General features: G+C 43.4%; 71 protein-coding genes. 17 read left to right on the plus strand and 54 right to left on the minus strand.

Annotated elements, in window-relative coordinates:
• Positions 1-34: 34 nt before the first annotated feature.
• Positions 35-1165, minus strand: coding sequence for a response regulator (locus K8O68_RS04760; RefSeq protein ID WP_230895795.1), 1131 nt, complete (start codon positions 1163-1165; stop codon positions 35-37).
• 725 nt (positions 1166-1890) lie between these two features.
• Here K8O68_RS04760 and K8O68_RS04765 point away from each other — a divergent pair.
• Both K8O68_RS04765 and ymzB read left to right on the plus strand, forming a co-directional pair.
• Positions 1891-3147, plus strand: a complete 1257-nt coding sequence (locus K8O68_RS04765; RefSeq protein ID WP_230895796.1) for an Nramp family divalent metal transporter — start codon at positions 1891-1893, stop codon at positions 3145-3147.
• A 324-nt stretch (positions 3148-3471) separates the two neighbouring features.
• Positions 3472-3828, plus strand: a complete 357-nt coding sequence (ymzB, locus tag K8O68_RS04770) for a protein YmzB (RefSeq protein ID WP_230895797.1) — start codon at positions 3472-3474, stop codon at positions 3826-3828.
• 78 nt (positions 3829-3906) lie between these two features.
• On the opposite strand, the gene K8O68_RS04775 is transcribed toward ymzB, so the two are convergent.
• The 8 genes from K8O68_RS04775 to K8O68_RS04810 form a co-directional block, all read right to left on the minus strand.
• Positions 3907-5433, minus strand: coding sequence for a BCCT family transporter (locus tag K8O68_RS04775; protein ID WP_230895798.1), 1527 nt, complete (start codon positions 5431-5433; stop codon positions 3907-3909).
• A 460-nt stretch (positions 5434-5893) separates the two neighbouring features.
• The gene (locus K8O68_RS04780) at positions 5894-6175 is read right to left on the minus strand and encodes a hypothetical protein (RefSeq protein ID WP_230895799.1); all 282 of its coding nucleotides are present in this window, start codon (positions 6173-6175) and stop codon (positions 5894-5896) included.
• 8 nt (positions 6176-6183) lie between these two features.
• A complete protein-coding gene (locus tag K8O68_RS04785) occupies positions 6184-6324 on the minus strand; it encodes a hypothetical protein (protein WP_230895800.1) in 141 nt (46 codons plus the stop codon).
• Between the two features lie 263 nt (positions 6325-6587).
• Positions 6588-7478 carry an IS3 family transposase gene (locus tag K8O68_RS04790; RefSeq protein ID WP_230895801.1) on the minus strand — a complete coding sequence of 297 codons (891 nt, stop codon included), beginning with the start codon at positions 7476-7478 and terminating at the stop codon, positions 6588-6590.
• Between the two features lie 59 nt (positions 7479-7537).
• Positions 7538-7849, minus strand: coding sequence for a transposase (locus K8O68_RS04795; RefSeq protein ID WP_230895802.1), 312 nt, complete (start codon positions 7847-7849; stop codon positions 7538-7540).
• A gap of 378 nt (positions 7850-8227) precedes the next feature.
• Positions 8228-10069 carry a bifunctional metallophosphatase/5'-nucleotidase gene (locus tag K8O68_RS04800; protein WP_230895803.1) on the minus strand — a complete coding sequence of 614 codons (1842 nt, stop codon included), beginning with the start codon at positions 10067-10069 and terminating at the stop codon, positions 8228-8230.
• A 582-nt stretch (positions 10070-10651) separates the two neighbouring features.
• A complete protein-coding gene (locus K8O68_RS04805; RefSeq protein WP_230895804.1) occupies positions 10652-12511 on the minus strand; it encodes a bifunctional metallophosphatase/5'-nucleotidase in 1860 nt (619 codons plus the stop codon).
• 604 nt (positions 12512-13115) lie between these two features.
• Positions 13116-13652, minus strand: coding sequence for a GNAT family N-acetyltransferase (locus K8O68_RS04810; protein WP_230895805.1), 537 nt, complete (start codon positions 13650-13652; stop codon positions 13116-13118).
• A 236-nt stretch (positions 13653-13888) separates the two neighbouring features.
• Between K8O68_RS04810 and K8O68_RS04815 the strand changes: the two genes are divergently transcribed.
• The 5 genes from K8O68_RS04815 to K8O68_RS04835 all read left to right on the plus strand — a co-directional run bounded on the left by K8O68_RS04815 (position 13889) and on the right by K8O68_RS04835 (position 20981).
• A complete protein-coding gene (locus K8O68_RS04815; protein WP_230895806.1) occupies positions 13889-15919 on the plus strand; it encodes an ATP-binding protein in 2031 nt (676 codons plus the stop codon).
• Positions 15920-15925: 6 nt separating this feature from the next.
• Positions 15926-17281, plus strand: a complete 1356-nt coding sequence (locus K8O68_RS04820; protein WP_230895807.1) for a sigma-54-dependent transcriptional regulator — start codon at positions 15926-15928, stop codon at positions 17279-17281.
• Positions 17282-17448: 167 nt separating this feature from the next.
• Positions 17449-18489 (plus strand): TAXI family TRAP transporter solute-binding subunit, encoded by a 1041-nt coding sequence (locus tag K8O68_RS04825; RefSeq protein WP_230895808.1) that lies wholly within the window; start codon positions 17449-17451, stop codon positions 18487-18489.
• A gap of 73 nt (positions 18490-18562) precedes the next feature.
• Entirely contained in the window at positions 18563-19006 is a 444-nt protein-coding gene (locus K8O68_RS04830) for a DUF1850 domain-containing protein (RefSeq protein ID WP_230895809.1), read from the plus strand.
• 4 nt (positions 19007-19010) lie between these two features.
• Positions 19011-20981, plus strand: a complete 1971-nt coding sequence (locus K8O68_RS04835) for a TRAP transporter permease (protein ID WP_230895810.1) — start codon at positions 19011-19013, stop codon at positions 20979-20981.
• A gap of 806 nt (positions 20982-21787) precedes the next feature.
• Here K8O68_RS04835 and K8O68_RS04840 read toward each other — a convergent pair.
• The 16 genes from K8O68_RS04840 to K8O68_RS04915 form a co-directional block, all read right to left on the minus strand.
• The gene (locus K8O68_RS04840) at positions 21788-24505 is read right to left on the minus strand and encodes a glycoside hydrolase family 2 protein (RefSeq protein WP_230895811.1); all 2718 of its coding nucleotides are present in this window, start codon (positions 24503-24505) and stop codon (positions 21788-21790) included.
• Positions 24506-24523: 18 nt separating this feature from the next.
• Entirely contained in the window at positions 24524-25348 is an 825-nt protein-coding gene (locus K8O68_RS04845; protein WP_230895812.1) for a carbohydrate ABC transporter permease, read from the minus strand.
• A 13-nt stretch (positions 25349-25361) separates the two neighbouring features.
• Positions 25362-26306: a carbohydrate ABC transporter permease gene (locus K8O68_RS04850; RefSeq protein WP_230895813.1), complete on the minus strand. Its 945-nt coding sequence runs from the start codon at positions 26304-26306 to the stop codon at positions 25362-25364.
• A 62-nt stretch (positions 26307-26368) separates the two neighbouring features.
• A complete protein-coding gene (locus K8O68_RS04855; RefSeq protein ID WP_230895814.1) occupies positions 26369-27649 on the minus strand; it encodes an ABC transporter substrate-binding protein in 1281 nt (426 codons plus the stop codon).
• Between the two features lie 132 nt (positions 27650-27781).
• Positions 27782-28711 carry an ArsR/SmtB family transcription factor gene (locus K8O68_RS04860; RefSeq protein WP_230895815.1) on the minus strand — a complete coding sequence of 310 codons (930 nt, stop codon included), beginning with the start codon at positions 28709-28711 and terminating at the stop codon, positions 27782-27784.
• Positions 28712-29000: 289 nt separating this feature from the next.
• Entirely contained in the window at positions 29001-29534 is a 534-nt protein-coding gene (locus K8O68_RS04865; RefSeq protein ID WP_230895816.1) for a macro domain-containing protein, read from the minus strand.
• A gap of 149 nt (positions 29535-29683) precedes the next feature.
• Complete coding sequence (locus K8O68_RS04870; protein ID WP_230895817.1) at positions 29684-29863, minus strand: hypothetical protein; 180 nt, start codon at positions 29861-29863, stop codon at positions 29684-29686.
• Positions 29864-29995: 132 nt separating this feature from the next.
• The gene (locus K8O68_RS04875) at positions 29996-31147 is read right to left on the minus strand and encodes a CapA family protein (RefSeq protein WP_230895818.1); all 1152 of its coding nucleotides are present in this window, start codon (positions 31145-31147) and stop codon (positions 29996-29998) included.
• A gap of 226 nt (positions 31148-31373) precedes the next feature.
• Positions 31374-32888 (minus strand): M14 family zinc carboxypeptidase, encoded by a 1515-nt coding sequence (locus K8O68_RS04880; protein WP_230895819.1) that lies wholly within the window; start codon positions 32886-32888, stop codon positions 31374-31376.
• An 806-nt stretch (positions 32889-33694) separates the two neighbouring features.
• Positions 33695-35203 carry a sugar-transfer associated ATP-grasp domain-containing protein gene (locus K8O68_RS04885; protein WP_230895820.1) on the minus strand — a complete coding sequence of 503 codons (1509 nt, stop codon included), beginning with the start codon at positions 35201-35203 and terminating at the stop codon, positions 33695-33697.
• 232 nt (positions 35204-35435) lie between these two features.
• Entirely contained in the window at positions 35436-36281 is an 846-nt protein-coding gene (locus K8O68_RS04890) for a Cof-type HAD-IIB family hydrolase (protein ID WP_230895821.1), read from the minus strand.
• A 51-nt stretch (positions 36282-36332) separates the two neighbouring features.
• Complete coding sequence (locus tag K8O68_RS04895) at positions 36333-36491, minus strand: hypothetical protein (RefSeq protein WP_230895822.1); 159 nt, start codon at positions 36489-36491, stop codon at positions 36333-36335.
• 17 nt (positions 36492-36508) lie between these two features.
• The gene (locus K8O68_RS04900) at positions 36509-37774 is read right to left on the minus strand and encodes a PTS ascorbate transporter subunit IIC (protein WP_230895823.1); all 1266 of its coding nucleotides are present in this window, start codon (positions 37772-37774) and stop codon (positions 36509-36511) included.
• A gap of 20 nt (positions 37775-37794) precedes the next feature.
• Positions 37795-38067 carry a PTS sugar transporter subunit IIB gene (locus K8O68_RS04905; protein WP_230895824.1) on the minus strand — a complete coding sequence of 91 codons (273 nt, stop codon included), beginning with the start codon at positions 38065-38067 and terminating at the stop codon, positions 37795-37797.
• Positions 38068-38086: 19 nt separating this feature from the next.
• Entirely contained in the window at positions 38087-38551 is a 465-nt protein-coding gene (locus K8O68_RS04910) for a PTS sugar transporter subunit IIA (protein ID WP_230895825.1), read from the minus strand.
• Position 38552: 1 nt separating this feature from the next.
• The gene (locus K8O68_RS04915; protein WP_230895826.1) at positions 38553-40442 is read right to left on the minus strand and encodes a BglG family transcription antiterminator; all 1890 of its coding nucleotides are present in this window, start codon (positions 40440-40442) and stop codon (positions 38553-38555) included.
• A 432-nt stretch (positions 40443-40874) separates the two neighbouring features.
• Here K8O68_RS04915 and K8O68_RS04920 point away from each other — a divergent pair, with 432 nt between their 5' ends.
• On the plus strand, positions 40875-41402 hold the full coding sequence (locus tag K8O68_RS04920) for a CueP family metal-binding protein (protein WP_370640487.1): 528 nt from the start codon (positions 40875-40877) through the stop codon (positions 41400-41402).
• A 186-nt stretch (positions 41403-41588) separates the two neighbouring features.
• Here the strand turns inward: K8O68_RS04920 and K8O68_RS04925 are convergent, their stop codons facing one another.
• The 10 genes from K8O68_RS04925 to K8O68_RS04970 form a co-directional block, all read right to left on the minus strand.
• Positions 41589-41921 carry a hypothetical protein gene (locus K8O68_RS04925; protein ID WP_230895827.1) on the minus strand — a complete coding sequence of 111 codons (333 nt, stop codon included), beginning with the start codon at positions 41919-41921 and terminating at the stop codon, positions 41589-41591.
• Between the two features lie 663 nt (positions 41922-42584).
• Entirely contained in the window at positions 42585-43706 is a 1122-nt protein-coding gene (gene wecB, locus K8O68_RS04930; protein ID WP_230895862.1) for a non-hydrolyzing UDP-N-acetylglucosamine 2-epimerase, read from the minus strand.
• 142 nt (positions 43707-43848) lie between these two features.
• Entirely contained in the window at positions 43849-45468 is a 1620-nt protein-coding gene (locus tag K8O68_RS04935; RefSeq protein ID WP_230895828.1) for an ATP-binding cassette domain-containing protein, read from the minus strand.
• A 14-nt stretch (positions 45469-45482) separates the two neighbouring features.
• Positions 45483-46286, minus strand: a complete 804-nt coding sequence (locus tag K8O68_RS04940) for an ABC transporter permease (RefSeq protein ID WP_230895829.1) — start codon at positions 46284-46286, stop codon at positions 45483-45485.
• Positions 46283-47560: a nucleotide sugar dehydrogenase gene (locus tag K8O68_RS04945; protein ID WP_230895830.1), complete on the minus strand. Its 1278-nt coding sequence runs from the start codon at positions 47558-47560 to the stop codon at positions 46283-46285. The genes K8O68_RS04940 and K8O68_RS04945 overlap by 4 nt, the downstream gene beginning before the upstream one ends.
• A 193-nt stretch (positions 47561-47753) precedes the next feature.
• Positions 47754-49592: a heparinase II/III family protein gene (locus tag K8O68_RS04950; RefSeq protein ID WP_230895831.1), complete on the minus strand. Its 1839-nt coding sequence runs from the start codon at positions 49590-49592 to the stop codon at positions 47754-47756.
• A 19-nt stretch (positions 49593-49611) separates the two neighbouring features.
• Positions 49612-52674 (minus strand): CgeB family protein, encoded by a 3063-nt coding sequence (locus tag K8O68_RS04955; protein ID WP_230895832.1) that lies wholly within the window; start codon positions 52672-52674, stop codon positions 49612-49614.
• 2 nt (positions 52675-52676) lie between these two features.
• Positions 52677-54521 (minus strand): methyltransferase domain-containing protein, encoded by a 1845-nt coding sequence (locus tag K8O68_RS04960; protein WP_230895833.1) that lies wholly within the window; start codon positions 54519-54521, stop codon positions 52677-52679.
• Positions 54522-54533: 12 nt separating this feature from the next.
• Complete coding sequence (locus K8O68_RS04965; RefSeq protein ID WP_230895834.1) at positions 54534-55856, minus strand: glycosyltransferase; 1323 nt, start codon at positions 55854-55856, stop codon at positions 54534-54536.
• Between the two features lie 17 nt (positions 55857-55873).
• Positions 55874-57115, minus strand: coding sequence for a glycosyltransferase family 4 protein (locus K8O68_RS04970; RefSeq protein ID WP_230895835.1), 1242 nt, complete (start codon positions 57113-57115; stop codon positions 55874-55876).
• A gap of 1056 nt (positions 57116-58171) precedes the next feature.
• Here K8O68_RS04970 and K8O68_RS04975 point away from each other — a divergent pair.
• Both K8O68_RS04975 and K8O68_RS04985 read left to right on the plus strand, forming a co-directional pair.
• Positions 58172-58348, plus strand: coding sequence for a hypothetical protein (locus K8O68_RS04975; protein WP_230895836.1), 177 nt, complete (start codon positions 58172-58174; stop codon positions 58346-58348).
• A gap of 479 nt (positions 58349-58827) precedes the next feature.
• Positions 58828-59694, plus strand: coding sequence for a pirin family protein (locus K8O68_RS04985; protein WP_230895837.1), 867 nt, complete (start codon positions 58828-58830; stop codon positions 59692-59694).
• Positions 59695-59817: 123 nt separating this feature from the next.
• On the opposite strand, the gene K8O68_RS04990 is transcribed toward K8O68_RS04985, so the two are convergent.
• Entirely contained in the window at positions 59818-61062 is a 1245-nt protein-coding gene (locus tag K8O68_RS04990) for a C45 family autoproteolytic acyltransferase/hydrolase (protein WP_230895838.1), read from the minus strand.
• 556 nt (positions 61063-61618) lie between these two features.
• On the opposite strand from K8O68_RS04990, the gene K8O68_RS04995 reads away from it, so the two are divergent.
• Positions 61619-63046 carry a hypothetical protein gene (locus K8O68_RS04995; protein ID WP_230895839.1) on the plus strand — a complete coding sequence of 476 codons (1428 nt, stop codon included), beginning with the start codon at positions 61619-61621 and terminating at the stop codon, positions 63044-63046.
• A 410-nt stretch (positions 63047-63456) separates the two neighbouring features.
• On the opposite strand, the gene K8O68_RS05000 is transcribed toward K8O68_RS04995, so the two are convergent.
• The 4 genes from K8O68_RS05000 to K8O68_RS05015 all read right to left on the minus strand — a co-directional run bounded on the left by K8O68_RS05000 (position 63457) and on the right by K8O68_RS05015 (position 67044).
• Positions 63457-64500, minus strand: a complete 1044-nt coding sequence (locus K8O68_RS05000; protein ID WP_230895840.1) for a M14 family zinc carboxypeptidase — start codon at positions 64498-64500, stop codon at positions 63457-63459.
• A 438-nt stretch (positions 64501-64938) separates the two neighbouring features.
• Positions 64939-65250, minus strand: coding sequence for a hypothetical protein (locus K8O68_RS05005; protein ID WP_230895841.1), 312 nt, complete (start codon positions 65248-65250; stop codon positions 64939-64941).
• 28 nt (positions 65251-65278) lie between these two features.
• Positions 65279-66148: a carbohydrate kinase family protein gene (locus K8O68_RS05010; RefSeq protein WP_230895842.1), complete on the minus strand. Its 870-nt coding sequence runs from the start codon at positions 66146-66148 to the stop codon at positions 65279-65281.
• On the minus strand, positions 66145-67044 hold the full coding sequence (locus K8O68_RS05015) for a pseudouridine-5'-phosphate glycosidase (protein ID WP_230895843.1): 900 nt from the start codon (positions 67042-67044) through the stop codon (positions 66145-66147). Before K8O68_RS05015 ends, K8O68_RS05010 begins: the two co-directional genes overlap by 4 nt.
• 588 nt (positions 67045-67632) lie before the next feature.
• Between K8O68_RS05015 and K8O68_RS05020 the strand changes: the two genes are divergently transcribed.
• Positions 67633-72618: an MMPL family transporter gene (locus K8O68_RS05020; protein WP_230895844.1), complete on the plus strand. Its 4986-nt coding sequence runs from the start codon at positions 67633-67635 to the stop codon at positions 72616-72618.
• 173 nt (positions 72619-72791) lie between these two features.
• Here the strand turns inward: K8O68_RS05020 and K8O68_RS05025 are convergent, their stop codons facing one another.
• Positions 72792-73925 carry a DUF5050 domain-containing protein gene (locus K8O68_RS05025; protein WP_230895845.1) on the minus strand — a complete coding sequence of 378 codons (1134 nt, stop codon included), beginning with the start codon at positions 73923-73925 and terminating at the stop codon, positions 72792-72794.
• A gap of 253 nt (positions 73926-74178) precedes the next feature.
• On the opposite strand from K8O68_RS05025, the gene K8O68_RS05030 reads away from it, so the two are divergent.
• Complete coding sequence (locus tag K8O68_RS05030; RefSeq protein ID WP_230895846.1) at positions 74179-76083, plus strand: oxidoreductase; 1905 nt, start codon at positions 74179-74181, stop codon at positions 76081-76083.
• A 93-nt stretch (positions 76084-76176) separates the two neighbouring features.
• Here the strand turns inward: K8O68_RS05030 and K8O68_RS05035 are convergent, their stop codons facing one another.
• The 7 genes from K8O68_RS05035 to K8O68_RS21550 form a co-directional block, all read right to left on the minus strand.
• Positions 76177-77460: a radical SAM protein gene (locus K8O68_RS05035; RefSeq protein WP_230895847.1), complete on the minus strand. Its 1284-nt coding sequence runs from the start codon at positions 77458-77460 to the stop codon at positions 76177-76179.
• 118 nt (positions 77461-77578) lie between these two features.
• On the minus strand, positions 77579-78442 hold the full coding sequence (locus K8O68_RS05040; RefSeq protein WP_230895848.1) for a dimethyl sulfoxide reductase anchor subunit family protein: 864 nt from the start codon (positions 78440-78442) through the stop codon (positions 77579-77581).
• 28 nt (positions 78443-78470) lie between these two features.
• Positions 78471-79022: a DMSO/selenate family reductase complex B subunit gene (locus K8O68_RS05045; RefSeq protein WP_230895849.1), complete on the minus strand. Its 552-nt coding sequence runs from the start codon at positions 79020-79022 to the stop codon at positions 78471-78473.
• 13 nt (positions 79023-79035) lie between these two features.
• The gene (locus tag K8O68_RS05050) at positions 79036-81639 is read right to left on the minus strand and encodes a molybdopterin-dependent oxidoreductase (RefSeq protein WP_230895850.1); all 2604 of its coding nucleotides are present in this window, start codon (positions 81637-81639) and stop codon (positions 79036-79038) included.
• Between the two features lie 27 nt (positions 81640-81666).
• The gene (locus K8O68_RS05055) at positions 81667-82356 is read right to left on the minus strand and encodes a TorD/DmsD family molecular chaperone (protein WP_230895851.1); all 690 of its coding nucleotides are present in this window, start codon (positions 82354-82356) and stop codon (positions 81667-81669) included.
• A gap of 343 nt (positions 82357-82699) precedes the next feature.
• Positions 82700-84289, minus strand: coding sequence for a PucR family transcriptional regulator (locus tag K8O68_RS05060; RefSeq protein WP_230895852.1), 1590 nt, complete (start codon positions 84287-84289; stop codon positions 82700-82702).
• 6 nt (positions 84290-84295) lie between these two features.
• Positions 84296-84850 carry a 4Fe-4S dicluster domain-containing protein gene (locus K8O68_RS21550; RefSeq protein WP_370640486.1) on the minus strand — a complete coding sequence of 185 codons (555 nt, stop codon included), beginning with the start codon at positions 84848-84850 and terminating at the stop codon, positions 84296-84298.
• Positions 84851-84987: 137 nt separating this feature from the next.
• Between K8O68_RS21550 and K8O68_RS05065 the strand changes: the two genes are divergently transcribed.
• Positions 84988-87045 (plus strand): molybdopterin-dependent oxidoreductase, encoded by a 2058-nt coding sequence (locus K8O68_RS05065; protein WP_230895853.1) that lies wholly within the window; start codon positions 84988-84990, stop codon positions 87043-87045.
• Between the two features lie 506 nt (positions 87046-87551).
• Here K8O68_RS05065 and K8O68_RS05070 read toward each other — a convergent pair.
• The 6 genes from K8O68_RS05070 to K8O68_RS05095 all read right to left on the minus strand — a co-directional run bounded on the left by K8O68_RS05070 (position 87552) and on the right by K8O68_RS05095 (position 93696).
• Positions 87552-87863, minus strand: coding sequence for a DUF3870 domain-containing protein (locus K8O68_RS05070; RefSeq protein WP_093051486.1), 312 nt, complete (start codon positions 87861-87863; stop codon positions 87552-87554).
• Between the two features lie 454 nt (positions 87864-88317).
• Positions 88318-89526, minus strand: a complete 1209-nt coding sequence (locus K8O68_RS05075; protein WP_230895863.1) for an acyl-CoA dehydrogenase family protein — start codon at positions 89524-89526, stop codon at positions 88318-88320.
• Between the two features lie 183 nt (positions 89527-89709).
• Positions 89710-90897 carry a CaiB/BaiF CoA transferase family protein gene (locus K8O68_RS05080; RefSeq protein ID WP_230895864.1) on the minus strand — a complete coding sequence of 396 codons (1188 nt, stop codon included), beginning with the start codon at positions 90895-90897 and terminating at the stop codon, positions 89710-89712.
• Between the two features lie 351 nt (positions 90898-91248).
• Positions 91249-91998, minus strand: a complete 750-nt coding sequence (locus K8O68_RS05085; protein ID WP_230895854.1) for a gamma-glutamyl-gamma-aminobutyrate hydrolase family protein — start codon at positions 91996-91998, stop codon at positions 91249-91251.
• On the minus strand, positions 91995-92306 hold the full coding sequence (locus K8O68_RS05090; protein ID WP_230895855.1) for a hypothetical protein: 312 nt from the start codon (positions 92304-92306) through the stop codon (positions 91995-91997). Before K8O68_RS05090 ends, K8O68_RS05085 begins: the two co-directional genes overlap by 4 nt.
• A gap of 19 nt (positions 92307-92325) precedes the next feature.
• The gene (locus K8O68_RS05095; RefSeq protein ID WP_230895856.1) at positions 92326-93696 is read right to left on the minus strand and encodes a TRAP transporter large permease subunit; all 1371 of its coding nucleotides are present in this window, start codon (positions 93694-93696) and stop codon (positions 92326-92328) included.
• A gap of 217 nt (positions 93697-93913) precedes the next feature.
• Here K8O68_RS05095 and K8O68_RS05100 point away from each other — a divergent pair, with 217 nt between their 5' ends.
• The 3 genes from K8O68_RS05100 to K8O68_RS05110 all read left to right on the plus strand — a co-directional run bounded on the left by K8O68_RS05100 (position 93914) and on the right by K8O68_RS05110 (position 96584).
• Positions 93914-94654: a GntR family transcriptional regulator gene (locus K8O68_RS05100; protein WP_230895857.1), complete on the plus strand. Its 741-nt coding sequence runs from the start codon at positions 93914-93916 to the stop codon at positions 94652-94654.
• 197 nt (positions 94655-94851) lie between these two features.
• A complete protein-coding gene (locus tag K8O68_RS05105) occupies positions 94852-96243 on the plus strand; it encodes an acyclic terpene utilization AtuA family protein (protein WP_230895858.1) in 1392 nt (463 codons plus the stop codon).
• A 23-nt stretch (positions 96244-96266) separates the two neighbouring features.
• On the plus strand, positions 96267-96584 hold the full coding sequence (locus K8O68_RS05110; RefSeq protein ID WP_230895859.1) for a DUF4387 domain-containing protein: 318 nt from the start codon (positions 96267-96269) through the stop codon (positions 96582-96584).
• Positions 96585-96729: the final 145 nt, after the last annotated feature.

Here is a 96729-nt window from a genome sequence, read left to right on the forward strand (position 1 = left end):
TTAAAGATAAAAAGTAGCTATCCATTACTGATAGCTACTTTTTCTTTGAAGCCAGCCACTGTATGTACCATTCTTCTATTGAACGATCTGGCCTGACATCAAGCTCCTTTTGTAAAATGTTAACTAAAGTGCGATATTGCTGTTTGACCAGCTCAGCCCTGTTTTGAAGAGCATTAATTTTCATTATACGAAAATGGATTTCTTCATCAGTTTCATCTTCCTGTAAGATCTTCTGACACCAGTACAGCGCTTTAGTATATGTTTTAAGATTTTCATAATAAACCGCAAGAGCCAATGCTTTTTCACGCCACAGTGTCTTCTGGTTTAACCGTTCATCTCCAGGCCAGAGATAAACGCTGTGCTGGAGATAATTGCCGGAATATTCCTCGAGTAGTCTCTCCACTGTTTTCCTGTTCTCAAAATCATCCAAGTCATCTATGACTTTTAATGTTTTTTTCCAGTCAAACACATCAATCCGTAAATTGCTGACATCTAAGCGGTAGCCATCATCTTTACTTATGAGCTGTATATAAGGAGCGTAAGGTTTAATTTCCTTCCTGATATGATAGACTGTGGTATACAGCTGCGAAAAAGATTTTTCGATATTTTGTGTACTCCAGATGACCTCAACGATCTCTGATTTCTGTACGTTTTTATTATGATGATGTAAAAGATACAGAAACAATTCGCGCGCTTTCGCTGTTCTCCATGTTAACTCTTTTCCCTCGTTAACACTTTCACCTAAAGTTATGCCGTTTTTAATGCTGAGACATAATTCACTTAAGCTGGCAGGAGTTTCAGTAGTATTTTTTCGTTTATTGAGGCGCTCAATTGTATGACATAACCGTTCATAGCGAATGGGTTTGACCAAATAATCCACTGCGTCAATCTCAAAGGCTTTAACGGCAAAATCACGATGAGCTGTTACAAAAACAACATCAATATTCCTGTTTGCCTCTAAAAAATGTTCTGCTAATTCAAATCCGTTTAGCCCCGGCATCTCAATGTCTAAAAACAGGACATCGACAAGGTGTAATTCAATGGCCTTTAATGCTTGCTCAGAGTCTGAGAATCTGTAAATATTAGTCATTTTCCCGGTTCTCACAAGTAAGTTTTCAAGGTAATCCAAGGCCAGAATTTCGTCATCTACAATTAGTACATTCATAGATCCTACTCCCTCCTTAACAGAAACACTGCCGTGAAAACTATTTCACATAAAATGGGCTGACATCTTATTAAACTGGTAATCAATCCATATTCTATTTTTATTAAATGGCAAGATTCACTCATGAATAACGATGTTTTCAGCGTTACCATGTCGAAAACTGCATACAATAAAAGTCAAAACTAAAGCACCGTAATGAAAGCCATTTAACTCTTATAAAATGTCTTATGCGACCATATTATCATACACAATAATTCCTTAAAATATTAAAACTGGTTAGGATAGACTATTATATTTTAAGCTCCTGTTTCTCTTGAACCTGATTTAAGAGCCGGGGGTATGACTTTCGCAGCTACTTTTTCCTAAATAGCGAGACCGGCTGATCGCTGCTTCTCCTGCCGCAGCTGAACGTTTCATTTTCTGAATTCAATCAGCAGAGCTTCATGAATGATGAAGTACAGATTGAATATAGTAAGTCCATCAAATATCCCCGCCACTGCAGCAAATAACGCCTAGAGTGCATCAAATAATTCTGGAGGTTGTCCACTCCCATAATTACTGGCAGCGGCAACAGTTCCATCAGCCTCCCCTCTCCATACTTCAAGGGACACCCACTCCCTTGCCTGCTTATTTCCCTGGTTTAATCGGTTTGTCTCAGGGAATCGTTCACTATAAAAGAAAGAAAGCAGGCAAACTAATTTTTTTAGAAGATATGAGGTGATGATGTGGGCCAGGCACAGCGGCAGCCACAAGAGGAATCAAAGAGGAACATAATTATAGAGAAACTTAAGGTGGTCGGGCCGGGGGCCATTATTTCCGCCTCGTTCGTCGGGCCGGGAACAATTACAACTGCCACTGAGGCGGGGGCCTCTTTCGGGTACGCGCTGTTATGGGCGCTCGTGTTCTCAGTGATTACGACGATGGTGCTCCAGATGATGGTCGCAAGGCTTGGGATTGTGGCCAGAAAGGGGCTTGGCGCCGCTATAAGGGACCAATTTGCCCAGCCCGCAATTAAATACACCATTATGGGATTTGTGATCATTTCAATATTTACCGGATCGGCAGCTTATATGAGCGGGGATTTAAATGGAACGTCGCTCGGTCTGTCGACGTTAACAGGTTGGAATATTAATGCGATTGGCCCGTTTGTCGGGCTGGTTGTCCTGCTCATTGGACTGAGCGGCAGCTACAAGCTTATTGAAAAACTGATGATTGTGCTGGTCATTATAATGAGTACTGTTTTTATTACCACTATGGTTATTGCACAGCCTGATCTTGGTGGAATATTCACTGGTATTTTTGCGCCTTCAGTGCCGGCAGGCTCAATTATTACAATTGCCGCCCTTGTCGGGACAACGGTCGTGCCTTATAACTTGTTTATTCATTCCAATTCGGTACAGGAGCGGTGGAACGACCCTTCGCACTTAAATGATTCCAAATGGGATATTGCCATATCGATTGGAATGGGCGGGTTGATTTCAGGGTCCATATTGATCACTTCCGGGACGTTAATGCGCGGAGTGGAAGTCGAGACAGTCGCTGATCTGGCCATCCAGCTGGAACCGCTGCTTGGCGGCTGGGCTGAAACGTTTCTGGCGATCGGGATTTTCTCAGCGGGATTCTCTTCGATGACCGCAGCGGCGCTCGGCGCTTCCATTACGGTCAGCAGTGTACTTAAGTGGAAAAACGGCATGAAAAACTGGCGTTTCAGGGCGATTTTCGCGACAGTTATTCTGATTGGAGTTTTCAGTTTTGTCCTTAATTTTGAGCCGTTGGCCATTATTCTGTTTGCGCAGGCGCTGAATGGCATCCTGCTGCCGGGAATAGCCCTGCTCATTCTGATCATCATGAATAATAAGAACCTGCTTGGAAAATATACGAACTCAATGAAAGTGAATGTGATTGGAGTTATCGTTGTTATTGTCTGCTTTGGCATCGGCGGCTACAGTGTCTTCTCTGCGCTCACTGCCTTCTTTAATTAATATGGCTGCTGTTTCGGTAGCGCAAGAGCCCCGTGCCTTTTATGTACCAAACAGCCATGCTTTCCCGGCTGTGACGCCGTGGTGGTTCGCCCGGACACTTTTCCCGGGGCACCTTCCCCATAATTCCTGCGGAAAAAGGACTAATTGATAAATCACACTTTAAAAACAAGTTTGTCTGTTTAGAAAATCTAAAGCTTCGGGTAAGGTAATATAACTTGTAAATAAAGGAACCACACGATTTTTCCATAAATGGCTGTTGGAAGGTTTGAATGATTTCCCTTTACGGGGGTCACATTAAATGCATATTAAAAGGAGGCAAGACTGATGAGCGAGCAGAATGAACAGGTTGTTGAGTGGCTGGAAGAGTTAAAAGGCCAGACGCTTTTTATTCAGAAAGATGAATTTGAAACCGGGAAAAATGACGTTCTTGCGACCGATAAAGTCCGTTTCCAGCTTGATTCTGTCGGCCTTAAAAACAACAGGAATGCGTCGATCGACGATTATGTAGCGAATGAAGAGATCGTGCTTTACGGTTCAGGAACAATTGAAACTGCTCAGGGAGAAACGGATTTACCTGAGAATGTCTATGAGATCCCTTTAACAGGAGAGGTTAAGGCGAATAAGCAGGATCCAAGCATCAGGCTGAGAACAGACGATGCGATGTATACCATTTTCACTTAAAAACAGAGTCAGAACGCAGTCTGAATAATTATAAAAGGAGGGAAATGCCTGACGTGCGTTTCCCTCCTTTTCATATTACTACCAGTCTTCTTTTTTCTCGACTTTATGGGTGGTGTAGCCTTCAATTCTTAGTGAGCGGTAAATCGCAAAGAGCATAGCCAGCATGATAAAGGTAAATGGAAATGCGGTTACAGTAGCGACCGCCTGCATGCCTTCAAGTCCTCCACTGAGAAGGAGAACGGTTGCGATGGACGATATTAAGAGCCCCCAAATGAGCAGCACCCGACCCTTCGGATTTAAATTACCGGAAGAGGAAAAGACACCGAGAACGTACGTCGCCGAGTTAGCGGATGTAATAAAGAAGATGGAAATCAGAATAAGCGCGCCAATACTGAATATCATTGAACCAGGAAGCTGTTCGAGCACGAGGAAGAAGCCTGCTTCCGGTTCTGCGGCAGTCTGTTCCGCAATAGTTGTTCCTTCGTTCATATCAGAATAAATGCCTGAACCTCCAAATGTCACGACCCAGACAAGTGTCAGCAGTGCCGGCACAAACAACACTCCGAAAATAAAATCCCTTAAGGAACGGCCTTTCGACACTCTAGCTATAAACGTCCCGACGAACGGGCTCCAGGAAATCACCCACGCCCAATAAAACAGTGTCCACTCTCCCATCCAGTCATTTTCTGAGTAAGGGGTGGTCATAAAGCTCATTTGAGGCAATTGTGTAAAGTACTGACCAAAAGTCAAGGTAATGTGTTCCATTATATAGACAGTCGGCCCGAGCGCAAGCCCAATAACAAGCAGCGCACCAGCAAGCCATAAGTTTGAAATACTTAAGTAACGCATCCCTTTATTTAAACCTGAAAGAACAGATATAAGAAATATAACTGTAACCACAGAGAGTATAATTAAATACACTAAATTATCAGGTTCTATAGCAAATACCTGGGAAAGTCCGCTGCCTACCTGCAAAGTGCTCATACCTAGTGAAGTAGCGATCCCTATTGTCGTTGCCACTATGACTACGACATCAATCGCCTTTCCTGGCCAGCGGTAGATTCCGTCCCCAATCAACGGGAAAAATGCTGAACTGACTAAGCCAGGCAGATTTTTACGGAACTTTGCAAAGGCTAGTCCTAAAGCAACGATCGCATAAATGCTCCAAGGATGAAGCCCCCAGTGAAACATACTGTAAATAAGACTCTGTTCTGCGGCAGCCTGAGTTTCTGCTTCTATGCCTCCGGTTGGCGAGTGAAAATGGGAAAGAGGTTCCCCAACTCCCCAGAAGACAAGGCCTACCCCCATACCGGCTGCAAACAGCATACCGAGCCATGTGAAAAACGAATATTCAGGCTTATCATTCTTATGGCCCAATTTCATATGCCTGTAGGGACCAAAGCCGAGAAAAAGACAGAACCCCAGAAAAATACCCGTGGAGATCACATAAAACCAGCCGAACTGTTCAATCATCTGGTCCATAATTGTCTGTGTGACCGCGGTCATGTTCTCCGGTGTAACTGCCCCCCATACCACAATGGATAAAATAATTATTGCTGAGATAATAAATACTATTTTTTCTTTAAATTGCTGCTTAACTTCCACGGGGCATACCTCCTTCACTAGTAGTCTCTACCACGAAGGAAATTAGCGGAAACGGAATATACGAAAAAAGAGCAATTACCTATAAAGGTATTGCCCCTCAGACCGTTTTAACAGATTAACAGACATTAACGGAATAGTTTATCGTATTTCAGCCCATACTGTCTCTATGTACACGTAACGTGATGAATATTGGCAGTGTTACCGGCTCCCTGAATATATTGGCAAGATTGGATTACTGGGCGGGTCAATTGACAGATAGTTTAGGAGGTTGTCTGGAATGAATAGAGAAGGTGATTTTTTTGTCGGGTTAATTTATGGAATTGGTTTTAGTATTCCTTTGTGGTTGTCATTTTTCGGCTGGGTTAAGCTAATCAGCAGGCTGGCTTCTTAAGAGCCTTTTCAGGCGAACCAGTATATCGTTTTGTATCGCTTCGTGTCGCCATGTATTGGTTGAATCGCCTTATATCGTCTGGTCTGTATCGCGGTGTCGTATCGTCAAGTATCGCCTTATATCGCTGCGTATCGTCATATATCGCTCTGCGGCGGTCATCCTCTCCGGTGTGTATGTAAGTACTTCCCTGCGGATGAAGAACATTGGCAGCATGCTTGCATCATGAGCCATAGACCTTTGCGTAAGGCGTGTTAAATATAACCTTGTATTGGGGTTCATGGAAGCCCCGTTAAACATAAAGTTCCTGGCGTTGTATCGCACAATATAAGTTTCCGTACCTGTGGTTCTCATTTCACTTCCTATTCTGTTCCCTCTTTCTTTAAAACTTCTTTTAACCGGTTTTCAATAAAAACCATCAGTTCCCGCGTTTCTCCCGACGAACTGCTTGAACCCCGTCCTTTAATTTCTTCCATAATCTGTTTGAGCTCCTCTACTCGCATTTTATACCCTCCTAAAACTTTAATAGCCCTAATTATGACTAGTACTTTAACACGGGCACGATACAAATGCCGTCGCAATCTGTCGAATTCTTAAATTATAACCAAGTTTTTCTACTAAATGTCAGATTGTACATATTCAGCTATGGGGTGGCGGGGTATTTCGTGAAGGTATTGTTGCACTTCGGGAGGGGATTGTTGCACTTCCGGTCCGACCCCCTAATTTCGGACACCTAATACCTTTTCCTAGCTAATTCTCAGAATTGCTACAATCTCACCTCCCTGGAAGGAAGCTTCCCTTTTAAGCTTAATAAATAATATTTCATAGGTGGGTAATCGTTGATACTGCCGTGGTAACGGCTATTGTTATAATGATCGATAAATCCCTCAATATAGAAATAAGCTTCTTCATAAAATTCAAAGACATGGCGATTAAAACATTCTCTTTGGATAACGCTGTGATAGGATTCAATGTAGGCATTCATATTAGGTGACTTTTTAGGAATCCGTTCGTGGAACACCTTATGATGGTCGCAAAAATCACCAAAGCTTTCACTAATAAACTGGGGACCATTATCTGTACGTATAATGAGCTTCTTTTCAAGTTCGCCTTCTTTAAAATGGATTTTACGTCGAATAAAAGCTTTTATTAACATATTTCGAATGTGTTTTGTCTGACATGTTGGCCCCAAGGTGTACCCCACAATGCATCGGTCGTAGACATCAATGGCGCTACATAGAAAGAAAAAACGCTTTGAATCCTGAATGGATCCGTATTTAATATCCACCTGCCACAACTGGTTAGGGCCAGTCACAGTCCGGTTTTTCGCCAGGTGTCTTGGATGTTTGGTTTTCTTTAAGCGGCGTTCTTTTAAAATTGATAGTTTTTTACAAAGTCGAAAGACTTTCTTCTTGTTTATGACCAAGTAATAGTGTTCCTTTAAATATAAAGTCCATTTTCTATAACCCATTGCGCCATAATAATCATCAACGTGCAGCTCCATTAAGTACTCTTCAATCTGGGCATCTGGGATGGCCTGGCCATTGGTAGTCAGGGAATACCCTGGCACTGGCCGGCCCCTTCTATTAAGTGTTGTCATCTTCTCACCCGGCTGATGATAGTAGTAATTTGAGCGGGCCAAATTCAGGGCTTTCATTGCTCTCGTAATCGGAAACCCCGCCTTAACCCATTGATCCACTTCCTTGAGTAAAAGTTTTATAGGGGGCCGTTTTTTTTAAGGGCTTCCCTTAACATAGCGACTTCTAATTCTTTTTCCCCAAGAAGCTTCATGGCTTGTTCGTATTTCTTTTCAAGCTCTTGTCTTGATGGCTGAGGTTTTAAAACTTCGACACCCTCGGCATCCATCTCATCCCGGACTTCCTCCTCATACATACTGATCCATCTGGATAACGTATTTCTTGAAATGCCGGCACTTTTAGCTGTGGTACTAATCTTATTTGACTCTAATGCCAAACGGACATACTTCTTTTTCACATCTTCGATAACATCTATTCTCTTATTCGGCACACCCTTCACACCTCCACTCAACTATTAAATTATATTTAGTTACAGTTTACATCGAAGAGGAATTTGGTGTCCAAATGATTAAGGGGGCTTAAGAGCTTTATTGGAGGATTGTGGCATTCGGGGCTTGAGTGCATAGTTCTGGACATCAACCGTGTGATGCCATACTTGTATAGTATCCAAGGGAGCACCGCTCCGGTTATTGCCCGGATTAACCCCCTTCCATTTCCGCGTTTGTCATTTTAGTTTACGACAAATTTCCCGGGAAATTGCCTTTTTTCTAAAACGGGAGGCAGTCCCTAAATATCTCTCCTTCCCAATCAACGCCAACAAAAAAAGCAAGAGGACCCATCCCCTTGCTCTAATAAACTATTAAAATAATTAGTCTGCTTGTTCAATCGAAATTCTGCCTTCGCCGTCTTCATAGTCAACAGCGCCTTCTGATTCCATCAGATCTTCTATTAGCTGGAACATGCCTGTTGTCACATAGCCGGCAGCTTCCTGAACGACTGTGGCAGCTGAGAAGTCATAACCGTCTCCGCCTTCAGACATGAAGTTGTTAGTAACGAGAGTATACGTTTCATTGTCGTCAATCGGTTGACCGTCAACATATAAATCAGCGTCCACAAACTCCTCATTTTCGTCTACATAAATCGTGAACGTTAAGCCGGAAGTTTGCAGGTCATTTTGAGTACGGTATGAATAAGAATATTCAACCACGTCTCTTAAGTCTGCGCCCGTAATTTCCAGTTCACTCAGCTCATTGCCAAAAGGTTCAACCGTATAAATATCTGCCGCCCGGATATCACCTGCATCAATATTGGCACGGATGCCGCCATTGTTTGTAATCGCTATATCAGCATTTAGAGCTTCTTTCATCGAATCTGTCCAGAAGTTCCCGAGGGAAGTATCTCTCGCCCAGCGAGCATCACGGCTTAAGCCGGTATTGGTATGCCCTACGACTTCTTCCAGAAGCTCTTCAGCTTCAGCGTTATAGGCATCAACCATATCCTGCACGTCTTGATTTACTTCTGTGAGTTCTCCCACATCCTGCAAATAGTAATCATTAAAAGTGACATCTGTGCCATCGAGTTCAAGGTTGAAATGGCCAACGAAAAGAGCATCGCTGCCTGCCTGTACGACAGGAGTGCCATTTACAATGTCTGCTTCAAATACTCTGCTGTGAGAGTGGCCGCCGACAATAACATCAAAGAAATCTACATTCTCTGCAAGATTTTTATCAGCGCTGTTTCCTATATGTGTCAAAGCGATTAAGATATCTGTTTCGTCTTGTAAGTATGAATACTGTTCAGCTGTTTCAACATAATCATGGAACTCAAGTCCCGCAATACCGGATAAACGAGTAGCAGGCGGATTTTGAGTCAATGAGAAAACCCCTACGTCTACTCCGTCAATCTCATAAATTTCGTATGGTTTTGGCTGCTGAATCGGAATATCAGGAACGACAACCTCCATATTAGCGCTCAACCAGTCGAAGTCTGATTCGGCTTCTCTTGCGGCGAAAGCCTCCTGGCCATAATCAAACTCATGGTTACCGATCGCCATAGCGTCCAGTCCCATTTCGTTTAAAAGTGCTACGATCGGCTCGCCGTCCTGCAAATCAACAACGGCGTTCCCGCTGAAAATATCGCCCGCGTCAAGGAACATATAGTTGTCTGCCTCCGAACCTTTTTCATCAATAAACGCGGAAATTTTTCCGAAGTTATCAATCTTTGAATGGATATCGTTTGTGTGGAAAATATCCAGTACAAACGGGTATTCGTCTGCGTCACTATAATCGAAATCGATTTCAAAATCGTTAATAATAAGAGTTCCTGCCAAACCGTCAAGATCATCATTCCCGTGTTCAACCGTCACAAGTGAACGATCTTCTGAAGAAACCTCGTAAGCTGTCAATTCCGGCTCGACGACCGTCTCGTCTTCCAACTCGACTGTAACATCTACCATTCTGTTAATATCCAGACCTTTAGGATAGGTTTTGTCAAAATCAATGACAAAACTGGTAGTGTCAAGAACCTGTATGTCTTCCACACTTCGTTTCGGGCCATGCGGTGCCCCTTCGCTATTGCCTCTTTGTTCACCAGCCTGACCGTTCCCATTTCCCTGGTTCGCCCCAGCCGGAGCAGCAAAAGTTCCCGCCGTAAGAATGGCTGCCATAGCTGCAACAGACACTTTACGGTACATTTTTGCATGTTTCTTCATAAAATAATTCCTCCCTTAACACGAGTTTTGGGTAATCTGTCACTCTATCACCTGAGTAGCTAGGGTAATAGCAGTTTAAGTATAATCTTCTGCTGTAAATAAAGTAAACTTTTAAAAGACAGACGACCGACCATTGCATGTGCTTATGCTCAGTATATAAGTAATAGTTTCTTTCCAATAAGCATGAAAACAAATAATTTACCAGTAAAAACAAGTATAACTAACATAGTATTTTTCTAATATATGGAAATATCGCGCGCTGCTTAGTCCGTAGAGCATCAGCTTTTCAATAGTTCAATTAAATTTATTGTCACTTCCCCAGCCAAACTATTTGCATTTATTTATGAGTAGTTAATAGTCAAAAAATAATTAAATTTGGCTCTTTTTATGGGAATATACGGCATTTACAGAGAGTAATAGATACTTTTTTAAAGAATCGCTTAATTGGTTACATAATAGGCATGAAATTAGACTCACTTTTCCATTTTTCAAAAAATAAGTTTAAAAACACACTTCATTTGGCCTAGTGTCTAAAAAAAAGCAAGGGGACTGATCCCCTTACTTCAGATGCATCCAAAATAATTACTCTGCATCCTCTATTGTAATTCTGCCTTCGCCGTCTTCATAGTCGACAGCGCCTTCTGAATCCATCAGATAATCCATCCACTGGAACATTGCGTTTGTGATGTAGCCGCCTTCCATTTGAATGATTTCAGCTGCGGAGAAGTCATAGCCTCCTCCACCTTCTGCCATATAGTTAGGAGCCACAAGCGTATACAAAGCGTCTTCATCCAGAGGTTCCCCATCAATATACAAGTCGGCGTCTGCATACTCACCATTTTCATCAACATAAATCGTATACTCAAAACCTGAAGCCTGAAGATCAATTTGATGGCGGTCATCACGCGTGAAACTGTACTCAATTACATCATACAAAGCTGCTCCGCTAATTTCCATTTCTGTCAGCTCATTGGCAAACGGCTCAACCGTATAAATGTCGCCGGCAGTAATCTCCCCAGGCTCAATACTTGCGCGTATACCGCCATTATTTGTAATAGCAAGGTCAGCGTCAAGAGCCTCCCTCATTGCATCAACGATGAAGTTGCCAAGAGACGTATCCCTCTCATACCGTGCTTCGCGATATAAACCAGTATTTGTATAACCGACCACTTCTTCAAGAAGCTCTTCAGCTTCAGCGTTGTAGGCGTCAATCATGTCCTGGACGTCCTGATTGACTTCTGTCAGTTCTTCCACATCCTGAAGATAATAGTCATTAAAAGTGACATCTGTTCCGTCAAATTCAAGGTTGAAGTGTCCTACGAATAAGGAGTCAGCGCCTGCCTGAACAACAGGTGTCCCATTCACAATATCCGCTTCAAAAATTCTGCTGTGGGAGTGTCCTCCGACAATAACATCGAAGAAATCAACATTTTCAGCAAGGTGTTTATCAGCTCTGTTTCCAATATGTGTTAAAGCAATTAAAATATCTGTTTCGTCCTGTAAATATGAATATTGTTCAGCCGTTTCTACATAATCATGAAAGTCAATTCCGACAATGCCGGAAGGATTAGTAGCCGGCGGGCTTTGTGTTAAACCGAAAATCCCAACGTCCACACCATCGATTTCATAAATTTCATAAGGTTTCGGCTGCTGGATCGCAATGTCAGGGTCAATGACTTCCATATTGGCACTTAACCAGTCAAATTCAGCCTGCTCTTCTCTCGCAGCAAAAGCTTCCTGGCCATAATCGAATTCATGGTTTCCGATCGCCATAGCGTCGAGTCCCATTTCATTTAACAAAGCGACGATAGGCTCCCCGTCCTGCAGGTCAACGACAGCATTACCACTGAAAATATCCCCTGCATCAAGGTACAGATAGTTGTCGGCTTCCGCCCCTTTTTCATTAATAAAGGCAGAAATTTTTCCTAAAGGATCAATCTTTGAATGAATATCATTTGTATGGAAAATATCCAGAACAAACGGCTCTTCGTCTGCTTCACTGTAATCAAAATCGATTTCAAAATCATTAACGGTCAGCGTGCCTGCCAAGCCGTCAAGATCGTCGTTCCCGTGCTCAACCGTTACAAGTGACCGGTCCTCTGAAGAAACCTCGTAATCTGTTAAAGCAGGTTCAATAACCGTGTCGTCATCCAGTTCGACTGTGACGTCTACCATTCTGTTAATATCCAGACCTTTAGGATACGTTTTGTCAAAATCAATGACAAAGCTGGTAGAATCAAGTGCTGAGACATCTTCAACCGTTCGTTTCGGGCCATGAGGAGCGTTTTCACTGTTTCCCCGCTGTTCACTTACCTTGCCGTTCCCATTCCCGTTACCCTGGTGCCCTTCAGCAAACGCCGCCGGAGCCACCGTACCGGCTGTCAGTAACCCTGCAAGCACTGCCACGGAAATTTTGCGAGTCATTTCTGAACCGTTCTTCATTCGATTTCCTCCCTTAAATAATGTAGTCGATAACCTATCAATCTACCTATGATGGTCATACTCTGTAAGTATAAAGTCGGCCAGGAAATTTTGTAAACGTTTTATTATCAGACGTCAGACCAATTTGAGTATTTTTTCACGGGACAGGAGGTAGAGATTACAGTCATGAAATTCAAACTCTCTTTTCCATCTTTTCTTCCCCGCAAAAATTAATTCACTAGTCTTTTAGTATAAAAAGGGGGAAATACAGCTGTATCAATAATTCGCTTCTATTATTTAAGGTATGGTATGGAAACCTCCATAAAAATATATTAAGAAATCATTGTCAAAAAATATATAATTTTGGCTCTTTTTATGGTAATAAATGGTTTAAAATCATGGTAAATACGCTTTATTTTTCAACCGCTGCGCCCAGTGTAGGCTTAAAGTCATTAAATTTATGACTATTTATTAATAAAGTAATTGAGATCTGTCACTTATACGCATTAGACCTACTCCTTTTTACAGGCATAAATTTAAACCGCGGAAGAACCTCCACGGCTTTACATTCGTCAAACTAGTGATCAGCTGAATTCACCTTTAAAAGCGAATGACTGACTGTCACTTAATCTTGATCTCTCTTAAGTTTGGAATACATTTTCAGGTCCACATACTGCCCTTTCGACAGCTCGGCTTCTCTAAGAGTTCCTTCATATTGAAAACTGAGTTTTTCAAGCATCTTAACAGACTTGTGATTTTCTGCCTCAACTTTAGCTTCGATCCGGTTCATATTCATCGACTTGAAAGCATAGCGGACCAGTCCGGATACAGTTTCTGACCCATAGCCTTTTCCCCAGTGCCTGGAAGAAAGTTCGTAGCCTATTTCTGTTTTGGCATTTACTTTGTCAATAAGATTGTAGCCGCAGGATCCAAGAAGTCCGCCGGATGCTTTGTCAATAATTGCAAATCGAACAGCTTCCTTTTTCTCTGAAAGGCTATTAAATAAACTGATCATTTCTTCTGCCTGGCTTTCATCTGAAAAAGGAGTAATATTCATATATTTTGTCACTTCAAGATCAGACCAGATACTGAATAATGCGGGTGTATCATCAAGCGTTACTTCTCTTAATATGAGCCTTTCAGTGTGGATTGGTAAAAACAAAGCGATCCCTCCTTCTCTGCTTAATCTTATATAAGCAAACTGATTATGTCTATATGGACCTCCGGACAGCCCCATGTCTGGTTAAGAGCCCTCAATCAAACCTCAACCCTAAAGAATATACTTTTTTTTCAAGTAGGATGCCATGCCCATTACTGCTAAAATTATTGATGAACCGGCTCGCACAAATTAGTTCGAATATTCGAAAATCCCCGCTCACTAAAGGAGGTGCTCTAAAGGTGAAACATATCTTGATTATTGCCTTACTTACCGGAATGCTCATTAGTCAGCCGGTCTCCCCTGCAATGGCTGCCGACCACCGTGCTCAAGCTGAAACTGACACGCATTCCGAACCTCTCATTGTGGCTTATGATCCTGAGCTTGTTCCTCTCCATACGGAGGACGGTGAAAACCGCGGCTTTTCCATTGAATTAATGGATCGTATATCAGAGGCTGCCGGCTTAGATATTGTTTATGAACCGATGACAAAATCGGAAGCGATTGCAAAGATTAATGACCAGGAAATCGATATTATTTTAAGTATTCCTTTCTCGGAAAAGCATTCCACTATGATGGAATTTACAGATTCCGTTTTTTCCACTTCGGTCGGAATTCTGACACGAGTTGATGATGATGACATAGACGTTGTGACAGACCTGTCCGAGTCACTGGTCGCCTTGCAAAATGAAACGGTCGAATATGAATTTTTAAGAAACATCAGGCGCATTCATTTTCAGGTTGCGAGCAGCCAGCGGCGTGCGCTTGATATCTTCATAGAAGGCCGGGCCGATGCTTTTGCTGGGAATGTCGTAACCGCAAACACCCTGCTGGAACAGTATGGCCTGGAAGGTGAGTATACGTTTGCCGATTCCCATCTGCTGCATGTGGATTATTCGTTCGCTGTTCAAAGGGAGAATTATTCCCTCTTGAATCAGTTAAACTCTGAAATCCGCCGGATGAAAGCCTCGGGAGCATACAGCGAATTGTATGATCAACACTTTCAGGATGACGATCCATTTGCCAGGTGGCTGTTAATTTCCGTCCAGGTTGCAGCGGGCCTTTTAATTATCCTGCTTTTATTATTTCTTATCAGTATTCGCTGGAACCGCCAGCTGCAAACAAAAGTAGAAAAGAAAACAGCTGATTTAAATGAACTAAACAGCTCCCTTTTACAGCAAGTAGAGTTGAAACGGAATAACAACGAATTTTTAAATCAGATACTGGACAGCAGTCCCCGCGGAATTGTCACCCTGGACAAAAGCGGCAAAATTACAAAGTTTAATCCGCAGGCCACACAAGTCTCAGGTATAACGGATCCTCCCCTTCACATCCCTTACAAAGAAGTGGACCTGGTTTGTGAGCTGCTGAAAGAAAAAGCTGAACGTGTCCTAAAAGGAGAAAAAGTGCGTTTTTTAGGGGAACATATGAACTGGACAAGAAGCGACGGACACTTTTTTCAATTGCGGTATTTCGTTTACCCGCTTTATAACTACGACCAGCAGATCAACGGACTGATTCTGACTTTTGAAGACGTGACGGAAGAATTCACGTTAAGAAAAAAGCTGTTTGAACAGGAAAAAAACCAGGCGTTAAGCCGTGTAGTCGCAGGAATTGCCCATGAAATCAGGAACCCGCTCAGTTCAATCAAAACATTTGTTGAACTGATTCCGACTAAAATGCACAATGAAAAATTTCAGCAGCAAATCTCCACTTATGTGCCGAAAGAAATCGTCCGGGTCAGTGAGCTGATCGAGGGGCTGATAAACTACGCCCGTCCCCGGCATCAGACGATCGAAGTGATTCATGTCAAAAAACTGCTTCACGAATGCTTTATTTTGTTTGAACGTACAGCTGCGAATAAAGGCTTTGAATTTCATTTTGATGTTCCGGATGATTTATTTATTGAAGCCGACCCTCACCAGCTGAAACAGATTATTATCAATTTAATTATTAACTCACTGGATGCCCTTGAAGAAAAGCAGGCAGCAGACCCGGCCGAAGAACGGAACCCGCTAATACTGACCCTTGCCGCTCACAAAAACCAGCACACCATTTCTATTGAAGTCACTGATAATGGCATCGGTATGACCAGTGAAGAACGCAAAAAAATACTGGAACCTTTTTATACGACAAAATCAAAAGGGACAGGGCTCGGGCTTGCAATAGCCGGACAGCTGATTGAAGAAAATGACGGAGAGTTAAAGATAACGAGCCGTAAAAATGAAGGGACAAAAATGACGCTTATTTTTAAGGCTTCAGGAAGGGAATGATACAGCATGATTAACATTTTAATCTTGGATGATGAACAGGCCATCTGCTCGTCGTTAACCTTCGCTCTCGAAGATGACTACAACGTCACAGCGACGACAGAGCCGCAGGAAGCTTTAAATCTTGTGGAGCATCATGTTTACCAGATCTGCCTGCTCGATCTGAAAATAGGAAATACCGATGGGGTTGACGTACTAAAGCAGTTTAAACAGCTTCAGCCGGCGATGGAAGTCATCATGATTACCGCTTACGGAACAATTGAAACGTCTGTCGCCGCTTTGCAAAACGGCGCTTTTTCCTACGTCACCAAACCAGTTAATATGGATGAACTTAAGGCCAACATTGAAAAGGCGCTCAAATATAAAGAACTGAACCAGCAAGTTGAATACTTATCCAAAGAGCTGCAAAAGAAATACCGCTATGAGGAAATGGTAGGCCAGAGCAAGGAGATGCAGAAAGTGTTCAGCCTTGTCGACAAAGTCAAGGAAGTAGACACAAATGTACTCATCACCGGTGAGAGCGGCACAGGCAAAGAACTGATTGCCAGGGCGATTCACTATTCAGGCAAGCGGACAAAAGGCCCTTTGGAAATTGTTAATTGCGCAGCCATTCCTGAACAGCTTCTTGAAAGCGAATTGTTCGGCTATGAAAAAGGGGCTTTTACCGGAGCTGTCAGTCCCAAGCCCGGAAAGTTTGAGATGGCAAACAAAGGGACACTATTTCTTGATGAAATCGGGGACATGCCTCATTCCCTTCAGGCAAAACTGTTGAGAATCCTGCAGACAAAAGAGGTCACGCGTTTAGGCTCGAATGAAACGAAAACATTGGATGTGAGAGTTATCGCGGCGACAAACCTGGATCTGGAAAAAGAAATGGAGGAAGGAAACTTCAGAGAAGACCTTTATTTCCGCCTTAACGTCATTGAGATTCATACCCCTCCACTCCGGGACAGGAAAAGTGACCTGCCTTACCTGATTAATTATTTTATTGATAAAAACCACCGGGAGCTTGGTCTTCCCCGCAAAACATTAACTAAAGAAGCAGAAGCAAGAATGACCGCCTATGATTATCCCGGCAACATCAGAGAACTGGCAAACATCATTGAAGCCTCCATGGTGTTTGCCGAAGGAGATGAAATAGGTGTCTCAGACTTACCCGGTTCAATGAAACGCTCCGGTAAACAGAGAGCAAACCCTTCCGCCTCCTTGCAGCCTTTTATCGGTCTTACCGCCAAGGAACTGGAGAAACAGTTTATATTAACCAACTTAGAACACCAGGACGGCCATAAAAAGAATACAGCCCTCGCATTAGGGATCAGTGAACGCAGTCTCAGAGATAAGCTGAAGCAATACGAACAGGAATAATTCATTTCTGGGCAACCGGCATTTCTTTCACAACCGGCAGATAATGCCGGTATTTCCTGCCCTGTAAATGTATGCGTTTTCAACAAAAACGCACAAGGTCAACAATTCTGAAAATTGGCATGATTATTGCAACTTATATTAGCAACACATCTTAAGGGGGATTTCACATGAAAAAATCATTAACAGTGTTGTTAGGCGGACTATTGTCAGTTGGGTTAGTTGCATGCGGAGATGAAGATAATGGGGGTAACAACGCAGACGGGGATGATACCGCTGCGGCAAACGAAAACACTAATAACAATGGAGACGAGTCAGCAGGTCTGGATGAAGATTTATTTGTAACCGTTGCCACGGGTGGTACCTCAGGGGTCTACTATCCGATCGGCGGCGCCATCGCTAATATTCTCGAAGGAGATCTTGGCATAGATACATCAGTCCAGTCTACTGGAGCGTCTGTGGAAAATATTAACCTGCTCGATACAAACCGTGCAGAACTTGCGATCACAATGGCTGATGCTGTGGCGCAGGCTTATGAAGGAACGGGTCCTTTTGAAGACGAAGCACCGAAGGAAAACTTAACGGGATTAGCCGCCTTGTACCCTAACTTTGTTCAAGTCGTGACAACAGAGGACACAGGCATTGAATCCATAGAAGATTTAGAAGGCCGAAGCGTAGGGGTTGGAGCACCGGGGTCTGGTGTCGAGCTTAACGCTCGAATGATTTTGGAGGCTCACGGCATGACCTACGATGATATTGATGAAGATTTCCTTTCATACAGTGAAGCCATCGATCAGATCAAAAATGGAATGGTTGAGGCTGCCTTTGTTACAAGCGGCGTTCCAAATGCGACCGTTATAGATTTATCTACCACACATGATGCGAAAGTCCTTCCTATCGAAGGAGAAGCGATGGACAGCCTGATGGAAGAGTATCCGTTCTTCTCTACCGGAACGATTGAAGGAGGCACATACGACCAGGAAGAGGATGTCAACACAGCGACTATTACAAACCTTTTGCTTGTGAACAGCGAATTATCAGAAGATGCAGTATATGAAATAACAAAATCACTGTTCGAAAACCTGGATACGATCCACAGTTCCCATAATGCGGCTCAGGATATTACGCTTGAAACGATCCAGGAAGGAATGCCTGTCCCATTGCACCCGGGCGCCGAGCGTTTTTTTGAAGAAGAAGGCGTACTTGACTAAATGAGGAGGGAAGCAGGGGAAACATCCGTTTCCTCTGCACTTTGCCATGACGGGAAAACTGTTAGCAGCTGCAATGATGATTTTGGCCTTCACTTTTACGGCATCTTTATTTCAGTCTGACGAAGAACAAGTCCGGCTCATTTTTGAAGAGGCGCGAACAGGAGAAGTGCTTCTCGAAGCTGAGGCAAACAGAGGAGACCGCCTCACATTCTCATGGATTCACTCCGTGGAGAAAACGCCATGGAATGAAACGTACGAAATTCAGGAAGACAACAGGCTTCTTTTAAAAAGTACGAGCTTTGCCTCTTATGGAGCCGGTGTTCCCCATCAAAAAGGGGAAATGAAAATTGAAAACGGATTGATTACCTATGACAATATTGACGAACATTTCAATAGCCTTTCATGGATTCATTCGCACGAGGCCAAACATGAAATGAACCTGAATAACGAAATCATCTTGTCAGTTAACGACCTTCCACACCATGAAGCAATAAGACTGACTGTTGAAAAGAGGTGACCCGATGAGCGAAGAAAACCAGCTCGGGGAAAAAGAGAAAAAAGTTTTAGAGAAGTATGATAACGAATCGCGGTTCAGGGACTTCCGTTTCAGGCCGGCCGCTCTCATTGTTTCAGGGATGGCGATCGCTTTATCGCTTTACCACTTGTATACGTCTTATTTCGGCACCCCTGTTACTTTACAGCACCGTTCCCTGCATGTGGCAGTGGTTCTGGCTTTAATCTTCCTTATTTACCCGGCTTTTAAAAAGCTCGACAGGAGCAAACTGCACTGGTACGACGTGATATTTGCTTTACTCGCGTTGTCTACGACCGTTTATATTTTTGCCGACTACGATGGGATTATCAGACGCGGCGGCATGCCGAATGACATGGACCTCGTATTCGGAGCCATCCTGGTCGTTCTCACGCTGGAAGCCGCCCGAAGAGTAGCAGGGTGGGCCCTTCCCACACTGGCTGTCCTCTTTTTACTTTACGGCCTGTACGGCAATTCGTTAGCAGGCATTTTCCGTCACCGGGGATATGAATGGGACGAAATCGTCAGTTTTATGTATACGACAACTGAGGGTGTGTACGGCACAGCGATCAGTGTATCCGCCACCTACATCTTCCTGTTTATTCTGTTTGGAGCTTTTCTGTCCAAATCAGGAATGGGCCAGTTTTTCAATGATTTAGCCATGGCCATCGCAGGGCAGACAAAAGGCGGACCGGCTAAAGTATCCGTTATTGCCAGCGGTTTTCTCGGAAGTATTAACGGGGCTGCTGTCGCCAACGTCGTCACCACCGGATCGTTTACGATCCCTTTGATGAAAAAAATCGGTTATAAGAAAAATTTTGCCGGAGCCGTTGAAGCTTCAGCCAGTGTCGGCGGGCAGATTCTGCCGCCTATTATGGGGGCCGCTGCCTTCATTATGGCTGAAATACTGGGAATTCCTTACCGGGACATTGCTTTAGCAGCCCTTCTTCCAGCTTTGCTGTTTTATCTTGGGGTCATCGTGCAAATTCACCTGAGGGCAACCAAAGAAGGACTTAAAGGAATCTCCAGGGACAATCTCCCTCGCATTATGGATGTCATGAAAGAACGGGGCCATTTATTGATTCCGCTGTTATTTTTAATGTATATGCTGTTCTTCAGCGGACGGACGATTATTTACTCGGCATTCCTGACGATTCTTGTGACCGTGGCAATCGCTATGCTTCGCAAAACGACACGGATGACGCTTAGAGATATCGTCCAGGCATTGGAAAACGGGGCGCGGACGGCGCTCACTGTTGCGATTGCCTGTGCTTCTGTCGGCCTGATTGTCGGAATAGCTACACTCACAGGCTTCGGTCTGAAGTTAGCAAACAGTATTGTGACATTAGGCGGAGAATCACTTCTGCTTACGCTGATGTTTACGATGGTAGCCTGTATTGTACTTGGAATGGGGCTTCCGAGTATTCCGACCTACATCATCACAGCGACGATGGCCGCTCCTGCACTTGTGGAACTCGGCATTGAGCCGCTCGTGGCCCACTTGTTTGTTTTCTACTTCGGTATTTTCGCTAACATTACGCCTCCGGTGGCTCTCGCCTCCTTTGCGGCTGCGGGAATATCGGGGGGCGAACAGATGCGGACCGGATTTATATCGATGAAACTCGCCATCGCAGGTTTCATCGTCCCTTACATCTTTGTTTATAATAATAACTTGCTTCTGATCAATACGACTTTCCTGGAAGGAGTCCTGGTCGTCGTCACCTCAATCACAGGCGTGGTGATGCTCGGCATTGCGGCAGAAGGCTACTTCTTAACAAGAATAAATCCGATCATACGGGTTCTCCTGTTTGGCGGAGCGTTATTATTTATGAACCCGAACTGGATCCAGGACATCATCGCCGTTTCCATTATCGCCATTGTAATCGTCGTGCAATGGATGCGAGCTAAAAAGGAAGGCGGATTTAACCTGCCGATTACAGATTCACCTAAAGTAAGTTAAAGAGTTTTCGGGAACCTGGAAGTTTCAAGAGATGATTCTCTTGCTTCCAGGTTTTTTCGAGGGTAGGGTTTCGGGAAATGGAGGAATGCTGGAATAGGGAGGCGCTGGAGGTGCAGGTTTATTTTGGGGAGGAGATGTCCGCTCATTGTGGCTCACGGCACCTGAGCGGGTGATATATTACTTTTATCATCCTCTTACTCCTGCTTCCGACGCGTGAGCGGCTCATATTTCTCGATTATCACCCGCTCACTACGGCTCTCGCCCCTTGAGCGGCTCATATTTCTCGATTATCACCTACTTACCGAGCCTCACTCCTCTTGACCGGCTCTTACAAAAATCTTTTTCAAAAAGCCCCGCCCCGTCCCCTTACCGTGACAAAAACTCAAATAATTTAACAAACCTTTACATGATCTATAAATTCTCTAAACAATTACCTGATAACATACTAACTGTAAGAGGAGATCTCAAATGTTTCCCCCCTTTGCATGAAGTTATCCCCCCCCTGATAGCTTCATAAATTTACCGGTCTTAAGCGCTGCATCCGCCTAAGGCCGGTTATTTTTACCTTTTTCACACTTGCTTGTCTAATAAATCTCCAGCACTCCCCGCCCCATTTTTAAAGACTGCTGAACTGAAAAGAAGCAAAGAGCGATGCTCCCTGCTTCTCCCGTTGCTGTCCCCAGATTACGGTGCCACTCCATGCTGCCCTGTGCCACACGAGGCTGCGCCAGGTCACATCCAAGTTTGCAGCCTACTTTCTATTCTCTCGTTTTTCGACCCGGCTCAATTATTTCTTGCCGATTCTTTCAACCCTCATGACGCTCCGAGTCTTGATCAATGACTTGTTTAATAATATGGCCGGCTAACGGCTGACTTGTTAAATTTTCGAGCAGCTTCCATGTTGTGACGTAAACCGTACCTGTGCCTACTCTCTGCTTAATAAATGAGCCGCCCACCTGGCCGATCCACCCTTCAAAATACACGCCAAGAATATCACTTGTCTCGGCATAATGCGGATTGCCGAAGAGGTAAACGGTTCTGCCGCCTTCTTTGCTGTAATCAGTAAATGGAATAATGCTGTCAGGGTAAAGACCTTCCATTTCCCATCCCAGCTCTTTTCTTATAGGCAATTCACCAAAAAACGTCTTATTTACAGCCTGCATAGAGGAAGAGCGCTGCCAGCTTTCCCCCGGAGGGAGCTGTTTGAACGAATAATAGCCTTTATTCGATATCTCATCGCCTTGTTCAGCAAAAAATACAACTGTCTTTCCTTCTCTCGTCGCTTGGGCTGCTTCCGGAGTCCATTCTGCCGCCAGTATAACCTCAGCCTCGCCAACAGAATCAACAGCAGTTCCTCCCATTTGTTCAAAAGCATCTACCGTTTCCGATGACAAAGCTGCCGGATAAAAACGGCACCTCATATTTTTAACCTTTGGAGCAAACATCAACTCTTCTGTTACTTCACAGCTGTTCACCCCGTTTTCAACAAAATGAAGATGAAGGTTTTTTAATTCAGGTCCTGCCACTTCCGGAACAGAAAAACGAATGGCTTCCTCCAGTTTAGTGACTGGATCCGCGTTAAGGTGAGCAGGGAAAGATCCCTTCAAATCTGTCCCCGGAATCTCCCAATGCACGTCTCCTTTCAGAGAATAATGACTGTGGTTTGAAAAATAGAGGTCGATGACGACCGTATCTCCGCACCAGGCATTTCTATTAGAAATTTCCGGCACCATAATCATTTCCCCATTAAAAGTACGCATCTCTTCCGGCTTAAACTTCGGTTGGCGCAAGTAGTCCAGCCAGCCGTTTGTTTCCCACTCCACATCGGTAAATTCGGTGACGACGTACCCGCTCAGGTCTTTACGTTTTCTCATTTCCTGGATCAAAGATTTAATCCCGCGGAACATCCGCTTTCGGGATACGTCAGTTAGTTCGTTGAAATCCTTGAACATGTGATCAAACTGAAACCTTTGAAAATTCATTTCTGCTGTTTTCGGAGATTTATAGTCTTCATTATGCGTCTCATCACCCTGGTTTTGAAACCACCATGGCTCTCCTCCATAATGTTTAAATAATTTTTCTACATCCGGAAGGCCCCACATGCCAAATTCTGAAACGATGACCGGTTCCTGCCTCGATTCAAACCCATCGACGAAATTTAATGTTTTGTCTCCGACTATAAATGTATCGAGGTCTTTCTCCCATTCTTCTTTTTGTTCAGGCATAGTAAAGTAGCGGTGATAGTCATTTATATCTGTCTTCACGTGGATCCACCCTGAATTATCACAAATTAAACGGGAGGGATCCATTTGTTTAATCCGGTTAAACAGTTCCTCTACGTGAGTTTGTTTTTCTTCATCCTGGGACAGAGTCCATTCCAGCCCCCATTCTTCGTTATACAGAGACCAGATAATGATGGAAGGGTGATTGTAATCCCTTTGGATCATCGCTTCCAAATCCTGTTCAAACCGTTTCGTGCCCTGCTTCGTCCATTTAATATAATTTGGAGGCTCGGCCCAGATAAGCATTCCAAGGCGGTCTGCCCAGTAAAGGTAACGGGGCAGTTCAATTTTAATGTGTTTCCTGAGCATGTTAAGGCCCATTTTTTTGGCTTGTTCAATTTCGTTAATAATGTACTCATCCGACGGGGCCGAATATATCGTATCTGGGTAGTAAGCCTGGTCAAGCGCTCCCCGCAGATACAAAGGCTTGCCGTTTAAATAGAGCGTCCTTTCTCTGAATGAAATATGGCGCATGCCAAAGACCGCTGAGTCTTCCTCACCATTCGTAATCCCGGCTTTAATCCGGTAGAGGGCGGGATGGTCCGGCGACCACTGTTCTGCCCCTGTCATGGAAAAAGCAAATGTATTCTTTTTTTCCGACAAAGCCGCTTCCACCGGCGGATTGAGGGGCTTATCGCTGTCATCCGGATATGGCATACAGCTGATATGTGCCAAAACAGGTTCCAGCGGTTTTTCGGACAAAGTGACTGTCACTTTCGCTTCTTGTTTATCGCAATCAGGTGTCACATGAATGCTTTCAATAAACAGATCTTCATTTATTTCGAGCCAGACGTCCTGCCAGATTCCGCTCACTCTTGTATACCAGCTGCCTTGTTTCCCGATTGGAATCTCTGCATTATCCTGAGGGTCATATACTCTGACGACGACCCGCTGCTGGCCGGTTTCATTTAACTTATTCGTGATATCGATTGAAAAAGGGGTAAATCCTCCCTCATGGCTTCCTGCATATTTTCCGTTGATCCATACCATCGCCTCATAATCGACAGCTGCAAAATGGAGGTGAATTTTTTTTCCTGCTCCGGGCTGATCGATACTCACTTCCTTTTCGTACCACGCCATACCTGTATAATGAAGCAGGACGCCGCCCTCAGTCTGCCAAATATGCGGGACAGTTACGTCCATTCCCTGCGGAAGGCCCTCCTGCCAGGACTCCCTTTCCCCGGTTTGAGCCGGGTCTTTATTGAATTTCCACACGCCGTTAAGGTCTATTTTTTTTCCCATAATGGTCCCCTCCGTCATTTACTTGATCCCGGTCATGGCAATTCCTTTAATAATCTGTTTCTGGAAAATCAGAAAGAAGATTAAAGCAGGAATACTCGCCAGCACATTGGCAGCCATAGGCACAGTTAAATCAGTTGTGAAACTGCTTTGAAAGGTAGGGATGGCTACCGGCAGCGTCATCATACTCTGGTCATTGGCTACGAGAAGCGGCCAGAGAAAGTTGTTCCATGATTGCACGAATATAAAAATGGCCAATGCTGCCATTGATGTGCGGGACAGCGGTAAAAAGATACTCCACCAGATCCTCAGCAAGTTGGCCCCATCAATTTTAGCGGCTTCCATCAGATCATTCGGGATGCCGTCATAAAACTGTTTGAGTATTAGTACGCCAAGAGGCAGAGCGATTCCCGGAAGGATCAGAGCGGGATAGCTGTTTACCCAGCCTAACTGGACAATCATCTCATATAAAGGGACAATTGTAGCTTCCACCGGAACCATTAAGCCGGCCAAAATTAACAGAAATATAAAGGTTTTTCCTTTGAAAGGGATCCGTGAAATGGCGAATGCCGCAAGTGAGCTTAATAAAAGCGTCCCTGCCGTTTGGATGACACCAACAATGACACTGTTGATCGTCCACCTCCAAATCATGGATGATTCCTGAACTCTCACATAACTTTCCATTGTGTAAGGCGGGGTAAGCAGTTCTCCAATGACAGTAACAATTGAGTTGATCGGCTTGAAAGACACCCAAAACATCCAAACAATCGGTATCAGCATAATGGCTACAAGCCCGTAAGCCGCAATATATGCCGGTAAACGGGTTGATCTGACTTTGTTTTTCATCCAGCTTCCCCCCTTAATCTTCTTTTTTGATTAATAATTTGTATTGGATAAAAGCAAAAATCATCATCACAAGGAAAAGAACGTAGGACACCGCGGAGGCATATCCGGGGTTCCAGTTCCTGAAACCGAGTTCATAAATATACTGAACAAGCGGACGGGTCGAGGTGCCGGGGCCCCCGCCAGTCATAAGCCACGGCTGACCAAAAAGTTTAAAAGAGGCAACCGACTGCAGGATGACGACTAATGTGAGAACGCCGCGCAGCGAAGGAAGTGTAATGTGCCAAAATTTCTGCCAGGCATTCGCGCCGTCCATATCCGCTGCTTCATACCACTCTTCTGATATATCCTGGAGGCCTGCTAAAAACAGGACCATATTAAAACCAACTGTCCACCAAAGTGTAGCTATTAAAATAGACAGCCAGGCCAGTGCGGTTTCACCGAGCCAGAAAATTTCGCCGTCAATCAGCCCAATGGATCTGAGTATTTCATTTAACAGCCCGGTATACGGCTGAAAAATAAACACGAAAATACTCGCCATAACTGAAATTGACAGCATGTATGGAACGAAAAAGGCCGCCCGTATAAATGTCGTTCCTTTTAAACCAATGTTAACGAGCAAGGCCATCAAAAGGCCAAGTACTACAATAGAAGGGGTGGAAATAAGCACAAAGAGAACCGTATTCCATAAAGCCTCCCAAAAATAAGCATCTGTTAACATTGTCATATAATTGCTTAACCCTACAAATTCCCTGTCTCCGCCAAATCCGCCCGTTGTCAGGCTTATAATAAACCCTTCAACGATCGGGTAGACCATAAAAATGAGATATAAAAGGACAAACGGCAGAAGAAACAACCATGCGGTTAAGTTTGTTTTCCAGATCTCACGTTTCTTTATTTTGCTGAGTTTCATTTCTTTCTTCTGAGTATCGTTCGCTTCCACATCTGTTAATTTTTGCAATTTTCTGTCACCCCCTATTAATAAAGAGGAGGGGAGCAAATGAATTGCGTCCCCTCATTAAATTAATTTTGCTCAATAGCGTTCTGAGCATTCCTCTCTGCTGTCTCAAGACCTTCTTCCGGCGTCATATCGCTGTTCAATACTTGAGAGAACTGCTGGATCATGACATCATTAACAGCTCCTAAAGCGGGGTGGTTAGGCATATACTCCACGTCTGCCAAAACATCCGCATATCCGGGACGGTAGTCAAGCTCCAGATAGTCTTCTGATTCAAGTATGGCCGGCTTGGATGGCACATGGCCTGCCTGGGCCCAGTACGCGCCATTATCAGCTAACCAGTCCGCAAATATAAGTGCGGCTTTTTTCTGTTCTTCACTATCCTGGGAAGGTAAAATCAGCGTATGAGAATCTCCCCATGCTTTGCTGTCGTCAAACAGCTGAGGAATAGGGCTTGCACCAAACTCCAGTCCTTCTTCCTGCTCGTAGTTACCCGTTGCCCAGACGCCCGCAAAGTTAAAAGCGGCTCTTCCGGAACGGAATAAATCATAACCGTTAGTAACATTTCTCGGCCATAAATCTTCCTCGACCATATTTTTCATTGCCGTTAAAGCTTCTATCCCTTCAGGGCTGTTCATGACGGCTTCATCACCTTCAATATACGAACCGCCAAGCTGGGCGTTCATCGTATACCATATCCAGAAAGGATAAACTTCATTTGTATTAGAAACAAACGGAAACACGTCATCAGCTACATTTTCTTCAATCGTTTTCAAGTCTTCAACAAACTGGTCTATTCCTCCGTCAAGTTCATATTCGCCGTCTTCGTTAAGTAGCCCGGCCTCTTCCAGGTACGCTTTGTTGTAGTACATAATAAGCGCATGAGCATCCAGAGGAACCGCATAATGCGCATCATCAAAGATGGTCGCCTCTAACTGGTTTTCACTATACTCTGACCAATCGACATCTGCTTCGCCAGCTAACTCATCCAATTCTTCCACATTACCGCCAGGGACTAATTCAATAAGACGTGACGCGTGGGCGATCGCTACATCCGGGCCAGTTTGTGAATTCATAGCCGTTCTGAGTTTTGTGTAATATTCTTCCCATTCAATATTTAGCATGCTAACCTCGATATCTTCGTGCTCGTCATTAAACTGCCCTACGAGACTTTCCATATACTCTCCGTCACCGCCGCTGAAAGGAACCCAGTAATTAAGGTCCACTTGTGAAGCGCTTTCATTTTCTTCCGCACTTGAACCTTCTCCTTCACCTTCTGCGCCACATCCAACAAGACTGATTACAACCAATAATGAGACCGACAATGCTAACACATAATTTCTCACGTTTTAATACCCCCTTAGTAATGTGGTCTTGCTTATGGCATTATTGTAACACCTTTTCTTGTTTTATTCAAACTTTTTTGAAAATAAAAATCAAAGAAAATGCTGCCATAAATGGCAGCAGCTATTCAGACCTCACCCTTCAGAATGTTGACTGTGACGCATTCTGACAAGCAAATCCTGGTCGTAATTCCCAAATTTAGCTCCGAATAAGTTTAATCCTCCCCGGTTAACAGCATCTTTTTTTATACCAAGTTTTATGGAAATGAAAGGCATCTCATGTATATTTAAATCTTTTATAGTCGTGTCACTTTTTAAATGCATGCCGTCGAGAAAACAACCTTGCTCTGTTATTTTAAAATTTTTCAGCATGCCGTACTGGGTGTAATTTATCAGCCACCAGTCCGGCGTCAGGAACCCTCTTTCGCCGCCAAAGTCACTTGGGGACGTCCATGTCCCTGCTTCAACGCCATTAACCCATAACGTGATATCCGATGGCCAGTCCAATTTATGATAAGGCGCTTCTGAACATATTTCTGCTGTGAATTCGAACTCCGTCGCCCGGGTGCCCCGGGGCAGCCGGTTAGGAAAACGGTATTCAACATAGCCATCCCTGAAAAAAATTAATTGTGCTTTTTTCCTGTCAGGCTCATAAAACGAGCGCGGATCGTCCTGGATGCCAATATAATCATCTTCTCCTACAATCCCGCAGCTTGGTTTTACTTGGCAGTCAACGAATTCTCCAATAGGCATTTCCATTATAATTTCATTTTTCTCTTCTTTATTTTCCTTCTTGAAAAGCTCCACCATAATCCTGTCATAATTAATGGAATTTACCTTCTGTGTTCCCCGCCCAGGCACCATTTCAGTAGAGATTAAATTAACATCTTCAAGCTTTTTGACGTTTGCCGCTGTCGTTGAAAAAGGCAAATTTAACTTTTCCGCGAGTTCATTTACGTTGTGAGGTTTTTCACTTAAAATTTTTAAAATTTCCATTCTATGTTTATTAGCTATCGCTTTACTAATATCGAGTGCGTTATCGAAGTTCAGGTGAAGTGTTTTCATAGTCCCCATCCTTTTATTACTTGTTTTCTTATAATAAGTATATCTTGATTAAAAGGCTCTGTCACATGCTTTGAAGGGACCAGTTTATGGAACAGGGATTGTTCCGCGCAGTTATTATAAAAGCGTCCCATCTTCAGTGAGTTTAGACATTGGATTTTTATTACCACCCAAAGCGTAAAAAAACCCGCCTTTTTTTAAAGACGGGTTTAACACAGCTAATCAAATTGATTCAGGGTGAAAATATAAATTTCACCTGCTGATTGCGGGACAATGTGATTAGAGGTAATGTTCAGCCAACCCTGTGATTCATATACTCCCGATACTTCTCTGCTTCCTGTTCACTGAATAATACGAACCTGACTGTGTTGACGTGTTTTAATCCGCTCAGCTTTTTCAGGACAGCGGAAACCGCCACGTCAAGCGCGTCATCAAACGGATAACCGAACACACCTGCAGATATGGCCGGAAAGGCGACACTCTCCAATTTTTCCTGGTCGGCCAGGTGAAGGGCTCTTTCATAGCAGCTTGCGAGCAGCCGCTCTTCCGGCTTGTCTTTGCCGTAAACCGGTCCTAGACAATGAATGACCGCGTCGTTAGGCAAGTTAAATGCAGGAGTGATCACCGCTTCACCCGGCTTAATCGGCGCAAAATTATGTCCAGCTTCCGCAAGTTCTGGCCCTGCAGCCGTGTGGAGCGCTCCGGCGACACCCCCGCCTGTCACAAGCTGGGCGTTAGCCGCATTGACCACCGCTGCCATATCTTCCTGAGCCGCAATGTTTCCTTGAGTGACTTCAATCGTTTTTCCGTTTACTGTCCATTGCATCTGGCAATCCTCCTTTTTTTCTCATGTGGTTTAATAAGGGCGTATTCTGTTATGTAGCTAAAGGAAATAAATGTCCCTTTTAGTAAAGCCAGCGAGCCATCTGTTAATTTATGGGTCGCTGTTTACCCGCTGAATTATAATTAGTCTAATTAGCTGATTGAATGGGTGAAATCGCTGATTGAATTGAATTTTCGCTGATAGGAGCCCGTGTTTCGCTGATTGAATTGAATTTTCGCTGATTGCACCCCATTTTTCGCTGATTGAGCACAAATATCCCCGATAGAGATAAACCATCCCGGATAAAAAGGCTGTTTGTCTTTCATAATCACTTATTTATCATCCTCACAGCATGCAAAAGTCTAAAGCAGGATAAAAAAAAGCCGTAAAACACTAACTTTTTCTAAAAAACTTAGTAATTACTCTTTACGTACCAACATATTTCAGAGGCACCAAGCCTTACGCTAATCGTTTTCAATTTTTTGATTAACGTGAGCCGTTATTTTCTGATGAGATTTATCAATATGCTCTTTTTCATAGGCGTCCTCTAATAAAAGAACACGGTAGTTATCGTGATCCTCATGCTGAACAAATGTTGGCAGAATATCCGGTTTCGCAAGTTCAATAGATGTTGAATCACCTTCGCGGACTTTACGTACGGTGATCCTGCCGATCCCGCCTATATCGGTGTATTCAAATACCTGACCCGACAGGAAATTCCCCAATGAATAAAAAACCACCGCCTGGCGCCCGTCTTCATCTTCAAGCCAGTCAATCGGCTGAAGGACATGGGGGTGATGGCCAATAATAATGTCCGCGCCTGCGTCTGTGAATTCCTGCGCCATCCGCCGCTGATCGTCGTTAGGCATTCTCTCATACTCGTCACCCCAGTGAGCGTGGACCACCACCACATCCGACCGCTCCCGAAGCTGGTTGATCTCTTCATCAATATGAGGGTTATCCAGCAGGGACACAGCATATTCATGTCCTTCAGGGACAGGGATGCCATTTAAACCATACGTATAAGCCAGCACGCCAATATCGATCCCCTGTACGTTTATAATCCGATCCTCTTCACGATCCTCAGGGCTTTCAAAAATGCCGGTGTACGGCATACCTGTTTTATTCAAGTGATCGATAGCGCTGTATAAACCCTCTAACCCGGCATCAAGTGAATGGTTGTTGGCCAGGCTCAGTAAATCCACGCCTGCATTTTGCAAATCATCGACTATTTGTCTTGGACTGTTAAATAAAGGATAACTGGATAAACCTATCTCAGTGCCGCCTGGCATGGACTCCTGGTTAGCCATAACGAAATCCAGGTCATGTAAATGCTCTTTAATATGCGTAAGCATTGGCGAAAAATCATAACCATCGTCAGTCTCTGCGTCATCGTACACATTTTCATGCAGGAGAACGTCACCCAATGCACCGATCTTTACTTCCTTTACAAAAGGCCTTTTCATATCTCCCTGTTTTTCCATTAACTCGTAACTTCGCTCCCCAGCAGCAGCACTTATTCTCTCTTCTCCCTCAAACTCATTGCCCGCCAAAAAAATAATTCCGCCTGCCAGAACAATAGTGAAGCTGAATAAAAGAACTAGTTTGTAGCTCATAATTACGCCCCCCGGACAGTTAATTGAGCCCATTATACCATGATAATGCTGTCGATCGGCAAACTAGTGTGAATTTTCTGTCATATTTTAACTAACCTCGGCGATCTTTAATAAGGAAGCTGGTTTACGTGCAGAATTGCACTTTAGGCGGCGTATGCTTCTCAGCCTGACCTTTTTTCATAAATAAAGGCCGCCTTTATAAGGCAGCCGTTTATGCGTCTTAGATTTATTCCACTTCTTCTTCCTCTTCATACTCTCTTGGGGCTGCTTCTTCAGCCTCTTCTTCACTTGGAAGATCTTTACGGTACCTGTCTCTCACTGTTGGTAAATCCGTGTCAGCACGCGTCGCATCCGCTTCGTAAAGACTGCCGTCTGCCGCAGCCCGGATCACACTCATCACCTGCTCCTGAGCGTGCCGGGTAAGCATGCCGTTAGAAGTCTGACCGACTTCACTCTGTGTCTGGCCGCGAATTTCTATGAGCAGATTACCTGATCCGGCAAGTCCATAGGCGTTTCGCGCAATTTCAGGGGCGTCTCCGCCAGGGAACTTATTCACATTCGCGTACCCGTACTGTTCCATATGATCCATTATTACAACTGCCATTTGTTTTGACATTTCCAGTGCATCGTCCGGAACATCCGGGTTTGTCGGCCACAGGATTGAGCTGGTTACAGCCCGCTCATCTTCATCCACATAACTGAACTGATTATGAAGATCCAGCATCAGTTTAGGCTCATATTTTTTGTAGGCATCCACAACCGCCTGAGCTTCAGGAACCGGATTCTCCGGGTAGCTGTTCTGGAATTCCACATAAATATCTTCGCCATCTTCGAGCGAGTCAACGAGTTGCTGACCGAACTTCTGGAATGTGTACATGACAGGAATATCGCTTGAGATAGCGAAGCTTGAAAGCTCCGGCTCATCATTATAAGCCACGACACCGAGGGCTCCGGCTTCATACGCATTAGCCGCTTTATCTGTAAAGCTGTTCTCGCCGCGGGAGACCAGCGCAATATTTCCTTCAACTTTTTCTTTAATCGCATCGGTATACTCCTCACTCGTACCGAAACCGACATCGACAAGATAGCCTTCGACACCGTCATATTCACGCGGTGTACCAGTCAGACTGCGTCCATTAATCAACCCAAATTCTTCAGAATAAATACCTGCATGGTTATACTGGAACAACGTCGAGTCTTCCCAGTCAAACCAGTGGTAACGGTTAATATCCCATCCTGGCACAGAGCTGGTAAAGAAGCCGTGCGATGCAAAGTGGTTCGGAGCTCTCCAATCGCCATTCGTTCTAATGCCTAACTCAGATCCGTCCGGATTCACCCGCGGAAGCATGTAAACGGTAATCTGTTCGCGAAGCTCTTTTGCTTCCTGACGCTCAGAGGTCAGGAAACGTAAAATATTAATCGCAGCTTCAGCCCCGTGCGGTTCATTCCCGTGCTGCTGGTTCTGGATCATAATGGACTCAGGTCCATCCCCCACTTTAGCCATAAAAATTTCAGTTCCTGTGCCGCTATGACCAATGACATCCAGTTCCATCGTCCCTTTTGAATTTGCTTCAATCTGGTTTAAAGCTTTTTCAAGCTGCTCATTACTCATGAACCCTTCTGTGTTATGGTTTGCTTTTCCAGGCAGAAACGGTCCGCCCGGTGTACTTGAACCGGCAACCGGCAAAGCGAAAACAAGTAGTAATAATAATGTCAAAGCTGCAGTAAGTATTTTTTTCATCTAACTCCTCCTTGGTTTAAAAATTCGGTGTCCAGCCGTCATCTCGCAAACTCGAAACAGGCCTGTCCACAAAAAAACGCCTTTCGTTATGATATAAACTGCTAATCTAAACCTTTACCCCTCCTCCACTTGAAAAAAGTCTTAATATTAAAAATATTATATGAATAATAACTCTTTAGCAATACGGACAAAATGACGCATCGCCTTCCATACCAGTAATAAAGTCCTTCAAAAGCAGGCTGCAACTACCCGCTTCTATTCGCAGCGCTCTTTCAGGTTACTAAATGGGGGAAAATTGAAAATAAATCAATCATTTATATATTTTATGGAATGGATGGAAGGAGGTTATTAAGTTATTGTCTATAAGAAGTTATACGGTCAGTTAAAACCAGTTTTTGGTGATTTGCAGAAGTTGGAAGGGTGAATTCCAATAGTGGGTTGTTGAAAAAATTTATTCATTATCCACTGTGAGGTAAGAAAACAGGTGGGAACATCCACCTCTAAAAAAGAGGCTCGAGCAAAACTAAAGACAAGTTTGTAAAAGACGAACAATAATGTTGATTGAAGGACAGAAGGTGGCGACGTCGCAGGGATTAAGCGCAGGCTGAAGATCCAATTCAACGAAGCTCCAGGCTGAGTTGAATTTAGCTGAAGACAAGCCCCCGGGCAAGCGTCCACCTGGCGGACTGAAATCACTACTTTTCCTAAAAAGAACACCCGAACAAAATTTTCGGATGTTCTTTTTGGTTATTAATCTTTTGTCCCTGTCTCCAGCGTTTATCTAAGCAAATGATAAAAATAGGACCCTACTTATTAACCAACTTAAGAACAGAGCGGAAAAGCTGAGTGTAGCGCCAGCTTTTACTTTGGATGGTTCTTTTGTATTTGAGCTTTACAGAGCTGAGCTCAGCCTTTTTATTTCTTAGCGTGTCTTTTTTAGCTTTTAGTTCAGTCTTTTTATCTTTCAGCTCATTCTTTTTCGCTTTTAGTTCCTTTTCTCTCGCTTCGAGTTCATCATTTCTCGACTTAAGAATGTCTTCTTTCGTTTTTAAAGCCGACTTAATCTTTTTGTTTTCTTCTATTAAACCAGCATTTTGTTTTTGGGCTTGGGTTAATTCTTCATTTAGCTGTTTTTCTCTATTGACCCTTTCCTCTTCCAACTTTCTGTCAGCCCTTCTTCGATCTTTTAACATCAAAACAGGCTCACTTTTTTCATGTTGAGTTCTTACATAATGGAGTACTTCGTCCGTCAAATCTCCGAAGAACGGCTTTTGAGCTGCCAATTGATAAAAAGGTGCGGTTCCGGCGAAGTTGGGTTCTAAAAAGACAGGTTTACCATCAGCCCCCATAGCAATATCCCATGAGATAATATTGTGAGGCAGAATATTTTTATGGCAATCTTTAACAAACTGTTTATATTCATCAAAATTAGGAATAGGCTCAAGATCAGCAAAGCAAAAACCAGTGGTCGGATGATGAGTATACAGCTGACCATGCTTACTGATGGCAGTCTTAAAAAACTTTCCTGATTCATCTATCCCTACGCGAATTCCATCAGCACCATCACTTGCTCCCGCGTTATCTCTGATATCATTATCACTGCCAAATCGGGCAAAAGCCAATAAATACCTTATTTCATTTTTCCACCTGAATGTGACCATACGTAAAGTATTGACAGAAGCCGGGTGAGGAGCAGCCAGAATGGAATGCTGCTGTATAGCTTCCTGGATTAAAAAGTTTTCCATGTATAAATCAACTAATTCGTTAAAAGTAATAAGCTCTCCATCGAGATAAATTGTCTTATCCTTTACGGTGAGTTTTGCGACTCCATTTCCATTGTTTGACCTGCTTGGTTTTATAATTAAATCCGTTTCACTGGTTACTATTTTTTTCCTGGCGGTCTCTATATTAATGCTGTTATGATCCGCATCAAAGTAATTCCCGTTTATATTTTTAACGAGAGTTTCAGGCGACCGCGGCGGATCAACAATAATATCGTAAAGGTTTTTGTCCTTATAAAAGACAGACATATCGTAATCATTAAATACGGGAAGGATTTCCGTTCTCATGACTTTTCCCGGTATTAACCTCTTGTCTTTTCTTCCAGTCAAATTCATAAAAGCTGTAGGTAAAGCAGGATCAATCGTTTTATCATAATGGCTTGTCCAATAGTCATCTACTTCCTGAATAAAACTTTTATCGACATTATCTAACAAACCGCCATCCAGCCATTGGCGAAAATGGGTGGCAGTCGTTTTCATCCCTGCCTCCTTATATACGGTTAGATCTTTAGGCTTAGTTTCTATATTCTGCAAGTCGCTACCCCCTAAATTTTATCTTCAACCATTTTCAATGAAAATACATTGAATTTCAAGAAACCAAGGGATAAAATTAGAGACTTTCCCATTAAAACCATCCCTTCATCCTCTCACTCTTAATCTCGCCTGTTCTCCCATTAAAATCTATTAGTTTTAAGCATTGGCCCTTCACCTGCCCCTAAAAAAACTGCCCGCGTTATGAGCAGGCTCATCCAGCGGGCAGGTGTTATTAATCCTGTTTATATTGAGTTAAAAAATGATATAGGCCATTTTCTTCGTTTGAATAATCCGTAATATTATTAATTTCTTCTTTGACCTCATCACTGCCGTTTTTCATTACAGCGGGAATGCCGGCCAACCGCAGCAAAGGCAGATCATTATTTGCATCACCCACAGCAATAAGATGCTCGCTGTCAATTTCATAATAATCAAGTAACTGCTGCACTCCGGTTCCTTTATTGACTCCCCCTGCCATCACTTCCACGTTATGCTGGGAGGATGAAGAGGTGGAAAACTGGTAGTCTTGCTTTAATTCTTCCAGATGCTTTTTCCACTGTTTTATTTTATCCTGGGATTTACTGAAAAAATAGATCTTTAGAATTTTCGCTTCCTGGTAAGTGTGTATCCATTGAATCTTTGACTTAACAGCTTCCTTGCGGGATTTAGCTTCATGTTCCTCAACGGTTGTGTCTTCCGGAAAATCCACTTCTTCCCTTAATATTTCTTTATCTTTTTCATAAGCAAATCTGGTTCCCTCACTGGGATGAATTTCGTAATAAAGACCTAAGTTTCTGCACTTATCTGCTAACAAATTTACCAGGTCTGCTTCAACTTCATGCTCAGTGAGAAGCTGGTTGTTTGCTTCAATAACCATTCCGTTTCCGCCCACAATGCCATCCGGAACAAGAGCATCCGGCAGAACATCATTCACCTCTTTTAACGTTCTGCCGGTAGCAAGAAACAAACGGACTCCTTTCTCCCTAAATGAAGTCAGTAAATGAATCAGTTCTTCACCGATTTCGTGGTGTGGATCCAGTAACGTTCCGTCCATATCTAACGCGATTGCCTTAATCATAACGATCACCTTCTAATAATTTTGCTAATCTAAAGTTTAATTTCCCAGCACTTAACCCGTGATAATCTTACTGATCAGCATATCATAATACAGAACAACTAAAACATCGGCGGCCGATAATGGTCCGCCGATGTTTCCTTGTTTCTGAGTGTAAACTGTCCGGAGTATGCCCTTCCTGATTTCTCTTGCTGTCTCCTGCAAGTCTGTCATCACGGGCCTCCTAACTATTAACTGAATAAATTAGCTAAGAATCCAATCAGTATACCTATGACTCCAAAGTCTGAATCTCCAAACGTGGTATTTTCAAACCCGAGTGTACCTAATACAGGAAGCAGCAATGCCGGGATGAAACTGATTATCACACCGTTGGTGAAACCACCCGCCGCGGCTCCAATCTTACCTCCTGTCGCATTTCCGAATACCCCTGCACCTGCTCCTGTAAAGAAGTGGGGAACAAGACCAGGGATAATGAGAGCTAAATTAAAGATGCCAAGGAAGAACATGCTGATGACACCGCCGATAAAACTGCTCAAGAACCCGATAATAACTGCCGTAGGGGCATAAGGGTAAATAATCGGAACGTCCAAAGCTGGTTTTGCACCAGGTACAAGTTTTTCAGCAATCCCTTTAAACGCTGGTACAATCTCAGTAAGGATCATTCTAACCCCGGCCATAATGATACTGAAACCGGCTGCAAATGTAATCCCTTGCATAATACCGAACATGATATAGTTCTGGTCGCCGGCATAAGTGCTTACCACTTCAGGCCCTGCCACTAAAACGAGAATCAGGAACATAATAACCATAGTGAGCGCCGTGGCAATTAAGGAATCCCTTAAAAAGGACCATTGATCAGGAATTTTAATGTCTTCTGACGAGTCCTTCTCATTTCCTACCGCCTTACCGACGAGCCCGGCAGATACATACCCGATCGTTCCAAAGTGCCCCATCGCGATCTCATTGCCGCCAGTGACCTTTTTCATAAACGGCTGTGCCAGTGCAGGCATGATAACCATCACAGCCCCAAGGATCACAGAACCTGTGACCACTAACGTAATGCCGCGCATGCCGGACGTTGCTAGAACTGCAGACAGCAGGGCAGCCATGAAGAAAGTATGATGACCCGTTAAGAAAATATATTTAAGCGGTGTGAATCTGGCGAATAGAATATTTGCCAGAAAACCAAAACCCATAATAAGAGCTGTTTCGGTACCAAGTGTCTGCTGTGCAAGTGCCACAATCGCTTCATTATTCGGGATGACCCCCTGGATGTTAAAAGCATCCTGAATGATCCCGCCGAGTGAATCGAGCGATCCTACAATAACGCCTGCCCCAGCGCCGAGAATGACGAAACCAATGATACTTTTAGACGTACCGGAAAAGATTTTTGCAAACTTTGCTCTTTGCAGAATTAACCCGATCATGACGATTAAACCGACGAGCACTTCCGGAAGACTTAGTATCTCATTCATCAAAAATTCGAAAAAACCCATTTATCTTCACTCCTGCCTAATTATTTTGAATCCAGAAATTCACCGATCGCTTTTTCAACTTCAACCTCACTGGCCATATTCATTACTGCTTTTACTGGTGCCGGACCGCCTTCAAGTTGTGAAGCAAACTCATTATTTGTTAAAATTAAGTCCGCTTGAGTACCGGAAGCGGTCCCAATATCGGTTGCTTCTGCTTCCGCATTCAGCCCTTTCTTCTGAATCACTTTCTCAACAGTCATCTTTAACATTAAACTTGAACCAAATCCCATTCCGCATACACATAAAATTTTCATTTTGTTTCCTCCTAATTAATTAATTTTTTGAATAAAATTCATTAATAATATCGTTTGTTTCTTCCTGTGATTCTGTCTCTAACAACCGGTTAATAAACTTTTCGTCTTCTATCCAGCTGGATATGCCTTTTAAAAAGTTAAGGTGGGTTTCTGAATCTGTCGCTGCCAGGCAAATAAATAATCTCGCTGTGTCAGATTTATTATCAGTTCCTGCCGGAAATTCCACATCTTTTTTAAACACGGTTAAGGCAATTCCGCGTTCATTTACTCCCGCTTCAGGCCTGGCATGAGGCAGGGCCACATTAGGCGCGATCAGGATATAAGGTCCTAAATTATCAATATTATCTATCATGGCTTGAATATAATTCTCCGTGATCTTGCCCTGCTTCAGTAACGGCTCGGCACTCACCTTAATAGCTTCTCTCCAGTCAGTCACCTCCTCTTGCCATTGAATACATGATTTGTCTAATTTAACGTCACTCACTCTAATCACCTCGTCCAATCAATTTTGACCAGTGTAAAATTTCATCTACCCTGTCTTTATTCATAAGAAGCTGATGCAAATACTGTAATTGGGGAATGTGGGCCTGTTTATCAGGCGTCGCCATAAACAGCACAGCATAAGAATGCAGCTTGTCCCCTTTTACAAACGGTTTTTTCAATTGAACCAGACTGAACCCTGGCTTCATCACATTGGTGGAATCTGTATGAATAAACAATAATCCCGGGATGAGTTCATACAAATATTCCTTCTCGAAAACTGTGCGCTTAATATCATCTATGAAGTATGCGTTTACAAGATTGGCCTGCTGCAGCAAGGAAACACCTAAATCAAGAACAGGTTGTAAATTGTCCGTGGCGGCTTCTTCATATACTGCAATTCTTTCAGGAGGAATTAAAGCATGAATAGATTTATGACTTTCCTCTATCAGCCTGGTCCCGTTTTTTCTGGCTGTATTTCCTATGAAATGCTCCAGTTTTTTTATGTCATCAGCCGTCATTATTGGTTTTACTGTGACATAAGGGTACGGAGTGTCATGCAGCGAGACTGAAGAGACTATAAAATCAGGTTTTTCCCAATCTTTCACATGCTTCAGTTCCGATATGGCCATTGTTTTTTTGACCTCAATTTGAGGAAAGTGTTTCATTATTGTCACTGTTAATAGCCGGCTTGCCGCAAGACCGCCCGGGCACACGACCCAAATGGGATACCGTTCATTTTCAAATGACGCTTTTTCGTAAATAAAAGCCAGGCAGATCGCCATAGGCGTCATACTGTCCATTCGCAGTGTCTCTACCGGCATGATCTCGTCTGATAAGACTTCCCACAGGTGGAAAATAATAAAAGGATACTGCTCTTCCACCTTTTTCTTTAAGGGATGGATAAAAATGATGTCATGCTCTTTTGCAATTATGAAAGATTCCCATTCCCTGTAAATCTCCTCCAGCTGGTCTTCACTAAATTCAGCAAGTCCGATCCGCGTACTCATTTTGTCCGTAAAAGTTAAAAACAATTCATCTTTTTGCCAAACTATTTGACCCGTGTTATAAACCCCTCCTGTTGCCCGCAAATATAAATAGGCAAATATCATCTCGTCTTCAAGAAAATGAGTCTCGAATGCAGCACATAACTCTCTCCATAACTCTGAGAACCAGTTTTCAACGGTTACACCTTTGCTTTTCTCTTCTTTCAAAAAATGGCCTGACCGAACCCTTTGCAATTGCAGCGTCCAAACTCTGAAACAAGAGGAAAGATTGCCTCTTCTATACAGTCTTTCTTCCAACACAGAGAAACTTTTATCAATATCATTTAATGAGAAATGTGACCAGTTTAAATTAGGAATTGGATTGACAGTGTCCCATGCTTCTTCAAGTTTTTCGATAACGCTCAGGAGAGCAAGACGCTTATGCCTCTCTTCACCTTTTAATCTGAAACCTTTGCTGCCTCTTTCTAATAAAAGATGAAACTGTCCAGCCCATTGTTCTACTTTCTCCATTTGCTGCAATATGGTTGCTTTACTAACGTCAAGTTCTTCTGCAATTTGCCTGAGACTTTGCCAGTCTTCCTGAATAATAAGTTCATGAATGATTAATAAAAATCGTTCGTCGACAGATATTGAACGGCCATAAAAGTTGAGTGCCTCATATATTTTTTTGAGTTGTGCATTGTCAGGAGATGACTTCAGTTCCCATACACCGCGGCCTGAAACGTGATCCAGATCAACACTCTGCTCCTTTAACCAACCCGAAATAATCTCAAGATCGTATCTTAATGTCCTTTCACTTACTCCAAACATGTCTTCCACATCTTTGATTTTGAACTGAGTGTTTCCATTAAGAATCATTTGGACGAGCTGACGTCTTCGGGCGTTCATTATCTGCACCTCCTTCCTGAATTTAATTATATAAAGTTGTTCTGTATTTTTGAATACGCTTACATTATGGTTTTATTCAGAATTGTTTGAACCAAAATAAACGATGGGAAGTCCTCCTATTTTTCTAAAAATATGGGAGCCGAGCGGTTAGAGGTAAGTATTTGTCGAGTCAAAGATTGTTATTCACTGCTGAAAAAAAGAAAAAGCAGCTAATAAATATAAGATCGATTTACATTCTTATAACAACGGAAGTCGCTAATGACTTTTTAAACGAGCCACTCATCACATCTTTCCTGGCCGATAGAAAAAAATAATGAAAACTTCACAAAAACCTCAAATTTTTCATATATTGTCAACTTGGAAACGTTAATAACTGCGTTATAATGTTCTTATAAGAGTCAAGGTGGTGAAAAGCATATGAAGAACACGTTGATGCGGAGGGCAGGAGCAGCAGCCATGGGACTGGCAGCTCTCGTATTTCTTTCCGGATGCGGTGGGAATGCCGATACAGCAGTTGAAGGGGAAACAGAAGACATTAAGGAACTGGTTCACGAGTACAGTTCAGGAAATAGTGAGGGCGAGGTCGCCTCAATTACCTCCCATGAACTCATTGTGACAGACAGTGAGGACAACGAGTCGGTTTACGACTTGCCTGAAGAGGAGTTCTTTGTGTCAATTGCTCCATACGTCAATGAAACTCATCCATGAAGCATCCATAACCTGACAGGTTGTCAGGGCGAGCTTGCAGAGGAAGAGTTTGAGGTCCTTATTGAAGATACAGATGGAAACGTGGCTGTTGATGAGACGATCCAGTCTCCACCGAACGGCTTTATTGATTTATGGCTGCCTCGGGACAAAACCTACCACGTGACAATAGAGCATGACGGCAAAACAGTCGAATCAGAGATTTCCACCTTTGAAGGAGACGATACATGCATCACAACGATGCAGCTGTCATAAACGAAAGCACCTGAAAGGGTGCTTTTTGTTTTGCGCGGCGGCAGGGGAGTTTTTTTACTAGTGTCGGATGGTTCCGGAAGAGTGGGCGGTCCCGAATAAGCAGGTTTATGTTAGCGGGAACAAAAGGCTTCGCCAAAACAAAAAAAGCCTGCGCCAGGTTAATTAAACCTGGCGCAGGCTGTATAACTATTTTTCAATAACATCGACAGGCCCGTGGTCATCAATATGATCACCGTGAACGTGATGCAGCCTTCCGTTAACTAAATAATCGTAATGGTCGCCGTGCGGAACGAGTTCATGCCCGCAATCTTCGTTGTGCTTGCAGTCGGACTCAACCGGCGCGCAGCTGTCAGGATTCTGGTCAGATACTTCAATTTTACACTCATCCCAGTGCTCCTCATGCTTATGATGAAGGTGTCCATCATGCACATAATCGACGTGGCCACCATGTTTAATTTTCGTGTGTCCGCAAGAAAGAGAATGTTCATGAGTATGGTTTTTATGCGTGTGACAAGCCATGTTAAAACCTCCTAAATTCATGATAGTTAAAGTATAACATGTCCTAATTTCTCTTGCTTATTATCAAAAAAGTTACGATTTGGGAGTCTGAAGGGTTAAATTAAACGAAATCTGGGGCATTGTTGGATTGAATCTTACATGAAGTAAAAATATGGCACAACACACTAGTATAATATATCCTGCCGGTGAAGGAAGACAAGCCCCTGAAGAAGCGTAGATCAGGTAATAAAGGTATATTAATAAACTAATTCAGTACTTATGTGAAGGATTTTTATAAGAATGAGGGAATGTGTTTTTGAAAGATTGTCAGATAATAATAATTCAAAGTTACTGATAGAAGGGTGGATTTCGCCGATTGATTTCGTTTTTCGCTGATTGAATTACATTTTCGCTGATTGAACTCATTTTTCGCCGATTGGCCCCCATGTCGCCAAGATAGAGACACTATTCCGTCGAATTTCACCCGATTGTTCAGCTCTCCGACTGAAATTACCGCCTTTATTCGTTGTAAAGTTTATCTTCTATAAGATAAAAGCGAAGAACTGAACAAATATCGCCACATTTGTTCAGTTCTCTTTAAGTTACTGTTCTATTGTGCCCTCCCCCTTCCTCTCCTCTAAAAAAACAGACACCCTATACGGGTGCCTGCCTTAATAACATTTTTTACACTGTAAAATCCTTTGGTCTGTCCTGAAGAACTTCAAAGTGGTACTGGATGGCTTCGGCGATCCGCCGGGAAGCATTTCCGTCACCGTATGGGTTAGAAGCCTTTGACATTTTTTCATAGGTGGTCTGGTCATTTAAAAGCTCGTCCGCAGCTTGATAGACCGCTTGTTCCTCTGTCCCCACAAGTTTTAGCGTGCCCGCTTCCACACCTTCAGGACGTTCCGTTGTATCGCGCAATACAAGTACCGGTTTACCTAAGGAAGGGGCTTCTTCCTGGATGCCGCCTGAATCAGTCAAAATAATATGAGCTTGTGAAGAGAAGTTATGGAAATCTCTTACTCCAAGCGGTTCAATAAGATGAACCCGGTCGTCATCTCCCAGTACCCGGTCTGCGATCTCTTTCACGACTGGATTTAAATGGACCGGATAGACAACTTGGACACCAGGGTTCTCTTCCACAATCCGTTTAACGGCTTTAAAGATGTTTTCCATTGGCTGGCCAAGATTTTCCCTGCGGTGGGATGTCAGAAGGATCATCTGGTCATCGCCCACTTTTTCCAGGACAGGATGTGAATAGTCAGAGACGACCGTGGAGTTTAAGGCGTCAATCGCCGTATTCCCTGTTACAAATATGTCGTCTGCAGATTTATTTTCCTCTTCTAAGTTTTGCCGCGCTTTACCAGTCGGGGCAAAATGAAGGTCGGCAACAGTTCCGGTCAATTGCCGGTTCACCTCTTCAGGGAAAGGCGAATACTTATCCCACGTTCTTAGCCCTGCTTCCACATGGCCGACGCTGATCTGGTTATAAAAAGCTGCGAGACTTCCGACAAATGTGGTCGTGGTATCGCCATGCACGAGAACCACATCAGGCTTTACCTTCTTCATGATGTCATCCAGCCCCTGCAGCGCCCGGGCAGTCACATCTGTTAATGTCTGTTTGGCTTTCATAATATTTAAATCATAATCAGGCTCAATATTAAACAGTTGGAGCACCTGATCAAGCATTTCCCGATGCTGTCCGGTAACCGTCACAATTGACTCAATATGACCGTTTTCTTCAAGCTCCTTAACCAGCGGACACATCTTAATCGCTTCTGGCCGTGTTCCAAAAATCGTCATGACTTTTATTTTTGCCACATTATCTACAACCTCTCTAATATTCCTTTTCGGTCAATTTTGTGAGGTAAGCTGCTGCGCTGCAGACAATCTGCAACGCTGTAAACTTATCCTTTTCAAATTACAGCCGACTCACCTAAAAAACTTACAATAACTCAGACAAGCGGGAATGACTGATTTCAACCGTTTCGTCATCCATATTGACGGTGATGCCGTAATCGTCAGTTTCGAAGTAGTAAATGACTCCCTCATCAGCCAATACGGCCTGGTCTTCCCGAATCGACTCAAAGTCCTCTTCATCTGCATTGACATTCGAAATGACTAACCGCGTTAACTCTTCGTCATCAAAATAGAAGACAGCTTCATCGTACCCGTATTCCAGGTAAGTCTCCTGGTCATCGGTCTCTCCTTCATCAGTTAAGCCTTCGTAAGTGTCCCGGACGTCCTCTTCCTCCAAGTTCATATGAGCCAGATGGTATTGCCATGAAGCAGAAAAGACGTCTGGAAAAATAACGCTCAGATCCTCAATTGATACCGCTGATTCATTTATGCCGCTTTCGAGAGTGACATGCGCGCTCTCCACATAGCCTTCATTTTCTTCAGCTTCAATATAGTAAATGCCGTCCGTTTCTTCACTTACGAAAACCAGCTCACCGAATTCCAGCTCTTCCGTCTCACTCGCTAAATCCTCACTCTCATAAATGGCTGCATCTTCCGCGGTAATAAATCCTGCTTCCTCTATTTCCACCGCCGGGGACTCTTCCTCATCTGCTTCCCCTTCATTTTCCAGCCCATTTTCCTCTGCCGTTTCTTCCCGGGTCTCTTCGTCATCTGTCTCCCACAAAGCCGAAACGGGCTGATCCATTAACAGCAAGGCAGCGGCAAAGACTGTAAAGAGTAAAATAACAACCGCCTGAAGACCCGCCAGGATATCTCCCTTGCCCGGTTTTCTCTTTTTCTCATTTTGGTTCATGCGTTCGTGTGACTGGGCCTTCAATTCTTTCGCTTTATAGTTTTTCTGGGCTTTCGTGTCCAGGTTATTAAACCAGTCAATGAATCCCTGATATTTCTTAATGACTGTTTCTGCCGGTCCAAATTCTTTTAACTGACCGAAATGCAGCCACATGACCCGGTCTGAAATAGACTGGATCTGGCCAATTGAGTGGCTGATAAAGAAAATGGTTTTGCCTTCCTGTTTAAATTCATTGATTTTTTTAATACACCGCTCGTAAAACGTCTGGTCACCGACAGAGAGCGCTTCGTCGACGATCAGTATGTCCGGGTTAGTATGGACGGAGATGGCAAAGCCGAGCCTGGCCTTCATTCCGCTCGAATAATTTTTAACCGGCTGATCCATAAAATCACCGATATCGGCGAACTCAATGATCTGCGGAATAAGCCTTTCCACTTCGCTGTTTTCCATCCCGAGCATCAGGCATTTCAGCCTGATATTTTCAATCCCTGACAGATGGCCGTTAAGTCCTGCAGAAATCGCAATTAGGGAGGGCTCACCATTAATGTTTATGTCTCCCGATGTCGGTGGAACAACCTGGGCAAGCAGGTTGGACAAGGTGGATTTTCCGGAACCGTTAATGCCTACAACACCGATTGTCTCTCCTTCCCGGACGTCGAAACTCAGCTCGTAAATGGCATTGAACTGCTTTTCCTTATAGCCGGGGAAGATGATGCCCAAAAGTTTGTCCGACTTTCTCTTATACAAATTATAAACTTTGGTGACATTTGAAAATGATACTTTAGTCTTCATACTCCTCCCCCTTACTATAGGAAATCTATAAATTTCTTCCTGAATTTAAAATGGAGCACTGCTCCGATGAACAGAATTAACAGAGTGAGCGCCCAGAAATACAGCGTGTACGTGAGATCTTCATAAAACCACCCTTGTCCTAAAAAGGTATCTCTGAACCCGAAAATAAGATAATAGAACGGATTCAGTTTTAAAATCTGGTGGTAAACTTCAGGCATGCGACTCGGTTCCCAGAGAATAGGCGTCAAAAAGAACAGCAGCCTCATCATCGACTGCAAAAATAACTGAAAATCCCTTATGATAATTGAAATCGTTGAAGCAAGTATCGTAAATGCAAACAGAAACACATACAGACACAACAGATAATACGGAAGCTGCAAGAGAAAAATGCCCGGGTTGATTCCGTTAAAATAAACAATCCCTGTCAGGATCGCCAGCATAATATAAAAGTTGGCCGATTTGCTTATAATCGTAATCGCAGGCAGGATGCTGACAGGAAACTTCATTTTGGACACTAAATTGATTTTGGTATAAATACTGTTGGACCCCTGCACTAACGACGGTCCAATAAAAAACCACGGAATTAACCCGCAAAGAAGCCAGACAAAGAAAGGAATATCCCCGACTGGCGCCCCGCCCCTGATACCGATCCCAAATACAAACCAGTAGACAAAAATCTGGACCGCAGGGGTGAGAAATTGCCACAGGGCCCCTAAGTAATGCATCTGATAGAGGCTTTTAATATCGTAAGCAGACATTCTAAACATGAGCCCTGTATTGGCAAACTGTTCTTTTAACAGGTGATACACGTGCGTCATACTTGAGGCGCCTCTTCTCCTAATCCTTCGTACAGGCTTCCAAGGTTAATATAATTAAATTCTTCAGAACGGTTTTTCACAACATTTTTCGTGTCAAAAATGATTTTATTTTTCATCCCGCTCAGTGCATTAAAGTCGAGATTCTTAAACTCACTGTGATCTGTTAATACTAAAATCAGGTCTGAATTGACGGTTGCTTCTTCCATGTCGTTAATTACAAAGTCTGCCTCTACATGCGGATCATAGGCTTTAACAAAAAATTTCTCACTTTTTTTCAAAGATTCATAAATTTCCATGGCCGGACTTTCACGAACATCGTCCACATTGCCTTTATAGGTTAAGCCGAACACAGTTACCGTCTTTTCTTTAACATCTCTTAAAAGATTATCTACCTTGTCGACAACATATTCCGGCATAGACGTGTTAATAGACCTTGCTAAACCAATCATTTTGGCTGTTTCCGGAGCTTTTGACACGATAAAATAAGGATCTACAGCGAGACAGTGTCCGCCTACTCCAGGCCCGGGCGTATGAAGGTTCACACGCGGGTGTTTATTTGCCATTTCTACGACGTTCAATGAGTTAATATCAAGTTCTGTACATACCTTCGTCAATTCATTGGCTAAGGCAATGTTAACGTCCCGGTACGTATTCTCCATTAACTTGGACATCTCAGCTGTTTTCGCGTCCGTTTTGACAATTTCTCCTTGGACAAACGTTTCGTAAATTTTCGCTCCTGCCTCTGTACATTCGTTTGTGATGCCTCCGACAATACGGTTGTTATAAATAAGTTCTTCCATAATTTTTCCCGGAAGCACACGTTCTGGACAATGCACTAAAAAGATGTCTTGTCCTACCGTAAAACCTGCTTCATCAAGAAGCGGCTTCACATAGTCATCCATGCTTCTAGGAGCAATAGTAGATTCTACGATAATAGTATTCCCTTTTTCCAGATAAGGAATAACGGTGTTTGTCGCACTTAAAACAGCCGTCAGGTCGCACGATTTGTTGGCATCCTCTTTGTTTGGAGTAGGCACAGAAACAATAAAGACATCCGCTGCTTCAGGCTGCATGCCGGCCTTAAATTTGCCTTCCTGGACCACTTCGGTTAACGCCTCCTGGAGCCCCGGTTCTTCAATATGAATTTGGCCGTTATTCAGAGAGTCGATCACATCGGTATTGACATCGACACCCAGTACATCCACCCCGTGTTTTGCGAACATAATAGATGTCGGCAGTCCGATATAGCCCAATCCAATAGTACATAGTTTCATAAATAATCTCTCCTTTTATTATTAGGTTACTTACACAGCTCTTAAGGATTTTTTCAGTAATCCGTTATTCCTTTAATCTTATCTCCTGCTAATTCTTATTGAGCAGCAGGAGAATAAACCCGTCTCTTTGTTTCACTACGCTTCCTGTTTCCCAGCACCCGGTTCTATAGAAATTCCGGCATCAAGAATACCTTTATCTCTTGCTCATTTCTTTGTAAATAAGAGAATCATTATTTACGAGAGCTTCAAATAATTTATTATTGGAAAATTTCTTTTGCGTGTTGAAATATTTCTCATTAATATGGATATGTTCAAACCAATCTGTAAGCAACAGGTCAATATCGTAGTTTTTCCATTTGAAAGTTATATGATTGCCATTCCATTGAAAGTCACTTAGATTAGTAGTCTTGTTTGTTCTTATATGAGTCGCAAATGTGACCACTTCTCCGGTTTTTTGCTGAGTTAATAAATCACTCGGCTCCCACTCCTGATAATAGAAAGAAGACCAGCCCCTGACAGGATTTTGTTGTCCCCGAAAATGGTCAAATTCAGCCTCATCGAGGACATTAGAGATATATAACATATCGTTATCCTCATAAGCAGAAACCATTTCTTTATTAATCTTTCTCGTTTTCAATTTAGGATGAAGGTTGTAAATGAGTTCCCCCGTATTTTCCATGCCGCCTTTTATAATATCGAGAATTAAAATATCTGTTGGTTTTAAATAGAAAATAACTCTTCTATGGACGGCGTTTTTTGACAGAGCGTGAAAACCGGACGCATAACCAATATTTTTTAAAGATAAGAAACTGGTAATATCACTTAAACCGATATATTTTCTTCTAAGTTCCGTTTCTTCGTTGTTGATTCTGACCGTATTGTGCCCGAACGCAGAAGTCACATACTGTCTCTCTTCTTTGTCATACTGATAGCTGAATTTTCCTGCATCAGTCAGTAAAGGCATACCTTGAGAGTAAAACGTAAAGGCCAGGTCATCATGATGTTTATGAACCCTGGAATTAAAGGCACTGTAAAATGTCAGCTGGGAGGTTTCCTCGTCGTTATTCCAGTCACTTCGATAAATAGCATATCCCCCATCACTGAAAAACGCGTCATTCGGCAGATCAATTTCTTCATTGTTTTTACCTTTAATAGAGTTGAGAATTCTTAACAGGTTATCTGAGATAGACCCCCAGTAATGCTTATTTATGTTAAAGGTTTGCGCTTCACTGTCCCCGATAGTTTGAAATTTCCCATCAGGCTGAAGCATGTAAATAAAGAAACGGATTATTTTTTCCAGTTTTCTTCCGAGTTCTTCTACTTCCTCATCCCCCGCCTGAATCAGGATATGATTAAAAGCCAGAAGCCTTTGGGCAATAATATAAATATAGTGAGGAGAATGTTCCAGATATGATCCGTCCTCCGCAAACAGGTTATTCAACTGCTTCCAAAATCTTTCTCTTGCCAGTTTGATCCATTCTTCAGCCCGGGGAGCGTTCCGGAAAACATTTGCTCCAATATAGAGGGCAATATCCTGATCCAATCCATGATTGTGATTTGGCATATAAAAGCTTTCATCTGACAGCTTCTCCATATGTTCAGCAGCTATTTCCGTCATGTAGGATTCCTCTTGCTTGTCCCCTGCCTCATTGAAATTTAAATAAAGCTTGCTGATCTGTATCAGCCTGATAGCAGTAGTATGGTCATGCCATCCCATAACTGAGGGAGATTCAGGCGAATTACCGTGATGCCATTTAAACACTATTTCTTTGGCTAACTGTAATTTATCTGGGTTACCGTCCACTTTATAAGAGTCGATCAAGTAAGCGACACTAACTAAACAATGATGCCAGAAAAGCCAGCTGCGATCATGAACATCCGCATTCCACAAATTACTGTCAGAGAGGGCGACACTGCTGTACCGGGCGCTCACCCTGTAAATTCCTGCTTTATAATCTTCATAGATCTTTTCCAGCTGTTCCTCATCATTAATTGTACTGTGCATATTTAAAATATCTTTTGAAGCTAACATAGCGCCTCCTTAAGTAAGGTCATTCCAAAACCAGTACTTTTGCTCCGGAGTCCAGGAATCTCTTACTCTCATGTTCGTTAAATATAATATTAAAAGTTTCATCTACAGACAGTAAATTGAATACATCCTTCTTATAAGCTGACTTGTCATGATTTATATTTTTACTGGAGGCCCAGCTGCCTTTGCAGCTTTCATTCACTTCAATAACTTCCGGATCAGAGTAAAGGGCAGCTAAAGAAATATCCAGTAAATGGTGAGTCTCATAATCAGAATAAGCATCCATAACCGCAATATAAGGAGAGTCTACAGCTTCGTTAATGTTTGCATACAGATCTTTATATTCTCTCTCATTAAACACCATGACTTCTTTGTCAAAGTCCTCTTCAATCAGGTAATCTAATACTTCCTCACTGCTGGTAATTAAGTGAAGTTCCTTAGATGACAATGTCTGCTTGGCAAAGTTTTTCAGGATAAGATCCGCTTCTTCGATATTTTGGACACGGCTTATGACAGAGACAGGCTGCTTCTCTTTAACATAGGGCAAATTTAAAGTGGCAGTAAGAGATTCCAGCCGGTGTGCATAAGTGTGTTCACTTAACACCCTTCTAATTCCTTCAGATGTAACTTTTCGGTAATAGTCCCCGTCATGAAAAATTTTCTCTATAAATTCCGCGATGTCTTCCTCAGACTCCGAAACTGATACTAAGTCTCCAAACGTTTCTTCAACTCCAACTGAATACGTGCTGATAATCGGCGTGCCGGATGCCAGGCCTTCGTACACCCTTCTCGCAAACATCGTAGGAGAATCTTTAACCGTACTGACATTAATCATTGCTTTATAGCCTTTATAAGCTTTATCAATTTCGTAATATTTCAGGCTTCCTTTAATATAAGGTTCTAAATATTCCGGGAAGCGGTTATTCGGCAGAAGACCCTGTTTTATCTTTTCATAGTTCCGGTCGTAAATAGACAAACCGTACGGCATGGCCTGGTCGAAAATTCTTAACATATCTTCAGACCGCTTTTCGTGTTTTTTATAATAGGAGCCTGCAAAGCTTATGCCGTCTTTTCTTTCCCCGATTGACAGCGGGTTGTGAATTTTAGGCTGGGCGGCGAACTGCAGAACATCGACCCGATCATGTCCGCATGCTCTTTTGTAATCTTCCACAACATTAATATCTGTCGTAAAAACATAATCAAATAGTTTTGCTGTATTGATAAAATGCTCGAAATGCACAGGATCTTCCTTATTCCAGAAAACGGTTGGAATATTGTTTTCCCTGCACCAGGCGATTAAACGGCTTAGGTCCTTTACTGACTCCTCATCTGCATACTGGACCTTTTTTGCCCATTGGCCATTATTTCCCCGCCAGGCTGATTCCACCATTAATAGATCAGGCTGTTCTTCAGTTAAAATTTCTCTCCAGTTATCCGGGCCAAAGGAAATAAGGTTGCATTCAGCGCCGTAACAAGCTGACGTAAATTCGTCAAAAATAGCGGCCATTTTTAAGGATCGCAAAGGTTTTACTCCATTTAAACGGAACATACCTGGTTCTTTTGAACTGAGCCATTCCATGTCTCCTCCGGTCTGCCGGACCGGATAAGAATTTATGAAAAAATCCTTAACTTCCGCATGAACTGTGCCGATAATAAGAAGGGATATCCTGCACCTTGTTACATGATCTTTAAATTTTAAAACATTCATTTCATTTGTTTTCAGCTGATGAACCTGAACCTTTTCATGTTCTGAGTAGCTAATGATAATGGGGGTGACCATCCCGCTGCCGCTTTCTTCCGCTTCAATAAATACTTCATAGTAGCTGTCGGATGAGACAGGGAAAATCGATTCATCAGGCACCTTGCTGAAGCTGTTATTGGTCACGTTATAAGAAATATAATTCTTTTCCGTCTCTTTCTGGTCAGCTCCGATCAGAAGCTTGCCGTCTTCACTTATTGTATTGAGGTTATTTGGTTTAGGATTAAACCATTTATTTTCATCCATCTCGACAATTGTTAAATGCTCTGATTTTTTCTTAATTTCTGTTATACCGACCTGCAAACCGGAAGCTTCTCCTTCACCTCTCACTCTCAGGAACGGCCTGATAGCTGTAACCTCATCTTTGAACGTGACTAAATGAGTATCATTCATCGGAATAGACTTCATGTCAATAGTCTCTCCCTGCTCGGAGAAGCCGGCTATAACAAGGTCAATTACCAGTTCTCCTGCCGCTTTGGCAGAAAAACCAAAATGGTAGTAGCTTGATGGGCAGTGGGTCAAAGGCAAATGTTCCGTTTCCAACGGAACGTTTACTTCCTTGTCTTCAAACAAAGAAAGATAAGAAAAACGGTTACCTTCTAAACCGGATGTTAAATTATCTTCGTTTAACTCGAGGGCATCCTGATCCAAATCAGCAATAAACAGACTGTTTTCCGTCAGGCTCATCGTATGGTCAAAATCTCTTAGTTGAATACCCGACACCTGGCTGCTCTGATGACCCGGAGATGAATTGCCGGGTAGAAAAAATGAATTTGCAGGTCTCTTTTTGACTGAAGCAGCCTTTGAAAATCCCTCAAATGACGTGTCGTTAATCTGTATATCATTTAATTTCACTAAGCCTGAGCCTTTAACTCTTAATGCCAGCCGGAAATGTTCGATACCCTCCGTCTGAAAATTTGCTGCTGCCCGTTCATTGATGGTTTTAATTTGGAGCATTTCAGTTTTTTTATGGTTTTTATAGCCAATTAAAAAAAGCGTCAATTCTATGCTTTCATCGACTTTCCCATTTATAAGCACTTCCATGTTATTGGAAGCAATATTTATATCAGCAGCTGGCATTTGGCCGAAATCAACATTAGGTTCCATATATGAAAAATAGACATGGCCGCCGTCAGGGATGGAAAAGGTGACTCCGTTTGTGCCGGCAGAAAAAAACAAATCTGTTTTCTGGTTGTAAAACCACGGAGCTTCTCCCATTTTATAAATAATCTCACGGGAATCAGGGCTTTTTTTTATGTCGGAAAGGAGTTCCTGCTTTCTTTTCATAACTTTATTTAATTGACTCTCCAGTACTTCAAAATCCAATTTTAATCCCCTTTCTTTAAAAGTTTTTTTCTCCATCCCCAGTAGGCGATTGTTAAACGGTTCATCCTCGACTTCTTTAAGTTCTCATATCTTGTTTGAATGATTTGGGACTTGTTAATTGTTTCCTTGAGTTCTTTCAAAAGTGTTTCTTTTTCTCCAAGCTCGGTATACAGCTCCTCCTTCAGCTTCTGAATTTCTTTCGCCTGTCTGTTAGACACACTATGGTAATCATTCTTCAGGTCTAAGTTTTTCTGAATCAGAGCATCCCGTTCCTTAGCGAGCCTTACTGCTTCCTCTGACTCTTCAGCAGTTTGAGCCGGATATCTGGTTTCTCCCTGTGCAGAAGCCATTTCTTCTTTAAATTCTGTCAGGAGATTCTCATAATCTTCCAGCTGGCCGGCAAATTCTTCTTTTACCCGGATGTTCTCTTCCCTTGCTTCTTCAATCATTTGAGACTGGGCGTAATTAATGTCCTGAAGAGAGGAATGTTCCTCTTCCAGTTCATCGACTGTTTGACGAAGCGTGCTGTTTTCTTCCATCACTCTTTCTTCTTTATCACGGAGCTCTGAATTCGCAGCCAGTACTTGATTCAGTTCAGAAGAGAGGATATCTTTTGCCGATGTCACTTGTTCCAATTCTTTTTCCGTTTCTTTGTTAGACTCTCTTAAGTCATCAAGACGTGAGAAAAGCTCGTTTTTTTCCTCAGTCACATTGCGAAGCATCGCCTGAGTGTCTTTATTCGTCCGGCTCAGTTCTTCCAGCTGGGTTAACAGTTTCTTCTCGTTTTCTGAACTCTCAGCCATAAACTTTGTGAAAGCTTCCCGCTGGTCAATCAGTTCAATGACAAGATCCCCGTGATGGCTGTCCTGTTGAACAAATTGCTCATTATGTTTTTCAGCCAGATCCTCCTGTTTCCGAATCAGTTCTTTAATCACCGTTACCAGCTGGTCAGGCGCCGAATCGTTCTGCTGAAGGTTATATAAGTCTTTCAACAAACCGAGTATATCGTCGTTATCATTCTTATGGCACTCAGCTTCCAAGGCCTTCTCAAGTTCTTTAATCCTGGAATGCAATTCAGCCGTTTTCTCTTTTTCTTCGGCTAATTGTTCACTCACTCTGATGAACTCTTCTTCAGCCTTCTGGTTCTTTTCTTTTATAGATTCAGCCTGTGACTTTAAACGGTCAATCCTGTCCAGAAGTTCTCTTTCAATCGTATAGAACGCTTCCTCCGATTTTTTAATTAAGTCGCTGGAGAGCGTGTCAGGCACTGAACTGACAGTTGATTTTCTGGTCCCAGTAAATCCGATCCACTTGCCAAAAAATTCGACCTGATCGATCGCCACATAAGGCGAGATTTCGTCTGCTATTTCCCTTAAATAAAGCGTCCGCTTATGATCGGGAAAGTCGTTAATTCCGAAAGGCACGGTAATGATCAGGCGCCCGTTATCCTTTAATAACGAATAGGCTTTTTGAAGGATCGCTTCGGAACTGACAAAGTGCTCAAGCACTTCAGTAATGGCAACCGTGTCGTACAGGTTACTTTTGAAATCCATAGTCAGAAAGTCCGCTTCGATAAATTCAACATTTTCCCGGGTGGACGCCGTTTCAGCCTCCAACGCTTTCGCAGCATAAGCAATACTTTCTGCGGAAATATCCACCCCGGTGGCCCGTTTGCCTTCGCGCCCCAGCAGGATCGTAAGCAGCCCCTGGCTGCATCCTGCGTCTAAAATCGTTTGGCCGGCTGCATTCCGGGCAATCCAGTGGATTCTGTTTTTCGTTTTTTCAGCCATCCGCTGGCCTAACTTTCCGTAGTAAGCCTCGGATACCCGATCCTGAAATTGTTCCACGCTGATTTCCTCCTAGTCCGTCTTCATTGATGCGGGCGAATTATCCGACATCACTTCTAAATCATTGTAAATTTCCAGCAGCTTGTTCTTTTCCAGGTTCCAGTTATAGCGGTGTTTGGCAGTGCTGCACCGGGCACTCATCTGCTCGACCTGGTCAGGGCTGCCCAGCAAATCATTCACTTTTTCAGCAATGTCATTCGGGTCATGCGAATCCACACAGACCCCTGTCCCTTCCTCCTCCACTACTTTCCTAATTTCAGGAAAACCGCAAGCGACGACTGGGACGCCTGCCATCATATATTCAAACAGTTTATTTGATGACGCTGAATAGTGGTTAAAACAGACATTATTCAGAACTTGAAACCCTATATAGCCGTTCTTCGTATATGAAGGAAGGTTTTCGAGCGGGACTTTAGGAAGGAATTTAATCCGGCCTTCAAGCCCCATGTCTTTGACCATCTTTTGAAGGTCAGTCTTTATCCGGCCATCGCCAATAAAGACAAGCGTTCCTTCTTTAATCATCGGCATGGCCTTCACAAGCTTATCGAGCCCGCGTCCTGTCTGTATGCCGCCCTGATACAGCAATATTCTTTCTGATTCAGGAAGGCCAAGTTCTTTATGAAGAGGATAAAGCGTGACCTCGTTTTCCTGCATAAACGGGTAATTATGGAGAACTTCGGGATAAAAACCGTACACATCCTCGTTATATTTGGCTCTCGTATGGTTTTCTACGATCATCACATCAGTAAATGTAAGCCACAGTTTTTCCAGGCGGGCATACATTTTACTTTCATAACCCGTGCGGCTTGTCTGGACTTCATGAGAGTCATAGATAAGCGGCTTTCTTTTAATTCTGAGCTTTGAACACAAAATGCCCTGCGGCAGCGTGTTTAAATCATTTGAATGATAGAGGTCATATGATCCGCGCAGTCCTTTTGAGACCATTCTCATGAATATATTGAATCTGATCCAGACGGTTCGCACTTTCGTTTGCGCAGCTAAAAATAACGTAAGTACAATTAACCCGGTTAGAAGGGGAAACGTATAAAAAGATAGAAATAACAGCGTCAATGGAATAACGGCGGCTGGTTTATACTTTTTAAAAAGACGGAGCGTTCTTTGAAGTAACTGCAGCAAGGCCGGATACCTTCTAACCCTGTGCACGTGAAAATTCTCATTCACTTTTTCAAACTTTGCGAGACCAGGCTCGCCCGGATCATGGATAGCCATTAAATCCACACGGTAGCCGGACTCTGAAAGAGCCGTGCATTCTCTCATGACTCTCGCATCATTTGTAAAATGGTTCCAGACAAACATACATACTTTTTTACTCATTTCTTATCAACCTTATTTCATTCCTGGATTTCTAAATCGGCCTGACGGTTCGTCGTCTGTTTATTACCAACGAGCCATGTGAGCCTGTCAATGTTTTTCTCCCACAGAAAATTGTCCTTTACAAAGGCTTTTCCATTGTCTGAGGCTTGCCTGCTGTAGGAAGGGTTGTTTTTCAAATATAAAATATAATTAATCATTTCAGAGACATTACGCTCTTCAGAGACAAACCCTACCTTCGCCTTTTCAATCGTTTGTTTCGAGAAGCCTGATACAGAAGCGATCACCGGCACCCCGCAAGTCATGTAATCAATAACCTTGCCCGGCAGCACTGTCTTAAAGACATCACTGTTATTTAGAGTCACAATTCCTGCATGGTGTTCTGCCATGATTTTTAAACATTCTTTTCTGGAGAGGGGGTTATATATGGAAATATTTGTAAAATTCTTCACATAACACTCTTCGGCGAATTTTTTCCTGTTCACCCCGTAACCAATCACACTTAGCTGAATGTCTTGTTTTTCCAATTCTCCTGCAAGGTTAATAAGCATATCGACGTCTTGAGCCATTCCTATATTCCCTGCATAGATAACTTTAAACTTTTTACCTTTCTCTCTTGATTCAGCGGCCAATTCATCATTGTTAGCAGCATTCGGCACGAAAGTAATTTTGCCGTCCTTAATTTGAGCGGCTTTTTTTATATAACTGATAAATCCTTCGCTGTTCACTATAATCTGGTCCGCCCCTTTATATAGCCTTTTTTCCAGCCATCTGAAAATAGAGATTATAAATGAATAATTAAAGACTTTAACTCCTTTTAATGATTCGGGCCATAAGTCTCTTACGTCTAATATCAGCCTGCTTCGGAACCGGTACTTAGCGACCAGGCCGACAAGCGCCGTAAAGATCGGCGGGGAAGTGACCAACACCGCCTCATACTTATGCTTATCCTTTAAAATAAACATCAGCATTTTAAAGGCAATTTTTAAATAGTAAACGAGTCGGTTAACGATGTTTCGAGAGTAGGTTTTGTTTGCCACCTTTACACGGTTAATTTTCGTGTCAGCATTCAAACCTTCGTCATCCCAGAATTGCTCGTCCCCATAAATCTCCTTATCAGGGTAGGTAGGTTCGGTCGTAAGGACGTAAACGTCATGCCCTTTTCTCTGGAGCTGGGTATATATATTTTTAATTCTGTTCCCGGCACTTCCAACTTCAGGATAGAAGTTTTGGGAAATAATCAGGATTTTATTAGTTGACATCTAATCTCTCCAAACCGAATAATACGTACTATAACTCTAAGGAAACAGCTTCTGCCGGACAATCTGTCTACCACACCATAAAGCGTCCATTAATTTGAACGCTCCTCCATCGTATTAAAATCATGCGTTTTAACAGTGTTCATTCACCTTAACCGTTCGTTTTTTTGAATGTGGTTCATGTTAACACATTTAACAGACAACTGACAGAGATGGCAGAACAGCATAATTAGTAAAATATCCTAATTAGATAAACCTACTACAAGACGACTTAGTCTCTTAGTCCTTTAACTCTACAAACCAGCTTATAGTCTTCATCCTTACAGATGAAACATTTGTATATATCTGGGTAAATTGCGCCAATGGTGACTTATTCATTTCTCTTGTAGGCTTTCTGTCGGATTTCTGTGTATGAAAGTCCTTAAAAATAATTCCTGTCTACTGTTATGGGATACTCTAACATGAGAGGTAGGGATTAAACAAAGTGGGAAAATTTACAGGGGGGATCCGGTCTAATGCCAGGCGAGGAAAGGGATGGGACAACTTTCCTAATATATATTAAAACATTCAGAATATTATTTACATATTTTTTTAGCATGTGTCACATTTTCTTAATGTTATAAATAATAGGAAGTTTTAAGTATAAACAAAAGATATGATTATCCAATCAGTTAGATTGCTATGGAGGAGCAGAGGGCCTCATAAAACATAACCCTCAGATGGAAAGTTTTAACAACGCGCTTATAAACGGGAATAAATAACCATCCCAGTGAAAGCCTAAAAAAAGAGACAAATATGTTTCTAAACAGGCTTAAATAAGGAGTTTATTCTTCTTAACTCCAGCAGCTTATATCCTTTCTGCGTTTAATTACGTGCAGTTGTTTCAACTTTTATCCATAATATAAGGCCCTTTACTCTATTGTACAGAACCGAAATTATTACTACGGTTAAAATAGTCAGCTATGCAATTTTGTGACACGTTTCTTTTGCAGATCACCCTTTTTCCATTGGTCAGTGTGAGGGTGTCTAAATGAACAAGTTAAACCGGAGGGCCGCCCCATGCTTAAAATACTCTTTCATGATCTGTTAGCTGATTACTACCTGTATCTCTACAACCGCTCCGATGAAACTGATTATATTAAAAGAAGCCGCCTTATAAAGAAAGCGGCTTACCATCAGGAAAAACTACTGAATTTAAAAGTAAAAAAGCACGCAAATAAATCAAAGAAAAAATAAGCGCGGTCCGGGCACAGGCCGGATTCTAAGAAAAACCGGGTAAAAGCCGCCCGGTCTTTTTTTGGGTCAAAACTTATTAATGCGGTATTCTATTCCCTCACTCTGAATACATCTCGCCCACACTTTCTTCACCTCTTTCAAAACCGCTGCCGAATTCCAGAGAACTATAATGCTACTCATCCTGAAGGTGAATTTCAGAACTGGACTTGTTTCAGGAAAACCTCAGATACTATCTGATAAGAATTTACGCCATGTTTAAAATGGCTAACGGAATGGAATTAAATAAAGAGCAGAAAGCCGCGGATCTGGTTACATGGTATATAAATCAGTTTCTTGAGGCTGATAAAGTTGTATTGGTCTTCCCCTTATGTTGAAGAAGCTGAAAAAACGGCGAAGTTTCTAAGCGACAAGCTTTGTTCAGCCCTGTATCCCTGTTTCCGAAAGGCCACATTCAAATGGAGATTAAGGAGGCGTGTTTTATGAGTAATCAGTCAGATAACAAATTTATAAGGAACTTAAAAGATTCCTGGTATGTCAACTTTAATGAGAACGGCTATCCCCATGTGCAGCAGGGGTGGATACTGCCTCCTGACAGGCACCGTGAATTCGATCCGTTCATATTAATGGCCGATGACTGGTTTAAGCGGGGCACATTCTCCGATCATCCCCACAGAGGGTTCCAGACTATAACTTATGTGGTTGACGGTAGACTTGAGCATACTGATAACCACGGCGGTCACTCTGTGCTGGATTCCGGTGATGTCCAGTATATGAATGCCGGATCGGGCGCCCGCCATGCTGAAGAAGCAGTAGATAATGATCTTATTCACACGCATCAGTTATGGCTCAATCTGCCGAAAAAGCTGAAGCAATCAAAAGCCTCTTACCAGAATGTTTACTCAGAAGAAGCTCCTGTCAGTCAATTTGCCGGAGGACAGGTGAAAGTTTACGCTGGCACTTTCTCAGGTGTCACTGGTCCTATGAATTCCCTCGTGCCAATTATTATGGCTGAGGTAACTTTTACAAAAGAGGGAGAGCATGAATTTACATTGCCAGACAATCATAACGGCTTCCTCTTTGTACGTCACGGCAGTGTAGTAATCGGGGACAATGATACACCATTAACTAAAACAGCAGTTGCTACATTAACGTATAACGAAAACGGAAATGGAGACGAAAGCACTATAAGAATAAAAGCGAATGAGCGTTCGAGACTACTGCTGTACTCGGGTGTCCCTATAAAAGAAGAAATAGTGACCCGGGGGCCTTTCGTGATGAACTCAATGGATGAGATCCGCCAGGCATATAAGGACTTCCATGAAGGGAAATTCGGTCCCCCTGTATAAATTAAATTATTGCACTCTCTTCATAGAGCAAAATGATATGAAGTGATGGAAAGTAACGTCACCGCTATCTATCTTTTTAAAAAAGAGCAACTCCACCTTCGTGGAATTGCTCTTTTAAAAATGTCAGTTTCGGTTACCGGCTGTTTCTTTGCTTCTGTCGCTTTGTTTTCCTGAGTTAAAAGGCGCTGGAATATGCGGCTGGTCCACTCTGAAAGGAATAGCCGGCGATACGCTTGGCTGCCCTAACTGGGACCACATACGCAGCTTGCTTCCATCAAACGTGCCAGTGGAAACCGACCCCATTTTTACCCCATTGATCTCAGCATCAGAGTCGATCCAGTACGTGCTGTCATCATAGGCTGGATCCTGGTCCTCGGATAAAGCGACTAATCGCTGGCTGTTTATTTTCCCAGAATCTTCATCCAAGAGATGCTGCGCCCGATCTAATCGGTTATGAGTAGACACGTACCAGCTCCATCTCTCGTTTGACTCATTTGTTTCAAGTGTATCAAACTGCTCCATCCCCGGAAGAATATAGTGGTTCGTGTGAGCCATCGCCTCGTCCACGACCCAGTGAACGGCTGAATGATTAGCGGTTGTTTCAACCCACGCCGCCTCGCTCTTGTCGGCCACCCCGTAGACAGAACCGGAAGCCCGCTGAAGGTTTTCAATAAACACCACGCCATCCTGGGCATCAGAAGCCGCTTCTAAAGCCAGGCGGATAACCGTTAAGTTTCCGTAACCTCTGCCAGTATCCCAAGTTGATAACACATTGTTCCCTACAGAGACGCCGTTTTCATTTATACCCATGGCGATTCCTGTGGAGCCGGCACTCGTTATTCCGATAAACGTATACCCATCTTCAGGCTCGACCTGGACCACTACCTGACTGGATCCTCTGCTCGCATCCCGTGTTTTATGATAATAAGCGTTTCCGCTTTGCGTCGCGTCACCGGTTGCCAACACAGTTGTACAGCCATCCCCTATAACTTCTTCCTCTAATGCGTTAAAAGCAAGCAGTTCGTCATAACTTACATCTGCATGCTCAGCCATAGCCTTTAACTGCTCAATAAGTTCCGGGTTTTCCTTTGCTAAAAATGCTTCCAATTCGCTTCCAGCCTCAGCAAGATCCGACTCATTTAAACCGGCAAGAGGCGCCATCTGCTGAAAAAATTCAAGATTGTCTTTAATAGCTTTTTTCGACTGTTTCCCATATTGCTCACCGATTTCTGCCGGGCTGCCTTTTAATTTAATTGTCTCTTCCCCGCCCTCGGCTGCTGATCCAAATGGACTGAAGGACCCAATAATAAAATCCCGATAAGTAAAGTTAATAGAACTCTCACTTTCATTCCTCTCATCTCCTGTCATTTTTAATAGAGCAGCCCAAAAGCTGGCTCGTTGTTTAGCTGTAATATAATGTTAGCGGTAATGCCAGGCGAGATTAACCCTCTATGTAACTGATTTTTCTGAAAAATATTATAGGAGTTTATTAACAAATGATGTTAATTGAGCTGTTATTTGGTAGGGGTAATGTCATGATGAGAGGAAGATTTTCTTACAAAAGGAGGGGTGAAAAAAGGGCTATATTTTTAAATGTAAAAAGTCTGGAAGATTAATAACTCTCATGAGTCCCCCCTGCTATTCATGTTATTTATACGCACAGTCTATACAGTCTTGGAAAATAAGATAGACCTACTTAGTGATCAAGTAAGTGAGTTTAAGATATATTTCAATAGATTCCAATTCTCTGTTGCACATTGGGTAAAAGTCCCGCCACTAAATGCCTGGAAGAGACCTATGGCAGCCAAGTCCTTTTTCAAAAAACACCTCTCCGTTTCATCCAATCAATTATTGCACCTTCACCCAGAAGGCACATACATTATCTTATCATCGAAGAGATTGTATGGATTGAAAGGAGAAAGCAATGGACCAGGTCACACTGACATTTTCTCATTGGTTGTTTCTGTTTACTATTCTCACCATTTTTACCTTTATGATCTTTCGCAGGGATGTGGTGCTCCCCTCTATCATAGGCATTTTTGCATTAGGCTTTGTTTACAACCTTAACAATGGGGTGCTTGATGCACTCATCGGCTCCACCCAGGTCGTGTTTGAAGCGTTTCTAAACGCCGGTATGGTGCTGTTTGATATTATGCTCATTATCGCCCTCATGGTAGCTATGCTCAAATCACTGCAAAGTTCCGGGGCGGATACGCTCATGATTTCTCCCCTGAAAAAATTAATGGTTAATCCGACAGCAGCCTTTTTTGTGCTCGGTGCAGCGATGTATCTCGCAGCGACATTTTTTTGGCCGACACCGGCAGTGGCCCTCGTCGGTACCGTGTTAATTCCAGTTGCAATCCGGGCAGGACTGCCAGCAATGGGAGCCGCTGTCGCTATTAATTTATTCGGTCACGGAATGGCGCTTTCAGGAGATCTGGTTATCCAGGGGGCAACAGGAATTACTTCAGCAGCTGCCGGCTTAGAATCAGGTGACATTCTCCCTTATACAGCCTTGTTCTCGTTTATCACAGGCTTTGTTGCCATCGGCATCGCCTTCTGGGCGATTCGCCGAGGTATGGCTAAAGGCAAGTGGGCGGTTTCCCCGCCAAAAGAGGCATTGGATCTCGGCAGCGATCAACCTGTTAAGCCAACATGGCAGGCAAAACTTCTCGCCTTCATCGTCCCGTTATTCCTGTTCGGCGTTGTCTTCCTAATGCTGTTCCGAGCGTTTTCCCCGGCAGACAATGCCATTCAGGGAGGGTCCGCTACTGCCCTATTAGGAGGAACAGCGGTAACACTGCTGCTTATTTCGTCCTTCACAACGAGAGGAACGAAAGCACTGGATGAGATCGTTCCCCACTTAAAAGAAGGCTTTTTCTTTGCGATAAAAATATTTGCGCCGGTCATTCCAATCGCAGCCTTTTTCTTATTAGGGCACCCCTCTCACGCGGAAACAGTACTAGGAGAAGGTGCCCCCGGCTATCTGTTTGAACTTGGCACAGCGATGGCCCACCATATTGGCGACAATGCCATCACCCTTGTTGCCGGAATGGTTATTATTTCTCTTCTGGCCGGGATGGATGGGTCAGGCTTTTCCGGACTGCCGCTAGTCGGATCGCTTGCAGCCGGATTAGGCGGAGGAGCAGGTCTGGATGTGGCCGTGTTAGCCTCTATCGGCCAAGTCGCCACGATCTTCGCAGGCGGAGGCACATTAGCAGCCTGGGCATTCGGTGTAGCCGCAGATGCCGGCATCGCAGGAGTGAAACCAGCCGACCTCGTCCGCCAGAACTTCCTGCCAGTCATGATCGGATTACTTGTCGCGACGATTGTAGCTATTTTGATTATATAAGGTGGCGGGGAGAGCACTATATTGGTGGGAGTGCATCAAATAATGGGGGAAGTGCATCAAATAGTGGAGCGGGTGCATCAAATAGTGGAACGTGTGCATCAAATATCGGAGCGTGTGCATCAAATATCCTCCGAACTGCTTCAAATATTGGAGCGTGTGCATCAAATATCCGCGGAACTGTATCAAAAAAGCTAGTTTCGCTTTTCTGGCCGTGCCACTCCCCCTCCAGGTGAGTTGAAACAGCGTCGGTGGCGGGCAATCGTCACAATTAAGCAGCGATATGCAACAATTCACCTCAAAAGTGCGACAATCCCCACAAAGGGCGGCCTTCCTCCTGGAAGGCCGCTCCTTAAAAATGTAGAATCTGTCCTGAAAAAGGTGGGAAATGCCCTATCCCCTGACTAATTACCTTATTCTACTTCTCCTTCTTCTTGAGGTTTAAAGCTTTGAACCTCGAGGGTATCCCAGAAACTGATATCTGCTTCATTGATAGATCGGTCAGCAATGGCATCAATAGCAGCTTCCATGGAGATGACACCTTGTTGAATTAAATATCCGTTACTTTTTTGTCCGAGAATCGTATTAGGGTTTGGATGGTCTGACATCCCTCTCATTTCAAACAATAAAGTAGCAATGTCATATTCAAAAGCTAAGCCGTTTCGGGCGATCGTATTAGCAGTACCGCCATTATATTTTCCGAGAAGTCCGAATCCGCGGTCTTCAACGGCGTCGTACATAATTTTTCCTAATTGCTTTGACATTTCAACAACCTCAGGCTTTACTCCAGCGTTTGTCGGATACAAAATAGACCCGGATACTAATTGATCGTTGATTGCTGAGCGGGCTCCCTGGTGATGGAAATCTACTAAGTAATCAATATCGTACTCTCTTAAAACATTGTTATGCAACGCGTAAGTTTCCGGTTGTTCAAGGGTATTGTGATCGCGATTTAAATCGACTCCCACAGCATTTGCACGTGTCGATTGACCTCCAGCTAAATGGTCAGAAATATCAAAGTCAACATCTCCTACCGCCCCATCTGGGTTTAAGCGAGGGACGAAAAAGACATTTACTTGTTCAGCCAATTCACGGTTATGTCTGTTATTATTAGATAACCCTTTAATGACATGAAGGGCTGCCTCGGTAACTAATGTTTCATTCCCATGCTGCTGGGTCAGAAAAAGGATCGTTGGATTGTCTGGATTATTTCCAAACTTAACAAGCGGTAAATCTCTTCCCTTAACTGATTGGCCAATGATTTCTAATTCAATATAGTCAGAACGGTTGGCAGCGCGTTCTACCTCTTTTATTAAATCTTCATTGCTTGTCAGTCTTTCATTCTTAATCGTTTCATTTCCATTGTAATTCGGCCCTTGTCCAACAGCGCCTACCGGCAAAACGAAAATCGAAAAGGTAAGTATAAAGATTAAAGTTGATAAACATATTTTCTTCAAATATCATCAATCCTCTCTCATTTTTTTAATGAAACACCTAACGCAAAAATAATTCCCCTCCTTTTACGCACATTTTCAACACACGCCATCTTGCAGTCTTGATGTACCTTAATGGTAACCAGTAGATAGTTCGATAGAAATCCCCTTATTGTTTGATTTTTCGTAATATTAAGTATAGGTAATTTTTAGTTATTTATGTTTACTATGTATATTTTGGTAGGTTCTAAGTCGCGTTAATCGGTATTGTTGACCATTCTATCTTCCTGCTTATTCTCAAAGTGAACTGGGTAATTGTTCAAAAAAGCGGCAAATCCCTTATTTATTAGTAAAGAGAGTATGGTTTGTCGGAGGATGAAGATGGCTGACGCACCCTCTATTCTTTATAGGTACATTACATTGAATAAAAATTACTATTTCCGAGTGAAAATGCATGATTTTTTAATGAAAGAGGGGTTGGATCAAAAAAACGGGTCTGGCATATGGAAGGTGAAAGCTGCAATGAGGAGGTGGAGATTTTATTGCAGCATCAACTTCCAGGGAGAGAGCACTAAATATTGGAGGTAGTGCCTCAAATATCAGCGGTTCTGCATCAAATATTGGAGTGTGTGCATCAAATTTCCGCCGATCTGCATCAAATATTGGAGTGAGTGCATCAAATATCCTGCGAACTGCATCAAATAATGGAGCGTGTGCATCAAATATCCGCCGAACTGCATCAAATAGTGAAGCATCCGCATCAAATATCCCCACCCCAGCGACTGCCCTCAAAAAGCTAATTTCATTTTTCCGGCAACGCCCCCACATACGTGCACGTGTGAGAAGATACCTCTACTGCCCGTTCAGCTGACTCGAGAATATTCTTCGTTCTCACGTAGTTAGCGAGAAAACTTCCTGCGAAGGAATCCCCGGCGGCTGTGGTATCCACCACTTCTACTTCAGGCGGAGATAATTCAACAAAGTCACCGTCGTAAAAAAATAAGCAGCCTTTTTCCCCAAGCTTTAAAATCGGCACAGCCACCAATTGCTTAAGTTTCATAAGAATCTTCCGCGGGTTTTCTTCGCCCGTAAGAAGCACACCTTCCTCATAATTTGGAAAGAAGAACGTGACTCCATCGAGAAATTCTAAAAGAGCATCTTTATGGTCTTTTAGAAAATAGGTCGAGCTCGGGTCCAGGGCAACGGGAATATCAGCTGCGAGTGCCATATCTTTGGCTTTTCTCACTGCCTTTTGAGTCGACTCTGAAAAGAAACTGTAGCCGGATAAGTAAACAAGCTCACTTGAATCCAGTCCTTGAATGTCTTTTTCCGACAAAAATAAGTTTGCTCCTCTGTCAGTAATCATCGACCTCTCGCCAGTGTCGTTATCAATCATCAGAACAATGGAACCTGTTTTATCATTGTCTTCTTTTGTGACCACAGGGGTAACTCCCTGACGTTTGCTTTCTTCTATTAAATAATTTCCAAACAGATCATTGCCGACCTTCCCGATCAGCCGGCAGCTGACTCCTTCCCTGCTGATAAAAGACGCGACATTATTTGCCTGCCCGCCCGGACGGCAGTTAATTTTTCCGCCCGTATCAGTTCCGATATTTGTCTCAGCTTTCTGAACTAAAATATCCACTGTTAAATCACCGATCACCGTGATCATTGGTAATACTCCTTCGCAAGTTGCGCGGCCGTCTTAGCATTATTGATCATCAAAGAGAAGTTTGCTTTTACACTCGATCCTTCTGTTATATCCTTAATTTTTGATAAAAGAAAAGGGGTCACTTCTTTCCCTGAGGTGTGTTTATCCTTTGCTTCCTGGAGCGCTTCTTTAATGACTTTGTCAATTAATTCAGCATCCAGCTCGTCTTCTTCAGGGATAGGAACAACGACAGACACGGCGTGGTTTAAATTCAGCTTGTCCTGCACTTTCAAAAGCTCGGCTATTGAGTATTTATCCAGCTTTTCTATCGTTATGCCTGTATCACGTATGTAAAAACCAGGGTATTTATCAGTCTCGTAACCGTAAATCGGCACCCCTGCCGTCTCTAGATACTCGACAGTTTTAGGAATATCAAGAATCGATTTCACTCCTGCACTGACGATGCAAACTTTCGTTTTGGCTAACGCGAGCAGATCAGCGGAAATATCAAACGTCTCATCCACTCCGTAATGGACGCCGCCAAGTCCGCCGGTGGCAAAGAACCGGATACCCGCCTGTTCAGCCGCAAACATCGTCGCCGCAACGGTGGTCGCGCCGTCTTTCCTACCCGCCAGCACTCTAGGGATATCATGGATACTCGTTTTAAAAGCGTCACGGGATTTCCCAAGACGTTCAATTTCGTCCGTCGTCAGCCCGATTTTTATGTACCCGTCCATGATCGCGATGGTCGCCGGCACCGCCCCCTGCTCTCTAATCGTGTCCTCCACCTTCACTGCCAGCTCGACATTTTGCGGATAAGGAAAGCCATGGGAAATGATCGTGGACTCCAGAGCGACCACCGGTTTCCCAGCGTTTAAAGCCCTTTGAACTTCCTCTTTAATCTTCAAAAATTCCATTTACAGACCTCCATTCTTTTCTTTTTTAAAAAAATTAGCTTTGACCTTGTATCAGGGTGAGCATTCCTGTCCTTAATTTAACTTAGGAAGAATATGTTGTAAACCCTTACATTGTTGATTTGTCAGTGGGTTTGAAATATGGAGGGAGGCAGAGGATAAGAAGAAATTGGTGACTTTGAGTGGCTGTCTCAATCAGACGCGGTTATGCAGCAAGCTTGTAAAAATGGAGGTAATATGAGGGGGAGTGCAACAATCAGGCAGCGGTTTGCAACAATCCCCCGCTAATGTGCAACTATCCCGACAAAAACTGCCACAATCGCTGGTCAATCTGCAACAATCCCAACTCTAAGTACTACAATCTTCCTCAGTTCCTCTGTCACAATCCCCTTCCGTTCTCTCCACCGTCCCCCTCACGTTGCCCCTAAGTACTGCCGTTTTCCCACCTCCTCTCCCTGTCCCCTGAAATTATTCTGGAAAAGTAGTCTTTTTTAATAAGTCACTATATTGGAGTATTTTTGTTATTTGTAGAATAGTATTTTTGGTAGACTAGAGTAATAGATATTATATAATTTTCAGGAGATGCTGATATTGAAAAAACTTAATAAGAGATCACTTATTTACATAATCCCATTCGTCTGGCTGGCCGTAGTGGTCATTGCTTATTTTTTCCCGCCTGATATTGATAAATTTGTCCGTGAGCAAGGTCAGGAGAGCCCGCCGGACGGTTACCCTTCAACACTGGTGGATCCGCTCATTGAGAGCGACGGCGGTTTCACGGGTGAAGAAGTCATTGTTGTCTATCAGGAAGATGACGGCATTACCGATGATCTGCAAACTGATATAAAAGAAACTCTTGAGGAGTTGGAGAACAATCCTGGTGATTTGCCAATTCACGATATCATTACTCCCTTTGATGGAGAAGAACAAGAAGAGCAGCTGTTAAGTGATGAGGAAGATGTGCTGTTAGCAATACTGGAATTAGAGATAGAATCATCGGATTTCCAGTTTATTCGGGATGACATTAATGACAAAACAGAGGTGGAGGGTATTGACCATTATTTGACGGGCGCTGTTGTCATTGATGAAGATGTGAATGTTAGTACAGAAGAAGGGCTCGAAACCTCGACTTATATTACTGTCATTCTCGTTTTCACTGTGCTGGCCATCGTCTTTCGTTCCCCCGTCGCCCCAATCATTCCCCTGTTGCTTTTAGGTAGTGTCTACCTGGCTTCTATTGGAGCAGTTTCTTTCTTGATCGACAACTTCGGGTTCCCTGTCTCTAATTTCACACAAATATTTGTTTTAACAGTCGTTTTTGGTGTGGGAACGGATTATTGCATTCTCGTCATGAAACGGTTCCAAACCGAGCTCTCTGAAGACGATGATAAAAATAACGCTATGAAGAGGACTATGGCTGGGTCCCGGAAAACGGTTCTATACAGCGCCTTCACTGGTTGGATTGGCTTTACCGCTATTGGCCTGGCAGATTTTGAATTATACAGGTCAGCAGTCGGTGTAGCCGTAGGGATGATCTTCCTTATGGCCGGATTGTGGGCCGTCATGCCTGCTATGCTGGGATTAATGGGGCCATTACTTTTTTGGCCTTCGAAAGTCTCAGCCGCCTCCGCCAACAACCGTTTTTGGGGTGCTTTAGGAAGTTTTTCTATTTTCCGTCCCAAAACAGCTTTAATCGTAGTCGTTATCATTATGATTCCTCTTCTTTTCTTTTATGATAATGCCCGCTCATTTGATTCAATCGAGGAGATTCAAGGTGATTTCGACTCGGTTAAAGCCTACGACTATATAGACGAGGCGTTTGGGGAAGGGGAAATGTTTTTCGCCACCATCGTACTGCGGACTGATGAGTCATGGAAAAAGTCAGAACATGTCCCTTACTTAGAGCAAACAGCTATGAACATCTCAAAACTTGAAGGGGTAGACTCTGTAAGAACAGTCAGCCGCCCTTTGGGAGATACCCAGGAAGAGTTCACGATTCCTTATCAGGCAGGAGAGCTCTCTGACGGATTGGACGAAGCAATTGATGGTTTAGAAGAACTTGAGAACGGGCTGCAGGAAATGCAAGAGGAAGTCGAAAACAGCGAAGAAGATATTGATGAGGCAGAAGAAGGGATATTGGAACTGATTGACGGGACATCTGAAGCGATTGAAGGTGTCCGGGAAATAAGAGCAGGACTGGTCGAGCTCGCTGATGAACTTGCGGAAGCTGAACAGGAAGTTCGTGACACCCAAAATCAAATTGATGAGTACCGTCAGGAAGTTGCTGCCGTAGAGCAAGACGTCCAGGACATCCAAGAGACAATCGAAGATGCGCGTAACCTCGCTGAAGAAGTGATAGACGATGCAGAAGAACGGATCAGCGAAATCCAGAACCAGGCCGAAGAATTCCAGGCGCGAGGCGAGGCGATTATAACGGATGCCGAGGAAAGTATTGAAAACGTGCGGGAACTTTTTGACGAAGCAGATATTCCTTTTGAAGAATTACAGTCACTTGATTTAGATAGTGATTTCGACTTAACAGATGCGGAAAGTTTTATAAATAGCGTTTTAAACCAGTTTGAAGAAATCGACCAGCAAATGAGCAGCACGATTGACCAGGTGGAAGAAGCTTTTTCAGACCTGAACTTTGATAACATTTTAACCGAACTTCGTAATGAATTGACTAACACCTTAACCGGGCTTGATTTACTTGAAACGGAAGATTTCCTTAACAATATAAATGAATTTTTTAATGACTTGGAAGATGAGTACTCTGATTTATTAGGAAGCTTGCCAATTCCCGGGTTTGTTGAGGATCCTGAATTACTAGAGTCGATTGAACAGTGGCTCTCAGAGGTGGATGACCTGCTTGCCGGTTTGCCTCTGGATATGGAGATAGAGGATTTTGACTTTATCGATTTGGATTCAGCTGTACTTGAAGAGTTCAGCAGGGAGGCAGAAGACCTGGTTGACCGGATTCGGCTGCGCATTTCCGATCTTCAGGAAGGGTTAGAAGAAGCAGATTTAGAAGAAGAACTTAACAGACTCTCAGAAGATCTTGACGAACTTGCCAATTTAATTAATGACTACTTAACTGTTGATTTAGGCGCCTTATTTTCGGAGGATATACGTCTTTTTGACGGGATCTTTGAAGGCATTTCTGAGTTGGAAGACGATATTGCAAGTTTAGCTGACTTGGTTCCTGATATAAGTTCGGCTGAAGCAGAAGAATTTTTCTCAGGAATAACCAGTGAATTAGAACAGCTGGAAACGGACATTTCAAAGGTGCTTAATAACTTGACTGAGATGTCAGTTTCTGAACTGGCCGATCTGTTTCAGGAAACAGACAGTGTTTTTAATCAAATCGAAACAGATCTTCGGGATTACTTAGAGGACATATCCCACGTTCTTGAAAACGCCGAAGCGGATGAGGCTTTCGGCAGGGAGACAGAAGGAGAACTGCAAGCTGTTCAGGCTTCTGCCGGGCATATAGCAAACGATGGGGGCATTGAGCTGCTGGACGAGGCGGGGGAACTTTCGGACAATCTTTCAGACAGAGTCTCCGACATAGTAAAAGCGATGAATGAAACTTCTGAACGGTTTAGTGATCTGATAGGTGAACTGGAGAACCTCCAGGAAAAACTATCCTTTCTGCCGGCCGTAAACGACTTCCTTAACGAAAATTTGGCTGAGTTTGCTGATTTAATTTCAGGTCTGCCAGAGAGAAAGGTCATTAACCCGGATGAACTGGTGGATTCTCTTATTGAGTACCTTGATCAGGTAGATGCTTATCTGGCCGCTTTGCCGGAAGCATTACCGGAGATTTTTCCTGAAATGGACTTACCAGACCTGGATTACACTGGGCTGACAGATCTTATTACCGAGGCGGAAGCAGCGGTTCAAGACCTCCGGGGCCGAATTGCCCGTCTTGAAGACACGCTGAGCGAAGCAGACCTTGAAGAAGAACTGACAGCGATCTTCGATGATCTGGAGCTGCTTGACAGACTGGTCAATCAATTGGAAGAAGCTGCAGCAGAAAGTCTTGCTGCCGGTGTGACTGCTCTTTTTGACAACCTTGCTGATGAGTTTTCGCTTCTCGAGGAGCAACTCGCCGATATAAGCGAAACCGTCCCTGATTTGGACCTTGAAGAGATTGATGAGTTTTTTGACGAAGTCTATGGACAGTTTGAACAGATAGAAGCAGCGATTTCCGGCATTATTGATAATCTTCCTGATTTTTCCATTGATGAGTTGACCGATACGATCGAACAAGCGATGAATGATTTTAATCGCATTGAAAATGACGTTCGTGAGTTTATAAGCGATATTGAGAACGCTTATGAGGAATTAGCTGGAGATCTGGATGGACTGGACCTGGAAGACGAGCTGGAAAGCCTGGTTCCTGAGACTGACATTCCTGACCCGGATGACTTTTTCGATGATATTTACGAAGAATTTGACAATGCAGAAGAACAAATCACTGAATTGGCTGATGGTCTTGAGGAGGCGGTTACGGCTCTAAACGAGGCGGTTGAAGGGCTTGACGAACTTGAAGAGGGACTGCTGGAAATTCAGCAGGGCCAACAGGAACTTCTAGAAGGACTGGACATGGTTCGTGATGCTGTGGACGAATTGACTGAGGGCTTGGAAGAAGCACGTGAGGGTGCAGATGAAATAAATGAAGGCTTGCAGGAAGCTCAGGAATTGCTCGATGAGATAGCTGACCAGCCATCCAATCCGCTCGAAGGATTTTTTGTGCCTGAGGAGGCGATGGAGGAAGATGATTTTCAGGAGGCCTGGGACACTTACGTCACGCCCGAGGATCACAATGTCGCTTTCATAGAAGCAACGTTGGATTACGACCCATACAGCCATGAGGCGATGGATTTGCTTTATGAAATTGAATATATAGTAGATTTTTCACTGAATGATACCCCGTTTGATGAAGCGGATATGGCGATCGGCGGGATTATGAGTGACAATAGGGATTTGCGCGATGTCTCTACGAATGACTTCATTCGTACGGCCGTTATCATGCTGTTTGGTATCTTTTTTGCATTAATTGTGCAATTCAAATCACTCGTCATGCCTCTTATCGTTCTGATTTCACTGGTAGGCTCATACTTTGGTGCCGTTTCTATTACGGAATATTTATTTACCACTTTCTTTGGCAGTGACGGACTAATGTGGGCTGTGCCGTTTTTCGGTTTTGCCCTGCTCACAGCACTGGGTGTCGATTATTCGATCTTTCTTCTCGGCCGCATGACCGAAATTTATGAGAATGGCGACACAGACGAAAATGAAGAAGGCAGCAGAGGAACAGCTGTGCAAAATGCTTTATTTCTCTCAATGAAACGAGTAGGAGGAACGGTGCTCTCGGCCGCCTTAATCCTTGGCGGAACGTTCGCTTCCATGATCCCCTCCGGCGTACTGACTTTGCTGCAAATCAGTATTCTGACGATCACCGGCCTTCTGTTTTATACATTAATCATTCTGCCGCTCTTTGTGCCGGCAAGTATTGCGCTGTTTGGCCGGTTCAGCTGGTGGCCTTTAATGAAAAACAAAGAAAAGGAATAACGTGATATCCTACGAAAATAGACTGAGGAAGGATTATTTATAAATACTTAAAAAGGAGGCCCTTGAGTGAGGGGCTCCTTTTCTTTTTTCGCAAATTGTGCGGCAGTTAAAAAGTACCATGCCGTTTCTCTCTCTGGTGATTCATATGGTAATTTTCACTATATATACCCTAATCATTCCGGAGTTGTATGATAAATGGTTTCCCATTCTCCTGTTTTAAATTCAACTTTAGAAATATTGAAGACCCCTTGTCTTCCCAAAGTGGTAATTAAATAATCATCAAACAGATATAACTCATTAACAGCTCCTAAAGATGTAAGTGTTTCAGGTGAATCTTCGTGAAGATAGAAAACCTCCCGCCCAGCTTCAGCTTCTGAATATGGTTCAAATACAATATGTCCATTTCTGGCGTTCCATCTCTCAATATCATCTCTATTAAGTATTCTTATATCCTCACCTGATATCAGGTCATATTTAAACAATCCTGCCGGCTCAAGTGTATAAAGTATCTCTCCATCAATAATGGCATGTCCCCTGACAAAGTCTTTGATTGGTTCATCGCTATTGTCTCCTGCAGTCAAATCGTAAAGAAAGACTTCTGATTGAGAAAATATATAGTCATCTGTGATGCTTTGAATGGATTCGAAATAATCGAGTGACTCTTCTACTCCAGTTTCGATATAGTACCTGTAAGTTTTTGAAACTGTTCCATTTTCCACAATCTTTCGGTACCACAATTCATCATTTCGAAGCTGCATATCTAAATGTTCTCCTTCTGCAAGCTGCTCTAACTCATTTGTCCCCAGATCTATCCTATGCAGCCCTCTGTCAGGCAGCTCATTAAAAAAGAGTGTGTCTCCATAGATAACCATTTGTGCTGCATCTGCTGAATGAAGGAGTTCAGGTTCCCTGCTTCCATCAAGTGGAATGCGATAAATTCCCCCACCTTCATCAAAACCATAGGTATGCAAATAAAGCATCTCTCCATCTAATGCCATTGTTCCACCTTGAATATTGTTGCCGTTATAGCTTGATCCCTTATGTATACCTGGTTCAGTTAATGCTTCTTCAGCTTCTTCAGCCTCTTCGCCTTCTTCCGCTTTGTTGCCAATGAAGTCATTATTTTCGTCATTATTTTCCCCGCCATCATTTTCCTCTTGCTCACCGGAATCTTGAGGCTCAAGCACTTCGATGTTGCTGTTATTTTCTTTAGCGTGCAGCTCTTCATCTAAAGATTCCTCTCCACAGCCCATAAGTAATAACCCTGTTAAACTCAAAACTCCTGCTCCGCGTAATAAATATACCAACTGACTTCCTCTCCAATCACTACTTTTGTAATAGTATTATTATATCAATAATTGTTAGAAATTGTAACTTTACAAGTTAGTTTTACCTCTCTATTAAGCCTCTACTTTTCAAAATAACATGGAAGATTCTTAAGGTCACTTCCAATTGTGAACATTTATTTCATAAATATGTAAAGCATTGTTCAATTAAACAACCGTTACATGTGAAGTTTTTGTAATATAATTTGGACAGTTATAATTTAGGAGTGATATTATGTCAAATTTATTTACACCCATTTCTATCGGTAATTTACAAATAAAAAATAGATTTATGCTTGCTCCAATGGAGAACGGACTTGCAGAAATAGGCGGGGATGTTAACGAGCGTATTATTACATTTTTTGCCGAACGAGCGAAAAATGAAGTTGGAATTATTATGACTGGTTCTGTGGCTGTTTCGCCGGAAGGAAGGGGGCTTCCAACCCAACTATGTTCCTACAAAGATGATTCTGTAGCCCAGCTGAAGAAATTGACGGAAGCAGTTCATAAAGAAGGCGCTAAAATAGGAGCTCAAATTTATCACGCGGGAAGGCAGGCTACCGAAGCTGTTACTGGTATACAGCCTATTGCTCCTACAGCCTTACCATGTCCTATCCTTAATAATAATCCCAGAGAAATGACTGTGGAAGAAATTAGTGAGATGGTGACCAAGTTCAGAGAAGGTGCGCGCCGGTGTGTCGAAGCCGGGTTTGATTTAATTGAAGTGCATTTTGCACACGGTTATCTGTTGCACAGTTTTCTTTCTCCTCATAGTAATCACCGTTCTGACGAGTATGGTGGAAGTCTGGAAAACCGTATGACATTTCCTTTCCAGGTATTAAAAGAAATAATTGAAGAATGCGCTGGTAAAGCAGAAGTAACTATAAGAATCAGTGCTGATGAGTATTTAGAAAACGGATTAAAATACGAAGAGGTTAAAGAGATTTGTAAAGAAGCAGAAAAAGCAGGAGCTTCAGCAATCAGCCTGACAGCTGGAAGTTATGATTCTGTAGAATACACGATTCAGCCAATGTTTGTACACCAGGGATTCATCGTTCCTTTTAGTGAAGAAATCAAAAAAATTGTCTCGATCCCTGTCATTGTGGCGGGCCGATTGAACAACTCGGCTTTAATGGAAGACATTATCGGCCAAGGCCAGGCGGATATCCTTGCTATAGGCCGCGGATTGATTTCGGATGAAGAACTTGTAGTCAAAATGAAAGAAAAAAATTATAATGATATCCGTCTCTGTGTAGCCTGCAACCAGGGGTGTATTGACAGGGTCTTCATGGGCCAGGGTGTCGGCTGTCTGGTTAATGCACGAGCAGGCTACGAAGGTGAACGAAATATTTCCCCATCTGAAACAAAGAAAAAAGTAGTTATTATTGGCGCGGGGCCGGCAGGATTAGAAGCTGCCCGTGTAGCAAGTTTAAAAGGACACGATGTGGTTGTTATCGATAAAGAAGAAACTGCAGGCGGTAAATTTGAGATTCTCGCCTCCCCGCCCGAGAAAGAATCTTTCTTATTGTACAAAAATTATCTCAATCATCAGTTTGAAAAACATGGAGTAACTCTTATAAATAAACACATTGAATCAGCTGAAGACCTCCAGGAATTTACACCTGACGCAGTGATTATAGCTACTGGAGCCAGGCAGGTAATGCCTCCTATTAAAGGAGTAGATTCACCAAATGTGATCTTAGCCGAAGACGTGCTGCGTGAAAACGCTCATCTGGGCGAATCCATCGCTGTGATTGGCGGAGGCCTGGTAGGGACAGAAACCGCTAAATTTCTTGCTTCCAAAGGGAAAAATGTCACTATCATAGAAGCACTTGATACTATTGGAAAAGATGTTGGACCTACCTTTCAAGGCCATATGTTCAGTTATTTGAAACAAAAAGGCGTTGAACTTAAAACCAATTCAACGGTGGTGGAAATTACTTCCCAGCACGTTCAACTGGAAGATGGGCGCATAATGGCAGATAATGTGGTTATTGCCGCTGGCTATCAGCCTAACAACGAACTGGCAGATAAAATGCACAACAAATTTGCAGAAGTTTATACCATCGGAGATGCCAAGCAGCCTCGGAGAATAACCGATGCTACAGAAGAAGGTTTCTTAACAGCAAATGAAATATAAAAAACACAGGTAGATATATTTAATACCCCGCCCGGGAGTCTTCAGCCTCCTGAGCGGGGTGTTAGTTTAAATTAGATTTCCTAAGACGGCATATTATAATGCGAGTTCCACTTTCACTTCCCGCAGAATACCCTCGCCTTCCCTTTCCTCAGCAACTGAAGAGCAAATAGCTACTTCTAAGCCTAACCGGCGCATGTCATCGGCAAAAGCTACAGGGAACATTAAGTAATCATGCTCGTCATTGTGTTCGAACGCCTCCAAGCCCCGGTTAACAAACCACGATTCTGCAAGATGCCGTTCTTCACCGAATACTTTGGCGGATTTTATGAAGTAGTCGGTTTCCGAGAAAGTATAAACACCTTCCAATTCCGCTGCCTTATTCTGCTGGTAAAGCTGGCCCGTGTGTTTATTTTCCAGAGAGCAATAGTGAACTCCTATAGCTAACTCTTTCTCCGCTGCAAAGGCGAGCAATTCGAAACATTCTTCTTCGCTCTGATCAATCGCCAATCCGCCTGCGTACCAATAATTATAATAAGTTTGAAACGGAGGGTACTTTAATTCAAATCCCCTCTCTTTGAATGGATTTGGATTTTGAATTGGAAAACAAAATTCCAACAAATTGATTCCTGCGATCCCAATTCTCTCTAACTCTAGTAAAATCCATTTCATTTTGCTTAACGTCCCTGGAATAACAGGCATCTCGACCACCACCTGAGGGATGTAGGCCTTCGATAAGGACATCTTTTCAAACAGCTTTTCGATCACTTCTGTCGATTCGTCCTGTTTAATACTGAACCTTATCTCATTCAGCCCCGCTGACTGAAAATCTGCCAGTAATTGATCCGTCAACAGATCCCCGGCAGTATAGAGCCTGGTATGTGTATTCGGAGTTCTCTTTTTTATAAAATCGAAAAATGCCACAGCTTTATCAGGATGCAATAAGGGCTCTCCACCAGTCAGAGCAATATAATCGACAACCTCACCTCGGGCCAGCAGCTTTCTCAGTTCATGAACAGGATCGTTGTCCTTAACCCGAAACTCTGCGTAATTTTCCTGATTATTATTAAAACAAAAATAACAGCTTTTATGACATTTGAAAGAAATGAATGACGTGTGGCTTTTCTCCCCTGTTTGACAGGCTAAGCACGCAGGAGAAAGCCAGTTAAGGTAAAAGCTTTTGTTTCCATTTCGCGGCGCAGCTCCACGTCTAACCACACTTTCTATCGCTGTTTTCTGATTACTTCGATTAAAAGGAATTCCTAAACTTTCTATCGCACCGTCCGTCTGCTCTTCAATATCCAAATATCTTTTTACGTAGTTACGAAAACCTGGATTCTTAATATTATTTAAATTTTCAGGGGTGATCATGTGAGGCATGTTCATTCCCTCCTTCCCCTATCATCTTACCACTTTCTTCCTGCAAGTTTCTGTTTCACATTTGACTAACTTTTGAAAAAGAGACAGCCTTAAATAAACAGCTGTCTCTTACTCTCTATTAACCAATCATAATCGGAACACCCGTCGCATAGAAAATAAAGCGTCCTAATATCTCTCCTGCAATGATGAATACTACCGCTGCGTAAAGCAAACTGTAATTTCCAACGATTTGATTACGGCCTTTAAACAGGGCCCATACCACAAGAACAGCTCCTGCAATGGTTAAGGTCCACCTTAAAATACCCGGCCACACGTAAGTGCTCGATAAAAGAGCAACTGACTCAGCTCCTGCCACTCCGCTCATTGACAGCCCGGCAATATAAACCGGCAGATAAACAAGTTGGAGGGCAATAGCAGCAATCCCAACAATTACAAGCTTCTTTAACATCTTATTCAGCTCTTCTGTCTTCTCTTCCCTGCTCCACAAAATCAGTAAAACAGCTGCTATCGAGCCAAAGAAAAGGGTAGTGCCGAAAAACTGCAAATACGTATTAAAATCTGACCAGGCCGGGATAATTGAGGTAGCGTAAATACTGGCCATACTAAAAATTGCCACCAGACCAACCAGAGAGGCTGCCCACCCTAATAATTGATTCCATGACCCCTTTCGCTCAAGATAATAAGACACCCCCCACAAAATGAAGAACGCTCCAGTAAATAATATCTCCCGGCTTAGCCACGAAGAAGCAAAATTCGCAATTGACCAATAAGCACCAAATGGATTGCCCAAATGCAGGACAGACAGCAAAATAGCAATTACTACCACAGGGCCTACTGAAGCCATTCCTAATTTGGTCACTTTCATTTTTATGGTCTCAGGGATCTTTCCAGATGCACGGACGATGGTAAGAAACAAATAGGTTCCAACCGCAAGCTGCATCAGAAGGGTAAATAAAAGCAATTGCCATTCTTCACCAAACATATGAAGACCTCCTTTTCTATTAAAATTATTATTTACTAGCTTCAGGAATAGCTTTAATTGTTACCGAAGGCTTTGTGAGATTATAATCAGAAAGGACTTTCAAGTCAGTGTGATCACCATATTTTTCCCGGAGTTCTTCAATATCGCCAAACTCAATTGCTCTCATTCCGCAGGCATCCACACATGCCGGATTTTCACCTTCATCGATTAAATCAGCACATCCATCACACTTCCCGGCCTTGCCTTCTTCTTTATTGTATTGAGGACCTTCGTATGGACAAGACCATAGACACATCTTACAGCCCACACAACGGTCTTCATCGTGAACCACCAGTCCATCTTTATCCCGTTTATAAATTGCTCCTGTCGGACAATTTTCCGCACACTTTGGTTTTTCACAATGGTTACAACTCATAGATAAATAGTAACCCCATACCTCAGGGAATCTTCCCCCCTCAACTGTGTATACTCTGCGGTAATTAGACCCGACTTTCAGATCATTCACATCTTTACAAGCAATCTGGCATGTCTTACAGCCTGTACAAATTGTTGAATCATAATAGAATCCTTTTTGCCCCATTACTGTTCACCTCCTAAAAGATTACTCTTGGCTCCCAGGCCGAGTCTTGCAAGAGCTGTTCTCCCTCGTACTTTTCTACTGTGACATTACATGTGTTCCAAGGTTCTTCTCCTTGTCCGCTCAAATGAGTCCCATGAAGCATATTCGTAGCCCCTGCTTTACAGATGCCTGTGTCTTCATCTAATTCAACCCAAGCACCCTCACCAAGGGTAACAACGCCTGGCATCATGCTTTCAGTTGTGTGGAGGTGACGCACCACTTTTCCGTGACGGCTTCTAATTAATACCGTATCGCCATCGTGCAAACCTCTCTCATTTGCATCCCGTGTATTCATTATAAATTCTTGCGGAAAGGCTTCGCGAAGCTGAGGAACATTATCAAACACAGAGTGGGAACGTCTTGGATAGTGAATGGTATAAAGCTGGAAAGGAAATTCCCCTTTAACTTTGTTATTCCAATTTTCGTACGTATCCTCTATCCCCTCAACCGGAGGCTCATATTTTGCAATCGGTGCAATGGAGGTGAATCCATACGCTTGAATATCATCTGCCAGCGGCTGGCAATGAATTTCAAGTTTTCCGCTCTTTGTTTCCAAAGGATTCTTCTCCGGATCATTTACGAAAGCTTCCCCCTGTATAACGGTAAGATTGTCGCCCGGCGCCCGCGGCACTTGATAAGCGCCTCTTTCTAACAGCTCATCCAGCTTAATTTTCCCTTTCTGAGGTTCTCCTGCTACTCCCCATTTATTAATGTCCTCTTTTGTAATAGTGACCAGCGGCTCGTATTCCTCGCCGTTATCCTTAATGACCTGGGCTCCGGCCAGACTATTAAAAAATTGCTGTTTTTCATCAACTGGGTAAAGTTCTTCAGGATCAAGGCCGATTCGTTTGGCGATCTCCATCTCCATCCACTCTTCTGTCTTTGCTTCAAAAAGAGGCTCTGTCACTTTTTGTGCGACGAAAATGGCTTCTGGGTTTCCAGTATTAATACGCCCTTCTTTTTCCCATTCTGTCGTAGCCGGAAGTACAATATCCGCATATTTAGAAATAGTAGAAAGAACTATATCATTCGTGATGACTGAATCAACCTTTCGGAAAGCTTTAATCCCCTTTTGGATATCAGATGACTGATTGAGGAAGTTATCCCCGCTACCTGGACGTACTTTCCAAATCAATCTGATATCACACGGAACTTTCCCTCTGACAGTGGCGTGATATTCATTATTTAATATGGCATCGTATGTTTCGGTATAAGCCATGCCGTGAAAGTCTTTACTCGTCGGGTTGCCAAACCGGTACCCGTCATAAGCCCCATACGTGACACCTGGAAAGAGCGGATTTTCGACTCTCGGCAGTCCTCTGTCTCCTGGGCTAACGAGCGTTTTGCCTCCGTAACTTTGGTTTCTTCCATAACTCATTGTCCATACACCCGCACCTGATTTTCCGACATTTCCAGTCATCCAGCCAACTGTAAGAAACGCCTGGCAGAATTGCTGTCCCCGGAAGGTACGGGCAGGAGCAAAAGAAGAAGTGAAAATCATAGGTTTCACAGTACCTACTTGCTGTGCAAATTCACGAATCTTTTCCGGGTCAGTGCCGCAAATTTCTGAAGCCCAATCCGGTGTTTTTGGCGTCCCATCGTAAGTACCTAAAACGTAATCTTTAAAGTTTTCTTCAGGATCGGCCCCTTCCGGCATATGATCTTTGTCGAAGCCGACGGTACATTTATCAAGAAATTCCTGATCATGCAGATCATTCTCAATCATATGATGAGCCATCCCAAGGAGAAGAGCAGTATCTGTGCCAGGACGGCAAGGGACAAGGTCCGCCCCCAAAGCTTTTATTGTTGGATTCATATATGGATCAACAAAGATAAATTTCGCCCCTGCCTTTTTGGCCTGCAGGAGGTTATATGTCGGGTTTCCGGCACTGCTCCATGCCGGGTTGGATCCCCACATAACGATAAGCTTAGCATTCCTCCAGTCCATCCGGTCGTTTGCACTCCACGACATAAAATTAGCCATATGTTCCTGAGGTTTTCCCCATGCTCCTGACGAGGAAGACCCCCATCTTACTAAAGCACCGCCATAGTGGTTCATTAAACGGCTCGATCCTAGAATGGCCTCATTCCCATAATTTTCTTTCACTCGTTTTAATTCTTCAGAAACGAGATCCAGCGCTTCATCCCAGGAAATTCTAACCCATTCGTCTTTACCTCGAAGCTCTTTCTTTCCGCCACCTGGCTCCCAATGCTTTCGTTTCATTGGATATTTTAATCGATCCACCCCAAACACTTGATGTCTCTGCGACCTTCCCCGCGCACATCCTCTTTGCTGCGGATAATCCGGGCTGTCTTCGTGTGTATTATCCGTTTTCTGTTTTGTAACGATTCCGTCCACTACGAACCCTTTATTTAAACATCTTCCCCCACAATTGTGCCAGCACGAGGCAGAAACCCACCGTCCCTCTTCTGACAATTTCTCTGCCGCAGCTTGCGAATCAATTTTCTTCAACCCATATGTTGGAACGACTGCTGCCGCCATCAATGCCGCCGCTCCCCCTAAAAAAGATTTGCGGCTGAACCGCGCTCCCATTGCTTTCTTAATCAACTGTGACATATGCTCACCTCCACTGTTTTTGAATACTTAGTGAGTTATTTCCATAAGTTCCTCAAGAGCTGCACTATCTAAGTGCAAGAAACCTTGAAGAATTTTGACCATTCCTTTGTAAAAATCCGTTTCTGCTTCCTGAAGAACTTTTTCTGAAAAATGAGGAATCCATTTCCCTAAATGCTCATGTAAAAATAGTTCCTGATCTGCTAAAAGAGCGTAGAATGTGGCGGTGTCTCCACCCTGGTAAGATTCCATACTCCTTAAACTGAGCTGATACATAAAATCAAGTTCCAGCCCTAAATGATCGTCCGCTTCTTTACCGAACTGCCGTGGAAGAAACGCATGTTTCAAATAAGCGAGCCTTACCGTCAGGGTTTCATTCTGAAAAAGCAATCCATCTTTATTCCTGTAGGCAGATTCCCATATCGGGGCTGGCAACGGTGTATAAGGGCCAATAAACATTCTTGTGTAGTCCCAATGTAATGTGTCGATCGCTTCCCCTATGCCCATACTGTTCAGATAATTTATCACCTCCCGCACTCCGCGTAATAAATGCGGATTTTCCTCAATAAGAGGAAAATGCGATACCTCTTTCTTTTTTAATTGCCGGAGAAAGGTATCCCCTGGTTCTTCTCGAAATACCCGTCTTAAAAAATCATAATAAAAAGCTCTAATCTCTAATAACGGCTGAATGTCTATTTTTTGTGGACTCTCTGTTGCCATAGGACCCCTCCTGTTTTATGAGATAATTTTAGAAAAACCGGTTTACCTCTAAGTCCTGGCTGCCTTACAGTAAACCTTACTTTAAGTATAAGAGGTTAAATAAGACATAGCGGTGTATTTTGTTACACACTTCACAAGTGTTGAGTGTAGGTAACTACACACTAGGCAAATGTATTTCATACATATTTGAATGATTTTTGAACTTTTTATAAAAGGCAAACGAAGGCTGAAGTAATGGGTATCAAAAAAAGAGGGAGCAGCGGGGATACATTTGGTCTTTAAGGTTTAAACACTTAAAAAAAAGGCGTCCTCAAAAGCTGAACTTTTGGGACATCCTTCTGTTTCAATGCAAATATCCAATTGAGTGTATTTTTACAGCAATACTTACATTAATAAAATCCTGATGGTCATAGACATCCAATCCTATCAATTCATTAATTTTTCTCATCCGTTTTCTCAAGGTGTTCTGATGAATAAAGAGACCTTGGGATGCTTCTTGAATACTCATATCATGAAGGATAAAATACTTAAGAGTATTAATGTAATCTGTCCCGTTCTCCCGGTCACTTACCAACAGAGGTTCTAAATAGTCATTACTGAAATCAAGAAGCTGGTCTTTGTTTAAATAAAACAGCAGCCGTAAGACTCCTAAGTCTTCTATATGAAATACATTTTCTTCTTTAGACCACTCATGTCCAAGCTGAAGAGCCATTTTCGCCTCCTGAAAGCTTTTATTTAAATGCCTCGTTTGGCGGTAACACTTGCCAATCCCAATGGAAAACACATATTCCGGCCACTTCTTTTCACAGGCTCGAATAATAGTTTGAAAGAAATTTTTCACTACTTTTTTATGGACAGCTTTTTCGTTTACATTTTTTTCTTCCACGAAAATAAGCAGCTGCTCTTGAAAATTTATAATAAATGAATTCCCACGCTCGTTAAAATTCTTCTGAATGAAATCGTGCAGCTCCATATTCCAATCAGGGTCACTCACTGCCGTATCATTCAGACCGACATCCAGAACAGCTAAATGATGAGGCCTTTCAAAGTTCCATCCCCACGTTTTTCCCTGTTCTATAATCGTTTTTTGAGAATCAAAATTATTGTAGATGAGATCGTATATAAAATGAGACTGAAACTTGTGATTAAACTCTTCCATTTCGCTATCCTTTTGCTTACTTATCGAAATTAACGAGGCAAGCTTATATAACCACTCTTTTTTCCAATTGGAAGGATTACTTGGGGTTAAAATGATCTCTCTCACTCCATTTTGAAGCCGAATTGGATATTTACCAATGTAAATATCCTTTCCATTCTCCTGCTGCCAGCTTAAAGGTTCTTGAAGAAAGGCTTCCAAGTCATAAAAGAACGACTGCAGCCAGCTGGGACGCTGTTCAGTCACCCACTGAGCAAAGTTTCGCTCTGTTTCTGATGTTTCCTGCTTCCAGGTGATTTTATATATGGGATCAACAAAGATAAGAGGGAGATTTGTCGCTTTCGCCACCTTTTGGGCCAGAGGACCGGTATCTTCAGTCTTAAATTCCTTAAGCTCCCGGGCTATTTCTTCATATGGCGACAGGCCAAATTCTCTCAAATGATTTTTTTTCAATGCTTCAATTATTTGGATAACAGGAACCTGGAAAGCAGTAAATAAGTCTTTTATCTCCTGTTCGAATAACACTTTTTGAGGGTGATACAAGACAATCCCGATGACATTTGTTAATTGAACAGCCGAGAATATCTCATTTACGAGAGAGACATCTTTATTCCTTTTTACTGAATGAATATAAAAGACCACTTGTTCATTCTTTTCAATCGTTGAGAGATCCTCGCAAACGCGCTGGAAAAACACCTCTTCGTCATTTAAGGGGGTCAAAAACTTGATTGATTGCAGAGGATGCGTAAGCAACCACTTCTGTAAGCTGATCGTCATATGAGTTCATGCCTTTCTGAAAAATTGCATTTTAGGTTTATCCGACCTGAATTGGATAGAAGGTTTCGTGAAATAAGACATTGGAATTTTGGCAGCGTAATCATTATTAAGTTTTACCGACCGATCCGTCCAAAAAAATGTCAAAGCTTGGGTGGGACAACTGGCTACACAAGTCGGGAGATTTCCACCTTCTACTTTCTCTGCACAAAAATTACATTTATCCACACGATTTGTCTCATGGTTATATTTCGGTGCTTGAAAAGGGCAAGCTTCCACACACAGTTTACATCCCTCGCATGACTCAGCATCATGTACCACGATTCCGTTCCTTTTTTTTGAGTAATTATTTCTTGGGCAGATGACCACACAAACCGGATTTGCACAATGGTTACATGACATAGACAGGTAAACACTTTCAGTTTTTTCCACTTCGTAATTTATAAAACTTCTGCGGTGGCGGGCACCTTTCGAAGAATTTTCCTGATTGCAGGCAGTCTCACAAGCTTTGCACCGAATACATTTCCCTGTATCCATACTGAAATAATATTGAGTAGCCGACATCTCGCCCAACTCCTTTGCCTTATGACAATTAGGTGAAATTTACCATCTGTATCTCCTTTCAGCTTATAATAAGAATAAGCTTGTTTCAACGAGTCATCCGGTCAATTTCATGACATTTTCCCTTGGAGGAATGGACCATGTTAAACCCTCACAAAAAAACAACTCAAAAGCGGCATGTCTGTCCCCGTAATTGCTACAGCACATGTACCATGATTTCACACGTCAAAAATGGAAAGCTTTATCAGGTGACAGGGGACAAAGAAAATCCTTATACTAACGGCACACTTTGTGCCAAAGCCTATTCTTATATAAAACGTAATTATCATCCGAAAAGATTGAAATACCCTTATTACCAGGAGGTTAAGGGATCCGGAAATTTTAAAAGAATTAGCTGGAAAACAGCGATTGAATTAATTGAGAACCGGTTAATTAAAATTGACCAAACCTACCAGTCATTTCTCCCTGTGGCCCTCTATAAATATACAGGTAACTTAGGCGTAAAACATTATGCTTCTGAAGAATTCTTCTCAAGCATCGGGCCAACCACCCGGATAGTCGGCTCCCCCTGTTCATCAGCAGGCTTTGATGCAACGGTTTACGATTTTGGGAGATCTGTTTCTTCCGACCCTGACCAATTAGCTAAAGCAAAAGTGATTGTGATTTGGGGCGGCAATCCAGCCGCTACCAGTATTCACAGCATTCCACTCATCCAACAAGCTCAGGTCCGCGGCGCTTGTCTAATTGTAATTGATCCTATTTTCACTCAAACAGCAGAAATCGCGGACATCTATATTCAAATTAAACCCGGTTCTGACGGCGCTCTCGCTAATTTTTTAACTAAGACAGTGATTGAGAAAGGTTTTGCGGATCAGTCATTTATTGACCAATACACTATTGGCTTTAAACGTTTCAGCGAGAAATTAGACAAATTGTCCCGAGTGGACGTCTTGCAAGAAACGGGTATGGAGGACAAAGCTTTGGAAGTCCTAACGGAAAAACTCATGACCTCCGAGCCCGTCTTTCACTGGATTGGTCTTGGTCTGCAACGTCATACAAACGGCGGGCAGATGGTCCGTACGATTAACGCGTTAGCTGCTTCAACAGGAATGATAGGGAAAGAAGGAGCAGGTGTCCACTATGCTCACTCGGATACATGGGTATTTAAGAATCAGCAGGCTTTTTTTAATGAGCACGAAGATAAAAGTAATCGTGTATTGGAGATGACAAAGTGGATTAAAGATGGTCCCACAAGCCTTGAACCGCCGCTTGAGTTCATGTGGGTCACTTGCCGAAATCCTCTCGTTCAAGATCCCCAGCCGCAGCAGATCCGCAAACACTTTAATGCTATTCCTTTTGTCGTGACCGTGGACCAATTCATGACTCCAACGGCAAGGTGGTCAAACCTTATCTTGCCTGCCACCACTCATTTTGAAGAAGAAGATATTGCTGCGAGCTACTGGCATCGAGGACTGGCATTAAATGAGAAAGCCATTGAGCCCTATTTCGAAAGCCAATCCGATTTGAGGATTATGCAGCTGATTGCAACTAAAGTGGACGACCGTTTCAGTCACCCCTCCGACTTTCCTGTCCATGATTCAAACGAGGACTATTTACGAAAACAATGGACTGAAGCTGCAACTAATGCTTTTGGTATTCCTCGTTTTGACGATGCAAAAGGACGCCTGATTTTCCCTGCAGTTTCTAAAATTGCCTGGAGAAACAAGAAGTTCGACACGCCATCCGGGAAATATGAATTTTACTCTGAACGGGCAAAAAATGACGGGTATAACCCATTGCCTATTAATCAGGCAACCAACGCAGAAGAGAACTATCCTTTACAGCTATTGACTCCTCACGATCCTTACGCACTAAATTCACAGTTTCATTTTTTAGGATTAGGAAAAGATGGCGAAGCGTTTATTGCTATTCACGAAAAAACAGCTCTGGATCGCGGGATAGAAGATGGAGACATGGTGAAAGTTTTTAATGATTATGGCGCTTTCACATTAAAAGCACAAGTCACCTATCGAGTGGCACATGATGTCGTTATGATCTATACAGGCTGGTATCCTAACCAAGGTGTTAATGTAAATGAGTTAGTTCCTGTTCTCGAAACAGATATGGGGGACAATTGCGCTGGAGCTAAAGGGATTGCCTTCCACGATACATTTGTGGAGGTGGAGCGGAAATTTTAAAAAGTATACAGAGCAGGGGGAGGGGGCCGCAGGTTGGAACAGGAGCGAAAATTAAAGCTCCTGTTCTTTTACTCTTTAATGTCACAATCGCGGGCGAATCTGCAACAATCCCAACTCAAACTGCAACAATCGAGGGCCGATCTGTAACAATCCCCGCCCAAAGTGCCCCAATCGATTGTTGGTTTCTTAAGTGGAGGAGCCGGAATCGGGGGAGTGCATCAAATAATGATGGAAGTGCATCAAATATTGGAGTGTCTGCATCAAATATCGCCGGAACTGCATCAAATATTGGAGTGAGTGCATCAAATTTCCCCGCAACTGCATCAAATAATTCACCGAGTGCATCAAATACCCGACAACTCCTCCGTCAATTATCTCCAATAGCAAAGGCATTCAGGCCACAGCCTGAATGCCTTTACACACTTTCATTTTCCGTTCTTCCGATACTTATAAATGTCGCCTCTTACTTAAGACAGCTAGCAACTCAATTGCCGCCCTCCATACTTCTAAATCCCCTTATACTGAACCTCTAAATCTTTAATAGCCGCCGTAAGGGCGTTTGTGGCTTTTCCGCGGTAATGTTCCTGAATAACCTGCGTCATTTTTTCCACATCATCTTTCACACTGAACCCTTTTAGTAAATGGCCGATGAATTCGCGGCCATGTTCAGTGGCCAGTGTACAAGACGCATCGATAATCACTCCGTATTTGCGATCCACTTCTGCTGTCACTGTCAGCGTTTCGAACATGCTTTTAGCTGCCATCCCCTGCGGCAGCCTTGCATGACCGGCAATAAAAATCGTATTTATCCCTTCCACATTCGCCACTCTCCTCTATTTACTCTCCTTTATTTTCATCCAATAATTCACCCTTAACTACTTCATCATTTAATTAAAATATCCTCTTTTTAGTGAAGTAATTAGTGCAACCTTAAATGGAAATATATAACATACGATTTCCGAAAAATCTTCAAATAGTCTCCTCCTCCCCTAAAGATCTTCAAACTCTCATATAAACAAGAAAAAACCTGATATGAGATTGATCTCATACCAGGCCATGTTGCAGCTAGTTCTGTACTTTTTTAGCCGCCCCCTGCTTATAAATCTTTTTTCAGTGACCCAGCCTATTAATTTTCCCAGCCAGCTACCTTACTCTGCTTGTCAAATTGGTTTCCACGGCCAATCGTCCGTCTGACCCAGCTTACTAATTTCCCCCGGCCAGCCGACAGCCTTGTCAATCCAATTTCCTCACCAGGCCGTCCACCTCAACCCATTAAACCTCCAACGAGGCTTCTTCGAATGGCCATTTCGGAAGGCTTTTCGATAAAGGCTTGTCGCTTCGGTAGCCGAGGACATATTCAGCCTGCATGACGGTGTGGATTTCCCTCGTTCCTTCATAAAGGACAGGGGCTTTGGAATTTCTCAAGTAGCGTTCCACCGGGTACTCATTGGAATAGCCGTAAGCGCCGTGAACCTGAACCGCGTCATTTGCTGCCTCGTTGGCGAAGTTGCAGGCCTGCCATTTTGCCATCGACGTTTCTCTCGTATTTCTCTTTCCTTCATTTTTCAGGCATCCAGCTTTATATACTAGCAGCCTTGACATTTGCAGTCCCGCTTCCATGTTGGCGATCATCTGCTGAACGAGCTGGTGTTTGCCGATTTCCTTCCCGAACGTTTTCCGCTCGTGGCAGTAGTTCACGCTCGCTTCCAGGCAGGCCATGATCTGGCCGCATGCGCCGGCAGCGACTGTAAAGCGCCCGTTATCAAGAGCAGCCATAGCGATTTTAAACCCTTCGCCTTCTTCGCCAAGCATATTTTCCGCCGGCACTTTCATATCATCGAAGAACAGCTCGCCGGTATTGCCAGCCCGGATGCCCAACTTGCCTTTAATGGCTTTGGAAGAGAAGCCCGGCATCTCCCGCTCGACTATAAACGCTGAAATCCCTTTATGCTTTTGGGTCTTGTCGGTATAGGCAAAAACAAGGAAATAGTCTGCCACATCACAAAGGGAAATCCATGTTTTTGAGCCGTTCAGAATATAATGGTCTCCGTCTTTGACAGCAGTTGTCTGCATGGCAGCCACATCAGACCCCGCGCCCGGCTCAGTTAAACCGAAGCCGCCGACTTTTTCACCTTTCGCCTGGGGTACGAGGTACTTTTGCTTTTGCTCCTCATTCCCCCACTGAAGCACCGTTAAGCTGTTCAGGCCGGTATGGACAGATACGGCTGTTCGGAATGCCGTGTCTCCACGCTCGAGTTCTTCACACACGATCGCGAGCGTATTGTAATCCATGCCGCTCCCCCCGTATTCTTCAGGGATACACACCCCCATTAAATCAAGTTCCGCCAGTCTTTTCAGCACCTTTGGCTCGAAATGGCTCGCGGCGTCCCATTCGCCTATATGAGGCATAATCTCTTTATCCACGTAACTCCTCACCATTTTTCTTACCATTTCCTGCTCTTCTGAAAAATTAAAGTTCATCATAATCATTCTCCTCCTGAATTATAAGTCTTGTTTTTTTATATGTTATCCGCCGGCTGCTTCCGTGCATGAACATCCGTCCATCCCCACCTTCCGTTTTGGAAAGGTGGCGAGATCCATTCCCCGGTTAGCTTGCCGGCTCATTTAAACCGTCTGAACGATCCACCCTTTTGCCGCTAAAAATTAAATAATCTTCTCTGCTCTCATACTTGAAATATCATCTTCAGAATACCCTGCTTCAGTAAGCACCTCTTCCGTATGTTCACCAGCCAGAGGCGGGTGCCGGGTGACTTCTGCCGGGGTCCGGGATAAACGGACCGGGCTGCCGACAAGATTGACTTTACCTGCCGTCGGATGGGCGACTTCTTTTACAAGATTCCTTGCTTTTACTTGGGGATCCTCAAACATTTCCTTCACGGTATTAATAGGTCCGGCAGGAATGCCCTGTTCCTGTAACTGGGCGAGCCAGTCATCCGAAGTCCTCGTTTTCATTTTTTCAGAGATGAACGTCTCCAGGTCTCTCCTGTTCTCAAGACGATTGGAATTGGTGGTAAATCGTTCATCGTTTTTCAGCTCCGACAGCCCGAGCACATCCAAAAATTTCTGAAACTGCCCGTCATTTCCGACTGCCACGGCCATCTGGCCGTCTGCGGTCGGGAAGGGCTGGTACGGCACGATATTCGGGTGCTCGTTTCCGAGTCGGTCAGGCACTTTGCCTGAGACAAGATAGTTGCTTGCCACATTTGCCAGCGCGCTAATCTGCGAATCGAACAGCGAAATATCCACGCTCTGCCCTTTGCCGGACCTGTCTCTCTCCATCAGCGCGGCCTGAATCCCGATCGCTGCGTACAAGCCGGAGAAAATGTCAGAGATAGCGACCCCCACCTTCATCGGGCCCGATTCTTCGCTCCCTGTAATACTCATCAGACCGCTCATAGCCTGGATAACGAAGTCGTAACCGGGGAGGCCATTATAAGGTCCGGTTCTCCCGAAGCCGGTAATGGAGCAGTGGACAATCTGAGGGTTAATTTCTTTCAGCTGGTCGTAGCCGAGGCCCCATTTATCCATCGTCCCGTTTTTGAAGTTTTCAATAATCACGTCCGATTTCTTTATCAGTCTCTTTAATACGTCTTTTCCTTCATCAGTTTTCAGATTCAAGGTTATCGCCCGCTTATTCCTGTTGGCGCATAAATAATACGCGCTCTCACCTCCTGTGTACGGCGGCCCCCATTGGCGTGTATCATCACTGCCTCCGGGCCCTTCCACTTTGATCACTTCTGCGCCCAGGTCTCCTAAAATCATCGTGCAGTAAGGTCCTGCCAGCACTCTCGACAAATCGAGGACTCTTATCCCTTCCAATGCTCCGCACATGCCAACTACCTGCCTTTCATTTTCTTCTTTTTTAAAAAAGTTAGTGTAAATTTCTTCTGCACTTTCCACATAAATGTCTACAAAAAAAGCCAGTTATCCCATTGCTAAATGGATAACTGGCTTGGATCTACTAAACTGCTCCGGTCCCCCGGAGTTAAATAGATTCCGCAGTTGTAAATGATTGAACTGTCGAAAAGGTACTGGTGATAACCGCTGATCACGAAAGAGGCTGTCTTTCTTGGAGCGGTTTATTACTGATAATCTTAATGTACCTTTTCAACCTTTGTCAATATAATTTTTGTAATATTTCGATTTTTAAGCGCCTGGCTGCCTTTCCAAAAAGTGTCTCAATCAGCCGGCAGCCTGTGCTTTCCTAGCAAGCGCCGCTTTTTTCATACTTTTAAACAGGTTATCCCAAGCCATGTGATTCTCATATAAATGCTCCGGGTGGAACTGTGTGCCAATCAGCCATGGGTGGTCTTCACCTTCTATCACTTCAGCCACCCGGTCTTTTTCAGAAACGGCTGAAACTGCCAGTCCCTTTCCAATCCTGCTCATATATTGCCGGTGAAATGAATTCACAGCAGCTTCTTTAGCACCGGTATATTCAGACAGACGGCTGTTTTCATCGATCAAGATCTGGTGGACCGCCTCAGACTGTGAAATGCCTTCTATTTCCTGGTGGTGGACGGGCCACGTGGTTTCAGCCATTACCTCCACCTCTCCGCCAAAAAACTCATTCATCATCTGAGCACCGCGGCAAACACCCAATATTGGAAAAGACTTGTTGATTGAACGTTCAAGCAGACTCATCTCAAATTCATAGCGTTCTTTACCTGTATCTCTAAGAGAAGGACTGGAAGAGACCGCTTTATCCAGCCGGAGGCGGCCGCCTCCAGTGAGCAGCAGACCATCAAGCCTTTCAACGTATTCCTCTATAACAGCCCTGTCATGGATGACCGGTAAAATAATTGGATTCATCCCATGATGCAACAGGACGCTGGCATATTTTTTCTCCGTATAATACAGCGGATGGCCGGGATAGAGATCATCATGCATGCCCGCATCCGCATGAACGGTCACACCAATCCACAAACTCATACGACTTTTTCTTTCCCACTCTGACTGGTTACAACCTCTGTTTTTGTAACCGCTTTCTTTTCATCGCCAATTTTAAGAGTGTGAGTTTTAGAGGCATAAATATAGCCTATTCCAAGAACCACTGCCAAAGAGGCCAGCTTGATTCCCATCATCATCGCTTCTCCCGCAAACACCGCAAGTGACTGTCCCGCACTGCCTCCGATAATTAAAGAAATAAAGAACAGAACGCCGGTGACCACTCCGAGCAGCATTGTAATAAACGCGATAAAACCGTAACCTTTTTCCAACCAGGAAATTGCAGTACTCATAGGTTTATCCCTCCGTTTGTTATAGTCCGAAAATCGGCAGCAAGCCTGTCAGCAAAATCATACTTAAAACAATGTGAAGCAATATCCATAAGATAGCCAGTTTGGCTGTCTCTTTAAATCCTGATCCTGCGATCCCCATGGCCACAAACATCCCCAGTGCCAGAGGAGGTGTCATTCCTTCCAGTGCCCCTGTCATAGCTGGCAGCAGGAGAGCAAATAATACAGGGTCGCCTCCGAGAGCGGCAAATACAGCAATCATCGCTCCACCGAGAATGGCCACCTGTGCGGAACCAGGCAATACCATACCGAGCACCATGAAAAACAGCGGCAGGATGAAAATCAGCAGACCGAGACTTAAATCAAGCGATACAAACCAGTCCCTTACGGTCGCTTCCATCTGCATCCCTGCGAAAATCTGCGAGGTCGCATACGCCATATAAATCGTTAACCCGATAGGCACCACTTTCGTAACCGATCCTTTAAATATCTCCAAAAGCCTGGCAATACGGACTTTCTGTTCAGGCAGTGCTTTCCTGCCAATCAATAAAGCGTAAGCGCCGGCAAGACCCGGCGTGATCATTAAAATAGATGACGAATAAGCTGCAGCCCCTTCTTCTCCGATTCTTCCAATGATGAAATCACTAAACTGGGCATCTGAAAACAATGGGATAAAAATAATTAACGGCAGCAATAAAGCTGGCCAGCCAATTTTTAAACTTGGATTGAACTTAGGAAGTTCTGCTTTAGGAATCGGCTTAACTTTGTAAACACGGCATAACAGCCACAATGTGAGCCACCGCTGTATGAAGAACCACAGGCCCACGCCATACGCGGCAATCATCCACGTACTGAGAGAAATACTTCCCGGCTGGACTTCATTTAAGATCCCGAATGTTAAAATTACAATACCTGAAGGCGGAATAATGTTTCCAAGCATACTCGCAGACATCTCTGTACTTGCTGCAAGCGGCGCCGGGTACTTCCCTTTTTTCATAGTCGGGATCGTAAACACGCCTGTTGCCGCTACATTTCCGGGACCGGTGCCTGACAGCGATGCCATAAACGTACTTCCTAATAACGACACGAACCCTGCCCCGCCTCTGAACCTTCCGACTAAAGACAGCATGAGATTAATGATTTTTTCAACCACTTTCGTCGCATCAAACAACACTGCCACTACCATAAATGCAAAAATAGCGTAGAATAAACTGCTGGTCGACGGAAATATCAAAGATTCCCACATCAAATGGTAAGATCCTGAAATGACCACTGTGAAGAAAAATGATACAGTCATCACTTCATACATCGGCCTTTTAAACACAACAAACATAATCGCGACAAAGACAACAAGTCCAATCAACATCCATATGGGCCCAGGTACCCCAAACATCACAACACCTCCATTGTTTTCCTGAGGAAATCATAACCAGACCATAACTGGTTATATCAATCTGTCTTTTCGTATTATATCAGATTATTTGCAATTATCAAACATTTATTTTGAAAACGCTTACCTAGTTAAATTTATAAATCCTATTCTTTCTATATACAGGCCTTTTTGTGGTATATTTAAACTATATCTTTTGACAGAAATGCAGGTGAAGGTCGTGCTGGAAAGAAATAATACAATTCCCTTATATGAACAATTGAAAAATTTAATTTCCAAAGATATTCAGTCTGGTAAATACCAGTCAGAAGAGCAAATTCCGTCAGAACGTGAACTGGGGGAACGGTATAATGTGAGCCGCATTACCGTCAGGCAGGCGATAGCTTTGGCTGAGCGGGAAGGGATTTTATACCGTGTTCACGGTGTTGGAACCTTCGTCGCTAAACCGAAGATTAAGCAGGAACTCCCTAAAATGAGCACCTTTCGCTCCACGTTACTTAAACAGGGCCTGGTTGCTTCAACTGAACTGATCTCATCTGAAGTTATGACCAGTGATTTTCAATTATCACGCCTGTTAAATATTGATGTGATGGATAAAGTGTACAATCTTCAGCTTCTTGGCCTTGGCGATGAAAATCCTATTGTCTTTTACAACAGTTACTTTCCATATGAAACCGGGCAGTTATTGAGAGAGGCATCCGTAGAATCGATTAATAAAGGGATTCCATTCTCCACTCTTGATCTCTATCAGAAAGAAGACTCACTTAACCCCACGCATGTTGAACAGACATTTGAAGCAAAAGCCGCGGCTGAACAGGTATCCAGCGCCCTGAATATCGCCCAGGGGTTTCCTGTTCTCTGTGTCACATCTATTGTGTATGAAGATAAGACTCCCCTCGAATATAAAGAAACGTATTACCGTGGAGATAAATATAAGTTTTTTATTACAAGAGACATGTAAAGCTACCTTGAACAAATCAGAAACCGGGCCCTGCTGCCGGGTTTCTTTCTTTAGGTTAAAAAACTTTCTCCGTAAAGTACACTGGAAGTGTCCCCCTTTTATTTTTAAATTTCTGAATTGACAAAAATTAATCTCGTGATACAATGTGATTTATAACTGGTTATAACGTGTATTTCATTTTTCGAAAGGGGATTGTTATGTCAAAAGAAAGTTTACGTATCGTATGTCCAAATGGCCACCTGGGGTTTGCTCCTACAAAAGAAAAAAGCTTCTATTTAGCGAAAGAAACTAAACCGGATTATTACTGCTGCGACTCGGGGAGTGATGACATCGGGCCTTCCGCTTTAGGGGACGACCGTTCTGTCAGCATGTACAAGTGGCAGAAGCATGATCTGGAGCTTATGCTTCTTGCCGCACGCGAACAGGGAGTTCCGATGATTATCGGTTCTTCAGGCGATACAGGAGCGAACAGCCGTGTTGATATGTATGTCCAGATTATTAAAGATCTCGCCGAAGAACATAACCTTCCGCCATTTAAACTCGCTTATTTCTATTCAGAAGTGGATAAGGAAAAAGTTAAAAACAAGATTGAAAGCGGTATCACAATTGAAGGGCTGGACGGAAGAGCCCCCGCAACAGCTGAACATATTGATGGCTCTGATAGAGTCATCGCTGTGGCAGGCATCCACCCGTTTGTTAAGGCGCTGGAAAGCGGCGCTGATGTGATCATAGGAGGCCGTTCCAGCGACTGTGCCATATTTGCCGCTCCGGCCATTTATGAAGGGTTCCCTGAACATAACGCCTATTATCTGGGGAAAGTTCTGGAATGCGCGTCTTTCTGCGCTGAGCCATACGGAGCAAAAGAAAGTGTGATCGGCACCATTACCAAGGACGATGTCAAAGTGACAGCCATGCACCCAGACCAGCGATGTACGATAGCTTCCGTAGCAGGCCACGCCATGTATGAACGGGCCAATCCGTTCTATGAATATTTCGCCGGCGGCATGCTCGATATGTCCGAGTGTAAATACGAACAGTACGATGAAAAGACATGCCGTATTACCAACTCGAAATACGTGCCTGTTGAGGGTGATATTAAAGTGAAACTGGAGGGTTCAGGCAAGGTTGGTGAAAAATACATCGGAATTGCCGGTATCCGCGACCCTTATACAATCAAAAATATCGATAAGGTGATTGCCTTTGCTGAAGAACAGGTGGCAGAAGAGTTCGAAGGTGAAGATTACCACCTTAATATGAAAGTCTATGGAAAAAATGGCGTGATGGGTGACATGGAGCCGATCAAAGAAACCAAGTCACATGAACTGTGCGTCATTGCAGAAGGAGTCGCCGACTCCAAAGAAGTAGCGGAAGCGCTGACCCTATATGCCACCAGACAGATTTTCTACGCGCGGCTTCCTGAAGTAAAAGGCACAGCAGGCACGGCCGCCTATCTTATTGACGATGTGATTTACGCCGGCGCCACTTATACGTGGACCCTGAATCATATCATTCCGGTATCAGACCCGCTGGAGCTGTTCGACGTCCATTTCACTAATGTAAACCAGCAACTGGAAAAAGCTGAAGCTTAATTAAGTTAAGGAGGCTGCATACTATGAGTACCACCACTTTAAACGATATAGCCAAAACGATACGGAGCAAAAATGCGGGGACTGACCAAATTACCTTTGATATCATTTTCCGTGAGCAGAAAGAATATGACCTGGTGAAGAGTTCGAGATGCCTGACTAAAGAAACAGTGGCCGATCTATATAAGATCGCCCCTGATCAGATTACTGACTTTGTGGAGTATGACCCGGCCTATGCCATCAAATTCACCATTAAACGCCCGCGCCCAAGCGGCGACCCAGGCGACGGAGATATCTTCGGCTCCCAGCAGTACGCCCCCCTTCTCGATGTAAAAGTGAATTAGTTAATGAAGATGACTCCCCATCTCCTAAATCGAGTAGGAGGGGGTGATTAGCCCCCGACCTCTCACACCACCGTACGTACGGATCCGTATACGGCGGTTTCATGAAAATCAAACGTTATATCAACGACTTTAAACCCATTTTCCG

Origin of the sequence: Salipaludibacillus sp. CUR1 (genome assembly GCF_021028955.1) — a bacterium.
Lineage (GTDB): Bacteria > Bacillota > Bacilli > Bacillales > Salisediminibacteriaceae > Salipaludibacillus.

Excerpts from the sequence above, each read along its gene's own strand:
- K8O68_RS04760 (WP_230895795.1), bottom strand. The coding sequence starts at position 1,165 with ATGAATGTACTAATTGTAGATGACGAAATTCTGGCCTTGGATTACCTT.
- ymzB (WP_230895797.1), top strand. The coding sequence starts at position 3,472 with ATGAGCGAGCAGAATGAACAGGTTGTTGAGTGGCTGGAAGAGTTAAAA.
- K8O68_RS04780 (WP_230895799.1), bottom strand. The coding sequence starts at position 6,175 with ATGAGAACCACAGGTACGGAAACTTATATTGTGCGATACAACGCCAGG.
- K8O68_RS04785 (WP_230895800.1), bottom strand. The coding sequence starts at position 6,324 with ATGCGAGTAGAGGAGCTCAAACAGATTATGGAAGAAATTAAAGGACGG.
- K8O68_RS04790 (WP_230895801.1), bottom strand. The coding sequence starts at position 7,478 with ATGAAAGCCCTGAATTTGGCCCGCTCAAATTACTACTATCATCAGCCG.
- K8O68_RS04800 (WP_230895803.1), bottom strand. The coding sequence starts at position 10,069 with ATGAAGAAACATGCAAAAATGTACCGTAAAGTGTCTGTTGCAGCTATG.
- K8O68_RS04805 (WP_230895804.1), bottom strand. The coding sequence starts at position 12,511 with ATGAAGAACGGTTCAGAAATGACTCGCAAAATTTCCGTGGCAGTGCTT.
- K8O68_RS04820 (WP_230895807.1), top strand. The coding sequence starts at position 15,926 with ATGATTAACATTTTAATCTTGGATGATGAACAGGCCATCTGCTCGTCG.
- K8O68_RS04825 (WP_230895808.1), top strand. The coding sequence starts at position 17,449 with ATGAAAAAATCATTAACAGTGTTGTTAGGCGGACTATTGTCAGTTGGG.
- K8O68_RS04830 (WP_230895809.1), top strand. The coding sequence starts at position 18,563 with ATGATGATTTTGGCCTTCACTTTTACGGCATCTTTATTTCAGTCTGAC.
- K8O68_RS04835 (WP_230895810.1), top strand. The coding sequence starts at position 19,011 with ATGAGCGAAGAAAACCAGCTCGGGGAAAAAGAGAAAAAAGTTTTAGAG.
- K8O68_RS04840 (WP_230895811.1), bottom strand. The coding sequence starts at position 24,505 with ATGGGAAAAAAAATAGACCTTAACGGCGTGTGGAAATTCAATAAAGAC.
- K8O68_RS04845 (WP_230895812.1), bottom strand. The coding sequence starts at position 25,348 with ATGAAAAACAAAGTCAGATCAACCCGTTTACCGGCATATATTGCGGCT.
- K8O68_RS04860 (WP_230895815.1), bottom strand. The coding sequence starts at position 28,711 with ATGAAAACACTTCACCTGAACTTCGATAACGCACTCGATATTAGTAAA.
- K8O68_RS04865 (WP_230895816.1), bottom strand. The coding sequence starts at position 29,534 with ATGCAATGGACAGTAAACGGAAAAACGATTGAAGTCACTCAAGGAAAC.
- K8O68_RS04875 (WP_230895818.1), bottom strand. The coding sequence starts at position 31,147 with ATGAGCTACAAACTAGTTCTTTTATTCAGCTTCACTATTGTTCTGGCA.
- K8O68_RS04880 (WP_230895819.1), bottom strand. The coding sequence starts at position 32,888 with ATGAAAAAAATACTTACTGCAGCTTTGACATTATTATTACTACTTGTT.
- K8O68_RS04890 (WP_230895821.1), bottom strand. The coding sequence starts at position 36,281 with ATGATTAAGGCAATCGCGTTAGATATGGACGGAACGTTACTGGATCCA.
- K8O68_RS04895 (WP_230895822.1), bottom strand. The coding sequence starts at position 36,491 with ATGACAGACTTGCAGGAGACAGCAAGAGAAATCAGGAAGGGCATACTC.
- K8O68_RS04900 (WP_230895823.1), bottom strand. The coding sequence starts at position 37,774 with ATGGGTTTTTTCGAATTTTTGATGAATGAGATACTAAGTCTTCCGGAA.
- K8O68_RS04905 (WP_230895824.1), bottom strand. The coding sequence starts at position 38,067 with ATGAAAATTTTATGTGTATGCGGAATGGGATTTGGTTCAAGTTTAATG.
- K8O68_RS04915 (WP_230895826.1), bottom strand. The coding sequence starts at position 40,442 with ATGAACGCCCGAAGACGTCAGCTCGTCCAAATGATTCTTAATGGAAAC.
- K8O68_RS04925 (WP_230895827.1), bottom strand. The coding sequence starts at position 41,921 with ATGGCTTGTCACACGCATAAAAACCATACTCATGAACATTCTCTTTCT.
- wecB (WP_230895862.1), bottom strand. The coding sequence starts at position 43,706 with ATGACGATTTTTGGAACACGGCCAGAAGCGATTAAGATGTGTCCGCTG.
- K8O68_RS04935 (WP_230895828.1), bottom strand. The coding sequence starts at position 45,468 with ATGAAGACTAAAGTATCATTTTCAAATGTCACCAAAGTTTATAATTTG.
- K8O68_RS04940 (WP_230895829.1), bottom strand. The coding sequence starts at position 46,286 with ATGACGCACGTGTATCACCTGTTAAAAGAACAGTTTGCCAATACAGGG.
- K8O68_RS04945 (WP_230895830.1), bottom strand. The coding sequence starts at position 47,560 with ATGAAACTATGTACTATTGGATTGGGCTATATCGGACTGCCGACATCT.
- K8O68_RS04950 (WP_230895831.1), bottom strand. The coding sequence starts at position 49,592 with ATGTTAGCTTCAAAAGATATTTTAAATATGCACAGTACAATTAATGAT.
- K8O68_RS04965 (WP_230895834.1), bottom strand. The coding sequence starts at position 55,856 with ATGAGTAAAAAAGTATGTATGTTTGTCTGGAACCATTTTACAAATGAT.
- K8O68_RS04970 (WP_230895835.1), bottom strand. The coding sequence starts at position 57,115 with ATGTCAACTAATAAAATCCTGATTATTTCCCAAAACTTCTATCCTGAA.
- K8O68_RS04975 (WP_230895836.1), top strand. The coding sequence starts at position 58,172 with ATGCTTAAAATACTCTTTCATGATCTGTTAGCTGATTACTACCTGTAT.
- K8O68_RS04985 (WP_230895837.1), top strand. The coding sequence starts at position 58,828 with ATGAGTAATCAGTCAGATAACAAATTTATAAGGAACTTAAAAGATTCC.
- K8O68_RS04990 (WP_230895838.1), bottom strand. The coding sequence starts at position 61,062 with ATGACAGGAGATGAGAGGAATGAAAGTGAGAGTTCTATTAACTTTACT.
- K8O68_RS04995 (WP_230895839.1), top strand. The coding sequence starts at position 61,619 with ATGGACCAGGTCACACTGACATTTTCTCATTGGTTGTTTCTGTTTACT.
- K8O68_RS05010 (WP_230895842.1), bottom strand. The coding sequence starts at position 66,148 with ATGATCACGGTGATCGGTGATTTAACAGTGGATATTTTAGTTCAGAAA.
- K8O68_RS05015 (WP_230895843.1), bottom strand. The coding sequence starts at position 67,044 with ATGGAATTTTTGAAGATTAAAGAGGAAGTTCAAAGGGCTTTAAACGCT.
- K8O68_RS05030 (WP_230895846.1), top strand. The coding sequence starts at position 74,179 with ATGTCAAATTTATTTACACCCATTTCTATCGGTAATTTACAAATAAAA.
- K8O68_RS05035 (WP_230895847.1), bottom strand. The coding sequence starts at position 77,460 with ATGCCTCACATGATCACCCCTGAAAATTTAAATAATATTAAGAATCCA.
- K8O68_RS05040 (WP_230895848.1), bottom strand. The coding sequence starts at position 78,442 with ATGTTTGGTGAAGAATGGCAATTGCTTTTATTTACCCTTCTGATGCAG.
- K8O68_RS05045 (WP_230895849.1), bottom strand. The coding sequence starts at position 79,022 with ATGGGGCAAAAAGGATTCTATTATGATTCAACAATTTGTACAGGCTGT.
- K8O68_RS05050 (WP_230895850.1), bottom strand. The coding sequence starts at position 81,639 with ATGTCACAGTTGATTAAGAAAGCAATGGGAGCGCGGTTCAGCCGCAAA.
- K8O68_RS05055 (WP_230895851.1), bottom strand. The coding sequence starts at position 82,356 with ATGGCAACAGAGAGTCCACAAAAAATAGACATTCAGCCGTTATTAGAG.
- K8O68_RS05060 (WP_230895852.1), bottom strand. The coding sequence starts at position 84,289 with ATGACGATCAGCTTACAGAAGTGGTTGCTTACGCATCCTCTGCAATCA.
- K8O68_RS21550 (WP_370640486.1), bottom strand. The coding sequence starts at position 84,850 with ATGTCGGCTACTCAATATTATTTCAGTATGGATACAGGGAAATGTATT.
- K8O68_RS05065 (WP_230895853.1), top strand. The coding sequence starts at position 84,988 with ATGTTAAACCCTCACAAAAAAACAACTCAAAAGCGGCATGTCTGTCCC.
- K8O68_RS05075 (WP_230895863.1), bottom strand. The coding sequence starts at position 89,526 with ATGAACTTTAATTTTTCAGAAGAGCAGGAAATGGTAAGAAAAATGGTG.
- K8O68_RS05080 (WP_230895864.1), bottom strand. The coding sequence starts at position 90,897 with ATGTGCGGAGCATTGGAAGGGATAAGAGTCCTCGATTTGTCGAGAGTG.
- K8O68_RS05085 (WP_230895854.1), bottom strand. The coding sequence starts at position 91,998 with ATGAGTTTGTGGATTGGTGTGACCGTTCATGCGGATGCGGGCATGCAT.
- K8O68_RS05090 (WP_230895855.1), bottom strand. The coding sequence starts at position 92,306 with ATGAGTACTGCAATTTCCTGGTTGGAAAAAGGTTACGGTTTTATCGCG.
- K8O68_RS05095 (WP_230895856.1), bottom strand. The coding sequence starts at position 93,696 with ATGTTTGGGGTACCTGGGCCCATATGGATGTTGATTGGACTTGTTGTC.
- K8O68_RS05105 (WP_230895858.1), top strand. The coding sequence starts at position 94,852 with ATGTCAAAAGAAAGTTTACGTATCGTATGTCCAAATGGCCACCTGGGG.
- K8O68_RS05110 (WP_230895859.1), top strand. The coding sequence starts at position 96,267 with ATGAGTACCACCACTTTAAACGATATAGCCAAAACGATACGGAGCAAA.